94 protein-coding genes, 1 tRNA gene, 2 pseudogenes and 1 riboswitch (1 of these 98 only partly in view) are annotated in these 115,343 nt (G+C 71.4%); of the genes and pseudogenes, 57 read left to right on the plus strand and 40 right to left on the minus strand.

Annotated elements, in window-relative coordinates; translation table 11 throughout:
- Positions 1-124 carry the start of a YwqJ-related putative deaminase gene (locus ACWDZ7_RS15455; protein ID WP_451797451.1) on the minus strand. It extends 410 nt beyond the left edge of the window, so the window shows 124 of its 534 coding nt (coding positions 1-124); the start codon lies at positions 122-124; its stop codon lies off the left edge, out of view.
- A 345-nt stretch (positions 125-469) separates the two neighbouring features.
- Between ACWDZ7_RS15455 and ACWDZ7_RS15460 the strand changes: the two genes are divergently transcribed.
- The 3 genes from ACWDZ7_RS15460 (at position 470) to ACWDZ7_RS15470 (ending at position 5,571) form a co-directional block, all read left to right on the plus strand.
- The gene (locus ACWDZ7_RS15460) at positions 470-1,456 is read left to right on the plus strand and encodes an SMI1/KNR4 family protein (RefSeq protein WP_451797302.1); all 987 of its coding nucleotides are present in this window, start codon (positions 470-472) and stop codon (positions 1,454-1,456) included.
- A 7-nt stretch (positions 1,457-1,463) separates the two neighbouring features.
- On the plus strand, positions 1,464-4,355 hold the full coding sequence (locus ACWDZ7_RS15465; protein ID WP_451797303.1) for an SUKH-4 family immunity protein: 2,892 nt from the start codon (positions 1,464-1,466) through the stop codon (positions 4,353-4,355).
- A 310-nt stretch (positions 4,356-4,665) separates the two neighbouring features.
- Positions 4,666-5,571, plus strand: coding sequence for a cellulose-binding protein (locus ACWDZ7_RS15470; protein ID WP_451797305.1), 906 nt, complete (start codon positions 4,666-4,668; stop codon positions 5,569-5,571).
- Positions 5,572-5,626: 55 nt separating this feature from the next.
- Here ACWDZ7_RS15470 and ACWDZ7_RS15475 read toward each other — a convergent pair whose 3' ends face one another.
- On the minus strand, positions 5,627-7,117 hold the full coding sequence (locus ACWDZ7_RS15475) for an MDR family MFS transporter (RefSeq protein WP_451797307.1): 1,491 nt from the start codon (positions 7,115-7,117) through the stop codon (positions 5,627-5,629).
- A gap of 376 nt (positions 7,118-7,493) precedes the next feature.
- On the opposite strand from ACWDZ7_RS15475, the gene ACWDZ7_RS15480 reads away from it, so the two are divergent.
- Both ACWDZ7_RS15480 and ACWDZ7_RS15485 read left to right on the plus strand, forming a co-directional pair.
- A complete protein-coding gene (locus tag ACWDZ7_RS15480) occupies positions 7,494-8,282 on the plus strand; it encodes an ABC transporter ATP-binding protein (RefSeq protein ID WP_451797308.1) in 789 nt (262 codons plus the stop codon).
- On the plus strand, positions 8,279-10,861 hold the full coding sequence (locus tag ACWDZ7_RS15485) for an ABC transporter permease (protein ID WP_451797309.1): 2,583 nt from the start codon (positions 8,279-8,281) through the stop codon (positions 10,859-10,861). The genes ACWDZ7_RS15480 and ACWDZ7_RS15485 overlap by 4 nt, the downstream gene beginning before the upstream one ends.
- A 77-nt stretch (positions 10,862-10,938) precedes the next feature.
- Here the strand turns inward: ACWDZ7_RS15485 and ACWDZ7_RS15490 are convergent, their stop codons facing one another.
- Positions 10,939-12,396 carry a DUF2079 domain-containing protein gene (locus ACWDZ7_RS15490; protein ID WP_451797453.1) on the minus strand — a complete coding sequence of 486 codons (1,458 nt, stop codon included), beginning with the start codon at positions 12,394-12,396 and terminating at the stop codon, positions 10,939-10,941.
- A 217-nt stretch (positions 12,397-12,613) separates the two neighbouring features.
- Here ACWDZ7_RS15490 and mfd point away from each other — a divergent pair, with 217 nt between their 5' ends.
- Positions 12,614-16,144, plus strand: a complete 3,531-nt coding sequence (gene mfd / locus ACWDZ7_RS15495; protein WP_451797311.1) for a transcription-repair coupling factor — start codon at positions 12,614-12,616, stop codon at positions 16,142-16,144.
- Between the two features lie 13 nt (positions 16,145-16,157).
- On the opposite strand, the gene ACWDZ7_RS15500 is transcribed toward mfd, so the two are convergent.
- Positions 16,158-16,604: a nuclear transport factor 2 family protein gene (locus ACWDZ7_RS15500; protein WP_451797313.1), complete on the minus strand. Its 447-nt coding sequence runs from the start codon at positions 16,602-16,604 to the stop codon at positions 16,158-16,160.
- A gap of 199 nt (positions 16,605-16,803) precedes the next feature.
- Here ACWDZ7_RS15500 and ACWDZ7_RS15505 point away from each other — a divergent pair, with 199 nt between their 5' ends.
- The 3 genes from ACWDZ7_RS15505 to ACWDZ7_RS15515 all read left to right on the plus strand — a co-directional run bounded on the left by ACWDZ7_RS15505 (position 16,804) and on the right by ACWDZ7_RS15515 (position 19,170).
- On the plus strand, positions 16,804-17,511 hold the full coding sequence (locus ACWDZ7_RS15505; protein WP_451797314.1) for an MOSC domain-containing protein: 708 nt from the start codon (positions 16,804-16,806) through the stop codon (positions 17,509-17,511).
- Positions 17,508-18,248, plus strand: a complete 741-nt coding sequence (locus tag ACWDZ7_RS15510) for an HNH endonuclease family protein (protein WP_451797315.1) — start codon at positions 17,508-17,510, stop codon at positions 18,246-18,248. Before ACWDZ7_RS15505 ends, ACWDZ7_RS15510 begins: the two co-directional genes overlap by 4 nt.
- Positions 18,249-18,405: 157 nt before the next feature.
- Entirely contained in the window at positions 18,406-19,170 is a 765-nt protein-coding gene (locus tag ACWDZ7_RS15515; protein WP_451797317.1) for an N-acetyltransferase, read from the plus strand.
- A gap of 45 nt (positions 19,171-19,215) precedes the next feature.
- Here the strand turns inward: ACWDZ7_RS15515 and ACWDZ7_RS15520 are convergent, their stop codons facing one another.
- Entirely contained in the window at positions 19,216-20,025 is an 810-nt protein-coding gene (locus ACWDZ7_RS15520; RefSeq protein WP_451797318.1) for a hypothetical protein, read from the minus strand.
- 142 nt (positions 20,026-20,167) lie between these two features.
- On the opposite strand from ACWDZ7_RS15520, the gene ACWDZ7_RS15525 reads away from it, so the two are divergent.
- From ACWDZ7_RS15525 to ACWDZ7_RS15585, 13 genes and pseudogenes are all read left to right on the plus strand, one after another.
- Positions 20,168-22,330: an N-6 DNA methylase gene (locus ACWDZ7_RS15525; RefSeq protein WP_451797454.1), complete on the plus strand. Its 2,163-nt coding sequence runs from the start codon at positions 20,168-20,170 to the stop codon at positions 22,328-22,330.
- Positions 22,331-22,481: 151 nt separating this feature from the next.
- Positions 22,482-23,084 (plus strand): hypothetical protein, encoded by a 603-nt coding sequence (locus ACWDZ7_RS15530; protein ID WP_451797319.1) that lies wholly within the window; start codon positions 22,482-22,484, stop codon positions 23,082-23,084.
- 5 nt (positions 23,085-23,089) lie between these two features.
- Positions 23,090-24,649, plus strand: coding sequence for a protein kinase domain-containing protein (locus ACWDZ7_RS15535; RefSeq protein WP_451797456.1), 1,560 nt, complete (start codon positions 23,090-23,092; stop codon positions 24,647-24,649).
- A 168-nt stretch (positions 24,650-24,817) separates the two neighbouring features.
- Complete coding sequence (locus ACWDZ7_RS15540) at positions 24,818-25,504, plus strand: SurA N-terminal domain-containing protein (RefSeq protein ID WP_451797321.1); 687 nt, start codon at positions 24,818-24,820, stop codon at positions 25,502-25,504.
- 40 nt (positions 25,505-25,544) lie between these two features.
- Positions 25,545-26,519: a nucleoside triphosphate pyrophosphohydrolase gene (locus ACWDZ7_RS15545; RefSeq protein WP_451797322.1), complete on the plus strand. Its 975-nt coding sequence runs from the start codon at positions 25,545-25,547 to the stop codon at positions 26,517-26,519.
- A 320-nt stretch (positions 26,520-26,839) separates the two neighbouring features.
- Positions 26,840-28,177, plus strand: coding sequence for a cytochrome P450 family protein (locus ACWDZ7_RS15550; RefSeq protein WP_451797323.1), 1,338 nt, complete (start codon positions 26,840-26,842; stop codon positions 28,175-28,177).
- Positions 28,178-28,319: 142 nt separating this feature from the next.
- Positions 28,320-29,411, plus strand: coding sequence for a transglycosylase family protein (locus ACWDZ7_RS15555; protein ID WP_451797457.1), 1,092 nt, complete (start codon positions 28,320-28,322; stop codon positions 29,409-29,411).
- A gap of 194 nt (positions 29,412-29,605) precedes the next feature.
- A riboswitch (cyclic di-AMP (ydaO/yuaA leader) is annotated at positions 29,606-29,777 on the plus strand.
- 4 nt (positions 29,778-29,781) lie between these two features.
- Positions 29,782-30,171 (plus strand): annotated as a pseudogene (locus ACWDZ7_RS15560) (transglycosylase family protein); the annotation flags it as partial.
- A 129-nt stretch (positions 30,172-30,300) separates the two neighbouring features.
- Positions 30,301-30,504: pseudogene (locus ACWDZ7_RS15565) on the plus strand (LysM peptidoglycan-binding domain-containing protein); the annotation flags it as partial.
- A 331-nt stretch (positions 30,505-30,835) separates the two neighbouring features.
- Positions 30,836-32,122, plus strand: coding sequence for a phosphopyruvate hydratase (eno, locus tag ACWDZ7_RS15570; RefSeq protein ID WP_451797324.1), 1,287 nt, complete (start codon positions 30,836-30,838; stop codon positions 32,120-32,122).
- A 99-nt stretch (positions 32,123-32,221) separates the two neighbouring features.
- Positions 32,222-32,701, plus strand: a complete 480-nt coding sequence (locus tag ACWDZ7_RS15575) for an FtsB family cell division protein (protein ID WP_451797326.1) — start codon at positions 32,222-32,224, stop codon at positions 32,699-32,701.
- A 22-nt stretch (positions 32,702-32,723) separates the two neighbouring features.
- Positions 32,724-33,314 (plus strand): DUF501 domain-containing protein, encoded by a 591-nt coding sequence (locus ACWDZ7_RS15580; RefSeq protein ID WP_451797327.1) that lies wholly within the window; start codon positions 32,724-32,726, stop codon positions 33,312-33,314.
- Positions 33,311-34,252: a Ppx/GppA phosphatase family protein gene (locus ACWDZ7_RS15585; protein WP_451797328.1), complete on the plus strand. Its 942-nt coding sequence runs from the start codon at positions 33,311-33,313 to the stop codon at positions 34,250-34,252. Before ACWDZ7_RS15580 ends, ACWDZ7_RS15585 begins: the two co-directional genes overlap by 4 nt.
- A 17-nt stretch (positions 34,253-34,269) precedes the next feature.
- Here the strand turns inward: ACWDZ7_RS15585 and ACWDZ7_RS15590 are convergent, their stop codons facing one another.
- Complete coding sequence (locus tag ACWDZ7_RS15590; RefSeq protein ID WP_451797329.1) at positions 34,270-34,803, minus strand: hypothetical protein; 534 nt, start codon at positions 34,801-34,803, stop codon at positions 34,270-34,272.
- A 489-nt stretch (positions 34,804-35,292) separates the two neighbouring features.
- Between ACWDZ7_RS15590 and ACWDZ7_RS15595 the strand changes: the two genes are divergently transcribed.
- The gene (locus tag ACWDZ7_RS15595; protein ID WP_451518024.1) at positions 35,293-36,696 is read left to right on the plus strand and encodes an NAD(P)/FAD-dependent oxidoreductase; all 1,404 of its coding nucleotides are present in this window, start codon (positions 35,293-35,295) and stop codon (positions 36,694-36,696) included.
- 212 nt (positions 36,697-36,908) lie between these two features.
- The gene (locus ACWDZ7_RS15600) at positions 36,909-38,207 is read left to right on the plus strand and encodes a class I SAM-dependent methyltransferase (RefSeq protein ID WP_451797459.1); all 1,299 of its coding nucleotides are present in this window, start codon (positions 36,909-36,911) and stop codon (positions 38,205-38,207) included.
- Between the two features lie 89 nt (positions 38,208-38,296).
- On the opposite strand, the gene ACWDZ7_RS15605 is transcribed toward ACWDZ7_RS15600, so the two are convergent.
- Together ACWDZ7_RS15605 and ACWDZ7_RS15610 are read right to left on the minus strand one after the other, a co-directional pair.
- Positions 38,297-40,810, minus strand: a complete 2,514-nt coding sequence (locus tag ACWDZ7_RS15605) for an ABC transporter permease (RefSeq protein WP_451797330.1) — start codon at positions 40,808-40,810, stop codon at positions 38,297-38,299.
- A gap of 149 nt (positions 40,811-40,959) precedes the next feature.
- Entirely contained in the window at positions 40,960-41,730 is a 771-nt protein-coding gene (locus tag ACWDZ7_RS15610; RefSeq protein WP_451797331.1) for an ABC transporter ATP-binding protein, read from the minus strand.
- Positions 41,731-42,115: 385 nt separating this feature from the next.
- Between ACWDZ7_RS15610 and ACWDZ7_RS15615 the strand changes: the two genes are divergently transcribed.
- Positions 42,116-42,198: transfer RNA gene (locus ACWDZ7_RS15615), tRNA-Leu, on the plus strand.
- 77 nt (positions 42,199-42,275) lie between these two features.
- Here ACWDZ7_RS15615 and ACWDZ7_RS15620 read toward each other — a convergent pair.
- Positions 42,276-43,964: an IclR family transcriptional regulator domain-containing protein gene (locus tag ACWDZ7_RS15620; RefSeq protein ID WP_451797333.1), complete on the minus strand. Its 1,689-nt coding sequence runs from the start codon at positions 43,962-43,964 to the stop codon at positions 42,276-42,278.
- Positions 43,965-44,133: 169 nt separating this feature from the next.
- Between ACWDZ7_RS15620 and ACWDZ7_RS15625 the strand changes: the two genes are divergently transcribed.
- The 3 genes from ACWDZ7_RS15625 to ACWDZ7_RS15635 all read left to right on the plus strand — a co-directional run bounded on the left by ACWDZ7_RS15625 (position 44,134) and on the right by ACWDZ7_RS15635 (position 47,714).
- The gene (locus tag ACWDZ7_RS15625; RefSeq protein WP_451797335.1) at positions 44,134-45,345 is read left to right on the plus strand and encodes a 4-hydroxybenzoate 3-monooxygenase; all 1,212 of its coding nucleotides are present in this window, start codon (positions 44,134-44,136) and stop codon (positions 45,343-45,345) included.
- A gap of 13 nt (positions 45,346-45,358) precedes the next feature.
- Positions 45,359-46,717 (plus strand): MFS transporter, encoded by a 1,359-nt coding sequence (locus tag ACWDZ7_RS15630; protein ID WP_451797337.1) that lies wholly within the window; start codon positions 45,359-45,361, stop codon positions 46,715-46,717.
- Between the two features lie 67 nt (positions 46,718-46,784).
- A complete protein-coding gene (locus tag ACWDZ7_RS15635) occupies positions 46,785-47,714 on the plus strand; it encodes a Bax inhibitor-1/YccA family protein (protein WP_451797338.1) in 930 nt (309 codons plus the stop codon).
- A 162-nt stretch (positions 47,715-47,876) separates the two neighbouring features.
- On the opposite strand, the gene ACWDZ7_RS15640 is transcribed toward ACWDZ7_RS15635, so the two are convergent.
- The gene (locus ACWDZ7_RS15640; RefSeq protein WP_451797340.1) at positions 47,877-48,107 is read right to left on the minus strand and encodes a DUF4287 domain-containing protein; all 231 of its coding nucleotides are present in this window, start codon (positions 48,105-48,107) and stop codon (positions 47,877-47,879) included.
- A 102-nt stretch (positions 48,108-48,209) separates the two neighbouring features.
- On the opposite strand from ACWDZ7_RS15640, the gene ACWDZ7_RS15645 reads away from it, so the two are divergent.
- Positions 48,210-48,521, plus strand: a complete 312-nt coding sequence (locus ACWDZ7_RS15645; RefSeq protein ID WP_451797342.1) for a hypothetical protein — start codon at positions 48,210-48,212, stop codon at positions 48,519-48,521.
- On the opposite strand, the gene ACWDZ7_RS15650 is transcribed toward ACWDZ7_RS15645, so the two are convergent.
- From ACWDZ7_RS15650 to ACWDZ7_RS15660, 3 genes are all read right to left on the minus strand, one after another.
- Positions 48,518-49,363 carry a hypothetical protein gene (locus ACWDZ7_RS15650; protein ID WP_451797460.1) on the minus strand — a complete coding sequence of 282 codons (846 nt, stop codon included), beginning with the start codon at positions 49,361-49,363 and terminating at the stop codon, positions 48,518-48,520. The genes ACWDZ7_RS15645 and ACWDZ7_RS15650 overlap by 4 nt on opposite strands.
- Before the next feature lie 258 nt (positions 49,364-49,621).
- Positions 49,622-50,842, minus strand: a complete 1,221-nt coding sequence (locus tag ACWDZ7_RS15655; RefSeq protein ID WP_451518760.1) for an acetyl-CoA C-acetyltransferase — start codon at positions 50,840-50,842, stop codon at positions 49,622-49,624.
- Positions 50,843-51,170: 328 nt separating this feature from the next.
- Complete coding sequence (locus ACWDZ7_RS15660) at positions 51,171-52,190, minus strand: SGNH/GDSL hydrolase family protein (protein ID WP_451797343.1); 1,020 nt, start codon at positions 52,188-52,190, stop codon at positions 51,171-51,173.
- A gap of 181 nt (positions 52,191-52,371) precedes the next feature.
- Here ACWDZ7_RS15660 and ACWDZ7_RS15665 point away from each other — a divergent pair, with 181 nt between their 5' ends.
- Positions 52,372-53,763 carry a cystathionine beta-synthase gene (locus ACWDZ7_RS15665; RefSeq protein WP_451797345.1) on the plus strand — a complete coding sequence of 464 codons (1,392 nt, stop codon included), beginning with the start codon at positions 52,372-52,374 and terminating at the stop codon, positions 53,761-53,763.
- 239 nt (positions 53,764-54,002) lie between these two features.
- Here ACWDZ7_RS15665 and ACWDZ7_RS15670 read toward each other — a convergent pair whose 3' ends face one another.
- On the minus strand, positions 54,003-54,833 hold the full coding sequence (locus tag ACWDZ7_RS15670; RefSeq protein ID WP_451518763.1) for a helix-turn-helix transcriptional regulator: 831 nt from the start codon (positions 54,831-54,833) through the stop codon (positions 54,003-54,005).
- Between the two features lie 154 nt (positions 54,834-54,987).
- Here ACWDZ7_RS15670 and ACWDZ7_RS15675 point away from each other — a divergent pair, with 154 nt between their 5' ends.
- The gene (locus ACWDZ7_RS15675) at positions 54,988-55,749 is read left to right on the plus strand and encodes an SDR family oxidoreductase (RefSeq protein WP_451797347.1); all 762 of its coding nucleotides are present in this window, start codon (positions 54,988-54,990) and stop codon (positions 55,747-55,749) included.
- Positions 55,750-55,767: 18 nt separating this feature from the next.
- Here the strand turns inward: ACWDZ7_RS15675 and ACWDZ7_RS15680 are convergent, their stop codons facing one another.
- The gene (locus ACWDZ7_RS15680) at positions 55,768-56,193 is read right to left on the minus strand and encodes a hypothetical protein (protein ID WP_451797349.1); all 426 of its coding nucleotides are present in this window, start codon (positions 56,191-56,193) and stop codon (positions 55,768-55,770) included.
- Between the two features lie 305 nt (positions 56,194-56,498).
- Here ACWDZ7_RS15680 and ACWDZ7_RS15685 point away from each other — a divergent pair, with 305 nt between their 5' ends.
- The gene (locus ACWDZ7_RS15685) at positions 56,499-57,332 is read left to right on the plus strand and encodes a MurR/RpiR family transcriptional regulator (RefSeq protein WP_451797350.1); all 834 of its coding nucleotides are present in this window, start codon (positions 56,499-56,501) and stop codon (positions 57,330-57,332) included.
- Positions 57,333-57,357: 25 nt separating this feature from the next.
- Here the strand turns inward: ACWDZ7_RS15685 and ACWDZ7_RS15690 are convergent, their stop codons facing one another.
- Genes ACWDZ7_RS15690 through ACWDZ7_RS15700 form a run of 3 tightly spaced genes read right to left on the minus strand, consistent with a single transcriptional unit; the run spans position 57,358 to position 62,688 of the window.
- On the minus strand, positions 57,358-59,568 hold the full coding sequence (locus tag ACWDZ7_RS15690) for a protein kinase domain-containing protein (RefSeq protein WP_451797351.1): 2,211 nt from the start codon (positions 59,566-59,568) through the stop codon (positions 57,358-57,360).
- Positions 59,565-61,838, minus strand: coding sequence for a protein kinase domain-containing protein (locus ACWDZ7_RS15695; protein ID WP_451797353.1), 2,274 nt, complete (start codon positions 61,836-61,838; stop codon positions 59,565-59,567). Before ACWDZ7_RS15695 ends, ACWDZ7_RS15690 begins: the two co-directional genes overlap by 4 nt.
- 16 nt (positions 61,839-61,854) lie before the next feature.
- The gene (locus ACWDZ7_RS15700) at positions 61,855-62,688 is read right to left on the minus strand and encodes a hypothetical protein (protein ID WP_451797355.1); all 834 of its coding nucleotides are present in this window, start codon (positions 62,686-62,688) and stop codon (positions 61,855-61,857) included.
- Between the two features lie 170 nt (positions 62,689-62,858).
- Between ACWDZ7_RS15700 and ACWDZ7_RS15705 the strand changes: the two genes are divergently transcribed.
- Positions 62,859-65,945 (plus strand): AfsR/SARP family transcriptional regulator, encoded by a 3,087-nt coding sequence (locus ACWDZ7_RS15705; protein WP_451797356.1) that lies wholly within the window; start codon positions 62,859-62,861, stop codon positions 65,943-65,945.
- 33 nt (positions 65,946-65,978) lie between these two features.
- Positions 65,979-66,560: a hypothetical protein gene (locus tag ACWDZ7_RS15710; protein ID WP_451797357.1), complete on the plus strand. Its 582-nt coding sequence runs from the start codon at positions 65,979-65,981 to the stop codon at positions 66,558-66,560.
- A 9-nt stretch (positions 66,561-66,569) separates the two neighbouring features.
- Here the strand turns inward: ACWDZ7_RS15710 and ACWDZ7_RS15715 are convergent, their stop codons facing one another.
- The gene (locus ACWDZ7_RS15715) at positions 66,570-67,946 is read right to left on the minus strand and encodes an APC family permease (RefSeq protein ID WP_451797358.1); all 1,377 of its coding nucleotides are present in this window, start codon (positions 67,944-67,946) and stop codon (positions 66,570-66,572) included.
- A 102-nt stretch (positions 67,947-68,048) separates the two neighbouring features.
- Positions 68,049-69,461, minus strand: coding sequence for a diaminopimelate decarboxylase (locus ACWDZ7_RS15720; RefSeq protein WP_451797461.1), 1,413 nt, complete (start codon positions 69,459-69,461; stop codon positions 68,049-68,051).
- Positions 69,462-69,626: 165 nt separating this feature from the next.
- On the opposite strand from ACWDZ7_RS15720, the gene hutU reads away from it, so the two are divergent.
- From hutU to hutI, 4 genes are all read left to right on the plus strand, one after another.
- Positions 69,627-71,291 (plus strand): urocanate hydratase, encoded by a 1,665-nt coding sequence (gene hutU / locus ACWDZ7_RS15725; protein ID WP_451797360.1) that lies wholly within the window; start codon positions 69,627-69,629, stop codon positions 71,289-71,291.
- An 80-nt stretch (positions 71,292-71,371) separates the two neighbouring features.
- Complete coding sequence (locus ACWDZ7_RS15730) at positions 71,372-72,586, plus strand: allantoate amidohydrolase (protein ID WP_451797462.1); 1,215 nt, start codon at positions 71,372-71,374, stop codon at positions 72,584-72,586.
- A complete protein-coding gene (locus ACWDZ7_RS15735) occupies positions 72,583-73,950 on the plus strand; it encodes a formimidoylglutamate deiminase (protein WP_451797463.1) in 1,368 nt (455 codons plus the stop codon). The genes ACWDZ7_RS15730 and ACWDZ7_RS15735 overlap by 4 nt, the downstream gene beginning before the upstream one ends.
- Positions 73,951-74,096: 146 nt before the next feature.
- On the plus strand, positions 74,097-75,269 hold the full coding sequence (hutI, locus tag ACWDZ7_RS15740; RefSeq protein WP_451797362.1) for an imidazolonepropionase: 1,173 nt from the start codon (positions 74,097-74,099) through the stop codon (positions 75,267-75,269).
- Here the strand turns inward: hutI and ACWDZ7_RS15745 are convergent.
- The 5 genes from ACWDZ7_RS15745 to ACWDZ7_RS15765 all read right to left on the minus strand — a co-directional run bounded on the left by ACWDZ7_RS15745 (position 75,259) and on the right by ACWDZ7_RS15765 (position 77,713).
- Complete coding sequence (locus ACWDZ7_RS15745) at positions 75,259-75,738, minus strand: hypothetical protein (protein WP_451797364.1); 480 nt, start codon at positions 75,736-75,738, stop codon at positions 75,259-75,261. The two genes, hutI and ACWDZ7_RS15745, sit on opposite strands and share 11 nt — an antisense overlap.
- Before the next feature lie 92 nt (positions 75,739-75,830).
- Entirely contained in the window at positions 75,831-76,064 is a 234-nt protein-coding gene (locus ACWDZ7_RS15750) for a DUF397 domain-containing protein (RefSeq protein ID WP_451797366.1), read from the minus strand.
- A gap of 108 nt (positions 76,065-76,172) precedes the next feature.
- Positions 76,173-77,006: a helix-turn-helix domain-containing protein gene (locus ACWDZ7_RS15755; protein WP_451797367.1), complete on the minus strand. Its 834-nt coding sequence runs from the start codon at positions 77,004-77,006 to the stop codon at positions 76,173-76,175.
- Entirely contained in the window at positions 76,996-77,520 is a 525-nt protein-coding gene (locus ACWDZ7_RS15760) for a DUF6879 family protein (protein ID WP_451797369.1), read from the minus strand. Before ACWDZ7_RS15760 ends, ACWDZ7_RS15755 begins: the two co-directional genes overlap by 11 nt.
- Positions 77,504-77,713 carry a hypothetical protein gene (locus ACWDZ7_RS15765; RefSeq protein WP_451518781.1) on the minus strand — a complete coding sequence of 70 codons (210 nt, stop codon included), beginning with the start codon at positions 77,711-77,713 and terminating at the stop codon, positions 77,504-77,506. Before ACWDZ7_RS15765 ends, ACWDZ7_RS15760 begins: the two co-directional genes overlap by 17 nt.
- A gap of 382 nt (positions 77,714-78,095) precedes the next feature.
- Here ACWDZ7_RS15765 and ACWDZ7_RS15770 point away from each other — a divergent pair, with 382 nt between their 5' ends.
- On the plus strand, positions 78,096-78,563 hold the full coding sequence (locus ACWDZ7_RS15770; protein ID WP_451797370.1) for a tectonin domain-containing protein: 468 nt from the start codon (positions 78,096-78,098) through the stop codon (positions 78,561-78,563).
- Between the two features lie 252 nt (positions 78,564-78,815).
- Here the strand turns inward: ACWDZ7_RS15770 and ACWDZ7_RS15775 are convergent, their stop codons facing one another.
- Positions 78,816-78,983 carry a DUF397 domain-containing protein gene (locus tag ACWDZ7_RS15775; protein WP_451797464.1) on the minus strand — a complete coding sequence of 56 codons (168 nt, stop codon included), beginning with the start codon at positions 78,981-78,983 and terminating at the stop codon, positions 78,816-78,818.
- A gap of 4 nt (positions 78,984-78,987) precedes the next feature.
- On the minus strand, positions 78,988-79,863 hold the full coding sequence (locus ACWDZ7_RS15780) for a helix-turn-helix domain-containing protein (RefSeq protein WP_451797372.1): 876 nt from the start codon (positions 79,861-79,863) through the stop codon (positions 78,988-78,990).
- Positions 79,864-79,975: 112 nt separating this feature from the next.
- Between ACWDZ7_RS15780 and ACWDZ7_RS15785 the strand changes: the two genes are divergently transcribed.
- Complete coding sequence (locus tag ACWDZ7_RS15785; protein WP_451797373.1) at positions 79,976-80,380, plus strand: ATP-binding protein; 405 nt, start codon at positions 79,976-79,978, stop codon at positions 80,378-80,380.
- A gap of 95 nt (positions 80,381-80,475) precedes the next feature.
- Here ACWDZ7_RS15785 and ACWDZ7_RS15790 read toward each other — a convergent pair whose 3' ends face one another.
- Complete coding sequence (locus ACWDZ7_RS15790) at positions 80,476-81,447, minus strand: RNA polymerase sigma factor SigF (protein ID WP_451797375.1); 972 nt, start codon at positions 81,445-81,447, stop codon at positions 80,476-80,478.
- Between the two features lie 238 nt (positions 81,448-81,685).
- On the opposite strand from ACWDZ7_RS15790, the gene ACWDZ7_RS15795 reads away from it, so the two are divergent.
- The 6 genes from ACWDZ7_RS15795 (at position 81,686) to ACWDZ7_RS15820 (ending at position 87,391) form a co-directional block, all read left to right on the plus strand.
- Positions 81,686-82,054: an STAS domain-containing protein gene (locus ACWDZ7_RS15795; protein WP_451797376.1), complete on the plus strand. Its 369-nt coding sequence runs from the start codon at positions 81,686-81,688 to the stop codon at positions 82,052-82,054.
- Between the two features lie 272 nt (positions 82,055-82,326).
- The gene (locus tag ACWDZ7_RS15800) at positions 82,327-82,839 is read left to right on the plus strand and encodes an ATP-binding protein (RefSeq protein ID WP_451797377.1); all 513 of its coding nucleotides are present in this window, start codon (positions 82,327-82,329) and stop codon (positions 82,837-82,839) included.
- 184 nt (positions 82,840-83,023) lie between these two features.
- Positions 83,024-83,788 carry an LPXTG cell wall anchor domain-containing protein gene (locus ACWDZ7_RS15805; RefSeq protein ID WP_451797379.1) on the plus strand — a complete coding sequence of 255 codons (765 nt, stop codon included), beginning with the start codon at positions 83,024-83,026 and terminating at the stop codon, positions 83,786-83,788.
- A gap of 47 nt (positions 83,789-83,835) precedes the next feature.
- Positions 83,836-84,876 carry a hypothetical protein gene (locus ACWDZ7_RS15810; protein ID WP_451797381.1) on the plus strand — a complete coding sequence of 347 codons (1,041 nt, stop codon included), beginning with the start codon at positions 83,836-83,838 and terminating at the stop codon, positions 84,874-84,876.
- Entirely contained in the window at positions 84,873-86,099 is a 1,227-nt protein-coding gene (locus ACWDZ7_RS15815) for a hypothetical protein (RefSeq protein WP_451797382.1), read from the plus strand. Before ACWDZ7_RS15810 ends, ACWDZ7_RS15815 begins: the two co-directional genes overlap by 4 nt.
- Positions 86,099-87,391, plus strand: coding sequence for a hypothetical protein (locus tag ACWDZ7_RS15820; protein WP_451797465.1), 1,293 nt, complete (start codon positions 86,099-86,101; stop codon positions 87,389-87,391). Before ACWDZ7_RS15815 ends, ACWDZ7_RS15820 begins: the two co-directional genes overlap by 1 nt.
- Before the next feature lie 105 nt (positions 87,392-87,496).
- Here the strand turns inward: ACWDZ7_RS15820 and ACWDZ7_RS15825 are convergent, their stop codons facing one another.
- Together ACWDZ7_RS15825 and ACWDZ7_RS15830 are read right to left on the minus strand one after the other, a co-directional pair.
- The gene (locus tag ACWDZ7_RS15825; RefSeq protein ID WP_451797384.1) at positions 87,497-88,333 is read right to left on the minus strand and encodes an alpha/beta hydrolase family protein; all 837 of its coding nucleotides are present in this window, start codon (positions 88,331-88,333) and stop codon (positions 87,497-87,499) included.
- Positions 88,334-88,477: 144 nt separating this feature from the next.
- A complete protein-coding gene (locus ACWDZ7_RS15830) occupies positions 88,478-89,974 on the minus strand; it encodes a peptide MFS transporter (RefSeq protein ID WP_451797385.1) in 1,497 nt (498 codons plus the stop codon).
- 468 nt (positions 89,975-90,442) lie between these two features.
- Here ACWDZ7_RS15830 and ACWDZ7_RS15835 point away from each other — a divergent pair, with 468 nt between their 5' ends.
- Entirely contained in the window at positions 90,443-91,120 is a 678-nt protein-coding gene (locus ACWDZ7_RS15835) for a response regulator transcription factor (RefSeq protein ID WP_451797386.1), read from the plus strand.
- Positions 91,121-91,523: 403 nt separating this feature from the next.
- Positions 91,524-92,792: an ATP-binding protein gene (locus tag ACWDZ7_RS15840; protein ID WP_451797388.1), complete on the plus strand. Its 1,269-nt coding sequence runs from the start codon at positions 91,524-91,526 to the stop codon at positions 92,790-92,792.
- A gap of 41 nt (positions 92,793-92,833) precedes the next feature.
- Here the strand turns inward: ACWDZ7_RS15840 and ACWDZ7_RS15845 are convergent, their stop codons facing one another.
- Complete coding sequence (locus ACWDZ7_RS15845; protein ID WP_451797389.1) at positions 92,834-93,388, minus strand: GtrA family protein; 555 nt, start codon at positions 93,386-93,388, stop codon at positions 92,834-92,836.
- 230 nt (positions 93,389-93,618) lie between these two features.
- Here ACWDZ7_RS15845 and ACWDZ7_RS15850 point away from each other — a divergent pair, with 230 nt between their 5' ends.
- The 3 genes from ACWDZ7_RS15850 to ACWDZ7_RS15860 are packed head-to-tail and all read left to right on the plus strand — an operon-like array spanning position 93,619 to position 96,522.
- Positions 93,619-94,785, plus strand: a complete 1,167-nt coding sequence (locus ACWDZ7_RS15850; protein ID WP_451797390.1) for a 5-(carboxyamino)imidazole ribonucleotide synthase — start codon at positions 93,619-93,621, stop codon at positions 94,783-94,785.
- On the plus strand, positions 94,782-95,315 hold the full coding sequence (gene purE, locus ACWDZ7_RS15855; RefSeq protein ID WP_451797392.1) for a 5-(carboxyamino)imidazole ribonucleotide mutase: 534 nt from the start codon (positions 94,782-94,784) through the stop codon (positions 95,313-95,315). Before ACWDZ7_RS15850 ends, purE begins: the two co-directional genes overlap by 4 nt.
- 4 nt (positions 95,316-95,319) lie before the next feature.
- On the plus strand, positions 95,320-96,522 hold the full coding sequence (locus tag ACWDZ7_RS15860; protein WP_451797393.1) for a dipeptidase: 1,203 nt from the start codon (positions 95,320-95,322) through the stop codon (positions 96,520-96,522).
- A gap of 74 nt (positions 96,523-96,596) precedes the next feature.
- On the opposite strand, the gene ACWDZ7_RS15865 is transcribed toward ACWDZ7_RS15860, so the two are convergent.
- Positions 96,597-97,769: an acyl-CoA dehydrogenase family protein gene (locus tag ACWDZ7_RS15865; protein WP_451797395.1), complete on the minus strand. Its 1,173-nt coding sequence runs from the start codon at positions 97,767-97,769 to the stop codon at positions 96,597-96,599.
- A 185-nt stretch (positions 97,770-97,954) separates the two neighbouring features.
- Between ACWDZ7_RS15865 and ACWDZ7_RS15870 the strand changes: the two genes are divergently transcribed.
- Entirely contained in the window at positions 97,955-99,298 is a 1,344-nt protein-coding gene (locus ACWDZ7_RS15870) for a UDP-glucose dehydrogenase family protein (protein WP_451797396.1), read from the plus strand.
- Positions 99,299-99,394: 96 nt separating this feature from the next.
- Here ACWDZ7_RS15870 and ACWDZ7_RS15875 read toward each other — a convergent pair whose 3' ends face one another.
- A complete protein-coding gene (locus ACWDZ7_RS15875; RefSeq protein WP_451797398.1) occupies positions 99,395-99,955 on the minus strand; it encodes a CGNR zinc finger domain-containing protein in 561 nt (186 codons plus the stop codon).
- An 86-nt stretch (positions 99,956-100,041) separates the two neighbouring features.
- On the opposite strand from ACWDZ7_RS15875, the gene ACWDZ7_RS15880 reads away from it, so the two are divergent.
- Positions 100,042-100,404, plus strand: a complete 363-nt coding sequence (locus ACWDZ7_RS15880) for a VOC family protein (RefSeq protein WP_451797400.1) — start codon at positions 100,042-100,044, stop codon at positions 100,402-100,404.
- 19 nt (positions 100,405-100,423) lie between these two features.
- Positions 100,424-100,828, plus strand: coding sequence for a VOC family protein (locus ACWDZ7_RS15885; protein WP_451797402.1), 405 nt, complete (start codon positions 100,424-100,426; stop codon positions 100,826-100,828).
- A 32-nt stretch (positions 100,829-100,860) separates the two neighbouring features.
- Here the strand turns inward: ACWDZ7_RS15885 and ACWDZ7_RS15890 are convergent, their stop codons facing one another.
- Entirely contained in the window at positions 100,861-101,997 is a 1,137-nt protein-coding gene (locus ACWDZ7_RS15890; RefSeq protein ID WP_451797404.1) for a dipeptidase, read from the minus strand.
- 157 nt (positions 101,998-102,154) lie between these two features.
- The gene (locus tag ACWDZ7_RS15895; protein WP_451797405.1) at positions 102,155-103,501 is read right to left on the minus strand and encodes an LCP family protein; all 1,347 of its coding nucleotides are present in this window, start codon (positions 103,499-103,501) and stop codon (positions 102,155-102,157) included.
- Between the two features lie 129 nt (positions 103,502-103,630).
- Between ACWDZ7_RS15895 and ACWDZ7_RS15900 the strand changes: the two genes are divergently transcribed.
- Complete coding sequence (locus ACWDZ7_RS15900; RefSeq protein ID WP_451797406.1) at positions 103,631-104,179, plus strand: acyl-CoA thioesterase; 549 nt, start codon at positions 103,631-103,633, stop codon at positions 104,177-104,179.
- Positions 104,180-104,232: 53 nt separating this feature from the next.
- On the opposite strand, the gene ACWDZ7_RS15905 is transcribed toward ACWDZ7_RS15900, so the two are convergent.
- Positions 104,233-105,720, minus strand: coding sequence for an LCP family protein (locus tag ACWDZ7_RS15905; protein ID WP_451797408.1), 1,488 nt, complete (start codon positions 105,718-105,720; stop codon positions 104,233-104,235).
- 151 nt (positions 105,721-105,871) lie between these two features.
- Here ACWDZ7_RS15905 and ACWDZ7_RS15910 point away from each other — a divergent pair, with 151 nt between their 5' ends.
- On the plus strand, positions 105,872-106,909 hold the full coding sequence (locus tag ACWDZ7_RS15910; RefSeq protein ID WP_451797410.1) for a glycosyltransferase family 2 protein: 1,038 nt from the start codon (positions 105,872-105,874) through the stop codon (positions 106,907-106,909).
- 15 nt (positions 106,910-106,924) lie between these two features.
- Here the strand turns inward: ACWDZ7_RS15910 and ACWDZ7_RS15915 are convergent, their stop codons facing one another.
- The 4 genes from ACWDZ7_RS15915 to ACWDZ7_RS15930 form a co-directional block, all read right to left on the minus strand.
- A complete protein-coding gene (locus ACWDZ7_RS15915) occupies positions 106,925-108,604 on the minus strand; it encodes an LCP family protein (RefSeq protein ID WP_451797411.1) in 1,680 nt (559 codons plus the stop codon).
- Between the two features lie 137 nt (positions 108,605-108,741).
- Complete coding sequence (locus ACWDZ7_RS15920) at positions 108,742-110,487, minus strand: LCP family protein (RefSeq protein ID WP_451797413.1); 1,746 nt, start codon at positions 110,485-110,487, stop codon at positions 108,742-108,744.
- A 285-nt stretch (positions 110,488-110,772) separates the two neighbouring features.
- The gene (locus ACWDZ7_RS15925; RefSeq protein ID WP_451797414.1) at positions 110,773-112,098 is read right to left on the minus strand and encodes an LCP family protein; all 1,326 of its coding nucleotides are present in this window, start codon (positions 112,096-112,098) and stop codon (positions 110,773-110,775) included.
- Between the two features lie 533 nt (positions 112,099-112,631).
- The gene (locus tag ACWDZ7_RS15930; protein WP_451797416.1) at positions 112,632-113,375 is read right to left on the minus strand and encodes a TIGR03089 family protein; all 744 of its coding nucleotides are present in this window, start codon (positions 113,373-113,375) and stop codon (positions 112,632-112,634) included.
- Positions 113,376-113,513: 138 nt separating this feature from the next.
- On the opposite strand from ACWDZ7_RS15930, the gene ACWDZ7_RS15935 reads away from it, so the two are divergent.
- Positions 113,514-115,247 carry an N-acetylmuramoyl-L-alanine amidase gene (locus tag ACWDZ7_RS15935; RefSeq protein ID WP_451797417.1) on the plus strand — a complete coding sequence of 578 codons (1,734 nt, stop codon included), beginning with the start codon at positions 113,514-113,516 and terminating at the stop codon, positions 115,245-115,247.
- The last annotated feature ends 96 nt before the right edge of the window (positions 115,248-115,343 follow it).

Here is a 115,343-nt window from a genome sequence, read left to right on the forward strand (position 1 = left end):
CGTCGCGGCGCTGACGCAGAATGGGCGCGTGGGCGGCGGTGCTGCTCCAGCCGACGCGTGGATCGCCGGAGAGGGTGCCGGGTGCCGCCTCCTCCGCCGTGGCGGGTGCGGTGGTGGACGCCATGGCGGATGCCGTGCCCGCCGCCTCGGCCGCCGTTGTGGACAGCGTGTGTCCGGTGGTGCCGCTCTGTGCCGTGTGCATCGTGCTGTTCCCCTCCCCCTGCTCGCGGCCGTCACCGCGTGTGTGCCGCCACGCCCCCGCGTCGCGGGGGACAGCCTGCCAAATGGGGCGGGTGGTGCGGAAGCTGGGGCTCTGCGACACGCCTGGCTCCGGGTCGGGTTTCGTCGCACGGTGACCGTCCGGTGGCTGCAGGTCATGGAACCGGAGGCCCGGTGACCGGTGTCGTCCTTACGCATAGGCTGTGTCGACATCCGTAGGACTTTCACAGTGCCGCAGGGGGCAACCGCCATGACGACAGGTCGGCTGGGGCAGCAGTCCGCGCCGCCGAACGCGGCCTACGCCGGGCAGGTCGTGCACTTCCCGGATCCCGTCCGCGCCGCCCGCCACCCCAGAGGGGTGCGCGTGGACGAGCGGGGCTACCCGGACTTCTCGCCCTACGCGCGTGCCGCCGCCGAGATCGCGGAGCCTCCGGAGGGCTTCGGTGTCGACGAACTGCGCCTGACGGACTACGTGTCCGCGAACGCGGCGCTGGCCGCGGACGGCCACGACCTGTGGGACACGATTCCCGCGGTGGCGACCCCGCACGGCTGGACCTGGCACCACGCGCCGGACAGCCGCCGGCTGGAGCTGGTCCCGGTCGAGGTGAAGGCGCTCCTCCGGCACCACGGCGGGATCGCGACGACGGCCGTGGACCAGGACAAGAGGGGCACGCGGCCGCTGCAGGAGACGCGGCCCGCGCACTTCGGTCTGCCGAAGGCGGCGGTCGCGGTGACCGAGCAGCAGGTCCAGGGGGTGGAGGAGGAACTCGGCTACCGCCTGCCGGGCGCCTACCGCTCCTTCCTGAAGGCGGCGGGTGGCTGCGCGCCGGTGGGCGCGGCCCTGGACGCCGAGTTGGGTCTTCTGGTGGACCAGCCGTTCTTCACGGTGCGGGACGAGGCCGCGGTCAATGACCTGGTGTACGTCAACAAGTGCCTGCGCGACCACCTCACCAAGGACTACCTGGGCGTCGGTTTCGTGCAGGGCGGGCTGCTCGCGGTGCGGGTCAAGGGTGAGCGGGTCGGTTCCGTGTGGTTCTGCGCGTACGACGATGTGCGCGACCAGGACGCGTGGCCGCCCGCGGAGCGGGTGCGGCGGCTGCTGCTGCCGTGCGGCGACGACTTCGACGAGTTCCTGACCCGGCTCGCGGGTAATCCGCCGGAGCTGGAGACCGTGGCGAACCTGATGGTGGACGGCGGCTTCGCGCGTGCCGTCCCCGTGTCCTCGGCTGGGGAGTGACTAGGCGATGGTGACCTTCGCGCAGGCGCAGGAGCGCGCCGAAGAGTGGATCAACGGCGAGGTGCCGGGCTATCAGCACCGTGAGGTGCGGGTCCGGGAGTTCGACCTCGGGTTCGTGGTGTGGGCCGAGGACCGGGAGAACGGTCCGGTGTCCGACGGCGGCGGCCAGCGGCTCGTCATCGCGCGGGACAGCGGAGAGGCCACGCTCTGGCCCTCGCTTCCCGTGGGCGAGGTGATTCGCCGGTACGAGGAGGAGTACGGACTGCCGGACGCGGCACCGCAGGACGCGGTGGTGCCGCAGCCGGAGCGGGTCGACCTGAATCAGACGTCGTTCCTGCTGACTCCGCCGGAGTGGTTGCAGGAGGCGGCGGACAAGATGGGGATTCCGGACCGGAGGGCGGGTTCTGGCGGGGACGCCGGGGCGTCGCCCGACGAGGCGGACGCTGCCAAGAGTTCCCCTCCCGTAGCTCCCGTAGCTGCCGTAGCTCCCGCGGCTGCCTCCGTGCCGGACAGTGGTACGCCGTGGCCCGCCGCGGCCGGGGCTCCGGGCGGGGACAGTACGCCCGCCCGTGACGACAGCCTGCCGGTGACGTCGCCGGGCGTGCCCGCGGGGGCGACTCCGTGGGCCGGTACGGACACCAACGCCGATGGGGGCGAGGACCTTTCGGTACCGGCGCCCGCGACGGTGTTCGCGCCGCCGCTGGTCGCCGTGGACGGGGACGGCACCCCGCGGCCGGGCGTCGCGCCGGAGGCCAAGACGGCCCTGATGCACGGCGGCAGCCACCTCCCGGCGACGGCCATCGCCCCGGCCCTGGACGACCCGCCCCAGGGCACACCACCCCGGCCCACGGACCGGACGACGCCACCGCCGGCAGTGCGGGACGCTTCCGCGTATGGGTATCCCCAGGGACCGGGTGCACCGTTGCCGCCTGCGCCGGGAGCGAATGCGTCTGCGTACCCGCAGGGTGCTGGGGCTGCTGGGCCTGACGCGCCGCAGCAGCCCGCTGGTTCATCGGTTCCACCTGCGCCGGGGGCCGATGCGTCCGCGTACCCGCAGGGGCCGGGTGCACCGTTGCCGCCTACTGGTTCGCCGGCCACGCCCGCTCCGGGCGCGAATGCTTCCGCGTATGGCTACCCGCAGGGACTGGGTGCCACTGGCCCCAACGCGCCGCAGCCGCCTGCTGGTTCGCCGGTTCCGCCTGTGCCGGGGGCCGATGCGTCCGCGTACGGGTATCCGCAGGGGCCGGGTGTCATGGGTGCCAACGCGGCGCAGCCGGTAGCCGGTTCGCCGGTTCCGTCTCCGTCGGGGGACGTCGCTGATGCTGCTGGCAGTGAGGCTCAGGGGGCGCCACGAGGGAGTGTGCCGCCGCCGTCTTCCGGGCCCGGTGCTCCCGGCACTCCGGCCGGTGGGTATGTTCCGACTCAGCTCGTCTCCTCGCTCGGGCCAGACGGGCCCCAGCCGCCGCCTGCCGCCCCGGCGGCGCCCGGTACGCCTCCGGGGGGTGTGCATCACGCCGCCACGATGTTCGCCGATCCGAGTCTTGGTGGGGCCGGTGGGATCAAGCCTCCGGGGGCTCCGGGTGCGCCGCAGCCGCCTGGGCCTCCCGGTGCGCCCGGTGCGCCGGGTACGCCTCCGGGGGGTGTGCATCACGCCGCCACGATGTTTGCCGATCCGAGTGTTGGTGGGGCCGGTGGGATCAAGCCTCCGGGGGCTCCGGGGGCTCCGGGTGCGCCGCAGCCGCCTGGGCCTCCCGGTGCGCCCGGTGCGCCGGGTACGCCTCCGGGGGGTGTGCATCACGCCGCCACGATGTTGGCCGGGCCCGCGGTCGGCGGGCCGGGTGGGCCCGGTATGCCGCCTCCGCCCGCGCCGGTGCGGCCGGGGCCGCCCGGGCAGCCGTACGGCTATCCGCAGCCGCCCACCGGGCAGCCCACCGTGGGCCCCGGCTACCAGGCCGTGCTGCGCTACCGCGCGGCCGACGGTTCCGAGCAGCAGCTGATCCGCCGCTCGGCGCCCGGCACGCCGCACCCGGAGTGGCAGATCCTGCACGAGCTGCGCGGCATGAACGTGCCGCCGCAGCAGGTGCTGGAGCTCCACACCGAGTTGGAGTCGTGCGAGCTGCCTGGCGCCTACTGCGCCCGCATGATCCGTGAGACCTGGCCGCAGGCGCGGATCACGTCCATCGCCCCGTACGGCAAGGACCACGCGTCCCGCCGGCAGGGCATGCAGCAACTCCTCGCGCATCAAGGAGAACTGCACCAGGTCGCGGACGGGCCGGCCCGCCCCGCGCCCGTACGCGCCCCGCTGCAGCAGATGCCGCCCGCCCCGCCGATTCCGCCGGAGGGCATCGCGCAGGAGCTGGCCGCGGCCTTCGGTCCGGGCATCTTCCGCTTCGACCAGCGGGCGGTGTCCCGGCAGGGCGTGCCGGACATCGTGGCCCACACCCTCGTGGTGGCGGGTCTGCCCGTCGACTTCGGGCCGTTCTTCTGGGCGCAGGCCCAGCCGGGCCGCCCGGTGCCGACGCTGGCGGAGCTGGCACAGGAGCGCGGCGTGCAGCCGGCGTCCGACGCGGGCTCGTACCTGGTGATGGGCAGCGACTTCGGGCGCGCCCTCTGCGTGCAGTACGGGACGGCGAACATCGTGGCCGTGCCGGTGGAGGCCGGGCCCGGCGGCACCCCCGTACCGCCGCAGTTCGTGAACACGGGCCTGCCCGAGTTCACGCGCTGCATGGCGCTGCTCGGCCGCATGTGGCGGCTGCGCTTCGGGCTCAACCAGGAGCAGGCGGGCCGCTGGACCGTCGACTTCCAGAACCAGCTGGCCGCCCTCGACCCGGCGGCGCTCGCGTCACCGGAGAGCTGGTGGTCGGTGCTGCTCGAACAGATGTGGGACGGGCTGTTGTAGCGGAGGCGGCGGGACCGGGGGACGTGACGACGTGACCCGGAGGTGTACGGAGAAGGCGCTCGACCTGCGTGAGAGGTCGGGCGCCTCCTTCGTTCGGGGGGCCGGGACGCGAGTCCGGGGGCACGGGCCCAGGAGTGCTGGACCATATGGGCTTGGACGGGGAGAGGCTTTCGGCTTTCCGTGGCGATTGCCGCATCCTTGACCAGGTGGAGTGGGCGGAGTGTCGCGTTATGAGCGCTTCCGCTTGATCCATCAAGATGTGCGCCAATCGCGCTGTACGCGCGAGGTACGTCGGAGAGGGGTTCCCAGGATGAGCAGCAGCGATGCATCGTCGTCGCCGCACGGCTTCACCATCGTGCGCGGGCGCGGCGGCTACCGTCCCCAGCAGGTGGAGGCGTACACCGCCGGACTTTCCCAGGCGCGGGACGACGCGTGGGAGCGTGCCGCCCGGCTGACCGTCCTCGCCAAGAACATGGAGGCCCAGGCCGCGCAGCTGCGGGACACGGTGGCGCGGCTCGCCCCTCAGACGTACGAGGCGCTGGGCGGGCGGCCCCGGCAGATCCTCGCGCTCGCCGAGGCGGAGGCCGCCGCCGTGCGGGAGGCGGCGCGGGAGGACGCGCAGGCCGTGACCGAGGAGGCCGGTGCCGAGGCGCGTGCGCTGCGGGAGGCCGCTCGCGCGTACGCCGACGAGCTGGGCGCGGACGCCGACGAATGGGTCAGGCGGCGGCTCGTGGAGGACCGGGCCACGGCCGACGAGGCCCGGGTCTCCGCCCGGCGGGACGTGAAGGAGTGGCGCGGCGAGGCGCTGGCCGCGCTGCGGGAGATGCGGCTGCGGTGCGAGGGGCTGCTCGCCGAGCGGGAGAAGGAGCAGGCCGAGCGGTGGGAGGCGGCCGAGCGGGAGATCTCCGAGCGGGAGGCGGCGTCGGACGCGCGGGACGCGGAGCGGATCGCGGCCGCGGAGGTGCGGCTCGCCGAGGCCGAGCGTGCGTACGCCGAGGTGGAGGAGGGGGCGCGGCACGGGCTGGAGGACGCGGCGGCGCGGGGCGCGGAGATCGTCGCGGAGGCGCGGTTGCGGGAGGAGCGGTGTGTCCGGGAGACGGAGCGGGTTCTTCGGGAGCATGGGGAGTCGTGGGATGAGGTGCGGGCACATATGGACCATGTGCGCAGTAGCCTTGCCGCGCTTACGGGGCGGGCTCCCGCGGAGGAAGCGCCGTAGCGTTGGCGGTTCTCAGGGCCGCCGCTTCGCGGCGGATGTCTCCCGCGGCCCGTGCCTACGCGTCGTCCGTCTTGAAGCGACGCGGTGCCACGAAAAGTAGGGCCAGTAGGGCCAGTACCGCGGCGCAGGCCGCGCCCATGTAGACCGTGTCGACCGCCGCGTCCACCGCTCGGCGAAGCCGGTCCGGGTCGGCCACGGAATCGGGGTCGTCCAGGACGCGGGCGACCGAGTCGAGGGAGCCGGAGCCGCCGAGGCGTGCGCTCAGGACGCCGTTGGCGACCGCGCCGAAGAGTGCCGCGCCCAGGGTCTGGCCGATCTGGCGGCAGAAGAGGATGGACGCGGTGGCCGTGCCGCGTTCGGACCAGCCGACGGTGGACTGGACGCCGACGATCAGGGGGAGTTGGAAGAGGCCGAGGGCCGCGCCGAGGAGCAGCATGATCAGGGCCGGCTGCCAGGCGTCACCGGGGTAGGGGAGCAGGGGGAAGGCCAGCAGGATCAGGGCCGCCGCCGAGATGCCGACGACCGCCGTGTCGCGGAAGCCGAGCCTGCGGTACACGTGCTGGCTGAGCGCGGCGGAGACGGGCCAGCTCAGGGTCATCACGGAGAGCACGAACCCGGCGGCGACGGGGGCGAGCCCGAGCACGGACTGGGCGTAGGTGGGCAGGAAGACCGTGGGGGCGACCATCAGGAGGCCGAGCGCGCCGAGCGCGAGGTTCACCGCGGCGATGGCGCGCCGCCGCCAGACCCAGCCGGGGATGATCGGCTCCGCGGCGTGCCGCTCGATGAGGACGACGACGGCCAGCAGGGCGAGCCCGGCCGCGAACAGCGCGAGCGAGGGCGCGGAGAGCCAGGGCCAGGCGACGCCGCCCTGTACGAGCGCGGTCAGCAGGACGCCGCCGCAGGCGAAGACGGCGAGCGCGCCGGGCCAGTCGACGCGGCCGCGCGCCGCCGTCTCCCGTTCCGGTTCGTGGAGGTGACGCACGATCAGCCAGAGTGCGAGCGCGCCGATCGGCAGGTTGATGAGGAAGATCCAGCGCCAGTCGGCGTACGAGGCGATGAGGCCGCCGATGGCGGGGCCCGCGACGGCCGAGGTGGCCCACACCGTCGACAACCTCGCCTGGATCTTGGGGCGTTCCTTGAGCGGATAGAGGTCGGCGGCGAGCGTCTGCACCGTGCCCTGTATGGCGCCGCCGCCCAGGCCCTGGACGACGCGGAAGGCGATGAGCGACTCCATGTTCCAGGCGAGGGCGCAGAGCGCGGAGCCGAGCAGGAACAGCACGCTGCCCGCGATGAGTACGGGTTTGCGGCCGAAGGTGTCGGAGAGCTTGCCGTAGACGGGCAGGGTGACCGTGGCCGCGAGGAGGTAGCCGGAGAAGAGCCAGGAGAAGATCGAGAAGCCGCCGAGCGAGCCCACGATCTGTGGGACGGCGGTCGACACGATCGTGGAGTCGACGGCGGTCAGCGCCATGGCCAGCATCAGCGCGGCGACGACCGCGCCCCGGCCCCGTGTCGCGTCCCGGCTCCGTACCGCGTTCTGCGTGCCCACGACGATTCCTTCCCCCGTTCCCCCTGCACCAGTTGACGCGGGCCACTTTCTCACCCGCCGGGGGCGGGAGGGCAGGGTGTAGTCGACCCTGAGTTGATCTCCACCGACGGGTGGAGATCCCCTAGGGGAAACTCCGTACTACGGACCGGGGAGGGCTCGTACCGCCGGAGGATGAGCGGGCCCGGTCCGGTCTTTAGATTGGCTTTACGGCGGGCCACACCGCCGAGGGTGGGGTTTTCCCCCGGAAAAGACTGCGCTGGGCACCAGCGCGCCGGACCCCCCGCCGACACCAGACTTGTTCGCACGGCGAACGCACGCGACCTACCGCGATGTACCTGTACCCGACTTACCGCATGACCGACATAGGAGACTTACCGTGACAACGGCTGTGACCACACCCAGGCACGGGGGCACTGGAGGGCGTACGGCCGTGGCGGCGCGGGCGCGCCAGGTCGTGAAGGCGTACGGCTCCGGGGAGACCCGCGTCGTCGCACTCGACCGGATCGATGTGGACATCGCCCGCGGGCAGTTCACCGCGATCATGGGCCCCTCCGGCTCCGGCAAGTCCACCCTGATGCACTGCCTCGCCGGCCTCGACACGGTGACGTCCGGGCAGATCCATCTGGACGAGACCGAGATAACCGGCCTGAAGGACAAGAAGCTCACGCAGCTGCGCCGGGACCGGATCGGCTTCATCTTCCAGGCGTTCAACCTGCTGCCGACGCTCAACGCCCTGGAGAACATCACGCTCCCCATGGACATCGCGGGCCGCAAGCCGGACAAGCGGTGGCTGGACCAGGTCGTGGAGACCGTGGGCCTCGCCGGGCGCCTCAAGCACCGCCCCACCGAGCTGTCCGGCGGCCAGCAGCAGCGCGTCGCCGTGGCCCGCGCGCTCGCCTCGCAGCCCGAGATCATTTTCGGCGACGAGCCGACCGGCAACCTCGACTCCCGTGCCGGAGCGGAGGTGTTGGGCTTTCTGCGGCGCTCCGTGACCGACCTCGGCCAGACCATCGTGATGGTCACGCACGACCCGGTCGCCGCCTCGTACGCGGACCGGGTGCTGTACCTCGCCGACGGCCGGATCGTCGACGAGATGTACCACCCGACCGCCGACCAGGTCCTGGACAGGATGAAGTCGTTCGACGCGCGGGGGCGCACCTCATGACCGTCCTCAAGACCTCGATGCGCAACTTCTTCGCGCACAAGGGCCGCATGGCGCTCTCCGCCGTGGCCGTGGTCCTGTCGGTGGCGTTCGTGTGCGGCACGCTCGTCTTCTCCGACACCATGAGCACCACCTTCGACAAGCTCTTCGCGGCGACCTCCGCCGACGTCACGGTCACCCCCAAGACCGCCGAGGACGCGGGTGAGGCGCCGCGCAGCGGCAGGCCCGAGTCGATGCCCGCCTCCGTGGTCGGCGAGGCGAAGAAGGCCGAGGGCGTCAAGGCCGCCGAGGGCGCGGTCAGCAGCCAGAGCGTGACCGTCGTCGACGAGAAGAACAAGAACGTCGGTCCCACCAGCGGCGGCCCGACCATCGCCGGCAACTGGACGCGCAACGACCTGCGTTCGATGGACATCACCTCCGGCCACTCCCCGCGCGGCCCCACCGAGATGATGGTCGACGCCGACACCGCCGACAAGCACGACCTGAAGATCGGTGACGAGCTGCGCACCATCGCCGCCACCGGCGACCACACCGCGAAGATCTCCGGCATCGCCACCTTCAAGGTGACCAACCCCGGCGCCGCGATCGTCTACTTCGACACCGCCACCGCCCAGCGCGAACTGCTCGGCGCCACCGCCCGGTTCACGCACGTCAACCTCACCGCCGCCGCGGGCGTCAGCGACACCCGGCTGAAGGCGAACGTCGCGACGGCCCTGGACAGGGCCTCGTACGAGATCAGGACGCAGAAGGAGACCGCGGACGACAACCGCGAGTCCGTCAGCGGCTTCCTGAACGTGATGAAGTACGCGATGCTCGGCTTCGCCGGGATCGCCTTCCTCGTCGGCATCTTCCTGATCATCAACACCTTCTCGATGCTGGTCGCCCAGCGCACCCGCGAGATCGGCCTGATGCGTGCCATCGGGTCCAGCCGCAAGCAGGTCAACCGCTCCGTGCTCGTCGAGGCGACGCTGCTCGGCGTCTTCGGGTCCGTCCTCGGCGTCGGCGCGGGCATCGGCCTCGCCGTCGGTCTGATGAAGCTCATGTCCGGCATGGGCATGGAGCTGTCCACCGGCGACCTCACCGTCAGCTGGACGACGCCCGTGGTCGGCATGGTCCTCGGCATCGTCGTCACCGTCCTCGCCGCCTACCTCCCCGCGCGGCGGGCCGGCAAGGTCTCCCCGATGGCCGCCCTGCGCGACGCGGGCACCCCGGCGGACGGCCGGGCGAGCGCGCTGCGCGCCGTCATCGGCCTGGTCCTCACCGGCGCCGGCGCCTTCGGCCTCTACGCCGCCTCGCAGGCCGACAAGGCCAAGGAGGGCTCGCTCTTCCTGGGCGGCGGGGTCGTCCTGACCCTCATCGGCTTCGTCGTCATCGGCCCGGTGCTCGCCTCCGGTGTCGTACGCGTCATCAGCGCGGTGCTGCTCCGGGCGTTCGGGCCGGTCGGGCGGATGGCCGAGCGCAACGCCCTGCGCAACCCGCGCCGCACCGGCGCCACCGGCGCGGCTCTGATGATCGGCCTCGCGCTGGTCGCCTGCCTCTCCGTGGTCGGCTCCTCGATGGTCGCCTCCGCCACGGACGAGCTGGACAAGTCGGTCGGCGCGGACTTCATCATCGAGCCCACCCAGCCCGGCATCTCCATCACGGAGAAGGCCGCCGAGGCCCTGGAGAAGGCCGACCACATCGGCCACATCACCCGCTACAAGCAGATCAGCGCGGACATGACGACGCCCGACGGCAAGACCGTGGACGGCGTCGGCATGAGCGCCGCCGACCCGACGTACGCCAAGGACCTGCGCCGCGAGACGGTCGCCGGTGAACTGTCCGCCGCGTACGGGAAGAACGCCATGTCGGTCGGCGACGAGTTCGCCAAGAAGCACGGCCTGAAGGTCGGCGACGAGCTGAAGGTCGCCTTCGAGCACGGGAAGACGGCCGAGCTGAGGCTCGCGGCGATCACGTCGGACGACGGCACGGTCGACAAGGGCGCGATGTACACGAACATCACGACGCTGGAGAGCTACGTCCCGGCGGACCGGATGCCGCAGAACGACATCATGTTCGCCACGGCCGCCAAGGGACAGGAGGACGCCGCCTACCAGTCCCTGAAGGACTCCATGGCGGCGTACCCGCAGTACAAGGTCATGGACCAGACCGACTTCAAGCAGACCCTGAAGGACCAGGTCGGCCAGATGCTGAACATGGTCTACGGCCTGCTCGGCCTCGCGATCATCGTCGCCATCCTCGGTGTGGTGAACACCCTGGCCCTCTCGGTGGTCGAGCGCACCCGGGAGATCGGCCTGATGCGGGCCATCGGGCTCTCGCGCCGCCAGCTGCGCCGCATGATCCGCATGGAGTCGGTGGTCATCGCCCTCTTCGGCGCGCTGCTCGGCCTCGGCCTGGGGATGGGCTGGGGGGCGACGGCACAGAAGCTCCTCGCCCTTGAGGGCCTGAAGGTCCTGGAGATCCCCTGGCCGACGATCATCGGGGTCTTCATCGGGTCGGCGTTCGTGGGCCTCTTCGCGGCGCTGGTCCCGGCCTTCCGGGCGGGCCGGATGAACGTCCTGAACGCGATCGCCACCGAATAGCCACCGCGACGGGGGAGCGGGGGAGCAGGCCCCCGGCGGACGCTCGCCGAGCGTCCGCCGGGGGCCTGCCGTGCTGTCTAGGCCCGGCGCAGCAGGACGTACCCGTAGGCGGTGTCCTGATGGACGTACCGCACACCCGGATGCAGCTTCTGGGCGTACGCGACCGGGTCCTTCGTCCAGCCGGACCGCACGTCGAGGGCGACGTACTGGGGGACGACCGGGCGGGCCGCGCCCACCCAGAAGACGCGGGTACGGGAGGTGAGCCTGCTGATGGGCCCGATGTTCGCCTCGACGGTGGCGCCGTCCGGCACCCGCTCCAGCATCCGTTCCACCGCGGCGACGCGCCCGCTCTTCTCGTACGTCTTCGCTTCGGTGAGGCCCGCCAGCGGCAGGGACGTCGTCAGGGCCAGCGCGGCGGCGGCGACGCAGGCGGGCAGCCGGTCGGCGTACTGGCGCAGCCACGGCCGCTCGCTGCGGCGGAAGATGTCGACGGCGTCGACGAGGGCGAGCAGGACCACCGGCATCAGGACGGCGCTGTAGTGCCAGTCGGTGCCCCAGTAGTGGTCGTCGGCGGAGAGGAACCGCCAGCCGAGCGTGGGCAGCGCGACCAGGAGCAGCGGTGAGCGCAGGGCGAGCAGCCCGGTGGTGGGGAGCAGCAGCCAGACGAGCGTGCGCAGCTTCGTGTCGAGACCGCCGAACGCCCCGGCGGCCGCGCCGCCCTCGCCGACCTTGCCCCAGTAGTCGTAGGCACCCCCCGAGTTGAACGCCGGGATGATCAGGGTGAGGGTGACGAGCGTGGCGACGGCGCCGAAGGCGGCGACGGCGAGGGCGTGGGGCACGGCCTTGGAGTGGCCGCGCCGGTGGGCCCGGACCGCCACGACGAGCGCGATGGCGGCGAGCGTCGCCCCCAGGTCCTCCTTGACGAGGACCAGCGGCAGCGCCCACAGCAGCGCGGCCCGCCACCGCTGCCGCACCACCGCTTCGAGGGAGAACGCGATCAGCGGTACGGCGAAGCAGATCTCGTGGAAGTCGAAGTCGGCGGCGCGCTGGATGCCCCACGACAGTCCGTACGCGATGCCCACGGCGAGCCCCGAGCCGCGCCCGAGCAGCCGCGTCGCGGCGCGCGTGACGGGGATCGCGGAGACGGCGAGGAGCAGCGCCTGCGCGACGAGCAGCGTGACGGGGGAGGGGAAGAGGCGGTAGGCGGGCGCGAGGAGCGCGGTGACGGGGCTGAAATGGTCGCCGAGGATGTTGGCGCCGGGCCCCTTGAGGTCGGCGACCGGCACCTGGAGGTGCGCGTAGGCCCGCACGGCCTGCTCGAAGATCCCGAGATCCCAGGAGCGGGTCTCCATACGGCGGTAGCGCCCGATGGACACCGCGGCGTACGCGAGGAACAGCCCGGCGGCGAGAAGGTACGGCACGCGGTCCCGGACGCCGCGGGGCCCTGGGCGGGGGCCGGGGCGGGCCTGGTCCCGCGACGGTATGAGCTGGTCGCCGCGCTCCTGCGCGGGGGCGTCGGGCTGTGCTCCGGGCATTCCGGGCATGGATGACTTCCTGGTCGGGTTCTGCCCCTCCGGCGTTTGAGGAGCGGGTCCGGGGCGGAGCCCCGTAGCGGGGGCTTTCCCATCCCGTTATCGGAACATTGTGCGCCAGGCACAGCTCCACCCCGCCGGGCGCCCCGCGCCGAGCGGCCCGCACCGGCCGACCCGGAGTCGTACGCTGGAGGCCCCCCGGCCCGAGAGAAAGCCTTCCATGAGCCTGCACGGTCTGCTCGACGCTGTCGTCAAGGACTCCGCACTCGCCGAGGCGGTCAAGGCCGCCACCGACGGCCACCGTTCCCACGTCGACCTGGTCGGGCCGCCCGCGGCGCGCCCGTTCGTGGTGGCGGCGCTGGCCCGCGAGTCCGGCCGCCCCATCCTCGCCGTGACGGCCACGGGCCGCGAGGCGGAGGATCTGGCCGCGGCGCTGCGCACGATCCTGCCGCCGGACGGCGTCGTGGACTACCCCTCCTGGGAGACGCTGCCGCACGAGCGGCTCTCACCCCGCTCCGACACGGTCGGCCGCCGCCTCGCGGTCCTGCGCCGCCTCGCGCACCCCCGCCCGGACGACCCGGAGACCGGCCCGGTCTCCGTCGTCGTCGCACCGATCCGCTCCGTGCTCCAGCCGCAGGTCAAGGGGCTGGGCGACCTGGAGCCCGTGGCCCTGCGCGCCGGTGAGACCGCCGACCTCGACGCGATCGTCGAGGCGCTCGCGGCGGCGGCGTACTCCCGGGTCGAGCTGGTCGAGAAGCGCGGCGAGTTCGCGGTGCGCGGCGGCATCCTCGATGTGTTCCCACCGACCGAGGAGCACCCGCTGCGCGTCGAGTTCTGGGGCGACGACGTCGAGGAGATCCGCTACTTCAAGGTCGCCGACCAGCGCTCCCTGGAGGTCGCCGAGCACGGCCTGTGGGCGGCGCCCTGCCGCGAGCTGCTGCTCACCGACGACGTGCGCGAGCGGGCGGCGGCCCTCGCCGGACAGCACCCGGAGCTGGGCGAGCTGCTCGGGAAGATCGCCGAGGGCATCGCGGTCGAGGGCATGGAGTCCCTGGCCCCGGTCCTGGTGGACGACATGGAGCTGCTGCTCGACGTCATGCCGAAGAACAGCATGGCCGTGGTCTGCGACCCGGAGCGGGTGCGTACGCGCGCGGCCGACCTGGTGGCGACGTCGCAGGAGTTCCTCCAGGCCAGCTGGGCGGCGACGGCCGGTGGCGGCGACGCCCCGATCGACGTGGACGCGGCCTCCCTGTGGGGCATCGCGGACGTCCGGGACCACGCGCGCGACCTCGGCATGATGTGGTGGTCGGTGAGCCCCTTCGCCGCCGACGAGGAGCTGGACGACGACACCCTCAAGCTCGGCATGCACGCCCCGGAGACGTACCGCGGCGACACCGCGAAGGCCCTCGCCGACACCAAGGGCTGGCTCGCCGACGGCTGGCGCACCGTCTACGTCACCGAGGCCCACGGCCCCGCCGCCCGCACCGTGGAGGTCCTCGGCGGCGAGGGCATCGCGGCCCGCCTGGACGGGGACCTCACCGAGCTGACGCCGTCGGTGGTGCACGTCTCCTGCGGCTCGATCGACTACGGCTTCATCGACCCCGCGCTGAAGCTCGCCGTGCTCACCGAGACCGACCTCTCCGGGCAGAAGGCGGCCGGCAAGGACGGCCGGCGCATGCCCGCGCGCCGCCGCAAGACGATCGACCCGCTGACCCTGGAGGCCGGCGACTACATCGTCCACGAGCAGCACGGCGTCGGCCGCTACATCGAGATGGTGCAGCGCACCGTCCAGGGCGCGACCCGCGAGTACCTGGTCGTGGAGTACGCCCCCGCCAAGCGCGGCCAGCCCGGCGACCGCCTCTACATCCCCACCGACCAGCTGGAGCAGATCACCAAGTACGTGGGCGGCGAGGCCCCCACCCTGCACCGCCTGGGAGGCGCCGACTGGACGAAGACGAAGGCGCGCGCGAAGAAGGCGGTCAAGGAGATCGCCGCCGACCTCATCAAGCTGTACTCCGCCCGCATGGCCGCGCCCGGCCACGCCTTCGCGCCCGACACGCCCTGGCAGCGCGAGCTGGAGGACGCCTTCCCGTACGTGGAGACGCCCGATCAGCTCACCACGATCGCCGAGGTCAAGGACGACATGGAGAAGACGGTCCCGATGGACCGACTGATCTGCGGCGACGTCGGCTACGGCAAGACGGAGATCGCGGTCCGCGCGGCCTTCAAGGCGGTGCAGGACGGCAAGCAGGTCGCCGTACTCGTCCCGACGACGCTCCTGGTCCAGCAGCACTTCGGCACGTTCTCCGAGCGGTACTCGCAGTTCCCGGTCAACGTACGGGCGCTCAGCCGCTTCCAGACGGAGACCGAGTCCAAGGCGACCCTGGAGGGCCTGCGCGACGGCTCGGTGGACATCGTCATCGGCACGCACCGCCTCTTCTCCTCCGAGACCAGGTTCAAGGACCTGGGCCTGGTCATCGTCGACGAGGAGCAGCGCTTCGGCGTCGAGCACAAGGAGCAGCTGAAGAAGCTCCGCGCCAACGTGGACGTGCTGACCATGTCGGCCACCCCCATCCCTCGTACGCTCGAAATGGCGGTCACCGGCATCCGCGAGATGTCCACGATCACCACCCCGCCCGAGGAGCGCCACCCGGTCCTGACCTTCGTAGGACCGTACGAGGAGAAGCAGATCGGCGCCGCCATCCGCCGCGAACTGCTGCGCGAGGGCCAGGTCTTCTACATCCACAACCGCGTCGAGTCGATCGACCGCGCGGCGGCGCGGCTGCGGGACATCGTCCCCGAGGCGCGCATCGCCACAGCGCACGGTCAGATGTCCGAACAGGCCCTGGAACAGGTCGTCGTCGACTTCTGGGAGAAGAAGTTCGACGTGCTCGTCTCGACGACGATCGTCGAGTCCGGCATCGACATCTCCAACGCCAACACGCTGATCGTGGAGCGCGGCGACAACTTCGGCCTCTCCCAGCTCCACCAGCTGCGCGGCCGCGTGGGCCGTGGCCGCGAGCGCGGCTACGCCTACTTCCTCTACCCGCCGGAGAAGCCGCTGACGGAGACCGCCCACGAGCGTCTCGCCACCATCGCCCAGCACACGGAGATGGGCGCGGGCATGTACGTGGCGATGAAGGACCTGGAGATCCGCGGCGCCGGAAACCTGCTGGGCGGCGAGCAGTCAGGGCACATCGCGGGCGTCGGCTTCGACCTGTACGTACGGATGGTCGGCGAGGCCGTGGCCGACTACCGCGCGTCCCTGGACGGCGGTGTGGAGGAGGAGCCGCCCCTCGAGGTCAAGATCGAGCTCCCGGTGGACGCGCACGTCCCGCACGACTACGCGCCCGGCGAGCGGCTGCGCCTCCAGGCCTACCGCGCCATCGCCTCCGCCAACACGGAGGAGGACGTCAAGTCCGTACGCGAGGAACTCACCGACCGCTACGGCAAGTTGCCGGAGCCCGTGGAGAACCTCCTCCTGGTGGCGGGCCTGCGGATGCTCGCCCGCGCCTGCGAGGTCGGCGAGATCGTCCTCCAGGGCAACAACATCCGCTTCGCCCCGGTGGAGCTGAGGGAGTCGCAGGAGCTGCGCCTCAAGCGGCTCTACCCCGGGACGGTCATCAAGGCGAACGCCCACCAGATCCTGGTGCCGCGCCCCAAGACCGCGAAGGTCGGCGGCAAGCCGCTGGTCGGCCGCGAACTGCTCGGCTGGGTCGGGGAGTTCCTGACGTCGATCCTGGGGTCGTAGCCGGCGGCGGGGCTCACGGGGTGCACGCCTCGGCTATCGACAGGCTGTTCTCGTAGAGGTGGTGGCGGGTGATCCGGCCGTCCTCGACGGTGAGCCGCAGCGCGAAGGGGCCTTCGAAGGACTTGCCGGTGGCCCGTACGGTGCCCGAGACGTGGCCCATCAGGACGGCGTCGGCGCCGTCGACGAGGAAGGTGTCGACGGAGGCGCGGGCGTCCTCGGCCACGGTGTGCTCCATCAACTCCGTGAACTGGGCGGCGCACTCCGCGGCCGTGGACCGCGGCCTGATCCACGGCACGACGGGGTTCTCGGCGAGCAGCCAGTCGACCTCGTCGGCGAAGAGGGCCGTCAGGCGCGCCGTGTCTCCGGCGACGCGGGCGGCGAGGAACTCCTGGACGGCGGCGCGGGTGGCCTCCGCCCGGTCGGCGGCGTTCGCGGGGGCGGCGGCGGGCGTGACGGACATGGGGTACTCCTCCGGATGTGCGGTCTCTGCGACATGACTGATCCTGCCGGGGCACGGGGGCACGGTCGATTACCCGCCGGGTAATGCCGGGTGATGAGGAGAAGGAGACACGCGTCGGCCGACGAGCCGTGCGTACGGATGTACGTATGCACGGGCTACGGTGGGGCCGGAGAATTCACCCCAGGGGAGGGAGAGCGCCGTGCCGCTCACGGTCGTCGGTCTGGCCTGTCATCCGGTGAAGTCGATGCTCGGCGAGGAGCGCGAGCGGCTCGACTTCGACGCGCGCGGCGTCGTCGGCGACCGGCTGTGGGCCCTGCGGTACGCGGACGGCAAGCTCGGCAGCGGCAAGGACAGCAGGCGCTTCCGCCGCACCCCGGGACTCCTGGAGCACCGCGCGGCGTACGACGTCGACGGCACCCCCGTCGTCACCACGCCGGACGGCACGACACTGCGCCCGGGCGACCCCCGCATCCCCCGACTCTTCGGTGAGGGCGCCGAACTGGCCCGCGAAGGAGAGGTCAACCACCAGGACGCCGCCGGTGTCTCCCTCGTGGGTACGGCCTCGCTGCGCGCGCTAGGGGAGCTGCTCGGCGACGCCGACCCCGTCGACGTACGGCGGCTGCGCAAGAACATCGTCGTGGAGACCGCCGAACCGTGGATCGAGGAGAGCTGGGTCGGCCGCGAGATCACCCTCGGTGGCGGCGCGGGGGAGCGGGAGCCGCTGCGGCTGCGCGTCGTCGAGCGGGTCGTGCGCTGCGTGATGACCACGCAGGCCCAGCCCGGACTGCCCGAGGACGGCCGTGTCCTGAAGACCCTCGCCGCCGCCCGCGACATGTGCGTCGGCGTCTACGCGGAGGTCGTCACGCCCGCCCCGCTCGCCCTCGGCGCCACGGTGGCCGCGCTGTGAACCGTCGTACCACCACCGCCGCACTGCTCGCGCTGATCGCCGTCCCCGCGCTGCTCACCGGCTGCGAGTTCGAGAGCAAGGACCAGGGAGGAGGCGGCGCCGCCGGGCCCGACGCGAAGGCGGGGTCCGCGCTGGCGGCCGTCGACACACTCACCGTCAAGGGCCGCGCGCCCAGGACGGGTTACGACCGGGACCGGTTCGGCAGCGCCTGGGCCGACACGGACTCCAACGGCTGTCCCACCCGGGACGACATACTCAAGCGGGACCTGAAGGACGTCACGTATCGGGACTCGTACCGGGGCAAGGACTGTCAGGTCGCCACCGGCACGCTCGCGCCCGACCCCTACACCGGCAAGGACGTGACGTTCCGGCGCGGCCGCAGCCAGGTCGACATCGACCACCTCGTCGCCCTCTCGGACGCCTGGCAGAAGGGCGCGGCCCGCTGGGAGCCGAGCAAGCGCATCGCCTTCGCCAACGACCCGCTGAACCTCGTCGCCGTCGACGCGGGCCCCAACCGCAGCAAGGGCGACGGCGACACGGCGACCTGGCTGCCGCCGAACAAGGCCTACCGCTGTACGTATGTCGCCGGTCAGGTCGGGGTGAAGAAGAAGTACGGGGTGTGGGTGACCGGCGCCGAGCGGGACGCCATGAAGAAGGTGCTCGCCACCTGCCCGGACAGGAAACTCCCGACCGGAACGGCCCCGACCACGGCGCCAAACCGCTTCAAAGCCGGCTGACTCCGACCCCGGAAGAGGCCCCGAAGAGGCCCCGAAGAGGCCCCGAAGGGGCCCTGAAGGGGCGCGGGGAACTGCGCGACCAGCCACGACGAACTCGCAGGGAACGCCACCGGATATCGGATACCGCCCACCCCGCGGGACGCGTACCGTGCGCCGCATGGACCTGAAGATCACCACCTTGGCCGAGCGGCCGGACCTCGCGGACCCGCTCTGGCGCATGGCCGAGGACTGGCCCGAGTTCATCCTCCACGACCCGGTCGGCTGGTCGCTGATCGGCCGCATCGTGACGGAGTTCCCGGAGTACGTGCTGGTAGCCACGGACGGGGCAGGCAAGGACGGTGCCGGGAACGGCAAGGTCGTGGCCCGAGCGTTCAGCGTGCCGCTCGCCCTACGCACCCGCGGGGACGGTGAACTGCCCGACGGCGGCTGGGACCAGGTCCTGCTGTGGGCCTTCTCCGACCTGCGGCACGGCAAGGAGCCCGACACGGTGAGCGCCATCGAGATCACCGTCGACCCCGCCGCGCAGGGCAGGGGCATATCGGGGCGGATGCTCGCGGCGATGCGGGAGAACGCCCGCGCCCGTGGCTTCTCCGAGGTCGTCGCGCCCGTGCGCCCCAACGCCAAGCACCTCGAACCGGCCGCGCCGATCGACGAGTACGCCCACCGCACGCGCGAGGACGGGCTGCCGCACGACCCGTGGCTGCGGGTGCACGTCCGCGCGGGCGGCACCGTCGAGAAGATCGCGCACGCCTCCATGACGGTGTCCGGGTCGACCGCGCAGTGGCGCGAGTGGACGGGGCTGCCCTTCGACCAGGCGGGCCCCGTCGAGGTGCCGGGCGCGCTGGTGCCGGTGCACTGTGAACCGGAGCGCGGCTACGGCGTGTACGTCGAGCCGAACGTGTGGGTGCGGCACGTGCTGTGAGCGTGCCGCACCGACACGTACGGGGTGTACGGGGTGCGCGGAGGGTCAGCTGCCCAGCTTGTCCAGGTCGAGGACGTCGCCGGTCGGCGGTGTCGCCTTCACCGGCTTGTCGTAGTCGCCGAACGTCAGGGACTCCGGCTTGCCGTCGGTCTTCGTGTCGACCCTGAGCAGGTACGGCTTGCCCTCCGTGGCGACGTAGAGCGTGTACTTCTCCTTGCCGTCGCTCTCGGTGAGCTTGATCGCGGGGGTGCCGTCGACCGTGGTCGTCCCGCCCCTGCGCGCCGCGGAGTTGACGTCCTTGAAGTCGGCGAGCAGGGCGTCGAGGTCGCAGAACCCGGCGATCTCCTTGGCGTCGGCGCTCGTCGCCTTCGTCTTCGCCCAGCGGTTCGCGAGCATGTCCACGGCGGCCTGTACGTCGGCCGCGGGCTCACCCTTGCTCTGGGCGCGCAGGAACTTCTCGTCGTACTTCATGTAAACGGTCCTGCCGGGGATGATCAGGTCGATCGACCCCTCTTTGTCCATGCCCATGGTGCCCACGCACTTGCCCTTGGTGTCCAGGGCCATGTCCATCGACAGCAGACCGGCTTCCCCGTCCGGAACCTCACCCTTGATGCTCAGGGACTTGGCGCCCGAGGTCGCCTTGACGGCCTTGTCGGCGATCTCGCCGCCGGACATGCCGGCGAAGGGGCCCTTCGGCTTGTCGGCCTTGCCGCTCTCGCCGCCGCAGGCCGTGAGGCCCGCCGTGGCGGCGGTGGCGAGGCAGACCGCGGCGATCGCGGTACGGCGAAGACGCAGGTGGTGACGCAGATGGTGACGCAAGGGAATCCCCCCAGGGAAGTCGTTCGATGGAGACATCACAGCAGGTTCTTGTGAACCGAGTCAACACGAGTTGATGTGAATCGCGAGTTAACAGCCGTGAACGCCTCCCCTGCAAATGATCTCCCTGGGTATGCTCGACCGCGCGCGACTGACCCCGCGCGACGAGGGGAGCTGCTGGATGAAGCCGCGGGACGACGCGACCGAGGTGACCGCCGCCGGAATCGCCCGGCTGGCCGGCGTGGGCCGCGCCGCCGTCAGCAACTGGCGCCGCAGGCACGGGGACTTCCCCAAACCCGTCGGCGGCACGGAGACCAGCCCCTCCTTCGCGCTCGCCGACGTCGAGCGGTGGCTGCGCGCGCAGGGCAAGCTCGTCGAGGTCCCCTTGCGCGAACGCGTCTGGCAGCAGCTCGCCGGACATCCCGCGGGAGCCGTCACCGCCCTCCTGCACGCGGGCTGCGCCCTGCTCCTGGTCCGCGACAGGCCGCCCGCCTGGCTCGCGCTCAGCGCAGTGTCGGACGAACGGATGGCCCAGCTCCTGCCCGGTGAGCTCGAAGACGTCGTGGCCCCACGGTTCGGCGTCCGGCGCCGACGGGCCGTGCGCGTCCCCGAGCCCGCCGAACTGCTGCCCTCCGTACCGCTGCTGCGCGCGGTCGCCGAGCTGGCGGCCGAGCTGGGCGCCAAACAGACGTACGAGTTCCTGATCGGCCGGCAGACGGACGCCAATCCCCGCCAGTACACGCTCACCCCGGCAGGCCCCGCCGCGCTCATGGCCGAGCTGGCCACGAGCGCGGGCCCCGCCCGCACCGTCCTCGACCCCGCCTGCGGCACCGGCGCCCTCCTGCGCGCGGTCCCGCCGCGCCCCGACCAGTACCTGTACGGCCAGGACAGCGCCCCCGAACTGGCCGCCCTCACCGCGTTGCGCCTCGCCCTGCACTCCGACGCCACCGTGCGCACCATGGCCGCCGACACGCTGCGGGCCGACGCCTACGACGACCGCAGAGCCGACGCCGTCCTCTGCCACCCCCCGTTCAACGAACGCAACTGGGGCCACGACGAACTGGCCTACGACGCCCGCTGGGAGTACGGCTTCCCGGCCCGCGCCGAGTCCGAACTCGCCTGGGTCCAGCACGCGCTGGCCCGCCTCCTCGACGGCGGCACCGCCGTCCTGCTGATGCCGCCCGCCGCCGCGTCCCGCCGCTCGGGCCGCCGCATCCGCGCCGACCTGCTGCGCCGGGGCGCCCTCCGCGCGGTCATCGCCCTGCCCGCCGGTGCCGCGCCGCCGTACAACCTGCCGCTGCACGTATGGGTGCTGCGCAGGCCGGGCCCGGCCGCGCCGCCCGCGCCCGAGCTGCTCCTCGTGGAGGCGGCGGGGGCGGCCGGGGCTCCCTCCGCCGACGGCCGCGACCGACAGCTCTGGCCCGCCGTGCAGGACGCCGTGCTCGACGTCTGGCGCCACTTCGACCGGCACGGCACGGCCCAGGAGCGGCCCGGCCTCGCCCGCTCGGTGCCGGTGCTGGAACTCCTCGACGACGAGGTCGACCTGGCCCCCGCCCGCCGGCTGCCGCCCCCGGCCACGGGCGGCGGCACCACGGAGCTGGCGGCCGTACGGGAGAGTCTCGGCGAGGCGCTGCGCCGGGCCGCCGACCTGACACCGTCCCTCGCGGGCTCCACGGATGCGGGCTCCACAGACGCGGGCTGCGCGGGCGCGGGTGCCACGGAGCGGGAGCCCGCCGACGCGTCGCACCCGCCCTCGACCACCGTCGGCGAACTGGCCCGGACGGGCGCCCTGACCCTGCACACCGGCACCGGCGCCGCGAGCGGCGGCATGCCCGTCCTCACCGACCACGACGTCCTGACCGGCGGCGCGCCCTCCGGAACGGCCCTCTCCTCCGGGGCCGCCCTCTCCTCCGGATCCGCCGACGAAGGCACGCCGGACGAGGCGGTCGTGCGCACCGAGCCCGGCGACGTCGTCGTCCCCGTCTTCGGCGGCGGCGCCGCGGCCCGCGTCGTCGACGAGGCCACCGCGGGCGCCGCCCTCGGCCGCGGCCTCACCCTGCTGCGCCCGGACCCGGCCGCGCTCGACCCGTGGTTCCTCGCGGGGTTCCTGCGCGGCACCGCGGGCCACCGCCGCGCCAGCAGCTACGCCTCCACCTCCGCCCGGCTCGACGTCCGCCGTCTGCGGCTGCCCCGGCTGCCGCTCGCCGGGCAGCGCGGCTACAGCGAGCGGTTCCGTGAACTGGCCGCCTTCGAGGACGCGCTGCGCCTCGCGGGCAGGCTCGGTGAGCGGCTCGTGCGCGGCATGCACGACGGACTGACGGAGGGAACGTTTCCGCCGGAGTGACGCGGGCGTGCCCGGGCGCGGCCGCGTGGCCGGTGCGACAACGGCCGTGACCAGTACGACAACGGTTCGGTACAACCCGGGACCGCTTCCCGTTGTCGGCCTATACGCTCGATCCCGCATTCGTTCGTCCTTCAGGTACCCAGGAGCAGCCATGCACGGCCACGGCCACGCGCCGCAGCAACCGCCGCCCCCTTCCGGCGGCACGCATGTGACGCTCCGCGTGCTCTTCGTGGTCCTCGCGGTGGTGACGTGCGGTCTGCTCGCGTGGACCACGCTGCTGCGGCTCGCGATCGTGACCCGCAAGGCGTACGACTGGGCCCTCTTCGGCGTCGCGACGGCGCTGGACGTCACCGCCCTGGTGCTGATCGGGATGGACCCGGGCGAGGACGAGTTCCAGGGCCCGGGCAACGCGGGCATGATCATCCTGCTCTGCACGCTGATGGCGGCCGTCGCCTACTACCTGTTCGCCGAGATACGCCACTTCAGCCGCTACCGGCCGGCGGCGCCGGGCTTCCCCGCCCCCGGCCCCGCCCACAGCTACGGCCATGGACCGCAGCAGACGCAGCCCGTGTACGGCTACCCGCACCAGCAGCCTCCGGCCCCGGCCCCTCAGCAGCCCGCTCCCGCGCCCGCGCCTCCGCAGCCGACCGCCCCGACCGCCCCCCAGCCCACCGCGCCCGCCCGCATCCACCAGGTCCGCGCCGAGCTGGACGAGCTCAGCGACTATCTGCGCAAGCAGCAAGGCGGCAGCTGACCGTGGTGGCGGGGACCGGGATCGGGGCCGGGATCGGGACCGGCGGACGCGTCGTCGCCGGACGCTATGAACTCTCCACGCTCATCGGCCAGGGCGGCATGGGCCAGGTCTGGACGGCGTACGACCAGCGCCTGGACCGCCGCGTCGCCGTGAAGCTGCTCCGCCCCGACCGTGTCGCGGGCGCCGAGGCCGAGGAGCTGCGCCGCCGCTTCGTGCGCGAGTGCCGCGTGACCGCGCAGGTGGACCACCCGGGCCTGGTCACCGTGCACGACGCGGGCAGCGAGGCCGAGGACCTGTACCTCGTCATGCAGTACGTCGACGGCGCCGACCTCGGCGACCACCTCGCCGAGCACGACCCCTACCCCTGGCAGTGGTCCGTCGCCGTCGCCGCGCAGCTGTGCGCCGTGCTCTCCGCGGTGCACGCCGTACCGATCGTCCACCGCGACCTCAAGCCACGGAACGTGATGGTCAAGCAGGACGGCACCATCTCCGTCCTCGACCTCGGCATCGCCTCCGTGATGGACACCGACACCACCCGCCTCACCCACACCGGATCGCCGATCGGCAGCCCCGCGTACATGGCGCCCGAGCAGGCGATGGGCGGCGCCGTCGGCCCGTACACCGATCTCTACGCGCTCGGCGTGCTGATGCACGAACTGCTCAGCGGCGACGTGCCGTTCTCCGGCTCCACCGCGCTCGGTGTCCTCCACCGCCACCTCTACGAGCCGCCGCTCCCGGTCCGCCGGCTGCGCCCCGAGGTGCCGGAGGCCCTGGAGTCCCTCGTCCTGCGGCTGCTCGCCAAGGACCCCCAGCACCGCCCCGCCGGCGCCCAGCAGGTCTACGAGGAGCTGGCACCGCTGCTGCCCGCCCGCGGCATCCCCTCCGGCCGCCCGCTCGATCCCACGCGGCCCTTCCTGCGCCCGCACGCGCCCTGGCCGGACCGCGCCACGACGCCCGCGCCCACCCCCGACATGCCGACGCGGCCGCCCAGTTCACCGCCGCGCCAGGACGTCGCACGGGCCGTCGAGGACGTCAAGCGGCTCCTCGGCGAGGGCCGCATCACCCAGGCAGTGGACATCCTCGGCTCGATCCTCCCGGCCGCCGCCGCCGAGCACGGCGAGCACTCACCCGTCGTACGCACGCTCCGCAAGCAGTACGCCGCCACGCTCATGGACGACGGCCAGTACCGCCGCGCCCTGCCCGAGCTGCGGCGCCTCGCCGACGAGCGGGCCGCCGAGTCCGGCCACGCCGACCCGCACTCGCTCCAGTTCCGCTACGAGGCCGCGCAGTGCCTTGAGCAGCTCGGCGAACCGGCCGCCGCGCTCGCCGAGTACCGCGCGCTGCTCCCCTATTACGAGAACCAGTACGCGACGGACGACCGCCGCCAGTCCCTGGAGATCCGCCGCCGCATGGGCCATCTGCTGCTCGCCCTCGGCGACCGGGCCGCCGCCCACGACACGCTGGCGCGGCTGCTGCACGACGCGGAGCTGCTGCACGGCCCCGGCCACCCCTTCCCCGCGGAGATCCGGCGGACGCTCCAGTGGCTCGGTCAGGTGCGCGGCTAGCCACGGGCCGCCTCGGGTGCCCTGGGCTGCCCCTGGGTGACCCCGGGTGCCTCAACTCCCGCCGAATCGTTGGTCGAATAGCTGGCCGAGAAGACGGCCACTGCCTACCATCGATCACTGCCGGACGTTTGTGCACCGACGCACAAACTCGTAGCAGGGAGGCCCACCTTGCACCGCCGCACCAGCCGCCGCACCAGCCGTCGCACCGCGCTCGTCCTCTCCACCGCCGCGCTCGCCGCGGCCCCCCTCCTCACCGCCTGCGGCAGCGAGGCGCATCCCGGCGCCGCCGCCGTCGTCGGCCAGGAACGCATCACGGTCGCGCAGTTGGAGAGCCGGGTGAACGAGGTGCGCGACGCGCAGCGGGCCGCCATCCCCGACGACACGCAGTACGCGCAGGCCATCGGCAAGACCGGCCGCCTCGCCCGCACCACGCTGCACACGATGGTCCTCGACAAGGTCCTGCACCGCGCGGCCACCGACGCCGGGGTGGGCGTCACGCGCCGCGACATCCAGACCATGCGGACGGGCATGGAGCGGCAGGCGGGCGGCAAGAAGGCTCTGGAGGGTGAGTGGCTGCAGCAGTACGGCGTCGCGCCGGCCCGCCTCGACGAAACGCTGCGTACGGAGATCGAGGCGCAGAAGCTGGCGAAGAAGCTGGGCGCGGACATGAACTCGCCGCGGGGCCAGGAGCTGTTCTGGAAGTCCCTCACCGCCGCCTCCAAGAAGCTCGACATCGACCTGAACCCTCGGTACGGCACCTGGGACGTCGACAAGAACAAGCTCGCGGACGCCAAGACGCCGTGGGTGCGCGAGCTGCCCGGTTCGGGGGCGGGCGCCGGGGACCGGGAGGCGTAGCGGACGGCGGGCCCGCGGCGGCCTGGGTTACGTTCGTCGGGTGAACGACACCACCGCCGAGGCCGTCGGCCGAGTCATCCTGCTGACCACCAGCCACCGCGTCGCGCCGGGCCTCCTGTCCTGGCCCGCCTGGCAGGCGCTGCGCGGCGCCGACGAGGTGCTGTGCGCCGACGCCGGCCACCCGCAGCTGCCCTACCTGCGCGAGGCGGGCGTGGCCGTGGCGCTCGCCTCGCCCACCGCCGAGGAGCTGGTGGACGCCTGCGCGGGCGGCCGCACGGTCCTGATCGTCGCCACCGCCGAGGGCGACCGCCCCCTCACCGACGGCCTGGCCCGCCTCGCGGGCTCGGGCCGCGTCGCGATGCCGGACCTGGAACTGCTCCCCGCCTCGTACGACCTGCCCGGCGCGCGCCTGCTCGACCTGGTCCAGGTCATGGACCAGATCCGCGACGAGTGCCCCTGGTCCTCCCGGCAGACGCACAAGGGCCTGGCGAAGTACGCGATCGAGGAGGCGTACGAACTGGTCGAGGCGATCGAGGAGGGCGACCGGGAGGAACTGCGCGAGGAACTCGGCGACGTACTGCTCCAGGTGTTCTTCCACGCCCGCATCGCCGAGGAGGACACCGAGACCCCGTTCTCCGTCGACGACGTCGCGGCCGGCATCGTCGACAAACTCATCCACCGCCACCCGCACGTCTTCGGCGACGACTCGGCGGACACCCCCGAGGACGTCAAGGCGCACTGGCTCCGAACCAAGGCACAGGAGAAGCGGCGCACCTCACTCACGGAGGGCATCCCCCTGGGCCAACCGGCCCTGGCCCTGACCGCGAAGCTGGCCTCACGGGTACGGACGGCGGGCCTGGACGTCCAGATGCCCGAGGGCCAGGACGTGGGCCACGAACTCCTCGCACTGGCCCTGCGCGCAGAGGCAGAGGGCACCGACCCCGAGGCGGCACTACGTGCCACGGCACGCGCCTACCGCGACGCGGTACGAGCGGCGGAGGCCGCGGAAGCGTAGCGGCAAACCTGGGCGGGCGAAGCCCCGCCCAGGGGCGCGGGGAACTGCGCGAGCAACCCGGATGTACCCGCACCGGCCGGCCGAGGGCGGTCGGCAGACGCCGAGGCGGGATGGCCCGCCGCAGGCGAGGGCGGGCGGGCGAAGCCGCCCAGGGGCGCGGGGAACGGCGCGAGCAACCCCGACGTGCCCGCACCTGCGGGGGAGATGGCCCGCCGCAGGCGAGTGGGGGCGGGCGAAGCCGCCCAGGGGCGCGGGGAACTGCGCGAGCAACCCGACGTACCCGCACCTGCCCCGTCCACCCGGCCGGATACGGTCATCGCATGCACGACCAGCCCCCCGCTCCGCCCCCCGCCGGATGCCCCTCCCAGACGCCGCCCGAGGCCCAGGGGCCCGAACTCTTCACCTGGGAGTTCGCCACCGACCCCTACCCCGCCTACGCCTGGCTGCGCGAGAACTCCCCGGTGCACAGGACCACGCTGCCCAGCGGCGTCGAGGCGTGGCTCGTGACGCGGTACGCGGACGCACGGCAGGCCCTCGCCGACCAGCGGCTCAGCAAGAATCCGGCCCATCACGACGAGCCCGCGCACGCCAAGGGCAAGACCGGCATCCCCGGCGAGCGCAAGGCCGAGCTGATGACGCATCTGCTCAACATCGACCCGCCGGACCACACCCGCCTGCGGCGGCTCGTCTCGAAGGCGTTCACACCCCGCCGCGTCGCAGAGTTCGCGCCCCGGGTGCAGGAGCTGACGGACGCCCTGATCGACACGCTCGTCGACAAGCACGGCGCGGCCGAGGGCGAGGGCGAGGGCGAGGCCGACCTCATCCACGAGTTCGCCTTCCCGCTCCCCATCTACGCCATCTGCGACCTCCTCGGCGTCCCCCGCGAGGACCAGGACGACTTCCGCGACTGGGCGGGCATGATGATCCGCCACGGGGGAGGGCCGAGGGGCGGCGTGGCCCGCTCCGTGAAGAAGATGCGCGGCTATCTGGCCGAGCTGATCCACCGCAAGCGCCTCGACCCCGGCGACGACCTCATCTCCGGCCTCATCCGCGCCTCCGACCACGGCGAGCACCTCACGGAGAACGAGGCCGCCGCCATGGCCTTCATCCTGCTCTTCGCCGGTTTCGAGACCACCGTCAACCTCATCGGCAACGGCATGTACGCCCTCCTCACCCACCCCGAGCAGCGCGCCCGCCTGCAGAAGGCGCTGGCGGATGGAGACACGGGCCTCCTGGAGACCGGCGTCGAGGAACTGCTCCGCTTCGACGGGCCCGTGGAGCTCGCCACGTGGCGGTTCGCCACCGAGGCGCTGACCGTCGGCGGGCAGCGCGTCGCCGCCGGCGACCCCGTCCTCGTCGTGCTCGCCGCCGCCGACCGCGACCCCGAACGCTTCGAGCGGCCCGACACCCTTGACCTCTCCCGAAGTGACAACCAGCACCTCGGATACGGGCACGGCATCCACTACTGCCTCGGCGCCCCACTCGCCCGCCTGGAGGGCCAGACCGCCCTCGCGACGCTGCTGCGGCGCCTTCCCGATCTGCAACTAGCGGCCGACCCCGAGGATTTGCGGTGGCGTGGCGGGCTGATCATGCGAGGACTGCGCACCCTGCCGGTGGAGTTCACAACCGCACAGAAAACGGCCGCCGAACGGGACTGAACTGACGGAGCGTCACGACTGTGATGTTCGCGTGATCTCCCCTGCATCGACTTGTGACAAGCGTTCGACTGCGGCTACGTTCACGTCGACTCGGGCACCCCGGTGCCCCTGTCGCCGCAATAGTCTCGTGAAAGGCAACCGCATGCTCTCCGGCAATGGTCGTCACCGACGCCCCCGCCAGGCCCCGGCCCTCATCGTCGCGGCAGGAGTCACCGGATCCGCCATCGCCATCCCGCTCCTCGGAGCCACCAGCGCGAGCGCCGCCGAGACGGCGACCTGGGACAAGCTCGCCGAGTGCGAGAGCGGCGGCGCGTGGAGCGCCAACCCCGGCAATGGTTACTACGGAGGGCTCCAGCTCTCACAGGAGACCTGGGAGCGGCACGGCGGCCTCGACTACGCGCCGAGCGCCGACCAGGCCTCCAAGTCCCAGCAGATCGCCGTCGCGGAGAAGATCCTCGACGGCCAGGGCCCCGCGGCCTGGCCGAGCTGCGCCCCGATCGCCGGACTCACCAACGGCGGCGCCGCGGCCGACGTGGACCCGGGTGACCCGGTCGTCCCCGACTCGTCCGGTTCGACCGGCTCCGAGAAGTCCCCGGACAAGGACAAGGGCAAGGACAAGGGCGCGGACAAGTCGGACAACAAGTCGGACGCCAAGCCGGACACCAAGCCGGACGACAAGTCCTCCGGCTCCGCCGACCCGTCCGACGGCACGTCAGACGCCCCCGGCTCCCCCGACGGCGACGGCGACGACGCGAGCGACACGCCCGGCTCGGACGGCACCTCCCGAGACAAGAATCACGACAAGACGGGCAACAAGGGCACCGAGGGCAACAAGGGTGCCGAGGGCCCCGAGAGCGACGCGGGCAAGACGGACGGCAAGGGCGGGGCGGGCGATCCCGGCAAGTCCGGGCGGAAGGACAGCACTTCCCCCGGGTCCGAGGACCCGGCCGCTCCCACCGACGACACCGCCTCCGGCCGCCACCGCGGCGACCGCGCGGACGAGACCGCCTCCGGCGACCGTCCCGGACGGCACGCCTCGCGCGGCGCGGACCGCTCGGAGAAGCTCGCCGACGGGACGTACAAGGTCCGCTCCGGGGACAACCTTTCAGCGATCGCGGACGACCTCGACGTCGATGGCGGCTGGCGCGAGCTCTACACCGAGAACAAGAAGACCGTCGGCGCGGACCCGGACCTCATTCTCCCCGGTCAGAGCCTCGATTTGGGCGAAAAGTAAGGGAAGTTGACGAAGCGTCCGGCGGGGACTTCGTGCCGAATGTCCCTATTGGTGCAAGTGAGAGATGGGTCTCAGAAGCCCTGATCGCCTTTGAAATTCCGGCGATCCCCTGTCTACGGTCGTGACCGCCCGCCATTGGTGGGCCCCGCCGGTCGGTACGCCGAATCCTGCCAACGGCCGGACGGGAACAGTCGTCGCTTCGAGCGCCGTAGGCAGGAGCGGGGGACCCAAGGTAAGCGCCGTTGCGAAACGGCTAGGGGTGAAGGCGCCATACGAGTAGCTAGGAGTAGCTACGAGTAGCGCGTCCGGGCAACTTCACTGGCCCGAACCCGACAGCTCACCTCGCAGGCGTCGGTGAGGGGATCAACTCATGCTGTTTTCCAGCAAGGGCAAGCACCGCCGTCCGTCCAAGACCACCCGTGTCGTCACGCTCGCCGGTGTCACCGGTGTCGCCGTGGCCGCCCCGCTGATGGCCGCCGGTTCGGCCTCCGCCGCCACCGGCGCCGAGTGGGACGCCGTGGCCCAGTGCGAGTCCGGCGGCAACTGGTCGATCAACACCGGCAACGGCTACCAGGGCGGCCTGCAGTTCTCGCCGTCCACCTGGGCCGCGTACGGCGGCACCAAGTACGCGCCGAGCGCCGACAAGGCCTCCAAGGCCCAGCAGATCGAGATCGCCGAGAAGGTCCTCGCCGGTCAGGGCAAGGGTGCCTGGCCGAGCTGTGGCGTCGGCCTCTCGGGCGCCGCGTACAACGGCGGCGGTGGCGGCTCGCAGCAGCAGGCCCCGCAGGAGCAGGCCAAGCCGAAGCCGCAGCCGCAGCAGCCGCGGCAGCAGGCCGCCCCGCAGCAGACGCAGCAGGCCCCGAAGCCGCAGCCCGCGCCGCAGACCGAGTCCAAGAAGACCGTCGAGACCCCGACCGGCAAGACGGTCGAGAAGGGCGACGGCGAGTACAAGGTCAAGACCGGCGACACGCTCTCCAAGATCGCCGAGACGCACGACGTCAAGGGCGGCTGGCAGAAGGTCTACAAGCTCAACGGCGACATCATCGACGACGCCGACTTCATCTACCCGGGCCAGCAGCTCCACCTGAGCTGACCCGCCCGCGGCCGTGCCTCGGCGGACGCACGGCCGCTCTCCCCGTCCCCACGGGCTCCCCGCCCCGGTGCGCGTATCCCCCGTACGCACCGGGGCGGGGCCGTGTCCGCCCGCCGCTCGTCCTCCGCTCGCTCTCCGGCCACTGTTCGCTACCAGCGAGTAGAAAAAGGGGGCTTACGCCCTGTTTCCCGGCCGTTTGGGCTCTCCTCCGTCCCAGGGGACGGGCGGTCGGCTGGCCGAAGGCTCCGGGCCGGTTAGGCTCAGGAGACGCAGGGCCGAAGCGGCCCGGCGTAATCGTGTTTACGCGTCACACTCCCAGAAGGAGATGCTCGTGCCGTCCATCGACGTCGTCGTAGCCCGGGAAATCCTGGACTCCCGAGGCAACCCCACGGTCGAGGTCGAGGTCGGCCTCGACGACGGCAGCACCGGTCGTGCCGCCGTCCCGTCCGGTGCCTCCACCGGTGCCTTCGAGGCCATCGAACTCCGCGACGGTGACCCCAACCGTTACCACGGCAAGGGCGTGGAGAAGGCCGTCCTCGCCGTCATCGAGCAGATCGGCCCGGAGCTCGTCGGCTACGACGCCACCGAGCAGCGCCTGATCGACCAGGCCATGTTCGACCTGGACGCCACCGACAACAAGGGCTCGCTCGGCGCCAACGCCATCCTCGGCGTCTCCCTCGCCGTCGCGCACGCCGCCTCCGAGACCAGCGACCTGCCGCTCTTCCGCTACCTCGGCGGACCCAACGCGCACCTGCTGCCCGTCCCGATGATGAACATCCTGAACGGCGGGTCGCACGCCGACTCGAACGTCGACATCCAGGAGTTCATGATCGCGCCGATCGGCGCCGAGTCGTTCTCCGAGGCGCTGCGCTGGGGCACCGAGGTCTACCACACGCTGAAGAAGGTCCTGAAGAGCAAGGGCCTGGCCACCGGCCTCGGCGACGAGGGCGGCTTCGCCCCGAACCTCGACTCCAACCGCGCCGCCCTCGACCTCATCCTCGAGGCCATCAAGGAGGCCGGTTACATCCCCGGCGAGCAGATCGGCCTCGCGCTCGACGTCGCCGCGTCCGAGTTCTACAAGGACGGCAAGTACCAGTTCGAGGGCAAGGAGCGCTCGGCCGCCGAGATGACCGAGTACTACGAGGAGCTCGTCGCCTCGTACCCGCTCGTCTCCATCGAGGACCCGCTCTTCGAGGACGACTGGGCCGGCTGGAACGCCATCACCGAGAAGCTCGGCGACAAGGTGCAGCTCGTCGGCGACGACCTGTTCGTCACCAACCCGGAGCGCCTGGCGCGCGGCATCGAGGAGAACTCGGCCAACGCCCTGCTCGTCAAGGTCAACCAGATCGGTTCGCTGACCGAGACCCTGGACGCCGTCGAGATGGCCCAGCGCAGCGGCTTCAAGTGCATGATGTCCCACCGCTCCGGCGAGACCGAGGACGTCACCATCGCCGACCTCGCCGTCGCCACCAACTGCGGCCAGATCAAGACCGGCGCCCCGGCCCGCTCCGAGCGCGTCGCCAAGTACAACCAGCTCCTGCGCATCGAGGAGATCCTCGACGACGCCGCGGTCTACGCCGGCCGCAGCGCGTTCCCGCGCTTCCGCTCCGCGGAGTAGTGGGCACCACGTAGTCACCTACCTACGTCCCCGCACCCGGTCCCGTACCGTGTGCGGGGACGTACGTACGTATACGCGCTGCTCTGGGGAGGCGGAACCATGGCCAAGGCCGGGCCCAAGGACCGGTACTCCACCGCTACCCGCCTGCGGCTGCTCGGCGAGCAGACCGCCGAGCGCGTCTACCGCTCCCAGACCAAGCGCCAGGCGCGCCGCTCCCGGCTCACCGGCCGCGCGGCGCTCCTCGCGCTCGTGATCTGCTCCATGGTCGTCGCGCTCGCGTACCCGATAAGGCAGTACGTGTCGCAGCGCGCCGAGATCGACGACCTGCGCCGGCAGCAGGCCGAGCGCCAGGAGGACGTCGAGAGGCTGCGCGACGAGAAGGCCCGCTGGCAGGACGACGCGTACGCGGAGCAGCGCATCCGGGACCGCCTGCACTACGTGATGCCCGGCGAGACCGGATTCACGGTGATCGACCCCGCGGCGGTGAACAGCCGGCGCCCGGACCAGGAGGTGGCCCCGCGCCCCTGGTACTCGAACGTCTGGGACGGCGTGGACAAGGCCGACCGCCCCGCAAACTGACTCATTGACACGAAAGACAGGCATGGAAACGCCCCCCCGTCACCCGGCCACCGCCCCTCACGGACAGCGCTCCGCGCAGACCCCTTCTGGTCCGCCGACCACCCCGCGCACCGAGCCGACCGACGCCGACGTCGAGGCCTTCAAGCAGCAGCTCGGCCGCCCGCCGCGCGGCCTGCGGGCCATCGCGCACCGCTGCCCCTGCGGTCAGCCGGACGTCGTGGAGACGGCGCCGCGCCTCCCGGACGGCACGCCCTTCCCGACGACGTACTACCTCACCTGCCCGCGTGCCGCCTCCGCGATCGGCACCCTTGAGGCCAACGGCGTCATGAAGGAGATGTCGGAGCGGCTCAAGACGGACCCGGAGCTGGCCGCCGCGTACCGCGCGGCGCACGAGGACTACCTCGCGCGCCGCGACGCCATCGAGGTCCTGGAGGGCTTCCCGAGCGCGGGCGGCATGCCGGACCGCGTGAAGTGCCTGCACGTCCTGGTCGGCCACTCCCTGGCCGCGGGCCCCGGCGTGAACCCCCTCGGCGACGAGGCCATCGCGATGCTGCCCGAGTGGTGGGCCAAGGGCCCCTGCGTCACACCGTGCGCCCCCGAGGGCGACGCGTGACCCGGGTCGCCGCCATCGACTGCGGCACGAACTCGATCCGCCTCCTGGTGGCGGACGCCGACCCGGCCACGGGCGAACTCGTCGACCTCGACCGCCGGATGACGATCGTCCGCCTCGGCCAGGACGTGGACAGGACGGGCCGCCTCGCCCCCGAGGCGCTGGAGCGCACCTTCGCGGCCTGCCGCGAGTACGCCGAGGCGATCAAGGCGCACGGCGCGGAGCGGGTCCGCTTCGTCGCCACGTCCGCCTCGCGCGACGCGGAGAACCGTGACGAGTTCGTCCAGGGCGTCCTGGACATCCTCGGCGTCGAGCCGGAGGTCATCACCGGCGCGCAGGAGGCGGAGTTCTCCTTCACGGGCGCGACCAAGGAGCTCACCGGCCGCGACGACCTGGCAAAGCCGTACCTGGTGGTGGACATCGGCGGCGGTTCGACGGAGTTCGTGGTCGGCGCCGACTCCGTCAGGGCGGCCCGCTCGGTGGACATCGGCTGCGTCCGCATGACGGAACGTCACCTCGTGCGCGACGGAGCCGTCGCCGATCCCCCGGCGCGGGAGCGGTTCGCCGCGGTCCGCGCGGACATCGAGGCGGCCCTGGACCTCGCCGAGCGGACGGTCCCGCTCAAGGAGGCCCGCACGCTGGTCGGCCTCGCGGGCTCGGTGACGACGGTCGCCGCGATCGCGCTCGGCCTCGACACGTACGACTGGCGGGCGATCCACCACTCCCGGATCTCCTACGAGCAGGTCGCCTCCATCACGGAACGCCTGATGACCACCACGCACGCCGAGCGCGCCGCGATCCCGGTGATGCACCCGGGCCGCGTCGACGTCATCGCGTCGGGCGCCCTCGTCCTGCTCGCGATCATGGACAGGATCGACGCCCGCGAGGTCGTCGTGAGCGAGCACGACATCCTCGACGGCATCGGCTGGTCCATCGCCTGAGGCGCCGCCGGTCTCTGTCAGGCGGCCCGGCACAGGTCCGTGGGACCCGGCGGAGTCGCGGCGTGGGGCAGGAGCGCGGGGACGGGGCCGATGTGGCGGGCGGGGGCCGAGCGGGTTCCGGTGAAGACCATGAGCCGCAGCACCGCGAACCGCGCCACGCCTGCGAGCGCGGAGGCGGACAGGTAGACGGCCTGTTCGAGCACCGCGCCGGGCGCCGCCACCAGCTGCTGAAGGGCGAACATCGCCGCGCAGGTCACCGCGTACGCGGCCGCCGCCGAGCCGGCCGACTGGGCGTGCTGGCGCCAGGTCGCCCGGCGGCCCGCGCCGAAGGTGAAGCGGGCGTGCAGTTCGGTGGCCAGGAGCGTGGAGGCCGCGGTGATCACGGCGTTGGCCAGCGCCCAGGGGAGCCAGGTGGCGAGCGCCGCCACGGCGAAGCTGGAGGCGAGCCCCACCCCGCCACCGCAGAGGACGAACCGGGCGAAGGCGGCGAAGGGGCCGCGGGTGCGGGAGGTGCCGGAAGATGCCTGTTCCTGGCTCTGTGCTCTCTCCATGACCCCGACCCCTTTGAATCGTCCACCCTGTGAATAGCTCACCCCTGCTGTCGAAGGTCAGAGGGGGGCGCGCCATCGATGGTGCCATCATGGCACATGAGTGGTGCCACTCATAGTCCTTTGTGGTGCCACCTTCGTTTCCGGCAGGCTGTGGCGACAAAGTTCGTGAAGTTCTTCACAAGGATTTCGGGCCCGATGGGCAAGGTTCCGAGGTGCCAAGGCCCCGAAAAGGGCATCCGTGGGCTCCCCGGGGTGTCACGGGGGCGTTCCGGGCGGGTGGCCCGCAGGCCGAGCGGTTCAGTGGTTCACTGGCGCCCGGGAATCAGAGCGGCAGCTCACAAGGGGTGGGCAACGACTCGCGTGGTGCGGTGGTTCCCCTGGGGCGCCATGACCTCGGTCACGTGGGCGGCGAAGTGTAGCAGAGGCCCCCTCCATGCTTGTGAAGGGGCGCACGAGCGACCCCCGCCGGACGGGTGGATACTCGATGGCATGAGCACCACGGAGCGTCCCAGGATCCTCGTAGTAGGCGGTGGGTACGTAGGCCTGTACGCAGCTCGGCGCATCCTCAAGAAGATGCGCTACGGAGAGGCGACCGTCACGGTCGTCGACCCCCGGTCGTACATGACCTACCAGCCCTTCCTCCCCGAAGCCGCCGCCGGCAGCATCTCGCCGCGGCACGTCGTCGTCCCGCTGCGACGGGTGCTGCCCAAGGCCGAGGTCCTCACCGGCCGGGTCACCACCATCGACCAGGACCGGAAGGTAGCCACCATCGCCCCCCTCGTGGGCGAGGCGTACGAGCTGCCCTTCGACTACCTCGTCATCGCGATGGGCGCGGTCTCCCGCACCTTCCCGATCCCCGGCCTCGCCGAGCAGGGCATCGGCATGAAGGGCATCGAGGAGGCCATCGGCCTGCGCAACCACGTCCTCGAGCAGCTGGACAAGGCTGACTCCACGACCGACGAGGACGTCCGCCGCAAGGCGCTGACCTTCGTCTTCGTCGGCGGTGGCTTCGCGGGCGCGGAGACCATCGGCGAGGTCGAGGACATGGCCCGCGACGCGGCCAAGTACTACAACAACGTGAAGCGCGAGGACATGCGCTTCGTGCTGGTCGACGCCGCGGACAAGATCCTCCCCGAGGTCGGCCCGAAGCTCGGCCAGTACGGCAAGGAGCACCTGGAGAGCCGCGGGGTCGAGGTCTACCTCTCGACGTCGATGGACTCCTGCGTGGACGGCCACGTCGTCCTGAAGAACGGCCTGGAGGTCGACTCCAGCACCATCGTGTGGACCGCCGGCGTCAAGCCGAACCCGGCGCTCACCCGCTTCGGTCTGCCGCTCGGCCCGCGCGGCCACGTGGACACCCGGACCACGCTCCAGGTGCAGGGCACGGACTACATCTGGGCCGCGGGCGACAACGCGCAGGTGCCGGACCTCGTCGGCCGCAAGGCGGGCAACGAGAACGCCTGGTGCCCGCCCAACGCCCAGCACGCGCTGCGTCAGGCGAAGGTCCTCGGCGACAACGTGATCTCCGGCATGCGGGGCTTCCCGCAGAAGGAGTACAGCCACGCCAACAAGGGTGCGGTCGCCGGTCTCGGCCTGCACAAGGGCGTCGCGATGATCGTCATGGGCAAGATGAAGATCAAGCTCAAGGGCCGTCTCGCCTGGTACATGCACCGCGCGTACCACGGCATGGCGATGCCGACGTACAACCGCAAGATCCGCGTCTTCGCGGACTGGACGCTCGGCATGTTCCTCAAGCGCGAGGTCGTCTCCCTCGGTGCTCTGGAAGCGCCTCGCGAGGAGTTCTACGAGGCCGCCAAGCCGGCCCCGAAGCCGCAGGTCGCGGCCGAGCCCGCCCCGGCGGTCAAGGCCGAGGAGAAGGCCAAGGCCTCCTGACCTCGCGTCACTGATCCACCCCGAAGGGGGCCGCCCGCCATCCGTGGTGCGGGCGGCCCCCTCCGGCGTACCCGGACACCAAGTAGGTGCCCCTGGCAGCTGTTTTGCCGTTCCATGACGCGTCTACGGGACTGCGCACGGGGTCCTCCGGTGTTTACGTGGTGTCGGACCATTGGGACCGTTCCGGGGTCGACCTCACGGAGGTGTGCGCCATGCAGAACGCCGCGCTGCGGCTGAAGGACCTTGCCGAGCAGCTCATGGGAGCTGAGCTACCGGTACGTATCCGCGCCTGGGACGGCTCGCAGACCGGGCCCCCGGGCGCCCCCGCCCTCGTCGTACGCAACCGCCGCGCCCTCCGCCACCTCCTGTGGAAGCCGGGTGAACTGGGCCTGGCCCGCGCCTGGGTCGCCGGTGACCTCGACGTCGACGGGGATCTCTACGAGGCGCTCGACCGGATGGCCGAGTTCATCTGGGAGCGGGACGAGGACGCGAGGAGCGTGCCGCAGGCCCTGCGCGACCCGCGCATCCGCGCCGCCGCCCGCTCACTGCTCGCCCTCTCCGCGCCCTTCCTGCCGCCCGCGCCGCCCCCGGAGGAGATGCGCAGACGCGGCCGTCTCCATCTGCACACCAAGGGCAGCGACCGGCGGGCCATCAGCCACCACTACGACGTGGGCAACGACTTCTACGAGCTGGTGCTCGGCCCCTCGATGGTCTACTCCTGCGCCTACTGGGCCTCGCCCGACTCCACCCTGGAGGACGCCCAGCGAGACAAGCTCGAACTCATCTCCCGCAAGCTCGCCCTGAAGCCCGGAATGCGCCTGCTCGACGTCGGCTGCGGCTGGGGCTCCATGGCGATCCACGCGGCCCGCGAGCACGGCGTCACCGTCGTCGGCATCACCCTCTCCCAGGAGCAGGCCGCCTACGCCAGGAAACGCATCGCCGAGGAGGGCCTCACCGACCGGATCGAGATCCGAGTCCAGGACTACCGGGACGTGCGCGACGGCCCGTACGACGCGATCTCCTCCATCGGCATGGCCGAACACGTCGGTTCCGAGCGCTACCTGGAGTACGCGCACGACCTGCACGCCCTGCTGAAGCCGGGCGGACGGCTGCTCAACCACCAGATCGCGCGCCGGCCGCAGGGCGACGAATCGGCGTACACGGTCGACGAGTTCATCGACGCGTACGTCTTCCCCGACGGGGAGCTGGCACCCGTGGGGACCACGGTGGGGCTGCTGGAGCGCGCCGGGTTCGAGGTGCGCGACGTGGAGGCCATCCGGGAGCACTACGCCCTCACGCTGCGCCGCTGGGTCGCCAACCTGGAGGCGAAGTGGCCCGAGGCCCAGCGCCTCACCTCGCCCGGCCGCGCCCGCATCTGGCGGCTCTACATGGCCGCCTCCGCGCTCGCCTTCGAACGCAACCGCATCGGCGTCAACCAGGTCCTCGCGGTGAAGACCCCCGAGGGCGGCGCCTCGGGGATGCCGCTGCGGGCCCGGGAGTGGCGCGCGTAGTCCATGCGTACGTACGTACGTGAGGGGCCCCGGACGGATCGCCGTCCGGGGCCCCTCACCCCTCGCCCCTCGCCCCTCTCCTCGTATCGCTACTCGCTCTTGATGGCCATCAGCGGGTTCAGCCTCGCCGCGCTGCGGGCCGGCCAGACCGCCGCGAGGACACCGACCAGGGCCGCGATCCCGAGGAAGACCACGATCCGGCCGACCGGGATCTCCATGGCGTACGTGGTGACCGAGTTGGCGATGGTGCCGCCCGCGACCCAGCCCATGAAGAGGCCGAGGCCGACGCCGAGCACCGCGCCGAACAGGGAGATGATGACCGCCTCCAGGCGCACCATCTGCTTGACCTTCGCGCGGTCCAGGCCGATGGCCCGCAGCATGCCGATCTCGTGCTTGCGCTCGAAGACCGACATGGCCAGGGTGTTGATGACGCCGAGCACCGCGATCAGGACGGCCATGGCCAGGAGGCCGTAGAGCATGTTCAGCATCATGTTGATGGAGCCGGCCACCGCGTTGCTGATCGCGTCCTTGTCCTGGACGGTGATGGCGGGGTTGTCGCCGAGGGCATCCACGATGGCGTCCTCGGCCTTGTCGGAGGCGCCGCCCTTCATCTTCACGAGCACCTGCTTGTCGACGACCTTGGTCAGGTGCGGATCGACGACGGAGGTCGGCGCGAAGAGGCCGTTGAGCATCTCGTTGCCCTCGTAGACCCCGGCGACCTTCAGCCGGACCGTCTTGCCGTCGTCGTCGAACTTCACCGGGAAGGTGTCGCCCGTCTTGAGGCCCTTGTCCTTGGCGGTGTCCGTGTCGACGAGCGCGCCGCCGGACTTCAGGCCCGCCACCGAGCCGCTGGTGAAGTCCAGACCCACCAGCTTGCCGAAGGTCTTCGGGTCGACGCCGGAGACGGAGGCGTAGGTGCCGTCGGTCTCGCCGTACGTGGTGCGCAGCGGGCTCGTCGCCTCGACGTCCGGGAGCCTGTCCAGCTTCTCGCGGACCTCGGGGGTCAGCGGCTCGAAGTTCGCCATGGAGATGCTGTAGTCGGCCTTCATGGAGCCCGCGGCCATCTTGTTGATGGCGCTGCTCATGGAGGTGGCGACCACCGTCATGGCGGTGATGAGAGTGAGGCCGATCATCAGGGCGGCGGCGGTGGACGCCGTACGGCGAGGGTTGCGCAGCGAGTTGAGGCGGGAGAGCTTGCCGGTGACGCCGAACGGCTTCAGGAGCGGGGCCGCGGCGGCGATGAACGGGCGGGACAGCAGCGGCGTGAGGACGATGACGCCGACGAGCATGACGCCCGCGCCGCCCGACTTCACGTAGTTGTCCTTCATGAAGAGCATCACCGCGCCGAGCGCGACGATGATCGAGCCGATGGTGTTGCGGACCACCAGACCGCGCGTGGTCGGCGTCGCGTGGACGCTGTTCATCGCGGCGACCGGCGGGATCTTCGCGGCGCGGCGGCCCGGCAGCCAGGCGGCCAGCATGGTCACGACCACGCCGATGAGCAGGGCCACGACGATCGTGGTCGGGGCGATGACGAGCGGCCCGGAGGGCAGCGAGGCACCGGCGGAGTTCATCAGGGACTCCAGGCCCACGGCCACACCGATGCCGAGCGCGAAGCCGGTCGCGGCGGCGATCACTCCGACGAGGAAGGCCTCGATCAGCACGGAGCGCGTCACCTGGCGGCGCGAGGCGCCGATGGCCCGCATGAGGGCGAGTTCCTTGGTGCGCTGGGCGACGAGCATGGTGAAGGTGTTGGCGATGATGAAGATGCCGACGAAGAGGGCGATGCCGGCGAAGATCAGCAGGACCTGGCTCATGGAGCTGGTCTGCTGCTCGATCATGTCGTCCTGCTGGGACTTGAGCTCGCCGCCCGTCATCGTCGGGTGGTCCTCGGGCAGGATCTTCTCGACCGAGCGCTCCAGGGCCGCCTCGGAGGTGCCCGCGGCCGCCTTCACGTCGATCTCGTCGTACTGCGTCTTGTTGAGCTCCTTGAGCGCGGTCTTGTTGTCGAGGACGACCAGGCTGCCGCCCGCGACGACGCTGCCCTCGTCGGTGTCGAAGATGCCGCTGACCTTCGCGGTGCGGACCGGGCCGTCGGTGGAGTAGCGGACGGAGTCGCCCACCTGGTAGCCGGTGCGGTCGGCGGTACGGGAGTCGAGGGCGATGTCACCGGCGGACTTCGGGGCGGCGCCCTCGGTGAAGTCGTAGCGCGGGTCCTTGCCGTCCTTGCCCGGGTAGTAGTTGGCGCCGGTGGTGCCCCACTCGCCGCCGACCAGCTTGCCGTCCTTGTCGGCGAGCGCGGTGAAACCGGAGACGGAGCCGAGCGCGGACTCGGCGCCGGGCAGCTCCCCGGCCTTCTTCAGGAGGGAGTCGGTGAGCCGGGGCTTCTGCTTCTTCTCCTCGTCCCCCGAGCCGCCGTCGGAGAGGACGGCGACGGAGACGTGGTCGAAGCTCTTCGCCGACTTGTTCTTGTAGGCGTTGCCGAAGGTGTCGGTGAAGACGAGGGTGCCGGAGACGAACGCGACGCCGAGCATGACGGCGAGCACGGTCATCAACAGCCTGGCCTTGTGCGCGAGCACGTTGCGCAGGGCGGTACGGAACATGGGAGTCAGTCCAAGTGAGGGGGGCGAGTCGATGGGGGCCGAGGAGGGAGCGCCCCTTCAGGGGCGCGGGGAACTGCGCGACCAGCCACGGCGGACCCGCGGTCTGAGCGATTCAGCGAGCCGAAGTGACCGGTGAAGGCCAAGCGGCCCTAGCTCGTGCGGCCCTTCGCGTCGAAGTCCTTCATCCGGTCGAGCACGCCCTCGGCGCTCGGCCGCAGCATCTCGTCGACGATCCGCCCGTCCGCGAGGAAGATGACACGGTCCGCGTACGAGGCGGCCACCGGGTCATGGGTGACCATGACGACGGTCTGCCCGAGGTCCCGTACGGAGTTCCGCAGGAAGCCGAGGACCTCGGCGCCCGAGCGGGAGTCGAGGTTGCCGGTCGGCTCGTCACCGAAGATGATCTCGGGCTGCGAGGCGAGCGCGCGGGCCACGGCGACGCGCTGCTGCTGGCCGCCGGAGAGTTCGGTGGGCCGGTGGCTGAGCCGCCCGGAGAGGCCGACCATCTCGATGACCTGCTCCAGCCACTGCTTGTTCGGCTTGCGGCCCGCGATGTCCATCGGGAGGGTGATGTTCTCCAGGGCCGTCAGGGTGGGCAGCAGGTTGAACGCCTGGAAGATGAAGCCGATCTTGTCCCGGCGGAGCTTGGTCAGCTGCTTGTCCTTGAGCGTGGACAGCTCGGTCTCGCCCAGCCGCACGGAGCCGGAGCTGAAGCTGTCCAGGCCGGCGACGCAGTGCATGAGGGTGGACTTGCCGGACCCCGAGGGGCCCATGATCGCGGTGAACTCGCCCTGCCCGAAGTCGACGGACACGTGGTCCAGGGCGACCACCTGGGTCTCACCCTGTCCGTACACCTTGGAGAGATCCGTGGCGCGTGCGGCCACGGAGGTGGCGCGGGCGGCGAAGGGGGTGGTGGTCACGGGACGGTGCTCCTGTCGGGACGACGAGTGGGGACGTACTCCATCGTGCTGGCCGATCAGGGCTCTGGAGTCAGCCGCTGTTCCGGTTCCTGGGGCCCTCTCCAGTCGGACCCGGGGGTGGCCTGTCATACCTGGGGATGACGTGCGTCCCTGAGACCCGGGGCCCGGGGCGGGAACGGACGGGAGGCTAAATTCCGTCATTCCGCGCAGAGGCCCATGAGACCGGCCGGGAGCGTGGAAAGGCCTCCGGCATGTACCAATGGACCGTACCGGCGGCTGATGCACCCTCAGACGTCAATAAAATAAGACAACATCGGGCTCCCCGTCCGCTGATCGGGGGATGCCTCCCGATAGGGTCGAATCCTTGCTGCGGGGCCCATGGCCTGCCCGGATGGTGGAATGCAGACACGGCGAGCTTAAACCTCGCTGCCCCTCGGGGGCGTGCCGGTTCGAGTCCGGCTCCGGGCACCTCCGTCCCCTGTGACGGACCGGTGTCCAGAGGGCCGGGGCATGCGCCTGACGGCCACACAGCTCTCCCCGCCTCGCTAGGGAAACCGCACCGCGTTGAAGCGCGCGGCCGTGTGCAGGTCGGCCTCGATGGCCGCCGCTGTCGCGCGCAGCGCGGGCAGCAGGGTGTCCCGGGACTGCGACAGGGGGGCCGGGCCCGCGTGCTGGGCGATGTTCAGGGCGGCGATCACGTGCCCGGCCGCGTCCCTGACCGGCACGGCCACCGAGCGCAGCCCGTCCTCCAGCTCCTGGTCCGCGGTGGCGTGGCCCTCGGCGGCGGCGCGGTCGAGGACGCGGGCCAGCTCGGCCGGGTCGGTCACGGTGCGCGGGGTGAGGGCGCGCGGCTCCGAGGCCTTCAGCAGGCGCTCGCGCTCCGCCTCCGGGAGCCCGGCGAGCAGCACCCGGCCCATGGCGGTGGCGTACGCGGGGAAGCGGGTGCCGACCGTGATGTGCACGCTCATCACACGGACCGTGGCCGCCCGTGCGACGTACAGGATGTCCGTGCCGTCCAGCACGGTCACCGACGCCGACTGGTGCACCCGGTCGGCCAGTTCGCGCAGATGCGGCTCGGCGAGCTCGGCGAAGGTGAGCCGGGACAGGGCCGCGTGGCCGAGCTCCAGGATGCGGGGGAGCGGCCGGTAGAGGCGCCCGTCGTGGGCCGCGTACCCGGCGAGCTCCAGTGTGCGCAGGCAGCGCCGCGCGGTGGCCCTCGGCAGACCGGTGGCGGCGGCGAGCGCGGTGAGCGGCAGCCCGTCACCACGGGCCTCCCCCAGAGCACGAAGGACGGCGAGCCCACGGGCAAGGGACTGAAGAAACCCGGGACCCAGCTCCTCCTTGGCGGCCAGGGGGTCGGTGGGGTCGGAGGGCTGCGGCGGATCGGTGAGCGGCAGCGGACCCACCGGCGGCAGTCCCTCAGTGGGCGGGGTCTCGAAGGAACCCGGCCGTTCCGTGTCCCGTAGGGCTTCCAAGCCCTTCGCCTCCGCCCGCAGTCGCGGCAGCATCGCCTCCGCCAGGCCCCGCGCCGTGTACCTGCTGGTGTGGCTGACCACCGACAGGGCGTACCGGATGTGCCCGGTGGTGTCGCGGACCGGGACCGCCACCGCGATCAGGCCCGGCTCGATCAGCTGGTCGTCCAGGGCCCAGCCGGTCTCCCGGGCCTGTGCCACGCGGGCGGCGAGGTCCGGGGTGGTCGTGGGCGCGGGGCCCGGCGGCAGCGCGGGGAAGGCGTCCCGTGCGGGCCCGGCGGCCACGCGGGCCCGCCAGGCCGCCCAGCGCTCCTCGTCCCACGCGTCCGCGAACAGCGCGCCCGGAGCGCAGCGTTCGGGCGGCAGCAGGTCCCCGATGCGGAAGGCCACCGACATCGCGCGGCGCCGCGCGGCCTGCGTCACGAAGCGGACCCCGTCGCCGTCGGGCACCGCCAGCGACACCGACTCGTCCAGCTCGTCCGCGAGCCGGGCGGTGCGCGCGGCCACTTCCCCGGTCAGGCCGCTGGCCGCGAGGTAGGCGTTGCCCAGCTCCATGAGGCGCGGGGTGAGGTGGAGCTCCTGCCCACGCGCGCGTACGTACCCGAGCCGGATCAGGGTCGCCACGATCCGGTCGACGGTCGAGCGGGCGAGGGTCGTGGCGCGTACCAGGTCGCCGGGCCGCACCTGGCCCGGTTCCGCCACGGCGAGCGCGCGCAGGACGGCCAGGCCCCGCTCCAGGGGGCGTACCGACTCTTCCGGCATGGCGCCGCTCCTTCTCCGTGCCGTACGAAATCGGGTGCCGCACAACCGTTGACAGCGCACAGGCGTGGCCGGAGACTCCCGTCAGCACATTATGAACGAAAGTTCACCAGGCGAACAAGTCGCCCCGGGGTGAGCGTCGTTCGGAAGCGGAAAGCGGAGGGATCGATCGATGCGCACCACCGTCGGAATCATCGGGGCCGGACCGGCGGGGCTGCTCCTCGCCCGCCTCCTGCACAACGCCGGCGTCGAATCCGTCGTCCTGGAGAGCCGCGACCGCGCCTACGTGGAGCGGCGCCAGCGCGCCGGCATCCTGGAGCAGGGCACCGTCGACGTGCTGCGCGAGGCGGGCGCCGGGGCCCGCCTGGACCGCGAGGGCCTCCCGCACGACGGCATCGAGCTCCGCTTCGACCGCCGCAGGCACCGCGTCGACTTCCCCGCGCTCACCGGCGGCAGGTCCGTCACCGTCTACGCCCAGACCGAGGTCTGCAAGGACCTCATCGCCCTCCAGCTCGCGGACGGCGGCCCGCTGCTCTTCGAGGCCGAGGCGCTGGCGGTGGAGGGCGCCGAGACCGAGAACCCCCAAGTCCGCTTCCGCCATCAGGGGCGCGAGGACGTCCTGGAGTGCGACTACGTAGTGGGCTGCGACGGCTTCTGGGGCGTGGCCCGCAAGGCGGTGCCCGAGGCGCTCTCCCGGGTCTTCGAACGCACGTACCCCTTCGGTTGGCTCGGCATCCTCGCCGACGTACCGCCGTCCCACGACGAACTCGTCTACGCCCGCCACGACCGCGGCTTCGCCCTGCTCTCCATGCGGTCGCCGAGCGTCACGCGCGCGTACCTCCAGGTCCCCGACGGCACGGACGCCGCCGACTGGACCGACGAGGAGATCTGGGACGAGCTGGACCGCCGCCTGGAGACCGATGACCCCACATGGGACCTGCGGCGCGGAACCGTCACCGCCAAGTCCGTCACCCCCATGCGCAGCTACGTCCACGAGCCCATGCGCCACGGACGGCTCTTCCTCGCGGGCGACGCCGCGCACATCGTGCCGCCGACCGGCGCCAAGGGCCTCAACCTCGCCGTCGGGGACGTCGTCACGTTCGCCCGCGCCCTGCTCCTCCTGCGCGAGAAGGGCGACCCGAGCCGCCTGGAGGCCTACTCCGAGGACTGCCTGCGCCGCGTCTGGCAGGCCGAGCGCTTCTCGTACGCGATGACGACCCTGCTCCACCGCGCCCCCGACGCCACCCCCTTCGACGACCGCGTCCAGCTCGCCGGACTCGACCGGATCGCCACCACACGCTCCGCCGAGACCGACCTGGCGGAGGCCTACACGGGATTCCCCTTCGACGCGCGCGACCTCGACGAGCGTGACCAGGACCAGTGAGGACGTACGTACCGTGACTTCGACTCCCCCTGAGCGGACCTTCAGATCCGTCGCTCCCGTCCTGGCCCTGTGCTGGCTCGTCGTCTTCTTCGACGGCATGGACGTGAACATCTACGGCGCCGTCATGCCGCACCTCATCGACGACGAGGGCTTCGGCTTCAGCGCCTCCACCGCCGGGACCATCGGTTCCTGGACCACCTTCGGCATGCTGATCGGCGCCCTCGGCTGCGGCACCCTCACCGACTGGGCCGGGCGCAAGCCGATGGTGACGGGCAGCGTCGTCCTCTTCTCGCTGGGGTCCGCGCTGTGCGCGCTCGCGCCGAGCGCCGCGTTCTTCGGCGCCGGACGCTTCGTCTCCGGGCTCGGGCTCGGCGGGCTCATGCCGATCGGGCTCGCGATCGTCGCCGAGTTCGCGCCGCCGGGCAGGGCCGCGCTCACCACCGGCCTGATGATGACCTCGTACCACGCGGGCGGCATGACGGCCACGGGCCTCGGGCTCGCGCTCGGACCCGACCACGGCTGGCGCGTCGTCTTCTGGACCGGCGTGATCCCCGCGCTCGTCGCCGTCCCGCTCGTCGTCAAGTGGCTGCCCGAGTCGCCCGGCGTGCTGCTCGCCAAGGGCCGCACGCGCGAGGCCGAGGCCGTCGCCGCCCGCTACCGCCTGCCGTCCCCGACCCTCGCCGAAGCCCCCGGGGCCGGTGCGAGGGGCCGCTTCTCCGCCGTCGCCGCGCTCTTCGCACCCGGGCGGCGCGTGACCACCCCGCTCCTGTGGACCGCGTCCTTCGCCGGGCTCCTCCTCGTCTACGGGGTCTCCACCTGGCTCCCCGAGCTGATGCGCGCCTCCGGCTACTCCCTCTCCTCCTCCGTCACCTTCCTGATGGTGATCAACGCGGGCGGCATCGTCGGCATGTTCATCGCCGGGCGCACCGCCGACCGCTTCGGCGCCGTCAGGACCTCCGCGGTCTGGTTCCTGCTCACCGCCTGCGGCGCCTTCCTGCTCAAGGCCCAGCTGCCGCTCGGTGTCGCCTACGCCCTCGTCTTCGTCACCGGCATCTGGCTCTTCTCCGCGCAGGTGATGGTGTACGCGGCCACGTCCTCCGTCTACGGTCCCGCGGAGCGCGCCACGGGGCTCGGCTGGGTCGCCGGCATCGGGCGCACCGGAGCGGTCGTCGGGCCCTGGCTGGGCGGCGCGGTGATCGCGGGCGGCAACGCCTCGCTCGGCTTCACGACCTTCGCGGTCGCCGCCGTCCTCGGCGCCGCCGCCATCTCGCTGGTGCCACTCGTGCGGGGGAACGGTTCCGATCCGGGAACAGTACGGGCCGCCCCGGGCGTTCTCGGGGCAGGAGAGGGAAAGATCCTCCCCAAGCACTAGGTCCATCCTTTTGCCTACGCATTACTCTTGAAGGCAAAGCCACGCACGGTGGCCATGGAGGAGTGAAATGAGGAGCAGCAACCCGGTCTTCTCGCGACGGGGGTTCAGCCGCGACAACGGCCACGCCGGCTTCGGCGCGCAGCCGCAGGCCGGGGGACCCGCAGCCGCGACCCAGACCCAGGGCAACCCGTACGCGCAGGGCAGTCCGTACGCGGGCGGCCAGCAGGCCCCCGCGGCCAACCCCTACGCCACCAATCCGTATGCCCAGCAGGACGTGCAGTACGGCGCGCCCCAGGCGCCCGTAAGCACCACGGGCCGCATGACGATGGACGACGTCGTCATGCGCACCGCGACCACGCTCGGCACGCTGCTGGTCACGGCGGCGCTCGCCTGGGCCCTGCTGCCGGTCGACGACGCCAACATCAGCAAGTCGTACGGCATCGCCATCGGCGCCGGTCTCGTCGCGATGGTGCTCGGCCTCGTCCAGGCGTTCAAGCGCAAGGCCTCGCCCGCGCTGATCCTGACGTACGCCGCGCTGGAAGGCGTCTTCCTCGGCGTCGTCTCCAGCGTCGTCGACAACCGCATCGCGGACGGCGCGGCCATGCAGGCCGTGCTCGGCACGATGGCCGTCTTCGTCGGCGTCCTCGTGGCGTACAAGGCGGGCTGGATCCGCGTCAACCGTCGCTTCTACGGCTTCGTGATGGCCGCGGCGATGGGCTTCCTGCTGCTGACCGCCGTGAACCTCCTGTTCGCGGTCATCGGCGGCGGCGACGGCCTCGGCTTCCGCAGCGGCGGCCTCGGCATCGTCTTCGGCATCGTCGGCATTCTGCTCGGCGCCTGCTTCCTCGCCCTCGACTTCAAGCAGGTCGAGGACGGCATCGCGTACGGCGCGCCGAAGGAAGAGGCCTGGCTCGCGGCGTTCGGTCTGACGATGACGCTCGTCTGGATCTACCTCGAGTTCCTGCGCCTCATCGCGATCCTCCAGGGGAACGACTGAGGCAGGCCGCTCGGCGGCTGAGCCGCCACTGACGGCCGAAGGGCCCGCGGACCGATTCCGGTCCGCGGGCCCTTCGTCGTGTACGGGTGAGGGTGGTCGGGCGGGTCGGGGGTGTGCCGGTCGAAAGTCTGGGGGTCTGAGGGTCTGAGGGTCTGGGGGGAGTCACAGGAGTTTGCGGGCGGCCCGCCTCATGTCGTACTCGTGGATGATCGCTTTCGCGTGGCCGTACGCGAGGTTGTGTTCGGCGCGGAGCCAGCTCACCTTCTCCTCGAAGCGGAAGAGGGAGGGCCCTTCGTCCACGGCGCGCAGCCAGTCGGAGACTTCACGACCGGTGCAGTGGGGGATTCGGGCGAGCAGGTTGCGGTGGGTCTCCTCGGAGAAGACTTGGGACATCGGCGCCTCCGGACGCGTCGCGATGTGTTCCGTCCTTCACGACACCGTGCCTGAGCGTGGGGGCGTTGGCAACAGTCCCGCAAAGGCACATAAGGTCGCGGGGTGCTAGATACGACGCCTTTGACGGCCGCAGTGGACCATTTCGCCGACCGCCTGCGGGCCGCGCCGCAGAGCCGCCTGCAGCGCGGTGCCGCGACCGAGGCGCTGGCTCTGGCCAGGGAGTTGGCGGCGCGCGCGCAAGCCATCGAGGAGCCGGACGCCCCGCCGCGCGAGATGCCGGACGCGGGGATGTTCGCCGCCGCCGACCAGATCACCGTCGCGGGGCGCGATCTGGCCCTTGTGCTCAAGGACCCGGAGGAGTTGGCGCGGACGCTGAAGCTCGTGGCGCAGGCGCAGAAGCGGGCCGGGGTCTAGGAGACCGAGGCGATGACGCGGTCGGCCAGGATGTAGACGTTCTCGGTGCCGCACTCGAAGGTCAGGGCGTACGCGCCCGAGATGCCGGAGCCGCCGAGCAGGACCGGGGCGTGGCCCTCGCGCAGGGCGTTGGCGAGGAGTTCCGCGGTCTCGCGGTGGCCCGGGGTCATGCAGAGCGTGGTGCCGTCCGTGAAGACGTACACGTCCAGGGTGCCCAGCGGGCCGGGGCGGACGTCGGCGAGGGCGGTGCGGGCGTCGGCCAGCTCTTCGAGGCAGGCCACCGTGCGCTCGTGGTCGCCGTACCCCTCCGAGGCGGAGGCCCGCACCGGTACGAAGTCCGGGTGCGAGGGGTGACGGCGGCGGGCCGCGGCCAACTCCGGCGAATCCCCGGCGATCTCGTCGGCGGCCGGGTCGGCGAAGGGTTCGATCACCGGCTCCAGGCTCTCCGCCTCGAGGCCGGTGAAGTCGGCCTGGCGCGGCAGGAACAGCTCGTCGGCGATGCCGTCGGGAATGCCCGGCAGGCCGTGCAGCAGGGACGGCGCGTCCGAGCCCTCGTGGGCCTCCTGGGCGGCCCAGAAGGCGCGGGCCTCGGCCAGTTCCCGCTCGCGCTCCTCGGCGAGCGCCTCGGCCACGGCCGCGCGTATCTCGTCGGCGTCCACGGAGGTACGGGCGCCCGGCACCGTGGGGTGTGATCGGCGGTCGGTGGCACGGCTGTCGGCCGGCTCGGTGCACAGGGCCGCTGTGATCTCGGCGAGCTGCTTGCGCAGGCCGCGCACTGCGTGCAGGACGGCGGCGCCCACGACCGTGGCGGCGGCCGTGGAGAGCAGCAAGGCAAGAGGCATGGCGCTCACTGACGTACTCCCGGTTTCAAGTCGACCCCCGACTTCCTACATCAGCTTGAAGCCTGCACGATCCACCTGTCAGTGCATAACGTCATGAAAAGGACAGGCCTTTGGGCCCTGTGTATCTCCGCAGACGTGCTCTGAGCTGGGCATATGCATCTCCCCCAGGAGATAGGTCACATCCTGGGGGAGATTGGGTCACGAAAAGGTGCAGGGAAAGAGGGCCGGAACTGAGCGTCGATCCCCGCCGACTCTGCGTCAGCTCAGGCGCTCGATGACCATCGCCATGCCCTGGCCGCCGCCGACGCACATCGTCTCCAGGCCGAACTGCTTGTCGTGGAACTGGAGGGAGTTGATGAGCGTGCCGGTGATGCGGGCGCCCGTCATGCCGAAGGGGTGGCCGACCGCGATCGCGCCGCCGTTCACGTTCAGCTTCTCCAGCGGGATGTCCAGGTCGCGGTAGCTCGGGATCACCTGGGCGGCGAAGGCCTCGTTGATCTCGACGAGGTCGATGTCGTCGATGGTCAGCCCGGCACGCCGCAGGGCCTGCTTGGACGCCTCGACCGGGCCCAGGCCCATGATCTCGGGGGAGAGGCCGGTGACGCCGGTGGAGACGATGCGGGCGAGCGGGGTCAGGCCCAGCTCGCGGGCCTTGGTGTCGCTCATGATCACGAGGGCGGCGGCGCCGTCGTTCAGCGGGCAGCAGTTGCCGGCGGTGACCAGGCCGTCGGGGCGGAAGACGGGCTTGAGGCCCTGGACGCCCTCGTACGTGACGCCGGCGCGCGGGCCGTCGTCCTTGCTGACGACCGTGCCGTCGGGGGTGGTGACCGGGGTGATCTCGCGCTCCCAGAAGCCGTTCTTGATGGCTTCCTCGGCGAGGTTCTGGGAGCGGACGCCGAACTCGTCCATGTCCTGGCGGGTGACGCCCTTGGCGCGGGCGAGGTTCTCCGCGGTCTGCCCCATCGCGATGTACGCGTCCGGGATCAGGCCGTCCTCGCGCGGGTCGTGCCAGTCCGTGCCGGTCTGCTCGGCGCGGGCCGCGGTGCGGGCCTCGGCGTCGGCGAAGAGGGGGTTGTGGGTGTCGGGCAGGCCGTCGCTCGACCCCTTGACGCTGCGGGACACCATCTCGACGCCCGCCGAGATGAAGACGTCGCCCTCGCCGGCCTTGATGGCGTGCAGGGCCATGCGGCTCGTCTGGAGGGACGAGGAGCAGTAGCGGGTGATGGTGCAGCCGGGCAGGTGGTCCATGCCCATCTGTACGGCCACGATGCGGCCGAGGTTGTGCCCCTGCTCGCCGCCGGGCAGCCCGCAGCCGAGCATCAGGTCGTCGATGTCCTTCGGGTCCAGCTCGGGGACCTTGGCGAGGGCGGCCCCGATGATCGTGGCGGTCAGGTCGTCCGGGCGCAGATCCTTGAGCGAGCCCTTGAAGGCGCGGCCGATCGGGGTGCGGGCGGCAGAGACGATCACGGCTTCGGGCATCAGGAAGCTCCTGCTGGCGGGGGCGCCCCAGGCTGCGGGGCGCGGGATGGGCGGACTCCTGGGAAGTTACCTGTACGTAGGGATGGGCGTCAGGGGGCAGGGGCTGTGATGAGGGACGCATTTCTAAGCGGGCGCTCAGGCTGGCGGGGCGCCGGGCAGGGGGTGCCCTTTCTGGTGCGGGCGCGTCGTGGTTGCTCGCGCAGTTCCTCGCGCCCCTTTGGGGCGTTCCCCCGCGCCCCTGACGGAGGCGCCCCCGCCGGGAGCGCCCCATCAGGGGCGCGGGGAACTGCGCGGCCAGCCCCCACCGGGCCGCACGTGGCCGCGAAGCTCACCGCGGCAGCGGAGACGGCTCCGGGGCGTGGATGCGCCGGCGCCGGCGGCGCTTGATGAGGGCCCACGGCCCCCGAGGGCCGGCCGGCATCGCGGCGGTGACCTCCGTACCGCCCTCCGCCGCGGCCTGCGCGGCCGCCCGCGCCACCGGCAGGAACCCCTCGCGCCGCGAGATGTCGGGCCGCTCCTCCTCGGGCCACAGCCCGAGCGCCGCGCAGAGCGTGGGAAGGACCGCCATGGCCGCGGTCGCGTACCCCTCCGCCGAGGGATGGTAGTTGTCGGGACCGAACAGCTCCCGCGGGTTCGCCAGGAACTCGGGGCCGAGCAGATCGCCGAGCGACACCGTCCGCCCACCCTGTTCGACCACGCCGATCGTCTGCGCGGCGGCCAGCTGCCGCGAGACCCGGCGGGCAAGCCACCGCAACGGCTGGTAGACGTTCTCCACGGTGCCGAGGTCGGGACACGTGCCGACCACGACCTCCGCCCCGGCGGTACGCAGCCTCCGCACCGCCGCCGAGAGGTGCCGCACCGACCGCGTCGGCGGCATCCGATGCGTCACGTCGTTCGCGCCGATCATGACGACGCAGACGTCAGGCACCCAGGACGGGTCCGAGAGGATCAGCGTCACCTGCCGGTCCAGGTCGTCGGACTGGGCGCCCGGCAGCGCCACGTTCCGCAGGTCCACGGGCCGCTCCGCGACGGCCGCGAGCCCGGAGGCGAGCAGCGCCCCCGGCGTCTGCCCGGCCCGGTGCACGCCCTGCCCCGCCGCCGTGGAGTCGCCGAGCATCGCGAACCGCACCGGTTCGGAGCAGTCGGGACGGCCGGAGTTCTCGACGTACGCCCTGCCGTAGCGGCCGTCGGACCGCGGCGGATCCGCGTGGGAGCCGCCCACGGACCGCTTCGCCAGCTGCACCTCGGCGAGCACCACGCCGACCGTCGCGGCCCCGATCAGCCCGATGCCTCCGCCGCCGTACGCCGCGCCCGCGGCGATCCGCCGTGCCACCCTCGCCCTCGACATGCCCCGCAGCCACCTCCTCGTTGCCGAATCGCCGTACATCCACTCCTTGCCCCGTAAGCACGGTCGGCCAATCGCAAGCGGAGGTGAACGGATGAGGGAGCCCCTTGGACACCCCGGGCACCCTTAGGCTGACGGCACCCATTCATAATTCGTCGCACTACATCGCAGCCCGGAGACAACGGTGCAATTCCACGACTCGATGATCAGCCTCGTCGGCAATACCCCGCTGGTAAGGCTCAACAACGTGACCGCGGGCATCCAGGCGACCGTCCTGGCCAAGGTCGAGTACTTCAACCCCGGCGGATCCGTGAAGGACCGCATCGCGCTGCGCATGATCGAGGCTGCCGAGCAGAGCGGGGAGCTGAAGCCCGGCGGGACGATCGTCGAGCCGACGTCCGGCAACACCGGGGTCGGGCTCGCCATCGTGGCCCAGCAGAAGGGCTACAAGTGCATCTTCGTCTGCCCGGACAAGGTTTCCCTGGACAAGATCAATGTGCTGCGCGCGTACGGCGCCGATGTGGTCGTCTGCCCGACCGCTGTCGACCCCGAGCACCCGGATTCGTACTACAACGTCTCCGACCGGCTCGTACGCGAGACGCCCGGCGCGTGGAAGCCGGACCAGTACAGCAACCCGAACAACCCGCTCTCCCACTACCACTCCACCGGCCCCGAGCTGTGGGAGCAGACGGAGGGGAGGATCACCCACTTCGTCACGGGCATCGGGACCGGCGGCACCATCTCCGGGACCGGCGGCTATCTGAAGGAGATCTCGGAGGGGAGGGTCAGGGTCGTCGGCGCCGACCCCGAGGGGTCCGTGTACTCCGGCGGGTCCGGGCGGCCCTACCTCGTCGAGGGCGTCGGCGAGGACTTCTGGCCGACGGCGTACGACCGTGACGTCACCGACGAGATCATCGCGGTGTCCGACAAGGACTCCTTCCAGATGACGCGGCGCCTCGCCAAGGAGGAGGGGCTGCTCGTGGGCGGCTCCTGCGGCATGGCGGTCGTCGCGGCGCTGCGGGTCGCGGAGCGGCTGGGCCCGGACGATGTCGTCGTCGTCCTCCTGCCCGACTCCGGGCGCGGCTACATGAGCAAGATCTTCAGCGACGAGTGGATGAACGACTACGGCTTCCTGGAGGAGCCCGGCGACCAGCCGCGCGTCGGCGACGTGCTGGGCCGCAAGGAAGGCGGCGCGCTGCCCTCGCTGGTGCACATGCACCCCGAGGAGACGGTGGGCGAGGCCATCGACGTGCTGCGCGAGTACGGCGTCTCGCAGATGCCGATCGTGAAGCCGGGCGCCGGTCACCCCGACGTGATGGCCGCGGAGGTCATCGGCTCCGTCGTCGAACGCGAGCTGCTCGACGCCCTGTTCGCCCAGCGCGCCTCGCTCGGCGACCCGCTGGAGAAGCACATGTCGGACCCGCTGCCGCAGGTCGGCTCCGGTGAGCCGGTGGCCGACCTGATGTCGGTGCTCGGCCGCGCCGACGCGGCGATCGTCCTCGTCGAGGGCAAGCCGACGGGTGTCGTGAGCCGGCAGGACCTGCTGGCGTTCCTCGCGGAGCAGCAGGGGCAGTGAGCGTCGGAGCCGTGGGGTGAACTTCGCGGAAGTGGTACGAGCGTGTCACGTCCGCGCAGCACCCGCTTAACACTGCTCCGGCACATTGGTGGTTGTCGGCGTCAGGAACTCCGGAGCGGCTCCCGGACCTCCATGGACGCCTGGACGTGGCCCGGCCCTGACCTGGCCCACGTCCCTCGCGGGGACCGCCGTCGTCCCGCCCCCTGGGTGACCGGGGGTGCGGCGGTCCCCGCGATTGCTTACGGGGCGCTCAGTGCCCAACTGCCCAGCAGCGCGAGGCGGTCCGCGGCCTCGCTGGCCGGTTCCGCCATGTAGACGATCAGCATCTGCTCGGGGTCGCCGGGCAGAGTCAGTGTCTCGTACGGCAGGGCCAGTTCGCCGACGAGCGGGTGGATGATCCGCTTCACTCCGTGGGTCTTCTCCTTGACCTGGTGGTCCGCCCACAGGCGGCGGAAGGCCTCGCTCTTGACGGACAACTCGCCCACCAGGGCACTGAGTCGCGTGTCTGCGGGGCAGCGCGCTGCGTCCAGGCGCAGATACGCGACGGTCTCCGCCGCGACCGCCTCCCACTCCGGGTAGCAGGCGCGTGCCGGGGCGTGCAGGAAGACCTGGCGGGGGACGTTGCGTTCGGCGGGCGACAGCCGGGACCAGCCGTTGAGGGCGTCGCCGAGGGCGTTCCAGGCGAGGACGTCCATGCGGCGGCCGACGATGAACGCGGGCGCCCGGTCGATGGTGTCGAGCAGCAGCCGCAGGCCGGGGCGGACCTTCTGCGCTGCGGACTTGTCCTTGCGGGGGCGCGGCCGCGGGCGGGCCACCGTGCGCAGATAGGCGTGCTCGGTCTCGTCCAGGCGCAGCACGCGCGCGATGGCGTCGAGCACGGCGTCGGAGACCGAGGGGCCGCGGCCCTGTTCGAGCCGGATGTAGTAGTCGACGCTGACGCCCGCCAACTGCGCGACCTCCTCACGGCGCAGGCCGGGCACGCGGCGGCGGCCGTGCGAGGCGAGGCCCACGTCGGCGGGTTGTATGCGGGCGCGCCGTGAGCGCAGGAAGTCTCCGAGGTCGCCGTCCATGTGTTCGATCCTAGGCGGCGGGGACGGATCGAGCCTGGTACTGGCAGACCTAGGAAAAGCGCATCCCTGGGTGGCGGGACGTGTCCCCCGCAGAGTTGGCACCGGCGCCGCCAGGGAACAAGCCCGGCGGCCGGGACCAACAGGGAGTACCCCCATGACGTACACGACACTTGAGGGTCGTACCGCCGTCGTCACCGGAGCCGCCAGCGGCATCGGCGAGGCGACGGCCCGGCTGCTCGCCGGGCAGGGCGCGCGGGTCGTGCTCCTCGCCCGGCGCGCGGAGCGCCTGGCGGAGCTGGCCGGGAAGATCGAGGCGGACGGCGGCACGGCGCTCGCCGTCGCCGCCGACGTCACGGACCAGGCGTCGGTGGACGCCGCCGCCGAGCGGGTCCGGGCGGCCTTCGGGCGGGTGGACCTGGTGGTGAACGCGGCGGGCGTGATGTTCCCGAACCCGGTCACCGAGGGCCGCGCCGACGAGTGGCAGCGCATGCTGGACACGAACGTGGCGGGCGCGCTGCGGATCATCCGCGCCTTCACGCCGGACCTGATCGCGGTGGCCGAGGAGGGCGGGACGGCGGACCTGGTGAACATCTCGTCGGTCGGCGCGCATCTCGCCTTCCCGAACTACGCGGTGTACGGGGCGACGAAGGCGGCGCTGACCCACCTCTCCGAGTCGCTGCGTACGGAGTTCGGCCCGCGCGACGTCCGCGTCACCAACGTGGAGCCCGGACTGACGGAGACGGAGCTGCGCGGGCACATCGACAACGAGGAGCTGAGCGGTCAGCTGTCCGGCATGTTCGCCGCCATCGGGTCGCTCGCCTCCGACGACGTCGCGGACCTCATCGCCTACGCGGCCAGCCGCCCCCGGCACGTCAATCTGCGTCAGCTGATCGTGCTGCCCACGCGTCAGGCGTAAGCCCCGGACAGCAGGGGATTACTCGTCGTCCCACTCCGAAGTGCGGCCCTTGCGCCGCTGCCCGAAGCCCGCGCCGCGGACCGCGTGCACCGCGTTCACGCCGAAGATGCCCGCCCAGGTCACGAAGAGGCCGGTCAGGCCCGCGTTGGCCACGCCGATCGCGGAGAGCGGGACCGCGAGGATCAGCGAGATCACGCCGAAGCCGAACCGCTCGCTCCACGAGTCCAGGGCGCTGCCGCCGGAGGGGCGGGCGCCGCGGGCGACGACCATCTGCTGTTCGGCCAGGTGGCGGCGCATACGGCGGTCGATCGTGCCGTCGAGGCGTTGCTCGATCTTGCCGAGGAACGCCTCGACCAAGGCGGAGTCGTACTCTTCGCCTAGCTCTCTGCGGGCGTGCAGAGTGGCGTCGAGTTCCTTCTTGAGTTCGGCGTCACGGGCTTCCATACGGGCTACGTTACGGCGCCGGGGCCCCGGGGGCGGTGGGGGTAACCCCCCTTTCCACCCGGGGCCCAGCCCCCGGTGGCACGGCGCCGCCCTGGCCAGGGCCCGGTACAGCGCCCTGTCGCTGGCTCAGGCTGTATATCGTCATGCAGAGTTCTTGCTGTCTGAATAGGCTGTCAATGGTTTTCGGCGCACCGGCGTAAATCACCGGCAGCAAGTGGCGTACCGCCTGGTGGTGGGCTGCGAGCCGGCGCCGGAGCGACCGTGAGCACGACCGTGGGTACAGACATCCTGAGGGGGACGACGGCATGACGGACAGCCCTGCCGCGCGACTGCAAGTGCTCTTCGAGGGGCACCGGCTCACGCCCACGCAGCGCCGCATCGCGCACTGCATGGTGCGGCGGGCGGCGGACGTCCCCTTCCTCTCCAGCGTCGAACTGGCGGAGCTGGCCGGGGTGAGCCAGCCCTCGGTCACCCGCTTCGCGGTGGCACTGGGCTTCGACGGCTACCCCGCCCTCCGCAGACACCTGCGGGACGTGGCGCCCACGGAGGCCGCCGGCGGGGACGACCTCAACGAGTACCAGCAGGCGGTCGAGGCGGAGATCGAGAACCTCCGGCACCTGGCGGACGCCCTCGCGGACCCGAGCCCGGTGGAGCGGGCGGGCCGCCTCCTCGCCGCCTCCCGCCCCCTCCCCGTTCTCGGCCTGCGCGCCGCCGCCTCCCAGGCGTACGGCTTCTCCTACTTCGCCGCCAAGGTCCACCCCGACGTACGCCTCCTCGACGAGGGCGGCACGATGCTGACCGACCGCATCGACGCGGCGGTCCGCGCGGGCGCCACGGCCCTCCTCTGCTTCGCGCTCCCGCGCCACCCCCGCGAGGTCGTCGACGCGCTGGCCCACGCCAGGGAGGCGGGCCTCACGGTGATCACGGTGGCGGACTCCCCGTTCGCCCCGGTGGCGACGTACTCCCACCTCCTGCTCCCGGCAGCCGTGGGCACGGGCCTGGCCTTCGACACGGCCTGCGCCCCGATGCTGCTGGGCCGCGTCCTCCTGGAGGCCATGTGCGACGGTCTTCCGGACGCGCAGGCGCGCCTTGAGGAGTTCGACGCGGGGGCGGTGGCGCGGGGGTTGTTCGTGGAGTGAGCGGCGCCCTTGTGCGGGAGGTCCGCTACGCCCTGGGCACCGAGAAGCGGAAGAGCTTGCCGGACCAGGTGGCGTACAGGTGGTTGCCGATGGGCTGTGCCGACCAAGGGCCTGAGCTGCCGGTGGCCCGGTGGTGCCAGACCTGTTCGCCGGTGCCGGCGTGGAAGGCGTACAGGCCCTTCTTGCCCGCGGCGAGGAAGAGCCCGCGCAGGGCGCCCAGGAGGTCGAGGTCGCCCAGGGCTGCCCCCGCCGTCCAGCGTTTCGTGCCGGTCTTGGCGTCGATCCCGTACAGGACCTTCTTGTCGAGGTAGCAGACGGTCGCGCCGGCGCGTGCGTAGCCGCGGTTGCCGCGGGCGGTGGTCTGCACCGTCCACAGGGTCTTGCCCGACGCCGGGTCGAAGGCGGCGAGCAAGCCGCGGGTCGAGCCGCTGAAGCCGGTGCCCGGGTAGCAGAACAGGGTGCCTTCGAGCAGGCTCATGCACCCCGCGTAGCCGAGAATCTCGCTGTTCGTGGGCGGGAGTTCGGTGGCTTCGCTCCAGAGCGTCTCGCCGTTGTCGGGGTCGAGGGCGAGCAGCTTCATGTCGGCGTCGATGCCGTAGAGCACCTTGCCCTTGTCCGGTGGGTAGAGCGTGACGAGGTCCTTCGCCCATACGCGCTCGCCCGTGTCCCGGTCCAGGGCGGAGTAGCCCCTGAGCATCGCGCCCGGTTCCGTCTTCGACGCGCCGCCCCAGGCGAGCGGCGCGCCCGCAGGGGTGACGCCGAGGATCATGCTCACGTCCTTCACGTCGCGTGAGGTCCACCGCACCTCGCCGCTCGACGCCTCCAGGGCCTGGAAGCGTCCACCACTTGTGATCATGACCAGCTCGCCGTCCGAGAAGTCCAGCTTGGGCGCGCTGTCCCCGGCCGGGGACGCGTCCCACACCTTCTTGCCGGACCGGCCGTCGAACGCGTGCACCTTGCCGTCGGTACGTACGGTGTAGACGCGCTTGTCGTCGGGGAGGGCGTCGGTGTTCTGGCCGCCGAGGTCCTTCCACAGGAGCTTGCCGGTGGCCCGGTCGAAGCAGGCACCGGAGGCCTGTTGGGTGCACAGCAGCGTGGACCGGGTCACCGCGCGCAGGGACATGCCGGGCTGCGGAAGCTCCTTGGTCCAGTCGAGTTCAGGGGTGGCGGCCGTGCCCTTGCCGTTCTTGCCGTCCTCGCCCCGTGAGCGCAGGAACCAGGTGGTGCCGCCGGCCGCCGCGGTCACGGCGAGAGCGGCGCCGCCGGTCAGCAGCCGGCGGCGGCTGAGCAGCGGGGCGCGTACCGCGTCCTGAAGTGTGCGCTGGTCCTCGGTCACCTGGAGCTCGACCGCGCCGAGCCAGCCGGCGGTGGTCTCCGGGCGCAGCCAGGCCTGTAGTTGCTCGACGGTGGGGCGGCGGGCGGGGTCCTTGTCGAGGCACGCGGTGACGATGCCGAGCAGGCCGTGGGGGACGCCGTTCAACTGCGGCTCTTCGTAGGCGGCCCGGTAGAGCAGGGCGTGTACCGCGCCGGTGCCGAAGGGCGGTATGCCGGTGGCGGCGAAGGCGAGCACGGCGCCGAAGGCGAACACATCGGACGCGGGCGTCAGTTCGAGACCCCGCGACTGCTCGGGCGACATGTAGCCGGGCGACCCCGCGACCTGGCCCTCGGCGGTGAGCACGGTTCCGTCGACGGCCCTGCTGATGCCGAAGTCGATGACCCGGGGACCGTCGAGGGTGAGCAGGATGTTGGACGGCTTGAGGTCGCGGTGGATGAGCCCGGCGCGGTGGATCGCGGCCAGCGCCTCGGCCAGGCCGCCGCCGAGCACACGCAAGGTGGGCTCGGGCATGGGCCCGTGGGCCTCCAGCGCGTCGGCGAGCGAGGGGCCGGGGATGTACGCGGTGGCCAGCCAGGGCTGCGGCCCCTCGGGGTCGGCGTCCACGACCGGCGCGGTGAAGGCGCCGGAGACCGCGCGGGCGGCGTCGACCTCGGCCTTGAAGCGGCGGCGGAAGTCGGGGTCGGCGGCCAGTTCGGGACGTACGACCTTGACGGCCACCGCACGGCCACTGCGCGACGCGGCGAGGTGGACGCGGCCCATGCCGCCCGCGCCGAGCTCCCGGATGACCCGGTAGGGGCCGATGTACGAGGCGGGGGAGGAGGCGGGGGAGGAGGCTTGCGGGGGCGGCGCGGACGGCGGCGCGGATGGCGGCATGGGCGGCGGCATGGGCGGTGTGGTCATGAGGTGTCGCTCCGGAAGGCGTAAAGGGTGGTCTCGGACGCGGCGAAGAGCGTGCTGCCGGAGGTCTGGAGCAGCCACTCGCTCTTGCCCCCGGTTTTGCCGGACGGCTGGTGTGCCCAGAGCGGCTTGCCGTCGGAGGCGCGCAGGACGATGAACCCCGGAACGTCACCGGTGGCGAACGTGGCGATGGCCACCACGGACGCGGAGACGGTCGGCCCCTGGCTGTTCGCGCCGCCGGTGGTCGTCAGGTGCACCGGGCTCGCCGTGTGCCACACCTGCTCGCCGCTGCGCATGTCCAGGGCGAACACGGTGCCCGGACCGTCGTGCAGATAGGCCCGCTTGCCGCGGACCCTGGCCGCGCTGATGGTGGTCGTCTCGTTGACGGCGGTCCACAGCTTCTTGCCGTCGGTGACGCGGAAGGCCTGCGCCTTCGTACTGGTGACGAGCAGCGTCTTGCCGTCGGTGGACAGGTGCGGATAGGCGCCGGGCTTGATGACGTCCGGGACCTTCCACCGTTCGGCGCCCGAGCGCAGGCCGAGGCCACGGAGCGTGCCGTTGTCCTGGAGGAAGCAGAGGTTCCCGTCGGCGTACGCCTGGAAGTCGCTGCCCTTGACCGTGCGCGACCACAGCACCTTGCCCGAGCGGAGATCGACCGCGAGCACCCCGTAACCCTTGTGACCACTGGTGCCGACGACCGCGACCTGACCGGCGACGGACAGGACGCTGTCGACGAAGTCGGAGGACTGGGCGTCGGCGCCCTGCTCGGTGAGCGCGTGGGTGAACTTCTGTCTGCCTGTGGCGTCGACACCGGACAGATAGCCGCGCTCGCCGCTCCACGCCGAGGCGAACAGCGTCGATCCGCGCACGCCCAGCCATTTCGGGTCGGTGGAGACGTCGGAGGGCAGGCGCAGCGAGCCCGTCCAGCGTTCCTTCCCGGTGGTGGTGTCGTAGGCGGTCGCGCGTCTCTGCTCCCAGTGCACCAACATGTCGCCCAGGAGCTGCAGTTGTGCGCTCGCCAGCTTCTTCAGCGGGACCGACCACCGTGGCTTCGGGCCGGCCGGGACCTTGGGCTCGGGCCGGCCGGTGGTGCCCGCGCTGCCGCTGCCGCCGCCCCGGGCCGGGGTCGTGCCGGGCTTCGACCGCCACCCGGCCAGCGCCGCGGCCCCTCCGCCCGCCGCGACGGTGGTGCCCGCCGCGGCGATCCACAGGAACCTGCGGCGGCTCGGCCCCCTTGGGGCCTCGGCGGCGAACGGGTCGACGGGCGGAGCGAGGGACGTCAGGGGCACGGGCGGCGCGGCCACCAGCACGGCGGCGTGCGCCTCCCGCCGCGCCAGGTCCTCCCGCACGCCATCGATGAGCAGCGCGGCAGGGTCGGCGGCCCCGGACCCGACCAGCACCGACGCGGCGGGCGGCCTGCGGGCGGGGTCCTTGTCCAGGCAGGCGCTGATCAGCGGGCTCAAGGCCGCGGGTACGCCATCCAGTTCGGGCGGCTCATGGACGGCCCGGTAGAGGATCTCGGCCGTCCCTCCGGTGCCGAAGGGACCCCGCCCGGTCGCCGCGAAGACCAGGACGCAGCCCAGGGAGAAGATGTCGGCCGCCGGGCCCGCCTCGCGGCTCGACATGATCTGCTCGGGCGCCATGAATCCGGGCGTCCCCATCACGGCGCCCGTCCGGGTCACCTGGGTGGCGTCCACCGCGCTGCTGATGCCGAAGTCGATGACGCGGGGCCCGTCCTCGGCGATGAGTACGTTGCCGGGTTTGAGGTCGCGGTGGACGATGCCGGCGTCATGGATGGCGAGCAGCGCCTCCGCGAGGCCGGTGCCCAGGGCCCGCAGGCCGGCCTCGGGCAGCACACCGAAGCCGCGTACGACATCGTGCAGCGACGGCGCCGGGACGTAGGCCGTGGCCAGCCAGGGCTGTGGGGCGTCCGCGTCCGCGTCGAGCACCGGCGGGGTGAAGAAGCCGCTCACGCGGCGGGCGGATTCGGCCTCGCGCCGGAAACGCCCGCGGAAGTTCGGCGCCTCGGCGTACTCGGGCCGGATGACCTTCAGGGCGACCAGCCGCGAACCCGGCGACCTGGCCAGGAACACCCTGCCCATGCCGCCCTCGCCGAGGAGCTGGAAGACCTCGTAGGGGCCGATACGGGCGGGGCTCTGCGGGTTCTGCTGCCGGGGGCCGCCCCGGTCCGGCGGCTGCGGCACTGTGGGGTGCGTGGGCTGCACGGGCTGTACGGCCGTGGGGTCGCCGCCTTCGTAGGGATGTGTGTGCACGTCGTCGCCGCGGCGGTCAGCTCAGCGAGGCGAGGACGTCACGGGCGGCGGTGATGGCGGCGTTCTCGGCCTGCTTCCGCGTGGTGTCGGACGTACTCCGGCTGTAGGTGAAGTCCACGCTGAGCGAGGCGTTGCCCTCACGGACGACCACCTCGGACTGTGCCAGCGTCCCGTCCCTGGCGTCGACGGTGCTGACGACGACAGCCTCCTCGCCGAGCCCGCTGACCGGCCGGGAGCCCTCCGCCTTGCGCAAACCGTTGAGGTCGCTGAGAGCGGTTCTCTTCTTGAGGTCGTACTGGCCCTTGACACTCGCGCTGACCGTGAGGCTCACGCTCAGGCTCTGATAGCGACCGTAGTCGGCGGGCTCCCACTTCGGCATCCTGGTGATCATCGTGGCCAGGTCCTTGTCGTCCATCAGGCCGGGCGTGCATTCACCTCCGGGCGCGATCTCCTCGATGGTGGACGCCTTGATCAGCTCACACCCCTTGGGCACCTTGGAGAACGCCTTGCCCGACGACGGCGCCTTCGGCTTGGCGGCGTCTCCCGGTGCGCCGGAGGGCTTGACCGACGCGGTGCCGCCCTTGTCGTCGTCCTCCGAGGTGGTGATGACCACGCCGACGACCACGGCCACGGCGAGCGCCGCGGCGCCACCGATCAGCCATATGCGCGAACGGCCGCCGCCCGGGGCGGAATTGCCGGGGCCGCCCGCCGGAACCGGCTGCGACCAGGCCGAAGGCACGCCTGGTGCCTGCGGCGGGACGGGCGGCGGCGCCTGGCCGGGCATCGGGGGCGGCGCCTGGCCGGGGCCGCCGAAGCCCTGCCGGGGATCCACCTGCGGGTTCTCACTCACGGAACAGCTCGCTTTCCTACGGTTCACGCCCTCGGGAGCGGACACAACGCGCCGTACCCTCTCGCGAGACACTGCAATGCCGATGAAATCCTGCTGAAGCAGGGGACGCGGACGCCGCTGGGAAGCGGGGAACCACGGGTAACTACGGGGAATCACGGGGGGTCTTCGGGGTGGGCACGAGCACAGCGGACACGACCGGCTCAGGCGGGACGACAGGCACGGAGGACACGAAGGACACGAAGGACATGGAGGACATGGAGGGCGCGGGGGACACGGAGGGCACGGACGACGCGGCGGACCATCTGCGCCTCGCCCTGCTCGGCCCGGTCGGCGCCCATCGCGGGGAGGTGCCGCTCGACCTGGGACCCGTACGACGTCAGGCGGTGCTGGCCGCACTGATCCTGCGTACGGAGACACTCGTCACCCATCAGCAACTGCTGGACGACGTATGGGGACTGGAACCCCCGGGCACGGGCCGCCGCGTCCTGCCCAGCTACGTCTACCCCCTGCGCAAGGCACTGGACGTACCCGGCACCGGACCCGCCGCATCCGTGATCCGCGGTGAGCGTGGCGGTTACCGCTTCGTACCGGGCACCCGAGCCCGCACGGACATCGGCGAGTTGGCCGGACAGGCCGCCGCGGCGCGCCGAGCGAAGGCCGCAGGCGACCTCCGCACCGCCCTCGACGGCTGTACGCGGGCACTGGACCTGTTCCGCGGGGAACCGCTGTCCGGCCTGCCCGGCCCGTTCGCCGACGCCGAGCGGCAGCGCCTCGCCCGGCAGCGGCGCACCCTCCACCAGGAGCGGGCGGAGTGCCTGCTGCTCCTGGGCCGGTACGCGGAGGCCCTGGACGCACTCCTGGCCGCGCCCACGGCACAGCCGCACGACGAACCGCTCGCCGCCCTGCGCATGCGCGCGCTGTACGGCAGCGGCCGGCAGGCCGAAGCGCTCGCCGCCTACCAGGAGACCCGGGACCGGCTCCGCGGCGAGCTGGGCGTGGAGCCCGGCGAGGAGCTGCGCCGGGTGCACCAGGGCGTACTGCGCCGGGACGACCTGATGCTGCTCGGCCGGGCACCGCTGCCCCGAGCCACCGACATCGCCGCACAAGCACCGCCCCCACCCCCACCCGCGCCCAGGTCACGCCCCCACCGCAACGAACTTCCCGGCGACACCCCCTGGCTCGTAGGCCGGGAACCGGAACTCGCCCTGCTCACCGCGCCGGTGCCCCAAGGCTCCGTCTCCGTGGCCGCCATCGACGGCACGGCGGGCGTCGGCAAGACCGCGCTGATGGTCCGCGCCGCCTGGACGCTGCACGACCAGTACCCGGACGGCTGCCTGTTCGTGGACCTGCACACGCACGGCGCCCCCCACGAGAGCCCGCGCCCGCAGCGCGCACTGCACCGGCTGCTCCGTTCGGTCAACGGCGCCGACGACGAAGTGCCGGACGACCTGGACGAGTTGGTCACCGCCTGGCGCGCGGCCACCAGCTCCCTGCGGCTGCTGCTGGTCGTGGACGACGCCCGCAGCGCGGAACAGGTACGCCCCTTGCTGCCCGCGGGCCCGGGAAGCCGCGTCCTTGTGGCCGGCCGCCAGCGTCTGCCCGGCCTCGACGCCGACCGGCGGCTCACCGTGGAGCCGCTGGACACGGGCGAGGCGGTCACGCTGCTCACCCGCCTCCTCGGCGAGACGCGCGCCGAACGGGAACCGGAGGCCGCGCGGGAACTCGCCCGCCGCTGCGGCGGTCTCCCGCTGGCGCTGCGGATCACCGGGGCCCGGCTGCAGAACCGCCCGTCCTGGACACTGGCCCACCTGGTCGGCCGGATGTCGGACGACGAACGCCGCCTGGGCGAACTGCGGGCGGAGGACCGCAGCGTGGAGGCCGCCTTCCGGATGTCCTACGACCTGCTCGCCCCCGAACTCCGGCGCGGCTTCCGGGCGTTGGGGCAGGCCCCGACCGCCGAGTTCGACGGGCTCGCCCCCGCCGTCATGCTGGGCCGCTCGCTCCAGGACACCGAGGACCTCCTGGAGCGCCTGGTCGACGCGAGCCTGCTCCAGCAGCCACGGGCAAGCCGCTACCGGCTGCATGATCTCGTACGCGACCACACGCGCCGCCTCGCCGCCGCCGTGCCCGAGGAGGCCGCCGCGGACCGCGCCGCCGTGCTGCACCTCTACACAGCCGCCGGGCGCATCGCCAGCGACTGGGGCCCCGAGGGCTTCCCGACCGGCCCCGACATCTCCGACTCCCCCTTCTCGAACTGGCGGGAGGCCGACGCGTGGCTGGATGCCGCGGGCGGCCAACTGCTCGACGTGGTCGCCTTCGCGGCGGCCACCGGGCAGCACGACCACGCCTGCTGGATCGCCGAGGCCCTGGTCGACCCGCTGGTCCGCCAGGGCCGCTACCACGAGTGCCGCGCCGCCCTGGAGCTCGCGCTGCCCAGCGCCGACCTGGCCGACGACCGGCGGATGCCCTCCTCCCTGCGCAACTGCTCGGCCATCGCGGACATCTACCAGGGGCGCTTCCAGCAGGCCCACGCCTGGTGCGCCGACGCGCTGCGCCTCGCCCGTCACCAGGGCGACCTGCGTGAACAGGCGCGGGCCACCGCCGGGCTTGGCGCCGCTGAGCGTGCGCTGGGCCGCTTCCCGGAGGCGGTCGCCCATCTGAGCGAGGTCATGGAGCTGGCGGCCCGGCTCGACGACGACTGGCTGTCCGGGATGTCGAGCTGCAACCTCGGCGCCCTCCACGACCAGCAGGGACGGCACGAGGAAGCACTCACGTACTACGCCACCTCCCTCACCTTCGCCGAGAAGATCGGCCGCCCCCGGATGATCAGCAAGACCCTCTGCTTCACCGCCGAGGCCCATCTGGCGCTCGGCCGGCACACCGAGGTCAAAGGCCTGGCGAGGCGCGCGGCGGAGCTGGCCCAGGAGGTCGGCGACCTGCAACTGCGCGCGACAAGCCTGTCGCTGCTCGGTGCCGCGGAGCACGGTGCCGCGGAACACGGGCACGGTGACCTGCTGTTGGCCATCACTCTCCAGCGCGAGGCCCTGGCCACGCTCACCGAGCACACCAGCAGACCCCTGGAGATGGAGGTCCGCCGCCGGCTCGGACGCACGTACGCGGCAGCGGGCCGCCAGGCCGAGGCAGAGCAGCAGTTCCATATCGCCCGGTCCCTGGCAGGGGCGGAGGAGGGCGGTCTGTTCTCACCCTCTCCTCAGATTCCACCGCTAACCTCCTCCGCCGAAGCAGCGGAGGCATAGCGGCGGTACAGCGGCGGCATAGGAGGCGACGACGTGGGACGCGGCGGACATGGTCTGGTGAGGGTGCCGGTGGTGGTGCGGGCCGGGGCGGCGCCCCTGTGGTGGCTCGGGGTGGCCGCCGCCGGTGTCGGGGCGCTGCCGGACGGGCTCACCGGGCGGCGCATCGGCGCGCTCGCCGGGGCCGCGCTGTTCATCGTGACGGCCGCCGTCATCGCGTACGCCCGTAGGAAGCGCTACACCGCCCTTGCCCGCGAGGCGACCCGCGCCGGGAAGTACGACGTGCTCCAGAGCCGGTCGGTGACCGTACGCAACTGGCGGCGCGGCCACCGCTGGTGGCTCGTCGCCGCCTTCCTCGCCGCGCTCGGCAGCGCCTTCGCCCTGCCTGTGGCGGGCGGCGCGGTGCTGGCGGGCGCGGGAGTCGGCCTGTGGGCGAAGGCCGCCTGGCTCGGCCGCCGCGAGCAGGACGGCGATGTGCTCCTGTGGGTACGCGTCGACTGGCTCGGACGCGGGGCGGGCGCCCCTGCGGGCAAGACGGCCAAGGCGTACCGCACCACGGGCCCGGCGGCGGGCGACGCCCTGCCCGGCGGGGCACGGCGCCGCACCGCCGCCGTGTGACGCCCGGGGTCACTCCTCGCCCCGCGCCTTCAGCACCACCTTGTTGACCACCCACAGCGCCACCCCGATGGCGATCAGGATGCCCGCGCGGATGTAGACCTCCGCCGGACGGTCGGCGAGCGGGCTCGCCAGGATCACCGCCGTGATCGCGCCGAGCACCGGAAGGACGGTCGGCGTGCGGAAGTGCGTGTGGTCGACGGGGTCGCGGCGCAGGACCAGTACCGCCACGTTGACCACCGCGAACACGCACAGCAGGAGGAACGCCGTCGTGTCGCCGAGCCCCTCGATCTCGCCCGTCGAGACCAGGCCGACCGCGAGGAGCGAGACGAAGACGATGCCGACGACCGGGGTGCGGCGCTTGGCGAGGACGCGGCCCATGGCGCGCGGCAGGATGCGTTCGTTGGCCATGCCGTAGCAGAGCCGCGAGGCCATCATGATGTTGATCAGCGCCGAGTTGGTGACCGCGAAGAGGGCGATCAGCGCGAAGAGCTTGTGCGGGAAGTCGACGCCGCCCGCCTTCACGACCTCCAGGAGTGGCCCGCTCGAACCCTCCAGCGTCTTGTAGTCGACCAGGAGGGACGAGACCAGCGCCACCAGGACGTAGATCGTGCCCGTCACCGCGACCCCGATGAAGATCGCGCGCGGGAAGGCGCGCACGGGGTCCTTGGTCTCCTCGGCCATGTTGACCGAGTCCTCGAAGCCGACGAAGGCGAAGAAGCCGAGCGCGGTCGCCCCCAGCACCCCGGTCATCAGGGCGTAGCCCGTGCCGCCCCCGCCGGCCTCGAAGTCGGTGAGGCGGGAGGGTTCGCCGTCCCCGCTCAGTACGGCGTACGCGCCGATGGCGAGGATGATCGCGAGACCGGTCAGTTCTACGAGGGTCAGGACCACGTTCGTCTTGACGGACTCCGAGACGCCCCGCAGGTTCAGCGCCGCGAGCAGGACGATGAAGGTGATGGCGATCAGGGTCGGCGGCAGCGCGTCGCCCGTCAGCTCACCGAGGTAGTCACCGCTGAAGGCACGGGCCGCCGCGCTCGCCGACGAGAGCCCCGAGCACATCACCATGAAGGCGATGATGAAGGTGAGGAACGGCGTCTTGAACGCCTTCTGGGTATAGAGCGCGGCCCCGGCCGCCTTCGGATACTTGCCGACCAGTTCGACGTACGAGGCCGCCGTCAGGATCGCCACGACGAAGCCGATCGCGAACGGCAGCCACAGCGCGCCGCCGACCTTCCCCGCGACCTTGCCGGTGGTGGCGTAGATGCCCGTGCCGAGGATGTCGCCGATCACGAAGAGGATCAGCAGCTTGGGGCCGATGGCGCGGTGCAGCGCGCCGTCGTCGGCGGGCGGTGGTGGTGGTGCGGCGGTGGGCGTGTCCGATGTCGTCACAGGAGCCTCCCCCGAGAACGTGGCCTGGGAGGGAGGGTCTGCCCGTGATCCAGGTCACTATGCGCGAGTTGAGGAACCTCAGAGGTACCGCGTTGAGGAACCTCAGAGGTACCGCAGCGCGTCCCGTTCCGAGCCGCCGCCCGCCTCCGCCACGATCTCGTCGAGCGTCTGCGGCTCACGCGCGGCGGCGAACCGCACCTCGTCGGCGTACGTCGCGAAGCCGTGGATGCCGGGCCGGGCAAGGCTGTTGTAGGAGTAGTGGGCCGTGAAGTAGTAGGCGCCGGTGTCCAGGACCGCTACGTGATCCCCCTGTTCGAGCAGCGGCAGCGGGCGGTTCTCGGCGAGCAGGTCGCCCGCGAAGCAGGCCGGGCCCGCGATGTCCTGGCCGACGGCGGGCCCGCTCTTGGGCCGCCCCTTCGCGTCGTACGCGGCGATCCGCAGCGGCCACGAGAGCGGCGCGTACACCGTCCGCGTCGCCACCTGCACGCCCGCGTGCGTCACCGCGATGGGCCTGCCGCCCGCCTTCTTCGCGTACTCGACGCGGGCGAGGACCGTGCCGTGCTTGGCGAGCAGCGACCGGCCGAACTCGGTGACCAGGCCGTACCGCCCGTCGAGCAGCCCCGGCACCCTCGCCTTGAGGCGGCGCGCGTACTGCGCGTGCGTCGGGGTCTCCTCGTCCGAGCCGAAGTTGACGGGCAGACCGCCGCCGATGTCGATGGTGTCGATCTGCCGCCGCCCGGCGCGTTCGTTGATCTCCTCGGCCAGTTCGTACGTCGCTCCGACCCCGCGCACCATCATCTCCAGGGGCATGCCCTGTGAACCGGAGTGCGCGTGCAGCCGGGTCAGCCACGGCCGGTCGAGGCAGGCCTGGACCACCCACTCCCGGGCGGCCTCGTCCAGCAGCGGGATGCCGAACTTGGAGGTGGGCGTGGCCGTCGACAGGGCGCCGATCGAACCGCCGCCGATCTGCGGGTTCACGCGCAGCCCGACGGGGGAGCCGGTCGGCGCCGACTGGACCAGGGCGTCGACGCGGGCCAGCTCCTGCGGGTTGTCGGCGTTGACGGCGATGCCGAGCGCGAGCGCCTGGCGCAGTTCGGCGGGCGTCTTGGCGGGGGAGTCCAGGACCGTGTCGGCGGGCGCGACGCCGGCGGCCCGCGCCAGGGCCAGCTCGCCGGGGCTCGCCACCTCGGCGCCGATCCCCGCCGAGCGCAGCAGCCGCAGCACCGGCACGAGCGGGGTCGCCTTCACCGCGAAGGCGTGCAGGACGGGGGTGCCGGGCGGGGTGACCGCCTCGAAGGCGGCGCGCAGGGCGGCGGCGCTCGCGCGGATGCCGGCGATGTCGAGGAGGGCCGCGAGGGGGGTGGAGGGGCCGACGACGCCCTGCTCGACGGCGGCGCGGATGGCTTGGTCGCGGCGGGTGGGGGAGTCACTCCCGGGGGCGGTACCGGGATCAGTACCGGTGTCGGCGCCTCCGTGGAGATCCTGCGTCCGGTCGTTGTCCTCGTCGTGGCCCATGCGATCCAGCCAATCATCCGGGCCGCGTACGCCGCTGGTGTACTCGCGCATTCGTTCGCTATTGACTAGCTCTATTCAGCCCATCAGGATGTGAATAACAAGGTCACAGGTGACAGGTCACAGCAGTCTCATCCGAGGCAGTCTCATCCGAGGAGGCACCGCCCCATGTCAGGACCCCGCCCCGTACGAGCGCCGCGCGGCACGGAACTCAGCGCCCTGGGATGGCAGCAGGAAGCCGCCCTGCGGATGCTCCAGAACAACCTCGACCCCGAGGTCGCCGAGCACCCCGACAAGCTCGTCGTCTACGGCGGCACGGGAAAGGCCGCGCGCGACTGGCGGTCGTTCGACGCCATGGTGCGTACGCTCCAGACCCTCAAGCAGGACGAGACGATGCTCGTCCAGTCGGGCCGCCCCGTCGGCGTGATGCAGACCCACGAGTGGGCGCCGCGCGTCCTGATCGCCAACTCCAACCTCGTCGGCGACTGGGCGAACTGGGAGGAGTTCCGCCGCCTGGAGCAGCTGGGCCTCACCATGTACGGCCAGATGACCGCGGGCTCGTGGATCTACATCGGCACGCAGGGCATCCTCCAGGGCACCTACGAGACGTTCGCCGCGGTCGCCGCGAAGAAGTTCAACGGCACCCTCGCCGGGACCATCACCCTCACGGCCGGTCTCGGCGGCATGGGCGGCGCCCAGCCGCTCGCCGTCACCATGAACGACGGCGTCGCGATCTGTATCGACGTCGACCCGCGCGCGATCGAGCGCCGCATCGAGCACAGGTTCCTCGACGTGCGGGCCGACTCCCTGGAGCACGCCCTCCAGCTCGCCGTCGAGGCGCGTGACGCCCGTCGCCCCCTCTCCATCGGCCTGCTCGGCAACGCCGCCGACCTCCTGCCCCGCATGCTCGCCGAGTCCGCGCCCATCGACATCGTGACGGACCAGACCTCCGCCCACGACCCGCTCGCGTACCTCCCGACGGGCGTCGACTTCGACGAGATGCAGTCGTACGCCACGAAGGACCCGGCGGGCTTCACGACGCGGGCCCGCGAGTCGATGGCCAAGCACGTCGAGGCGATGGTCGGCTTCATGGACGCGGGCGCCGAGGTCTTCGACTACGGCAACTCGATCCGCGGCGAGGCCCAGCTGGCGGGCTACGACCGCGCCTTCGCCTTCCCCGGCTTCGTCCCCGCGTACATCCGCCCCCTCTTCTGCGAGGGCAAGGGCCCCTTCCGCTGGGCGGCGCTGTCGGGTGAGGCGTCCGACATCCACAAGACCGACAAGGCGATCCTGGACCTCTTCCCGGAGAACGAATCGCTCCACCGCTGGATCAGGATGGCCGGCGAGCGCGTCCACTTCCAGGGCCTCCCGGCCCGCATCTGCTGGCTCGGCTACGGCGAGCGCGACAAGGCGGGCGAGCGCTTCAACGACATGGTCGCGAGCGGCGAACTCCAGGCCCCCCTCGCGATCGGCCGCGACCACCTGGACTGCGGCTCGGTGGCATCCCCGTACCGCGAGACGGAGGCCATGCTCGACGGCTCCGACGCGATCGCCGACTGGCCGCTCCTGAACGCGATGGTGAACGTGGCGTCGGGCGCGAGCTGGGTCTCCCTCCACCACGGCGGCGGCGTCGGCATGGGCCGCTCCATCCACGCGGGCCAGGTCTCGGTCGCCGACGGCACGAAGCTGGCGGGCGAGAAGATCCGCCGCGTCCTGACGAACGACCCCGGGATGGGCGTCATCCGGCATGTGGACGCCGGTTACGACATCGCGGAGTCGGTGGCGGACGAGAAGGGCGTACGGGTTCCGATGCGGGAGAGTGAAGGCGAGTGACGGGAAGTTCAGCCCCTCCGGCGTTCGAGGAGCGGGGACCGGGGCAGAGCCCCGCGACGTCCACGCCCTCTTTCCAGGAGATGTGGCGGGACCTGAGCCCCATCGGCAGGGACAAGGACAGCGGCGGCTACCGCCGCTACGCCTGGACGGAGGCCGACACCGACTGCCGAGCCTGGTTCAGACACCAGGCGGAGTCGAGGGGCCTGACCCACGAGCTGGACCGCAACGGAAACCAGTGGGCCTGGCTGGGCGACCCCACGGCCGGGGACGCGATCGTCACCGGCTCCCACCTGGACTCCGTCCCCGACGGCGGCGCCTTCGACGGCCCCCTGGGAGTCGTCTCCTCCTTCGCCGCCCTGGACGAACTGCGCGCTCGCGAGGCGCGGTTCACGAAGCCTGTGGCGATCGTCAACTTCGGCGACGAGGAGGGCGCCCGCTTCGGCCTGGCCTGCGTAGGCTCCCGCCTCACCGCCGGACAGCTCACCGCCGAGGCCGCGCGCGAGCTGCGCGACGGCGACGGGGTCAGCCTGCCCGAGGCGATGGAGGCCGCCGGATACGACCCTTCGACGATCGGCCCGGACCCCGAACGCCTCGCCCGTATCGGCGCGTTCGTGGAGCTGCACGTCGAACAGGGCCGCGCCCTGGACCTGTCGGACGACCCCGTGGGCATCGCGTCCGCCATCTGGCCGCACGGCCGCTGGCGCTTCGACTTCCGGGGCGAGGCCAACCACGCGGGCACGACCCGCCTGGCCGACCGCAGGGATCCCATGCTGACGTACGCGGAGACGGTGCTCGCCGCCCGCCGCGAGGCGGAGATCGCGGGCGCGGTGGCGACGTTCGGCAAGATCTCCGTCGAGCCGAACGGCGTCAACGCCATCCCGTCCCTCGTACGCGGCTGGCTGGACTCCCGCGCCGCCGACCAGCCGACCCTCGACACGGTCGTGACGGGCATCGAGAAGGCCGCCCGGGAGTACGCGGAGCGCCACGGCATCGACCTGGACGTCGTACGCGAGTCCTTCACGCCGATCGTCGAGTTCGGGCACGCCCTGCGCGACGAACTCGGCACGATCCTGCGCCGCGGGAGTACCGGGGAGGCGGCCCGCCCGATCCCCGTCCTCGGCACGGGCGCGGGCCACGACGCGGGTATTTTGTCCGCCTCCATCCCCACCGCCATGCTGTTCGTACGGAACCCCACGGGCGTCTCGCACTCCCCGGCCGAGTACGCCGCCGAGGACGACTGCCTGGCCGGGGTGACCGCACTCGCCGACGTACTGGAAGGGCTGGCGTGCAGGTGACGACGGAGCGGACGGAGACGGACACGTACTGGCTGGAGCACGCCTGGCTCGGCACCCACGTCGAGCCGGGCGTGGCGGTGGAGGTGACGGCCGACCGGATCACGGCCGTCCGCGAGGGCGTCGAGGCGCCCCCGCCCGGCGCGACGATCCTGCGCGGCCTGACCCTCCCCGGCCTGGCGAACGCCCACTCGCACGCCTTCCACCGCGCGCTGCGCGGCACGGTCCAGGTCGGCTCCGGCACCTTCTGGACCTGGCGCGAGGTCATGTACGGGGTGGCGGACCGCCTGACGCCCGAGAAGTACCACGCGCTCGCGCGTGCGGTGTACGCGGAGATGGCGCTGGCGGGCGTCACGACGGTCGGCGAATTCCACTACCTCCACCACGGGCCCGGCGGCACCCCGTACGCCGATCCCAACGCGATGGGCGAGGCGCTGATCCAGGCGGCGTCGGACGCGGGCGTGCGCATCACGCTCCTGGACACGGCGTACGTGGCCTCAGGACTGCTCTCCGAGTCGCGGGGCGAGCCCCCGAACCGCCACCAGCTGCGCTTCTCCGACGGCACGACAGAGGCGTGGGCCGAGCGGGCCTCGGCGCTGAAGGAGCGTCCGCACGCCCGCGTCGGAGCGGCGATCCACTCCGTACGGGCGGTCCCGTCCCGCCAGTTGGGCGTGGTCGCACAGTGGGCGTCGGAGCGAGGCGCCCCGCTCCACGTCCACCTCTCCGAACAGACGGCGGAGAACGACGCGTGCCAGGCGGTGCACGGCTGCACGCCCACGCGGCTGCTGGCCGACCACGGAGTCCTCGGCCCCCGCACCACAGGCGTCCACAACACGCACCTCACGGACGAGGACATCGCACTGCTCGGCCGCACCACGACGGGCACGTGCATGTGCCCGACGACGGAACGCGACCTGGCGGACGGCATCGGCCCGGCGGTCCGTCTCCAACGGGCGGGCAGCCCCCTCTCCCTCGGCAGTGACAGCCACGCCGTCATCGACCTCCTCGAAGAGGCCCGAGCGATGGAGCTGAACGAGCGGCTCCGCTCGCACACGCGGGGCCACTGGACAGCGGCGGCGCTGCTACGGGCGGCCACGGCCGACGGCCACGCGGCGCTCGGCTGGCCCGACGCGGGCGTCATCGAGCGGGGCGCTCTGGCGGACCTCACGACGATCACCCTGGACTCGGTCCGCACGGCGGGCCCCGTCCCCCGCCTGGCCGCCGAGACGGCGGTCTTCGCGGCGACGGCGGCGGACGTGCGGCACACGGTGGTGGGGGGCCGTCATGTCGTACGGGACGGGTCGCATGGGTTGGTGCCGGATGTGCCGTCGGCGTTGACGGAGGCGATTGACGCGCTACGAGATTGACGCATTCTCCAAACCCGCCCCTACCCGAATGTTCCAGCCCCTCCGGCGTTTGAGGAGCGGGGTCCGGGGCGGAACCCCGGTTTCGGGAAGGGGCGGGATTGGGGAAAAGTACCCGCCCGAACCCCAGCCCCCACCCCGGAGACGCCATGCCCACCACCCTCATCACCAACATCGCGAGCCTCGTCACCAACGACCCCACACAGGGCGACGGAAGCCCCCTGGGCCTGTTGACCGATGCCGCCGTAGTCCTGGACGGCGAGAAGATCGCCTGGGTGGGCCCCGCCGCCAAGGCACCGCCCACGGACACCACGTACGACGCGGACGGCCGCGCCGCGATCCCCGGCTTCGTCGACTCCCACTCGCACCTCGTCTTCGCGGGCGACCGCACCCAGGAGTTCAACGCCCGCATGTCGGGCCGCCCCTACTCCGCCGGCGGCATCCGCACCACGGTCGCGGCGACCCGCGAGGCCACGGACGCGGAACTGGAGGCGAACCTCACGCACTACCTCCGCGAGGCCCTCCGCCAGGGCACGACCACGTTCGAGACGAAGTCGGGCTACGGCCTGGCCACGGAGCACGAGGCGCGCGCCCTGCGCATCGCGGCGCGGCACACGGAGGAGGTGACGTTCCTGGGCGCGCACATCGTCTCGCCGGACTACGCGGAGGACCCGGCGGCGTACGTGGACCTGGTCACCGGCGAGATGCTGGACGCCTGCGCGCCGCACGCCCGCTGGATCGACGTCTTCTGCGAGAAGGGCGCGTTCGACGGCGACCAGGCCCGAGCGATCCTGACGGCGGGCAAGGCGAAGGGCCTGCACCCCCGCATCCACGCCAACCAGCTCTCGTACGGCCCCGGCGTCCAGTTGGCCGTCGAACTGGACGCCGCCTCGGCCGACCACTGCACCCACCTCACGGACGCGGACGTGGACGCCCTGGCCCAGGGCAACACGGTGGCGACCCTCCTCCCCGGCGCCGAGTTCTCCACCCGCGCCGAGTGGCCGGACGCCCGCCGCCTCCTGGACGCGGGCGCGACGGTGGCCCTCTCCACGGACTGCAACCCGGGCTCGTCCTTCACGTCCTCGGTCCCGTTCTGCATCGCCCTCGCCGTACGGGACATGGGCATGACCCCGGACGAGGCACTCTGGTCGGCCACGGCGGGCGGCGCGAAGGCCCTGCGCCGCACGGACATCGGCACCCTCCGCGAGGGCGCACGCGCCGACCTGGCCCTCCTGGACGCCCCGAGCCACGTACACCTGGCGTACCGCCCGGGCGTACCGCTGGTCTCGGCGGTCTGGCAGCGGGGTGTCCTCACCCGCTGACGGCCCTCGCCGGGCAGGCGAGTTCGGGCCGGGAGCGATTCGGTGAGCAGCAGACGAGCGCAACGAACAGGAGCGAGGGCCGTTCCAGATAGCAGCCGTGGGCCACATCCCCGCCCCACCCGAGCCGCCCGGCGGCGGAGCCGACCAACATCGCGAGGCGCGCAGGGTCCCGGTAGGGCATGGAGTCGAACCGGGGCGCGTACTCGGCCAGCCGCTCCCCGAGCCAGTCCGCGGCCTCCTTCGGCTCCTCCCACGTACCTCGGATCAGCTTCTCCGGCTTGATCAGCCAATACGCCGTTTCCATCGGCGGCAGGTCCACTACAGGGAACTCCGCTTTCACCTCCCGGTGGCGTTGGGCCAGCTCGGGCCGGCTGCCCTCCGGGGGCGGGTGCGGGGGTGGGGGTCGGCGCAGAGCGTCCTCGTCGAACCGTTGTTTGGGGCCGATCCACAGATAGCCATGGTGGTGCACTGTCGTCCCGTTCGGGGGAGTACGGAGTGGAGGAGTCCGGCCGGTCCCCGCCCTGCGGAGTGTGCGGGGCCCGGCCGGAGGCACTTGCGTGGTCAGGCGGAAAGCCCGAACCTCGCCGGGTCGATACCGGCCGCGTCCAGCTCGGCCGTGGTGAAGCGCAGCGGCGGGACGTCGGGCCGCTTGCTGTCACCCATCGCCCAGGCGTCCTCGCCGATCTTTGCGAGAGTCACGCATGATTCGCCGTCCGGGTGCGTGTTGCCACCGCACGCCTTGCTGAACACGGCTGCCTCGGAGAGGGGGAGGCCGTACAGATCGGTTCCGGGCATGGTTCACCTTCCGTTGGGATCAGATGGGAACGGTGGACTCAGAGTCAGTGAAATCATCAGCCACCCAGAACAAACAAGCCAGATTTATCCGTGTTGCGGGATAGAAAATCATGACCGGTAGATGGTGGCCCATTCTTGGAGCAGGTAGCGGGCCTCTTCACCGAACACTGCGTGACGCTCGTACAGGTCGAACACATCAAGGTGTTCCGCGATGTCTCTGGCGTCCTGAAAAACTATGCGCCCCGTGAAAGTCTCGACGGTTGTCAACCGTTGGTCGTAGATGGTGAAGGTGTTCATCGGCCCGCGCCCGACCACGGTTCCCAGCGGGACGACTCCGATACGCACGTGAGGGAGACGTGAAACCGAGATGAGGTGGTCGATCTGCACGGCCATAGCCGGAGGTTGGACCACGGCCCACCTCACGGCTTGCTCCGTCAGCAGGAAGGTGAACCGCTTCGCACTGTCGTAGAGGAGCGCTTGCCGTTCCAGCTTCCTGGCCACCGTCTTGGTGACATCCACCGGTGAGTGACCAAGGCCGGCCCTGATGTACTCGGGTGTGGCCAAGAGGCCCGTCACCATGGCAGGCAGGAAGTAGCGGAGTTCCGTGGACTCCGCTTCGAGGCCGGCCAGCTCTGCTTGCCGCTTTTCCAGTCCTCGGCGCCACGATGCCCGCTTGCCCTGCCACTCCGTATTGGCGAGCCGGGCGAGAGCAGCCACTTCTACTACGAGTTCCGGGGGCGCTCCAAGGGCTCTGAGAATCAATTCCACATCGACAAGTCCCGGCGTGACCCGACCTGTCTCAATGTTGCTGAGCTTTGTCTGGGACACGTTGCAGCGCCGAGCGAGCCAGACCTGCGTACGGCCGGCTCGCTTGCGCATGGTGCGGAGTGTTTCCGCCAGTTCAGCCTTTGACTGGCCCATCTGCCTCGGGTCAAACGTCAAGGCCCTTCACATACTCCTCGAAGGGCACGGCGTGCTCCAGAGCTATGCGCTTCCACTCCCGGTAGGGGGCCGCGTCACCCTCGTACGCCTCGCGATTGATCTGAGTTCCGTCCGGCCGGAAATTCAGATGGGCGATGCGGGACTCGTCGAACATCCACCAGTCACGCCCGGAGAGCGGCAGGCCGTAGTCCTCCCGCGTCACATCCAGGACCCGGACGTCCTCACCGGCCGCGATGTTGGCCGGGATTCCCCAGGCGAATTGGTACCGCTGGTAATCGGTGAGCGGTCGGCGCACGATGCGGACGCGGCCTATGCGTCTGCCGGATTCGACGTAGCCGCGTACCCGCTCATGCCAGCGGGCATTGTGCTCGGCGGGCCTGTCCTCGCCCCTCAAGAAGCGGGCGACGTTCTCCTGCTCCCTGGGCATGGTGTAGGTCGGCTGGGCCTCGAACCGCCACGCTTCCCGCTCGAAGGAGTCGAAGAACCGACGCCAGTCCTCACCATCCAAGAGCACGGAACGCCTCCTTCAGGACGTGTTCGGGAATCTCCACCAGACCCTCGCCGGCAGGCGGAGCAAAGGTGTCGGACAGGGCGCCTTGGACGACGAATGAACCACTTTCGGTCCGGTAGACGTTCGGGCAATCGTCGTCGTCACAGTCGGGTCCGCCGACACTGCCGGTAAGGCGGGTCAGTTCCTCACGCGCCATCATCGCCTCCTTTGACGCAGGGCCGGGCCGTTCCTTCCCTGCCGCACAAGGACGGTAGGGCGACCAGAGGCGCCTGGTCCATGGCGCATCGCTGATATTCGCGTTGTCGGGTAGATGATCACGGCTGGCAGCGGGGCGTCCGTACGAGCTGACGCTTCTATGTCAACGCCTTGCCCGTGGGTCACCCACACGGGTGACGTTCATTCGCGTCGCCCTGCGACTCTGTGAGTTGACATCAGAGCAGTGGGGGGCGGGTGGCGCACTCCGTAAACGTGCCCTTATGGACAACAATCCTGATCTTTCCTTACATCCGATGATGGAAAGAACCGTTCTGCTGGGCAGCGTTGCCGTGCAGCACTTCCCAGTGGAGAGGAGTCGGCACATGGCCGACTGGAAGCAGATCAGTGGTGCGCTGGTGCGGATCGCGGCGGGGTCCAGGACCAACGTGTGGGGTGTCAACGCAGCCGGGAACATCTACCGCTACACCAACAACGACGCCAGTCCCTGGGTGCAGATTCCCGGGGCGCTCACCGATATCGGCGCGGGCGCGGACGGCACGGTGTGGGGTGTCAACTCCGCCGGCAACATCTACCGCTACACCGGCGACCAGGAAACCGCCCACTGGAAGCAGATCAGTGGGGCGCTCGTGCGGATCGCGGCGGGGTCCAGGACCAACGTGTGGGGTGTCAACGCAGCCGGGAACATCTACCGCTACACCAACAACGACGCCAGTCCCTGGGTGCAGGTTCCCGGGGCGCTCACCGATATCGGCGCGGGCGCGGACGGCACGGTGTGGGGTGTCAACTCCGCCGGCAACATCTACCGTTACACCGGCGACCTGCCCGCCTGAGCCACCCCGCCTCATGAGGTCACCCGTGCGCCACGCAACGCCCCCTGTGGCACCGCGGCGCACGACGTGATCGGCCGCCCGTCGCTCGCGGCATCCGACCGCCGACCGCCGAGGGGCAGCGGTTCTCGCCGCGAGCCGGTGCCGGCCCCACTGTCCCCCGCCGACCAGCGAGCCCTGTCGCGCATCGCGACCAAACTGAGCACGCGGCCCGTGGACTTGGCCTAGCGGCCGGCCCTGCGACGCGCCTTCCTCCTACGGGGTCAGCTGGCCGTTCGCAACAGCCGCGATGAACGGTGACCATGCGGTCGCGGGGATCACCAGGGTCGGGCCGTGCGGGGCCTTGGAGTCACGGACGGGGATGACGCCGGGGTGGCCGTCGGCTACCTCGACGCGGAGCCCTCCGGCGCCGTTGCTGTAGATGCTTTCACGTCAGACGTCGATGCCCAAGCCAGCGACTGCACTTGCCGTTTCCGTAATCCTCCGCCGCCGTCTCGATCATCTTCAAGGACTCCTCGGGCGGCAGAGCCGCAGCTCTGAGCCGACCGTAAGCCCTCGTGTACTGCTCCACGAGATCGGGCTCATCGATGATCTGTCCGCTGTACATGCCTTCCGTGTACATGATCGGTGGGGCGTCCGTGAACGTCATGAGCCATGTCGCGGCCATCATGAAAGGTTGTGCTCCGGCTTTCCACGGAAGGATCTGTGGAATGAAGCGGCGGTATCTGGAGACGGCGACGATGTGGGCGAGCTGCTCCGCCATCGCCTCCTCACCGATGATCGGCTGCCGGAGGATCGACTCGTGCATGACGAGCCAGCACTCGGGCCCCCTTGCTTCTTCGAAAAGCCACGCCCGCTCGCGTCGTGCCTTTACCTTGGCCTTGACTGCTTCCTCGGTCTCACGGGGAAGGGCGGCGTGGACAACCGCCCGGATGTACGGCTCCAGTTGGAGAGGTCCCGGGATCAGGGTGGGGTCCCACTCCTCGATCTCCTTCGCGCGTGCTTCCAGCTCCACGATATGGGCGCGATACTCGGCGTGCTTGCTCTTCTGCGCCTTGTGCACGTCCGTGCACCGCCGCTCGAAGAACCCATCAGTTCTCAGGAACTGGTCCACGTGACAAGCCAGTTCTACCGGCATGCGCCGCTGGCCCCGCTCGATCTCACTCAGGTACGACGCCCCGAAGTAGCTGCCCTCCACCGTCTCCTGGAGCGTGCGCCCCGCCGCCTCCCGTTTCCAGCGCAGCTCCTTGCCGTAGAAGGCGGGGACGCTCGCCGAGCCGTCGATGTCCTTGCGTGACGCCACAGTTGACCGCCTCCACACTTCGCGCTGTGGAACCCAAACCCCTGTCACGCTACGCCACCCCACGCCACTGTGTGATCGAAGCGTCACAGAGCGCACGGAAAGGCGTACCCCCATGCAAGACCCCGACTCCAACCCCACCAACACCAACATCCGCGACTTCGAACTCGGGCTGCTCGCCGTCCCCAAGGCGGTCCCCGCACTCCGCCGCGCCCTGAGCGGACACCCGTACGGCCCCCACCCCGACGTGCAGCTATGCGTCAGCGAGCTGCTCAGCAACGTGATCCGACACCTCGGCGAGGGCACCCCCGTGACGGTGAGAGTCACCGGCGGCGCCGGACGGATCCGCGTAGCGGTGACCGACCCCGAGCCGCGCGTCTGGCCACTGCTCCGCCACGCGGGCGGGGACGACGAGGCGGGGCGCGGTCTGGCCCTGCTGGACGCGGTCTCGTTGCGGTGGGGCGTCGAGCAGGGGACGAGCAGCAAGACGGTCTGGTGTGAGCTGGGGGAGGGGTGGTGACGGCCGTGGCCACCGGCTGCTCGGGCAGAAAAAGTGGGGCCCGCCCCTTCAAGGGGCGGGCCCCATCGAGCCGTTCGAGCGGAGCGCGGCGCCGCTCACTCCTCGACCGTCAGTCCCTTGCGGAGCTTGACGAGAGTGCGTGACAGCAGTCGCGACACGTGCATCTGCGAGATGCCGAGCTCGTCGCCGATCTCGGACTGCGTCATGTTGGCGACGAAGCGGAGGGAGAGGATCTTCCGGTCGCGCGGCGGGAGTTCGGCGATCAGCGGCTTCAGCGACTCCACGTACTCGATGCCTTCGAGGCCGTGGTCCTCGTAGCCGATGCGGTCCGCGAGCGCGCCCTCGGAGTCGTCCTCCTCGGGCTGGGCGTCCAGGGAGCTCGCCGTGTAGGCGTTGGACGCGGCCATGCCCTCGACGACCTCGTCGTTGGAGATGCCCAGGCGCTCGGCGAGCTCGCCCACCGTGGGGGCGCGATCGAACTGCTGGGCGAGTTCGTCGCCCGCCTTGGCGAGGTCCAGACGGAGTTCCTGGAGGCGGCGCGGGACGCGCACCGACCAGCTCGTGTCGCGGAAGAAGCGCTTGATCTCACCGACGATCGTCGGCATCGCGAAGGTGGGGAACTCGACGCCTCGGCTGAGTTCGAAACGGTCGATCGCCTTGATGAGGCCGATCGTGCCGACCTGGATGATGTCCTCCATCGGCTCGCTGCGGGAGCGGAACCGGGAGGCCGCGAACTTCACCAGAGCGAGGTTCAGTTCGACCAGGGTGTTGCGGACGTACGCGTATTCGTGGGTGCCTTCCTCAAGCGATTCGAGGCGCTCGAAGAGGGTCTTGGACAGGGCCCTCGCGTCCAGCGGCCCCACCTCGGCGTACGGCGGGATCTCGGGAAGGTCGTGGAGCCCTTCCAGGGCTGCTTCCTGAACCGGCTGAGGCTGAGGCTGAGCTTGAGCCTGCGGCTGCGGCTCGTGGGAGGGGCCCGGGATCGAGGTGGCGGAGTGCGGCGGGAGTGTCGACGTCGCTTGGTCAGTATGCGATTCGTCGAGCCGGGGTGACATGGTGTCCTCCATCGTTCTCGGCATATGGCTGCCGATGCCAATACGTGCACTGCGGTGTGCGGCGCCTCCAAAGCCGTCCGTGTCGATTGGTGTCTCTTCTACCCCTACCCGCTTCCGCGCTCCGGTCGCAAGTGCGTTTGTGTGTGAAATGTCCGAATTCGGGGGGATGTTCGGGTACCCCGAAGCCCGTGGAGGGCGTAATGTTCAGGGGCGTCATCAACAGCCACGACGGTCGGAAGAGAGTGACGGCATGGACCGCGGCACGGTCGGCAGTGCGCACAGGGGCCGGCTCCTGGTCGAAGTGCGGAAGGCGGACACGAGCGCCGTCGTGACTCCGGCGGGTGAGCTCGATCACCACACCGCCGATCTCCTGCGAGAACCGCTGGAAAGCTGTCTCGCGGACGGCTATGCGCGGCTCGTGGTCGATTGTTCACGTCTTGAGTTCTGTGATTCCACGGGGCTCAATGTGCTGCTCGGGGCCCGGCTGAAGGCCGAGGCCGCGGGGGGCGGAGTCCATCTGGCCGGGATGCTGCCGGTGGTCGCCCGGGTCTTCGAGATCACCGGCGCGGAGGCCGTCTTCACTGTCCACGAGACACTCGAAGCAGCCCTGGCCGACTGAGCCCATGACGGTCGCGACGGTCGCGGATGAGAGTGCGGACGAGAGTTACGCGTCAGTTGTCTCTCTGTGATCATGGCGTTACCAGCGTCACACGGACCGGCACGAAGAAGTGGGTGTTCTCACGGTTCGGCCGGGCAGGAGAGACCTGGATCCGTCATCTGTCAGAACGGCAAAGCAGCCGATGTCCCCTACTCGTCCCCAGTCCCCTACTTGTCCAGAGTCCTCTGCGTGTCCAGAGTGCTCAGTCATCTTGTCGGTGAGGTGAAGCGCTGATGAGCACCACCCGGCCTTACTCGCCGGGCGACCGCGGCCCGGACTCCGAGGCCGCCGTCGCGGACGCTCCCGCAGATCTGGCTTCCGGGGCGCCCGCGGCTCGCCAGGTACGCCGGCTGAGCCTGAACGGCGCGAGCGGCATCGTCCCGCTCGCCCGTGACTACACGCGCCAGGCGCTGCACGCGTGGGGCTGGCTGCCCGCGGAGGGCGCCGACCGGCGCGCCGCCGCCGAGGACGTTCTGCTCGTCGTCTCCGAACTCGTCACGAACGCCTGCCTGCACGCCGAAGGCCCGGACGAGCTCTGGCTCTCCTGCGACGGCGAGGTGCTGCGCATCGAGGTCTCCGACCGGGGTGCGGGGCAGCCCGCGCCGCGCACGCCGCACCGCGCCGGACGGCCCGGCGGGCACGGCATGTTCATCGTCCAGCGGCTCTGTCTGGACTGGGGGGTCGTCCGCACCCCCGGGGCCACGGGCAAGACGGTCTGGGCGGAGCTGGTCGCGCCGCCCGCCTAGCGCGGGCCCCGGCTGTTACCTGCGGTTCGCGCACGCGCCGGATCACCACGATCCGGCGCGTCTTTTGTCTTCCCTCGGCAAGGTCCCGGGCGTACCTTGAGCGCCCAATCTGATGTGCCGTCAGTAATTCAACGTTACTTCGCACCGCGGCACGCCACGACGACCGGCATGAGGGGATCACGAGGTGTCGTACAAGAAATCGGCCGCGCTCGCGCTTGCCACCGCCCTGGCCGGCGGCTCAGCGGTGCTGATGGCCGCCCCTGCCGCGCAGGCCACCGTCCAGGACGTCGACTACCAGTGCAAGACGCCGATCGGGAACAAGAGCGCCGTCTCGCCGATCGACATCAAGAGCGTCAAGAGCGGCAGCGGCTACAAGCTCACGATGTCCTTCCAGAAAGGCGTCTCGTCCAGCCCCGTGGAGCTCGGCAAGGGCGCGATGAAGCCAAGCGCGGTGATCAAGCTGGGCGGCGCGGAGAGCGGCACCGTGCCCGTCTCCGGCGCGACGAACGCCGAGGCGGTCCCCGCCAACACCCCCATCAAGATCAGTGACTTGTCGGGCACGTACACGCCCAAGAAGAGCGGCAAGGTCACCTTCACCGCCGGGGTCCTCACGATCAAGGCGCTCGGTACGACGACCACGTGCACGCCGTCCAACAACCCGAAGCCGTCGCTCGAACTGGACGTCAAGGGCTCCGGCGGCTCCGGCTCCGATTCGGGTTCCGGCTCCGGTTCGGGATCGGGTTCCGATTCGGGATCGGGTTCCGATACGGGTTCCGGCTCCGGCTCTGACGGTACGTCGGGCAGCACGTCCGGCGGCGGAGAACTCCCGCAGACCGGCCCCGCGGACTCCGCGATCGCGCTCGGCACCCTCGGCGGCACCGTGCTGCTCGCGGGCGCTGCCGGCGCGCTCTGGCTGACCCGCAGGAACCAGGCGGCGCGCTCGCGGTAGCCCCGCCCGACAGCCCGGCCCACCGAACGAAGAGCCAGGAGCCGCCGATGCCGCCGACGCCGTCCTCAGCGCGAGCCGCCACAGCACGCGCCGCCGCGCTGTGCGCCGCCGCCCTGCTGCTGGCGGCCCCGGTCCCCGCGTACGCGGCCGGCTCCCGCTCCGGCTCCGGCTCCACGGCCTGGTCCGTCACGCCCTCCGCCGGGGAAGGCACGCGCCCCGCGAAGGACGGGCGGCCCTACTTCTACGCCGAGGGCGCCCCCGGCACGGTGCTCCACGACACGGTGTCGGTCACCAACCCCGGACCGAGGCCCCGCACGGTGTCGCTCCGGGGCGCGGACGCCGACAACACCGGTTCCGGCGCCTTCGCGGTCACCCCGGCCAAGGGCAAGCCGAAGGACGCGGGGGCGTGGATCAGCTTCGCGGAACGGCGGGTGAAGGTGCCGCCGAGGACACGCGCCGAGGTGCCGTTCACGGTGACGGTCCCCGCGGGCGCGGTCCCCGGCGACCACCCCGGGGCGATCGTCGCGAGCGGCGGCGGACGCACGGTGGGCGTGCGGCTGCACCTGCGGGTCGGCGGCCCGACGCTCTCGGCGCTCACCGTCGAGCGCGTCAAGGTCGACGCGGACGGCAAGCGCATCACGTACGACCTGGTCAACCGCGGCAACACCGTGCTGACCCCGAAGCTCGCGGTCCACGCCGACGGAGTCTTCGGCACCCTCGTCGACCGCCCCGCCCGCACACTGCCCGTCGAACTCCTGCCCGGCCGCCGGATCTCCCTCACCGAGCCGTGGCCGGACGTGCCCGCCCTCGACGCGGCGGACGTACGGCTGACGGCGACGGCCTCGGGCGGCGCCCGCGACACCGCCACGGTGTCGGCACGTTTCGTGCCGTGGGGGGTGGTGGGGGGCGGGAGCGCGGTGCTGCTCGCCGTCGCGGGTGGCGGCTTTCACCTCGTACGCAGACGTAGAGGTGACTCCGGGGCGTCGGAACCGGGGCAGGAGCAAGAGCCCTGCCAGGTAAGGGAGTTGGCCGGAGCGGGGACGGGGACGGGGACGGGGACGGCGCCGGGGACGGGAGAGGAACTGTGAACGGCAAGCGGAACAGGTCCGGCCTGTGGGCCTTCGTGATCCTCGCGCTGCTCGGCTTCGCGCTGCTGCCGCAGGGGGTGCCGTACGGGCTGTCGCAGGCATCCGCGTCGGCGGCGGACAAGCCGACCGTGAAGCTCTCCAAGTCCGAGGCGGGTAAGGGTGGGTCCGTCACCGTCAAAGGTGAGGGGTGGCGGCCCGACGCCCTGCTCATGATGCTCATCTGCGGCCAGTCCGAGCCCGGCAAGGGCGTGATCGGCGGCACCAACTCCTGCGCCAACTCCGAGGGCCGCGCCGTCACCACCGGCAAGGACGGCGCCTTCAGCAAGAAGCTCCCCGTCGCCGAGCCGCCCGAGCCCTGCCCCTGCGTCGTCCACGTCGCCACGGTGACGGGCGAGAAGGCGCGGGCCGACACGGCGTTCAAGGTCGCGGGCCACCCCGTGAAGCCGCTGCCCGAGCAGGCCGGCGGCGGCAAGCTCTCCGTCCTCACCGACACCGGTCTTGAGGGCTCCAGCGGGCTCCTGACCTGGTTCGGCGCACCGCCGCGGCGCACCTTCGTCTTCACGGTGGGCAACGTCGGCCCGGCGCCCGTCAAGGACCCCGTCTTCCAGGTCGGAACCTCCCACGGCGTGTTCGCGCCGCAGTGGGAGGAGCATCAGTGGCGCGGCACCATCGCGCCCGGCGAGAAGGCGCGGATCGAGCTGCCGGTGGAGCTGTCGGCGGGCGCGCACGGCGACTATCTGGTCTCGCTGAAGTTCGGCGGGAAGGTCCTCGCCGAGCAGCCGTGGGGCGTGGGCCGCCCGTGGGGCGTCACCGTCTTCTGGCTCATGCTCTGCCTCGTGGTGCCCGCCGCCGTCTTCCGCGTCGGCATGGTCGTCGTCGACCGCCTCCGCCCGAACCGGCGCGGTGCCTCCCGTGCCTCCCGTGCCTCCCGTGCCGGACGCCATCGCACCGGGCGGCTCACCACGGGACTCGCTGAGCGGCTGCCGAGGTTGAGGCTGCCGCAGGGGGCGGTCGCGGCCGACCAGAAGGCCCGTGAGGCGCATCGCGTACCGCGTACGAAACGGACGGGGGGACCCGGCGCGCACGGTCCCGGCGCGCACGGCCACGGCACGGCGGAGTCGGCGACCGGCCTGCCGTGGTTCACCCCCGACACAGACCCCGGCGCACCCGCAGGCCGGCTCTCCGCACCGTCCGACAACAGTCCGACGAAGGGAAACACGTGATCACGCATCGACGGAGAGCGGGCGCGGCCTCGGTCGCGCTCCTGCTCGGCGGAGCGGGCGTCCTGCTCACCGCGGGCCCGGCGAGGGCCGCCGAAGTCGCTTACAAGACGGAGTGCGTTCCTCCGTCGATCTCCGGGCTGCCGCCCGTGCAGGGCACCACCAAGGTGGAGATCACGGCGCCTGCGACGGCGAAGGTGGGCGACGAGATCGACGTCGTATGGAAGACGACGCAGGCCGCGTCCAAGAACCCGGACATCCTCGACCTCGACGAGAACACCGTGAAACCGACCGGCACGGTCAAGCTGGCCGGGGGCCAGAGCGGGGACCTGAAGGTGGAGGGCGAGCGCAAGAACCCGCCCATCAAGAAGAACAGCCCGATGGTCCTGTCCGACATGAAGGGCAAGCTGAAGCTGACGGCGGCGGGCGAGGTGACGCTGACGCCGGACGCGTACGACATCAATGTCAGCAAGCCGATGTCGACCGACACCAAGTGCGAGCCCAAGGAGCCTGTGAAGGCGGGCGCGACGATCAAGGTGACGGAGGGGGGTGGCGGTACTTCTGGCGGCGGCATCTCGGGTGGGGACACCTCTAGTGGCGGTACCTCCGGTGGCGGTACCTCCGGTGGGGGCACCTCCGGTGGGGGCGGCGGGGAGACCGACTTCCCCGGCAAGGAAGTCCAGACGCCCTACAAGTGCAAGACGCCCATCGGCGACAAGGAAGCGACCTCGCCGGTCCAGATCAACGCCAAGAAGGCCGACGGCGGCTACGGCCTGACCGTGCGGTTCAAGAAGTCCGTGATGGACAGCCCGGCCGACATCCCCGCGGACTCCGTGAAGCCGTCCATGGAGGTGAGGCTCGGCGGCGCCGACAAGGGCACGGTGCATGTCGAGGGCGCGACCAACAAGGAGCCCATCAAATCCGGGACGCCCATCAGCGTCCCTGACCTGACCGGCACGTACAAGCCGGGGGCGGACGGCAAGTCGACGCTCTCGCCGGGCGTCCTGACCGTCAAGGCGCTGGGTACGACGACGACGTGTACGCCCGCCGAGAGCGAGGTCTCTCTGGAACTCGACACGGAGGCCCAGCCGGGCGGGGCGTCCGGAGGGTCGTCCAGCGGCGGTTCCGCGGGCGGTTCTGCGGGGGGCTCCGACTCCGGGGGCGGCGGCCTCGCGGAGACCGGCGCGGAGGGCGACGGGTCGCTGCGCGCGCTGGGGCTGGTCGCCGGGACGGTGATTCTGCTGGGCGGCGCGGTCTTCACGTTCTTGCCGAAGCGGAGGCGTTCCCTACGCTGACACTGGGCTAGGGAGGAGTGCCCCGTAAGGGGCGCGGGGAACTGCGCGAGCAACCCAAAAACGACCCGCACCACCACAGAGGGCCCCGGGAGGCGGACGAGAGCGCTAAGCGTGGGCCCGCAGCCAGCGGAGTACCGAGTGAGGCGTGCCCGGGGTTTTGAGGAGGCGGCCCCCGTGCGCGGAGCCGGAGAGTGTCCGGACCGTCACGTCCGCCAGGCCGGCCCCCCGCTCCTCCGCCGCCAGCTCCGTCGAATGCGCCGGCGGCACGAAGTCACCGGCGGAGTGGAGGAGAAGCAGCGGCGCGTCATCCGCACCGGAGGCATGCGTCTTGGCGGCCAGGTCGTCCCACCGCTCCCAGCACCGCATCCCGCCGAGATCCGGCGCGCACCCCGCGAGCCGCTCGGCGGCCCTTCGCAGCGACCGCCGCTCGACGCGCGCACCCGGCGCCCCACCGTCCGCCCACGCGCGGTACGGCGAGGCCACGGGGGACAGGGCCACGACACCCCGCATCCGCGAGCGTCCCGCCCCATAGGTGCCGGCCTGCACGGCGAGGTGCCCGCCCGCCGACGAGCCGAGCACGAGCGGCCGCTCCCCGCCCTCCCGCTGCCGGACCCACCGCACCGCGGCGAGCACGTCGTCGCGCTGGGCGGGCCAGGCCGCGTCCGAGATCAGCCGGTAGTCCGTGTCGTACACGGTGAAGCCCCGCGCCGCGAACCACCGCGCCCAGCCGCTCCAGTCGGTGTCCCTGGCCCAGGAGCCCCCGTGCACGATCATCAGGGCGGGGCGGTGCGCGGACCGGCTCCCGTACACGGTGATGTTCTGGCGCGCGTGGGGACCGTAGGAGAAGACCCGCCCGGACGGCGGGCGGGGGGCCGCCTCGGCGGCGGCACTGGACGACAGCATTGCCCCGCAGAGGACCAGGGCCAGCAAGGTTCGGCGCATGGAGCAGATGTTCCACGGGGAGACCGCTCGTCACGCCGGGAAACGCCGAGGGCCACCGCACCGGGTGGTGCGGCGGCCCTCAGTTCGGTTCGGGCGAGGCCCGACCGGGTGGATCAGTGACCACTGATCAGTGGTCGACAGCGGTCAGTTCACCGAGCCCATCAAGCCCTTGACCTTCTTGCGGGACGTCCAGATCCCGAAGCCCGCGATGACCGCGATGACCGCCTCGATGGCGACCGCGCCCGAATTGTTCAGGTCGACGCCGAGCTGCGGGGACGTCAGCAGGCCCGTCACGGAGTCGCCCGCGGTGACCGCGAGGAACCAGACACCCATCATCTGGGCGCTGTACTTCTCCGGGGCCATCTTCGTGGTGAGCGACAGGCCGACCGGGGAGAGGCAGAGCTCGCCGACGGTCTGGATGAAGTAGATCGCCACGAGCCACATCGGGCTGACCCGGCCGCCGTTGTTGGCGGTGTCGATCAGCGGGATCAGGAAGACGGCGAAGGAGATGCCGATCAGCGTGAGGCTGGACGCGAACTTGACGGCCGTGCTCGGCTCCTTGCCCCGCTTGTTCAGCCACAGCCACGCCGAGGCGACCACGGGGGCGAGCGCCATGATGAAGATCGGGTTCAGCGACTGGTACCAGGACGTCGGGAAGTCGAAGCCGAGGAGGTTGTTCGTCGTCGCGGTCTTGCCGAAGATCGAGAGGGTCGAGCCGTTCTGGTCGTAGATCATCCAGAAGACGGCGGCGACCACGAAGAACCAGATGTAACCCGACAGCTTGGACTGCTCGAGGGCGCTCAGCTCCTTGTCGCGCTTCATGCGGCCCAGGACGGCGATCGGGATGACCAGACCGGCGATGATGAGGGGCATCAGGGCCCAGTCGGCGAAGTTCCCGGTCACGCCCATCAGCGTGTAGAGCGCGGCGGCGACGATCAGCCAGATCAGGCCGGTGCGCAGGGCGGAGGAGCGCTGCTCGGCCGTCGCGGGCTGGGAGATCACGCTGCTCTGCGCGCTCAGGTGGCGCGAGCCGAGCATGAACTGGGCGAGGCCGAGCGCCATGCCGGCCGCGGCGAGCGCGAAGCCGAGGTGCCAGTTGACGCTCTCGCCGACCGTGCCGATGGAGAGCGGGGCGAGGAAGGCGCCGAGGTTGATGCCGATGTAGAAGAGCGTGAAGCCACCGTCGCGACGCGGGTCCTTCGGACCGTCGTAGAGGTGGCCGACCATCACGGAGATGTTCGCCTTCAGCAGGCCGGAGCCGAGCGCGACGAGCGCGAGGCCGGCGAAGAAGGACGCCGAGTTCGGCAGCGCGAGGGTGATGTGGCCGAGGATGACGACGCAGGCACCGATGACGACCGTCTTGCGCGGACCCCAGAAGCGGTCGGCCATCCAGCCGCCGGGCAGGGCGAGCAGGTAGACCATCGACATGTAGACGGAGTAGATCGCCGTCGCCGTGGTGGCACTCATGCTCATGCCGCCGGGGGCGATCAGGTAAAGCGGGAGAAGTGCCTTCATGCCGTAGAAGCTGTAGCGCTCCCACATCTCGGTCATGAAAAGTGTGGCCAGTCCGCGGGGGTGGCCGAAGAAGGTCTTCTCGGAGCCAGGGGTACTGGCGGAGTCCTTCGTCAGGCTGGACGCCATGGGTCGATCCTCGTGGGTTCGGGACGCGCGGCAGGAGCGTGAGCGCGCCCGGTGGGGGGCGGTCGGCACCGGTGCCGCACCGTCCAACCCCACGCCCAGGGGAGATTCACCCCGGTCAAGGGGTGAGGGACGGCGACTCCGGGATCCACACCCTGGCGCATCCTCGCGCGCAGGGCCCGACCACAGGTCATTCCTTTCAAGGCTGGCCGCAGCCGGCCCGCACATAAAAGAGACCTAAGGCGCGCACAGCGGGCCAAAGGTCCTTGAGTAGTGCATCAGGCGTTGGGTCACCATACGACACCACAGGGATGCATATGGAAGGACTTGAGAGATGGATCACAGGTTTCGCTGCAACCAACAGCGCACAATCAAAGGTGTTTCCCAGAATCGCATCCCATAGCCGCAGGGGCTGACCCTCACTGTGCGATCAACGCACGACGCTTGTCCACTGCGGACTACCATCACCCCATGACCCGTGTACTGCTCGCCGAGGACGACGCGTCCATCTCGGAGCCGCTGGCCCGCGCCCTGCGCAGGGAGGGTTACGAGGTCGAAGTGCGTGAGGACGGCCCGACCGCCCTCGACGCAGGACTGCAGGGCGGCGTCGATCTTGTCGTGCTGGACCTGGGGCTGCCCGGCATGGACGGCCTGGAGGTCGCCCGGCGGCTGCGCGCCGACGGGCTCACGGTGCCGATCCTCATCCTGACCGCGCGCGCCGACGAGGTGGACACCGTCGTCGGCCTGGACGCGGGCGCCGACGACTACGTGACCAAGCCCTTCCGCCTCGCCGAGCTGCTCGCCCGGGTCAGGGCCCTGCTCCGGCGGGGCGCCACCGAGCACAAGGAGGCGCCCGCGACGCACGGCGTACGGATCGACGTCGAGTCGCACCGGGCCTGGATGGGCGACGACGAACTCCAGCTCACCGCCAAGGAGTTCGACCTGCTCCGGGTCCTGGTGCGCGACGCGGGCCGGGTCGTCACGCGCGACCAGCTGATGCGGGAGGTCTGGGACACGACGTGGTGGTCGTCCACCAAGACGCTGGACATGCACATCTCCTGGCTCCGCAAGAAGCTGGGCGACGACGCGGCGAATCCTCGGTACATCGCGACGGTGCGGGGCGTAGGTTTCCGCTTCGAAAAGAGCTGAGGCCCACCCCGCCGGGGGCCTGCCCGTTTTTCCTGAGGGGCGTCAGGGGTGGCGCCCCCCAGAGGCGCGGGGAACTGCGCGAGCAACCACGACGACCGCCGCGCCCGCCGTCGAACCGCCGTAGGCAGACGCGTCTGCGAGGCCCCGGACCATTGGCCCCTGCGGGCCGTCGACGGCTGGCCGCGCAGTTCCCCGCGCCCCTTACGGGGCGCTCCTCCGCAGGGGCGTCAGGGTGGCGCCCCCCAGGGGCGCGGGGAACTGCGCGAGCAACCGAGGGCGGTCCGCACCCGCCGTCGAACGCGCCGTAGGCAGACGCGTCTGCGGGGCTTGGGCCGGTTGGCCGCCGCCGGGCCGTCGACGGCTGGCAAGGACGTCCCGCACCCGCATCCGCGACACTGAGTAAATGCGCCGCCGACTGATCAACTCCACCCTCGCCGTCGTCCTCGTAGTGATCGCCGTCTTCGGGGTGAGCCTCGTCATCGTCGAGACGAGGACCATCAGCAGCAGCGCCCAGGAACGCGTCGAATCCGAGGCGCTGCGTCTCGCCAGCATCGTGGACAGCCGGCTCATCAGCGATGAGCGGATCAGCGGCGGCATCCTGCGCGACCAGGTCGCCACCGACCGGTACGCGCGCATCGATATCCCGGGCCGCAAGCCCATCGAGATCGGCAAGCGCCCCTCCGGCGACGTGATCAGCGCCACCCGCCCCGGCGAGCAGGGCGAGGAGGTCACCGTCCAGGAGCCCCGCGCCGCGGTCACCCGGGAGGTCGGCCGCACGCTGCTGATCATCGCCGCCGTGGCGCTGCTCGCGATCGTCGCGGCGGTGCTGCTCGCGGTGCGTCAGGCCAACCGCCTCGCGTCGCCGCTCACCGACCTCGCCGAGACCGCGGAGCGCCTCGGCTCAGGCGACTCCCGGCCCCGCCACAAGCGGTACGGCGTGCCGGAGCTGGACCGCGTCGCCGACGTCCTGGACGCGTCGGCCGACCGGATCGGCCGCATGCTGACCGCCGAACGGCGCCTCGCCGCCGACGCCTCCCACCAGCTGCGCACACCGCTGACCGCGCTGTCGATGCGCCTGGAGGAGATCACCGTCACCGACGAGCTGGACACGGTGAAGGAGGAGGCGACGATCGCGCTGGCGCAGGTGGAGCGGCTGACCGACGTCGTGGAGCGGCTGCTCACCAACTCCCGCGACCCCCGCACCGGCTCCGCCGTCACCTTCGACCTGGAGGAGGTCATCAAGCAGCAGCTGGAGGAGTGGCGCCCCGCCTACCGCAGCGTGGGCCGCGCCATCGTCAGCTCGGGCAAGCGGCACCTGGAGGCGGTCGGCACGCCGGGCGCGGTGGCGCAGGTCCTCGCCGCGCTGATCGAGAACTCCCTGATGCACGGCGGCGGCACGGTCGCCCTGCGTACCCGCGTCACCGGCAACCAGGCGGTCATCGAGGTCACCGATGAGGGCCCCGGCGTGCCGCCGGACCTCGGGGCGCGGATCTTCGAGCGGACCATCAGCGGCCGCAACTCGACGGGAATCGGCCTCGCGGTGGCCCGGGATCTGGCCGAGGCCGACGGTGGCCGCCTGGAGATGCTGCAGACGAAGCCGCCGATCTTCGGCCTCTTCCTGTCGCGTACGCCGATGTCCAGGACGGACGCCGTGAGCGAGACGGTCAGGTGAGGGTCAGATGAGGCGGCCGTCCCGGGACGAACGGCCCCGCGTCAGCTCGCGCGCCGCGCCACAGGCCGCTCGCCCGACCCCTCCGGGTCCGACTCCTCCGGACCCGGCTTCTCCGGACCCGGCTTCTCCAGGAACGATTCCGCATGCGCGACGGCCTCCCGCACGGGCAGCGCCTTGAACACCCACGTGCGGTACGACCAGAAGCGGAAGAGCGTGGCGATGCCCATGCCGAGGAACTTGAAGAAGTTGGCCTGGAGCCTGCCGTCCCAGCCGAACCAGTACGTCGCCGCGTAGAGCACGCCGTTCTCGATCACCAGGCCGACCGAGCTGAACAGCAGGAAGAGGGTGAGTTCCTTGGTGCGCCCGCTCTTGTCACGGTCCTTGTACGTGAAGTAGCGGAACCCCACGTAGTTGAAGACGATGGCGACGACCGTGGCGATCACGCTCGCGCGCACCACGTGCAGATCCGTGACATGTCGTACGAGGTTGAAGACCCCGAAGTTGACCAGGGTCCCGACCGCCCCCACGGCCCCGAACTTGGCGACCTCACGCGCCAGCTGGTCCAGTCGCACCCGTAGTGCGCCCCGTTCCGTCATGGTGGTCGCCCCAGCCCCCGTCGATTCGTACCGGTCGAGCGTTTCGTACCGGTCATGTACGTGTCGACGGATTGGTGTTTCGGTCGTGTCGACCCAGCCATGCTAACCAGCGGGCATCCCCGGCGCGCGGGGGCGCCCGGACACCGTGCCGCCGCTGTGACGGCAGGGGCCGGGGGACAGCGGGAACCGGCCGTTCCCGGGTGGCCGGGACCGGCCGATACCCTGGGGGCGTGACGTTCCCGGTAGTCGGCATGGTCGGCGGCGGTCAGCTCGCCCGCATGACCCACGAGGCGGGCATCCCCCTCGGCCTCAAGTTCAAGCTCCTCAGTGACACCCCGCAGGATTCCGCTGCGCAGGTCGTCAGCGAAGTCGTCATCGGCGACTATCGCGACCTCGACACGCTGCGTGACTTCGCGCGGGGCTGCGACGTGATCACCTTCGATCACGAACACGTACCCACCGAGCACCTCAGGGCCCTGGAGGCGGACGGCATCCCCGTGCGCCCGGGGCCCGACGCGTTGGTGCACGCCCAGGACAAGGGCGTGATGCGCGAGAGGCTCATGGAGATCGGCGTGCCGTGCCCGCGCCACCGGATCGTGAGGGACCCGGCCGACGTGGCCGCCTTCGCGGCCGAGGGCGCAACGGACGGCGGCGACGGCTTCCCCGTGATCCTCAAGACGGTGCGGGGCGGCTATGACGGGAAGGGGGTGTGGTTCGTGCGCCGCGTCGAGGACGCCGAAGAGCCCTTCCGGGCCGGCGTCCCGGTGCTCGCCGAGGAGAAGGTCGACTTCGTACGCGAACTGGCGGCGAACGTCGTCCGCTCGCCGCACGGCCAGGCCGTCGCCTACCCCGTCGTCGAGTCCCAGCAGGTCGACGGCGTCTGCGACACGGTGATCGCCCCGGCGCCCGGCCTCTCCCAGGACCTCGCGGGCCAGGCGCAGGAGCTGGCGCTGCGCGTCGCCAAGGAGCTGGGCGTGGTCGGCCACCTCGCGGTCGAACTCTTCGAGACGACCGGACCCGACGGGAAGCCCGGCATCCTCGTCAACGAACTGGCGATGCGCCCGCACAACTCCGGGCACTGGACGCAGGACGGCGCGATCACCTCCCAGTTCGCCAACCACGTCCGCGCGGTGCTCGACCTGCCGCTCGGCGACCCCCGCCCGCGCGCCAAGTGGACCGTGATGGCCAATGTGCTCGGCGGTGACTACCCCGACATGTACGCCGCGTATCTGCACTGCATGGCCCGCGACCCGCAGCTCAAGATCCACATGTACGGCAAGGACGTGAAGCCCGGCCGCAAGGTCGGCCACGTCAACACCTACGGCGACGATCTGGACGAGGTCCTCGACCGCGCCCGCCACGCAGCCGGCTACCTCAGAGGAACGATCACCGAATGAGCTCCCCCCTGATCGGCATCGCCATGGGTTCCGACTCGGACTGGACCGTCATGGAGGGCGCCGCCAAGGCCCTCGACGAGTTCGAGATCCCCTACGAGGTCGACGTCCTCTCCGCGCACCGCATGCCGCACGAGATGATCGCGTACGGCGAGCAGGCGGCGGACCGTGGTCTGAAGGCGCTGATCGCGGGCGCGGGCGGCGCCGCCCACCTGCCCGGCATGCTCGCCTCGGTGACCCCGCTGCCGGTGATCGGCGTGCCGGTCCCGCTGAAGTACCTGGACGGCATGGACAGCCTCCTGTCCATCGTGCAGATGCCGGCGGGTGTCCCGGTGGCGACCGTCTCGATCGGCGGCGCGCGCAACGCGGGCCTGCTCGCGGCCCGCATGCTGGCGGCGCACGACGCCGAACTCCTCTCCCGCATGCGGGAGTTCCAGCAGGAGCTGAACGACCAGGCGACGGAGAAGGGAAAGCGGCTGCGGGCCAAGGCCGAGGGGGCGGGTTCCGGATTCGGCTTCGGTTCGGGAAAGTGATCGCATGACACCCCCCGATGAAGTACGCGCCCTCGACGAAGCACGCGCCCTCCTCGCCGACTTCCCCGTCGTCGACGGCCACAACGACCTGCCGTGGGCCCTGCGCGAGAAGGCGGGCTACGACCTCGACCGCCTCGACATCGCGGCGGACCAGACGGGCAGTCTGCACACGGACATCGCCCGGCTGCGCGCCGGCGGCGTCGGCGCGCAGTTCTGGTCGGTGTACGTCCGTACGGACCTGACCGGCGACGCGGCGGTGAGCGCCACTCTCGAACAGGTCGACTGCGTCGAGCAGTTGGTGGCCCGCCACCCGGCGGACCTGGCCCGCGCGCTCACGGCGGCGGACATGGAGAAGGCCCGCGCCGAGGGCCGCATCGCGTGCCTCATGGGTGCCGAGGGCGGCCACTCCATCAACAACTCCCTCGCCACGCTGCGGGCGCTGCACACGCTCGGCGTCCGCTACATGACGCTCACGCACAACGACAACATCGCGTGGGCGGACTCGGCGACGGACGAGCCCGGGGTCGGCGGCCTGTCGCCGTTCGGCCACGAGGTGGTCCGCGAGATGAACCGCGTCGGCATGCTGGTCGACCTCTCCCACGTGGCGGCGGAGACGATGCGGGCGGCCCTGGACACCACGGTGGCTCCGGTGATCTTCTCGCACTCCTCGTCGCGGGCCGTCTGCGACCACCCGCGCAACATCCCCGACGACGTCCTGGAGCGGCTGCCCGCCAACGGCGGCGTGGCGATGGCGACCTTCGTACCGAAGTTCGTACTCCAGGCGGCGGTCGACTGGACCCTGGCCGCCGACGAGAACATGCGCGCCCACGGCTTCCACCACCTCGACACGACACCGGAGGCCATGCGGGTCCACGCGGCGTTCGAGGAGTCGACGCCCCGTCCCGTCGCGACGACGGCCACGGTCGCCGACCACCTCGACCACATGCGCGAGGTGGCGGGCATCGACCACATCGGCATCGGCGGAGACTACGACGGCACGGCGTTCACCCCCGACGGCCTTGACGACGTGGCGGGCTACCCGAACCTCATCGCGGAGCTGCTCACCCGAGGCTGGTCGAAGCCCGACCTGTCCAAGCTGACGTGGCAGAACGCGGTGCGGGTCCTTGGCGCGGCGGAGGACGTGGCGCGCGACGAGCAGACGCGCAGGGGCCCGTCCATCGCGACACTGCAACAGCTGGACGGCTGACCGCCCCCGGACACGCCGATGGGGTGCCACCCGGCCGGGCGGCACCCCATCGACGTATCCGGACTCCCGTACGACTACGGCAGGTTCCGCGCCATCACGATGCGCTGGACCTGATTCGTGCCCTCATAAATCTGCGTGATCTTCGCGTCGCGCATCATCCGCTCGACGGGGTAGTCACGGGTGTAGCCGTAGCCGCCGAGGAGCTGGACGGCGTCCGTGGTGACCTCCATCGCGACGTCCGAGGCGAAGCACTTGGCGGCGGCGCCCTGGAAGGTGAGGCCCCTCTCTCCACCTCCGGCGGCGACGCGCTCCGACTTGGCCGCGGCCGCGTACGTGAGCTGGCGTGCCGCCTCGATCTTCATCGCCATGTCGGCGAGCATGAACTGGACGCCCTGGAAGTCGGCGATCGGCTTGCCGAACTGCTTGCGCTCCTGGACATAGCCCTTGGCGTAGTCGAGGGCGCCCTGCGCGATGCCGAGGGCCTGCGCCGCGATGGTGATGCGGGTGTGGTCCAGGGTCTTCATGGCCGTCGCGAAGCCCGTGCCCTCCTCGCCGATCATGCGGTCGGCGGGGATGCGGACGTTGTCGAGGTAGACCTCGCGGGTGGGGGAGCCCTTGATGCCGAGCTTCCGCTCCGGGGCGCCGAAGGAGACGCCCTCGTCCGACTTCTCGACGACGAACGCGGAGATGCCCTTCGAGCGCTTGGCCGGGTCGGTGACGGCCATGACCGTGTAGTACTCGGAGACGCCGGCGTTGGTGATCCAGCGCTTCACGCCGTTGAGGACGTACGAGTCGCCGTCGCGGACCGCCTTCGTCTTCATCCCGGCGGCGTCCGAACCCGCGTCGGGCTCGGACAGGCAGTACGAGAACATGCCCTCGCCCTTGGCGAGCGGCGTCATGTACTTCTTCTTCAGCTCCTCGGAGCCGGAGAGGATGACGGGGAGCGAGCCGAGCTTGTTCACGGCCGGAATGAGGGAGGACGAGGCGCAGACGCGCGCCACCTCCTCGATGACGATGACGGTCGCCAGGGCGTCGGCGCCCGAACCGCCGTAGCTCTCCGGCACGTGCACGGCGTGCAGGTCGCCCGCGACCAGCGCGTCGAGGGCCTCCTGCGGGAAGCGGGCCTCCTCGTCCACCGCGGCGGCGAACGGCGCGATCTTCGCCTCGGCCAGCGAGCGGATCGCGTCCCGGAGCATGTCGTGCTCCTCGGACGGGCGGTACAGGTCGAAATCAGCCGATCCGGCCAAGGTCTCTCACGCTCCAAGGATGCTAATTACCGTTAAGTAACCCAAATTTTAGTGCTGTCACCCGCACGACGCATACGTGAGCTTGGCGACAGCGGCAAACGTGCCCGGTGAGCGGCTCGAATACGCCCGACTATGCTCGGCAGCGCACCGCAGCCGTAAGCCCCGCAGACCCTCTGGAGCACCGCATGGCCCTCAAGATCACCGTGATCGGCACCGGCTATCTCGGCGCCACGCACGCCGCGGCCATGGCCGAACTCGGTTTCGAGGTCCTCGGTCTCGACGTCGTGCCCGAGAAGGTCGACATGCTCCAGCGGGGCGAGGTCCCGATGTACGAGCCCGGCCTCGAGGAGCTGCTGCGCAAGCATGTCGCGGGCATCGAGGGCTCCAGCGGGCGGCTGCGCTTCACCATGGACTGGGCGGAGGTCGCCGACTTCGGCGACGTCCACTTCATCTGCGTGAACACCCCGCAGAAGCACGGTGAGTACGCCTGTGACATGTCGTACGTCGATTCGGCGGTGGAGTCGCTGGCCAAGCACCTGCACAAGGCGGCTCTCGTCGTCGGCAAGTCCACCGTCCCGGTCGGCAGCGCGGACCGCCTCGCGGCCCGCATCCTGGAGCTGGCCCCCGCGGGCGGCGAGGTCGAGCTGGCGTGGAACCCGGAGTTCCTGCGGGAGGGCTTCGCCGTCAAGGACACGCTGCACCCCGACCGGATCGTGGTCGGCGTACGCAGCGAGCGCGCCGAGAAGCTGCTGCGCGAGGTGTACGCGACGCCGGTCGGGGAGGGCTCGCCCTTCGTCGTCACCGACTTCCCGACGGCCGAACTGGTGAAGACCTCCGCCAACTCCTTCCTCGCCACGAAGATCTCCTTCATCAACGCCATGGCGGAGGTCTGCGAGGCCGCGGGCGGCGACGTCGTGAAGCTCGCGGAGGCGCTCGGGCACGACGACCGGATCGGCAAGAAGTTCCTGCGGGCCGGGATCGGCTTCGGCGGGGGCTGCCTGCCCAAGGACATCCGCGCGTTCATGGCGCGCGCCGGTGAACTCGGCGCCGACCAGGCCCTGACCTTCCTCCGTGAGATCGACTCCATCAACATGCGGCGGCGCGGCCAGATGGTCGAGATGGCGCGTGAGGCGCTGGGCGGCGGCTCCTTCCTCGGCAAGCGGGTCGCGGTGCTCGGCGCCACGTTCAAGCCGGACTCCGACGACGTCCGGGACTCCCCGGCGCTCAACGTCGCCGGGCAGATCCACCTCCAGGGCGGGCAGGTCACGGTCTACGACCCCAAGGGCATGGTGAACGCCCGCCGCCTCTTCCCGACCCTCGGGTACGCGGACACGGCGGTGGACGCGGTGCGCGGCGCGGACGTCGTCCTGCACCTCACGGAGTGGCGCGAGTTCCGCGAGCTGGACCCGGCGGCGCTCGCCTCCGTGACGGAGACCCCGGTCATCCTGGACGGCCGCAACGCGCTCGACCCCGAGGTCTGGCGGGCGGCGGGCTGGACCTACCGCGCGATGGGCAGGCCGTCGGCCTGACGGCGCCCCGTCCCGGCGCTTCGCGCCGGATCTCCGGTCACCGCAGGGGACGTCGCCGCGCTGTGGGGTGGGTCGCTTCACGCGAGGGCGATGAGGTCAGTTCGGGGGAGCCGCCGCCTCAGGGGGAGCCGCCGCATCAGAGGGGGCCGCCGCGGACTTGCGCGCGCGGTACGCCCGCATCTTGGCGCGCGCCCCGCACACCCCCATGTCGCACCACCGGCTCCGCCCGGCCGGGCTGCGGTCGTAATAGGCCCAGTGGCAGGTCACCGCCTCGCACGCCTTGAGGCGGAGCCACGTGCCGGACGCGAGCGCCTCGGCGATCGCCGAGGCCACCCGCGCGGTGAGCGCCGACGCGTCGGCGGGGGCGAGCGACGCCGCACCGGACGCGCCGTCCACCCGTACCAACAACGGCCCGGACACGAGAAGCTCGCTCAGATCCCGCACCGGCGCATGCGCCGGATGCCCGGCGTGGGCGAGGCACGCGGCCCGCAGGGACTCGCGGAGTTCACGCGCCGCGGCCACGTCCTTCGGGGCGAGCCCGAAGGCGTCCCGCCCCGCCTCGGTGTCCAGGCGGTCCGCGCCCGTCGCCAGATCGAGGGTGTTCACCAGCTCCTGGACCAGCGCGAGCCCTCCCGGCGCGGGCGCTCTGTCATTCATGGTTGCGACGTTACCCCTTCTGCGGGAGTATGCAGTAACCGTTACTGGATGGGACCGACCATCCGGTAATCAGCGCTGGAGGAACCATGGCTCTCGCCGAACTCCGTGCCGTCGCCCTCGACTGCCGGGACCCGTTCGCCCTCGCGGAGTTCTACGCCGCGGTCATCGGCGGCACCCCCGCCCAGAACGAAGACGACTGGGTCGTCCTCGAAGGCCACACCGGCACGCCCCTGGCCTTCCAGAGGGCCCCCGGTCACGTACCGCCGAAGTGGCCCTCGTCCGACGGGTCGCAGCAGATCCACCTGGACCTCACGGTGGAGGACATGGACGCCGTCGAGAAGGAGATCCTCGCGCTCGGCGCCACGGTCCTCGACGCCGCCGACCGCGACCGCAGCTGGCGGGTTTACGCCGATCCGGCCGGGCACCCGTTCTGCCTGTGTGTCGACTGAGCCCCAAGAAGGAGGAGTCATGACCGACCAGCACGACGCCGCCCCCATCGCCCGCCTGCGCAACGTCGTCCTCGACTGCCCGCGACCCCGCGAACTCGCCGAGTTCTACGCCCGGATCATCGGCGGCACCATCGAGGACGACGGCGACTGGGTGGACCTCGTGGCCCCCGGCCGCGTCAAGGTCTCCTTCCAGCGGGTGACCGGACTGCACCCGCCGGAGTGGCCGCGCTCGGACGTCAACGCCCAGCAGGTCCACCTGGACCTCGACGCCGGCCGCACCGACGAGGAGATGGACGCCGCCCAGGCGAAGGTGCTCGCCCTCGGGGCACGCCCGCTCGACCTGGACGACGACGGCGGCAAGCGCGACTTCCGTGTGTACGCCGATCCCGCCGGGCACCCGTTCTGCCTCTGCAAGATCCCCTGACGGAAGTCCTCTGACGGAGGAGCCGGCGCGGCTCAGCCGTCCAGCCGCTCTATCGTCGCCGTGGAAGGCGTCCTGCGCTCCCGCGCCGCCCGGGCCGTGAAGTCCGCGAGGCGCAGGATGCGCTGGACGTTGCCCCAGGTGAGCGCCGCCACATCGGCTTCCGGCCAGTCGCGTTCGAGGAGTTCGGTGATCAGCCGGGGATAGTCCGACGTGTCGGCGAGGCCCTCCGGGTGCGCCTCCGGAGTGTCGTACGTCCCCGAGAGGGCGACGCACTCCGGCCCCGCGACGCGGCGCACATGATCGAGGTGGTCCGCCACGTCGCGTACGGAAGAACCGGTCCGCTCGACGGTCAGCGGCACCATGCACACGCCCTTGGCGGCACCCACCTCGGCGAGCAGGTCGTCCGGGAGGTTGTCGGGGTGGTCGTGCACGGCGAGGGCCCCGGAGCGCGTGAAGACGACGGGCGCCTTGGAGATGGAGAGCACCCGCCGCACCGTCGCCTCGGACGCGCCGGACAGGTCCGCGATGACCCCGAGCCGGTTCATCTCCCGTACGACCTCCTCACCGAACGAGGTCAGGCCGCCGGGGCCCGCCCACGTCGTACCGCAGAGGGAGACCGCGCACAGGCCCAGGCTGTGCAGCGCGCGCAGCGTGGCCAGGGAGTCGCCGAGCGCGGCGCCGCGGGCGGGGCCGATCAGCGCGGCGATGCGGCCGCAGTTGCGGGCGTCGGTGACCTCCGAGGCGTCGCGGGCGAGCCGCATCCCCTGGGGGTGGGCGCCGACGACGTGCTTCACGAGGTCGATCTGTTCCAGCGTCGCCCGCATGATCCGGTCGGCGCTCAGCCACTCGGGCACGTAGACGGACCAGAACTGCGCCCCGACCCCTCCCGCGCGCAGCCGCGGCAGGTCGCTCTCCAGGCCGCTGTCGCCCGTCTCGAAGTCGTACCAGGGCAGATCTTGCAGCGCTTCCGGCAGCCCGCTGTACCCGTCGGCGACGGGATGCTCGCTGAGCATGGCGCGGGCCCGGGCGAAGGGGTCCTCGGCCCACGGGGGGCCGGTATCGGAGTCGGGCGCGGGACGCGGCTCGGTATGGGGGTCGTCCGGGCCGGGTGACTGGTCGAGCTTCCCGGCCTCGGCGGTCGTGTTGATCTCGTCCTGCAGGTCTGCCATGGCAGGGCCTCCGGACATCGGGGGTGGCAGTTTGGACCACCGTGACATGCCGGAGGCCGGAGGGTCGCGACGAGCGGGCCGTTCGGGGTACGAGAAGGACGTACGACGAGAACGGGGAACGTACGACGGACGGCCCGGGGGACGGCCCGGGGCAGTGTCAGTTGCCCGAGACCGTCACCTTCTCGTCGTTGTTCAGCTCCTCGACCAGCTGCTTGACCTTGGTCTTGTCCCAGAGGAGATTGCTGCCCGTCGTACCGGCGAGCGGCATGTTCATGGACTTGCCGTCGCCGCCGGTGACGCCCTTCATCGCCCAGAACATGGACGCCACGTCCATCAGGCCCATGTCCTTGTCGACGATCAGCGTGTCCAGGCCCGCGCCCATCGTGGGGTAGAGCTTGAACGGGTTCATGACGGTGCCGGGCGTCGCCGCCTGGTTGGCGAGGGCCGCGAGGAACTTCTGCTGGTTCTTCGTACGGTCCAGGTCACTGCCCGGCAGCGCGTACCGCGTACGGACGAAGGCGAGGGCCTGCTCGCCGTTGAGGGTCTGCTTGCCCGCCTCGAAGTCGGCGCCGGACTTCTTGTCCTTGAAGCCCTTGGGGATGTCCATCTCCACGCCGCCGACCGCGTCCACGATCTTGGCGAAGCCGCCGAAGCCGATCTCGGCGTAGTGGTCGATCCGCAGGCCGGTGTTGTACTCGACGGTCCGTACGAGAAGCTCGGGGCCGTCCTCCGCGTACGCGGCGTTCAGCTTCACCTGGCGGCCCTGGTTCGGGTAGAGCTTGCCGGACTCCGCGCCCTTGAAGGAGGGGATCGTGACGTTCGAGTCGCGGGGCAGCGAGATCATCGTGTTCCCGCCGTCGTCCGCGACGTGCAGGATCATCATCGAGTCCGTGCGCTTGCCGTCGGCCGAGCCCGTGTGGAGCTTCTTCTTCTCCTCGTCGGACATGCCCTCGCGGCTGTCGGAGCCCACGATCAGATAGTTCGTGCCCGCGCCGCCCTCGGGCCGCTCGATGACCTTGGAAAGGTCGACCTCGCGCTTGAGCTTGCCGTCGGCCCAGAAGTACGTCGCCACGGACGTCACGACGAGTACGGATACGAGGGTGATGGAGCCGATCTTGATGCGGCGCCGCCAGTTCGGCGCGGGGCGCGTGGCGCGCGGCGGCTGCCCGTCGCCGCCCCGGCCGGCGCCGCCGCCGGCGGCCGCGGGCTGGCCGTAGACCTGGCCGGTGTTGTAGCCGCTGTCGTAGCCCTGGCCGTACGCGGCCTGGCGCGGGGTGCGCGGCTCGAAGACCTGGTCGCGGGCGTCGCCGTACGGCTGCCCGTCGCCGTACTGGTCGTCGTGACCGTCGTCGTACGCGGGCTGCTGCGGGACACCGCCCGGCGGCGGTCCCGCGGGGGCGCCGCGCTGGACGTGGCGCATCACGCGGGCGCCGTCGGGCTGGGGGTTCCCGCTGCCGCCGCCGTAACCACGGCCGCCCGCCTGATCGTCTCGCCAATCGCTCATGTGGCCCAGTGTGCAGTGCCGGACGGCGCCGCATACAGGGAGGTCGAGAATTCGGGCCAGGGCTGTTGCAGAGCTGATGCAAAGCGGCCGGGGAAGGCTCGCTCATACGTCCGGCATAGGGTGGAGGGCATGACAGATCAGGCCTCCAGTTCCGAATCGGAGATTCAGGGCAAGCCGACCTCGGCGTCCCGCACCACGCTCAGCCACATCATGACCCACAACGACACCAACCTCCTCGGCACGGTGCACGGCGGCGTGATCATGAAACTGGTCGACGACGCGGCGGGGGCGGTCGCCGGGCGCCACTCGGGCGGGCCCGCGGTCACCGCGTCCATGGACGAGATGGTCTTCCTGGAGCCGGTCCGCGTCGGAGACCTCGTGCATGTGAAGGCCCAGGTGAACTGGACCGGCCGCAGCTCCATGGAGGTCGGCGTCCGCGTCCTGGCCGAGCGCTGGAACGAGTCGACGCCCGCACAGCAGGTCGGCTCCGCCTACCTCGTCTTCGCCGCGGTCGACGCGGACGGCAAGCCCCGCACGGTCCCGCCGGTGCTCCCGGAGACGGACCGCGACCGCCGCCGCCACCAGGAGGCACAGATCCGCCGCACGCACCGCCTCGCCCGCCGCCGGGCGATCAAGGAGCTGCGTGAGGCACGGGCGGCAGAGGGCTTCGACGACTGAAGCCCCTCAAGACGACTGAAGCCCCTCAAGACGGGCCCACGGAGGCTACGCGGCTACGGACACACCACCTGGTCCCCGGTCACCGCCCCGAACTCCCCTTGGAGCTCGTCCTCCGCCCGCACCGTCCGCACCCCCTTGAAGTCCGTCCCCGCGATCACCTTCAGCGTCGCCCCCTGCCCGTTGACCATGCGCATCTCGCAGCCCGGCAGAGCCGTCGCGAGGGTCCTCGCGGAGCGGTCCCAGCGGGGGTCGTAGGTGACGACGGTCCGCTTGGCGGGCGCCGTCAGCGAGTTCGGCGCGTTCCCCGGCACCCCCGTCGTGCTGAACCCGGTGGCCCGCAGCTCCGTGTCGACGCGCTTCCCGAGCCCCGGCACCCCCGTCCCGTTGTCCACCTGCACCTGGATCTGCTGGGGCGAGACGTCGACCAGCGCGGCCTTGGACTTGCCCTTGTGAGAGGCGAGGGGCCGGTCCTCGCGCAGCGTCTTGAACAGCTTCACGGACTTCGTCGGATGCCACTTCAGCGTCGAGCCGATGCCCGGCAGGTTCTGCGCCTCGGTGCTCAGCGGCACGGTCGTGAACTCCGACGACGACGGCGAGAAGCCCCGCATCGCCTGCCCGAGGCCCAGCATGTCGCTCGTCCCGAAGCCGTTGTCCGCCCGGACCGAGCCGAGCAGCGTGTGCGTCACGTCGCGGAACTTGACCGGGTTCAGCAGGACGCCGGTGCTGGTCGCCTTCGCGATGAGCGCCGCGAGGAACCGCTGCTGGCGCTGCATACGGCCGAGGTCGGAGGCCCCGTCGACGTACCGCGAACGCACGTACTGGAGCGCCTCGCCGCCGTTCATCGCGTGTGTGCCGATCGCCAGGTTCAGGCCGGTGTGCGAGTCCATCAGGGGCCTGGCCGTGCAGATCTCCACGCCGCCGACCACGTCCACGGTCTTGATGAAGCTGGTGAAGTCGACCTCCAGATAGTGGTCGATCTTGACCTTCGTCATGTGCTCGACGGTCCGCACCGTGAGGTTCGGCCCGCCCTCCGCGTACGCCGCGTTGATCTTGTTGGGGTGCGCGCTGTGCTTCTCGCCGGTGGCCTGGTCGGTGTGCGCGGGCAGCACCGCGTACGAGTCGCGGGGCAGGCTCACGACGCTGGCGCGGTCCCTCGCCTCCGAGATGTGCACGATCATGATCGTGTCGGTGCAGTGGCAGGGCGCGCCGCCGAGGCGGTACTTCTGCTTCTCCTCGGGGGTGATCTTGTCGCGGCCGTCGGTGCCGACGAGCAGGACGTTCATGCCGTTGCCCGAAGCGGGCCGGTTCTTCATGTCCTTGAAGGCGTCGACCCGCCTGATCTCGGTGTCGAGGCTGGTGACCACGGAGTGCCCGATCCCGGCCGCGGCGAGCACCGCGACGGAGCACGCGATCGCGGCCCGCATGGCCCAGCTCGTCCGCCGCTCGCCCTGTTCGCCCGGCTTGGGTGCGGGCGGCTTCTGGCCCTGCGGAGGCGGCGGGGGCAGCGGCGGGGGAGTGGGGTGGCGGGGCGGTGTGGGCACGTGGGGGACACCTCCGCGGAGACGGACGTTGGCTGAGGGCGGGCGCGGGCGTGGGGGCTCCGAGAAACGTAAGCCCATACGAAATGCGGCCCGGGGCAGCGACCCGGACGGCGCGCGCCCGTGTCCCCCATTCGCGGTAACGTGACGCGTGATGAACGCGAAGTCTGAGGTGTCCCCTCCCGCCGTGTCCGTGATCATGCCCGTCCTCAACGAGGAACGGCATCTGCGTGAGGCCGTCCACGCGATCCTGCGCCAGGAGTACGCGGGTGAGATGGAGGTCGTCGTCGCGCTCGGCCCCTCCACCGACCGCACGGACGAGATCGCCGCGGAGCTGGTCAGGGAAGACCCCAGGGTGCACACGGTCCCCAACCCCACGGGGCGCACGCCGGCGGCGCTGAACGCCGCGATCAAGGCGTCCCGTCACCCGATCGTGGTACGCGTGGACGGCCACGCCGCGCTCTCGCCGGGCTACATCACGACCGCCGTCCGCCTCCTGGAGGAGACCGGCGCGATGAACGTCGGCGGCATCATGCACGCCGAGGGCCAGAACGACTGGGAGCACGCGGTCGCCGCCGCCATGACGTCGAAGATCGGCGTGGGCAATGCCGCCTTCCACACCGGCGGCGACGCCCAGCAGGCCGAGACGGTCTACCTCGGCGTCTTCCGGCGCGAGGCCCTGGAGCAACAGGGCGGCTACAACGAAGAGTTCATCCGCGCCCAGGACTGGGAGCTGAACTTCCGCATCCGCGAGGCCGGCGGCCTGATCTGGTTCTCGCCCGAGCTGAAGGTCTCCTACCGCCCGCGGCCCAGCGTGAAGGCGCTCGCCAAGCAGTACAAGGACTACGGCCGCTGGCGCCACGTCGTCGCCCGCTACCACGAGGGCTCCATCAACCTCCGCTACCTCGCGCCGCCGACCGCGGTCTGCGCGATAGCGGCGGGCATCGTGGTCGGCGCGGTGCTCACGCCGTGGGGCTTCGTGATCCCCGGTGGCTACCTCGCGGCGATCGTCGCGGGCTCCCTCCCCGCGGGCAGGGGCCTGCCGCTGAAGGCACGGCTCCGGATCCCGGTGGCGCTCGCGACCATGCACATGTCGTGGGGCTGGGGCTTCCTCACCAGCCCGCGCTCGCTGGCCAGGAAGGTCATCGCCTCGCGCCGCCCGGCCGTCCTGGGGGAGACCCAGGAGGCCTGACGGCTCGCGAGGCGTCTACCAGGAGAAGTCCGGGTCCACCTTCATGCACGCCTTCTTGTCGGACCCGCTGAGCGCGTCCGCCGAGTCCGGCGTCCTGTCGTCCTTCTTCTTCGCCTTGGGCGGGGCGGCGCCCTCACGCCAGTCGGCGCCGACGACGAGGGTGACCCCGGAGACGTCCGTCGACTTCTTCGCCGAACTCAGCGGAAGGCCCAGCGACTTGGCGACCCGCTGGGCATCGCCCTCCAGTTCGACGCTGGGATAGCGGATGACCGTCTTCCCCTCGGTAAGCACCGTCGTGTCCGGCGTCGCCTTCTTGAAGCCCTTGCCCGCCAGGAGCTGCGCCACCGTGTTCGCCCGGCCGGAGATCGGGGGCTCCGTGGCGGTCCGGGTGCCGTTCTGGACCTGGATCGCGATCTGGTCGTCAGCGGCCGCCGGATCGTCCGAAGGCTTCTCCTTGGCGGGCTTCTTCCTGCCCTTTCCGTCCAGCGCGACGTCGTCGCGTACGAGGCGGAAGAGCTGCTCGGCGTCGCCGGGCTTGGGGATGACGCGGGCGCCGACGTACTCGAAGGGCATGGTCGTCATCGTCGTACGGGACGGGGAGACCTTCTTCAGCTCGTTGCCGAGGTCGTACAGCTTCTTGATGCTGCCGAGGCCGTCGTCGACCTTCAGCGCGCTCGTGGCCTCCTCGGCGAGCTTGCGCAGCTGGTTGGGGCTGGTCAGGCCGGTGTTCTCGCGGAGCTTGCGGACCAGCGCGTTCATGTACATGTGCTGGGCCTTGGCGCGGCTGATGTCGGTGCCGCCCTCGAAGCCGTAGCGGGTGCGCAGCCACTGCAGGGCCTGCTCGCCCTTGACCTCCGTGGTGCCCTTCTCCAGCTTCAGACCGGAGCCGTGGCCCTGGCTGTCGCGCGAGTGGATGTTCTTGTCCACGCAGACCGGTACGCCGCCGATGGCGTCGGCCATGGAGACCACACCCGCGAAGTCGACCATCATGAAGTGGTCGATGTGGATGTTGGTGAGCTTCTCCCAGGTCGCGACCGTGCAGCCGGGGCCGCCGCGGCCGAGGGACTCGTTCGTCATGTTCCGCGGGCCGGTCTCCTCGTAGACCTTGCCGTCGTCCGGGTCCGTGCACTTGGGGATCTGCAGCAGGGTGTCGCGCGGCATGCTGACCACCGACATGTTGGTGCGGTCGGCCGAGAGGTGCAGCAGCATCTGGACGTCCGCGAGCGGCGGGGAGCCGAAGGTGTCCTTGGCGCCGCCGAGCTTCTGGTTCGCCTTGGAGTCCCGCGCGTCCGAGCCGATGAGCAGGATGTTCAGCGGGGTCTGTCCGGCGGCGTTGGGCGTGGGCTCGGGGGCCCGGTGCTCGCCGAGGTTCAGGTCGTCCGTCTCGAGGTTGTCGTTGAGGTGCTGGTAGTAGAGGTAACCGGCGCCGGCCGTGCCGAGTATCAGTACGGACAGGAGCGTCGCCGACCAGCGCAGGACGCGGCGCCTGCGGCGCGGCGGGCGCCCGCCGCGGCGCGAGCCGGGCCGGCGCCGGTGGCCGGGGGGCCGTCCGCTGTCTCTGGAGGGCGCGGCGGTGCCTGCCGACGGCTTCCCGGGGCGCGCATCGTCCTGGTGCGGGCCGTCGTCCCAGCCGTGATCACTGGCGTGCGGAGCGCGTTGTCGCGCCCCCTCCTTACGCACGCTGTTCTGCCTCATCCCCAGCCCCTCCCCGCCCCATTCCCGAACTGCGGCCGCTCCGCGACGCCTTGGTGCGCTCCTCGGTGCATGTCCTCGGCGCATGTCCTCGGCGCATGTCCTTGGCGCATTGTTAGACGCGAAACGACCGCTTCAGGTCACTTGGCACACACAGTCTTGTCGGCTTCGACTTTCTGGATCCCGTCCGGCGCCTTCGACGGCGGGGCGATGGGCACCCCCGCGCCCTCGAAGTCGCCGCCGAGCGTCAGCTTCATGGTCGGGAGCCCCTGTGCGTTCTTCGCGCTCTTGCCCGGCTTCAGGGCGGAGGCGGGCAGACCCATGATGTCGGCGAGCCGACGGGCCTGGTCCGCCTGGTGCGGGCCGTACTCCAGCGACGTCTTCTTGATGTCGCCGGGCGCGTTCCCCAGTTGGCTGGACTTGAGCACGCCCTCAGTGTTCTGCAGCCACGTGAGAGTTGTCTGAGCGGCGCCGGTCCTGCCACTGCCGTTGTAGATGTCGACCCGTACGTCGGAGGGGTCGGCCTTGGGGCCCTTGAGGCGGGCGGCCACCGCGGCCTTCTCCTTCTTCTCCTTCTTCTTCACCTCGGTCAGCGACTTGTCGGCCCGCAACATCGCCAAGAGCGGGTCCGCCTTGGCCGGGTCGGGCACGACCGTGATGGGGACCTTCTCGGCGGGGTTGTCCTTGACCGGCAGCGTGGCGAAGGTCAGGTTCTTCATGTCGAGCTTGCCGAGCTCCATGCCGAGGTCACGGAGCCTCATGATGTCCGCGATGTTGGAGTCGACGGTGAGGGCCTTGGTGCCGGCCTCCGCCAGGGAGAACATCTTCTTGGGGCTGGTGAGCGTGTCGTTCGACTTCAGCTTGCGCATCAGCGCGCTGAGGAACTGCTGCTGGAGCTCGATCCGGCTCAGGTCGCCGCCGTTGCCGACGGTGTGACGGGTGCGCACGTACGCGAGCGCCTTCTCGCCCTCGATCGTGTGCTTGCCCTTGGACAGCTTCAGATGCGACTTGGGGTCGTCGATGTCCTTGGCGAGGCAGACGTCCACGCCGCCGACCGCGCTGGAGAGCGTCTTGACCGCGTTGAAGTCGGCCACCATGAAGTGGTCGGGCGTGATCCCGGTGATCGCCTTGACCGTACGCATCGTGCAGCTCGGTGTGCGGTCGCTCTGGCCGAGGCTCTCGTTGAAGCGGACGTTCTCCGTTCCCGGGATGTTCTTCTTGCTGCCGTCCTCCATCGTGGTGGGGCAGTCCGGGATGTCGGTGATCATGTCGCGCGGGATGCTCAGCGCGGTCGCGTTCGACCGGTCCTTGGAGACGTGCAGCAGGATCGTGGTGTCCGCGTGGCCGAGGCTGCCCTCGTCGCCGTAGCCCTTGTTGCCGTCACCGCTGCGCTTGTCGGTGCCGACCACCAGGATGTTGATGGCCCGGTCCTTGCTGAAGCCGCCGGTGCCCGCGCCGTCGTCGTCGATCGACGTGATGTTGTCGTTGAGGTGCTGGTAGTAGAGGTAGCCGCCGACGCAGCCGGTGACCAGCAGAAACGCCAGCGTGCCGCCGGTCCACACCAGGACCTTCTTGCCCGCCGACTTCTTCGGCTTCTGCTTGCGCCTGCTGCCTGTCGCCGCCTCCGGCTCCTTGCCCCGGCGCCTGCGCTGCCCCGGCACCTCGCGGCGCTCGTCGCGCGCGCCCTGGCGCGGGCGGTCGCGGTCGCGTTCCGGCGCGGAACGGCCGCGGCCCGACTGGCGTCCGGCGGCTCTACGGGGCCCGGGAACCGTCGACGGTCCTTGCCCTGTGGAAGGGCTCAGTCGCAGTTCGTAGTCGCCGGTGTCCGGGTTGAGTACCCACTGGTCCGCGGGGTCAATGTTCTCCGCCCGCCCGTCTCCCGCCACCGCCCTTTCAGAGAAGTCGCTTCGCTCTCCCCTGTTGGGCCCACGGCCTTGCGCGTCCACGGTTGTCTGCGTCCTCCGTCGGGGCCACGCGGCGCCTTACCCCCTCAAGAAGGCGCTCGGTCAGTCGTTCCAACGGTGCGTGGCCGAAAGGGCCCGGCGCACCGGATCGCTCACACTATCCGCCCAGCTCAGCGCCGGACGACGCCGGTGACAAATTCCACTCCCCTACAACTGGGCAATCCGCCCCATTTCTTAGTCGAAGGCGGTCTTCCCTTGGGGATCGTTTTACTCGCAGGCAGTCTCCGCGGCGGTGTTGCCCCGGAATGTAGGCGCGGGCGACGGCGTATGTGAAGGATCATCGGGCTTCCCATCACTGCCGTACTCGCCCGACTCACCCGACTCGCCGGATTCCTCCCCGAACTTCTCCCCGGACTCCTCCCTGGACTCCTCCTCGGGCTTCTCCCTGGACTCATCCCCGGGCTTCTCCGGGATGACCGCGACCGGGCTGTCGGCGCGCAGGCGCGTGAAGAGCTGCTCCGCCGCCGGTTCGACCAGTTCGTCGCGGTTCGTGTCGTAGACATACGACTGTCGGGGAACGGTGAGGAACTGCACGCGTTCCGTGGGGATATTGCGCATGCCGCGCACCAGTTCGTACAGACCGCGCAGACTGGCAAGCGCGGGGTCGGTCGTCAGCGAGGAAGTCGCCGCGTCCAGCACGGGGTAGAGCTTCGCTGGGTTGAGCAGGACGTCATTGCTCTGCACCTTGTTGACGAGCGCGCCGAGGAACTCCTGCTGGCGGTCCATCCGCTCGGTGTCGCTGCCATTGCCGAGGCTCTTGCGGGCGCGTACGTAACCCAGTGCCTGCTCACCGTCCAGAGTCCGCACACCGGGGGCGAGCCGCACATGGGCGTCGTCGTCGTCGATCGGGGCCTTGAGGCAGACATCCACGCCGTCGACCGCGTCGACCATGTCCCTGAACCCCGCGAAGTCCACGACCATGTGGTGGTCGACGCGGATTCCGGTGAGCTTCTCGACGGTACGAATCGTGCAGGCCGTCCCGCCAACCTCGTACGCCCAATTGAACTGGGCGAATTGCGCCCGCGTCCGCGACCCGTCCGGTCTGCGGCACCCGGGAATGTCCACCATCAGATCGCGCGGGATGGACACGGCGGTCGCGCTCTGCCGGTCGGCGGCCAGATGCAGCAGGATGGTGGTGTCGGAGCGCTGGGTCCCAGGATCTCTGCCGTACTTCCTGTTCTCCGGGCCGGCACGGGTGTCGGAACCGATGAGCAAAATATTCTGGGCATCGTGCACCAGTGGCGTCGGCCGCTCCTTCTCGTAGCGCTCCAGCTCGGCGGCGGCGCCGGTGTCCTTGGTGATGTTGCCGTTGAGCTTCTGGTACGCCGCCCATCCCACGCCGCCCGCGGCGAGCACCACCACGGCGACCGCGAGGGCGACGCCACGCAGCCACCGGTGCCTGCGCCGCACCGCACCCACTCCGGTGGGGCTGGCTCCCGTCCCGGGCCCGTACCCGCCCTTCAGCCCGGACGCGCCACTTTCCGCCCCCGTCGTCTCATCCGCCCCGAAAGGCGCACCCGCGGTGTCGGTCACGTGTACGTCCACCCCTCACGGCTGCGTCGGTGCATGGTTGCGTCATCCCTTACGACCATGGACCGCCCCGCCGCCGGGGGCCTCTGGACCAGCTCCCCGCCTAGCCCAAACGGGCGACGCCCGGACAACACCACGAAGCCTGCCGACCCGGCCACGCCGTGCCCGACACGGGAGTGCACTCCGGTGAGGCGTCACTGGCCGGTGCGGAGGCTCCGCCAGGGGCACTCCGGTGAGGTACTGACTGGGCGATGCGGGAGGCTCCGCTAGGGGGCGCGGGGAATTGCGCGACCAGCCACGACGAGCCCTCGGCGGGGGACCTGGGACGGCGTTCCGGTGAGGGGTCAGTGGGCGGTGCGGGAGGCTCCGCTAGGGGCGCGGGGAACTGCGCGACCAGCCACGACGAGCCCGCGGCCGAAGGCCAGGGCGGCGCTCCAGTGAGGGATCACTGGGCCATGCGGGAGGCGCCGGTGGGCCCGCGGGGAACGCGCGACCAGCCCCACCACCCCACGCCCAAGGACCCAGGCAGCGCCCCCTCACCGCACCGTGACAGACACCCGCTCATCCTCGACCCGCTTCTCCAAACCACCCTCCGCAAGCCGCCGGCAAAGCACCACAGAGCCCCCCACCGCGAGCGCCGCGTACAGCCCGGCACTCAGACCCTCCCAGGAGCCGTACGAAAGCCCGGACAGAACCCGCGACCCAGCCCCGACCCCGAGCCGCGCAGCGTCGGCACGAGCCCGCTCCACGACCCCCGCACCCGTCAGCTCCTCGCCACCGACCACAAGGGCAGGCTCATCCGGATCCACCGGCGCATACGGAGCGAACTGGTCCCCCTGGCCAGGCACCTCCACCGCGTAATCCGCAAAGCCCCCCGGCGGCTGAGGGAAGCGCCCACCGAGCGGCCGCAACGCGAGCGCGACCCGCTCCCCGGAGCACGCGCGCGCCGCGTCCAGCGAGTCCGGCCCGCTGACGACGAGGTCGGCCGACGCCGGGTCGCCGCCCACGTCCGCGACCACGCCCACCGACGAACAGGCGAGCAGCCACACGGCCGTCTGCCAGTGCGCGGGCAGCAGCAGCACGGCCCGGTCACCGGGTTCGGCGGCGAGGTCGCCCTGGAGGAGATTGGCGGTCTTGGCCACCCAATTGGCGAAGGTGGCGACGGACAATTCCACGCGCTCGCCCGTGGCGTCGTCGTAGAAGGTGACCAGGGGGCGTCCGGGATCCGCGGCGAGCGCGGATCGCAGCAGGTCGGCGGGGGTGCGGTCGTTGGCGTTCACGGGCGCAAGGGTACGCGGGCACCGGCGCGTCGCCCGGCGTGGCGGGGGAACGCGGGTCACCGGATCGACCGCTCTGGGCCGACGGTCCGTCAATTCCCCAATGGACAGATGTGTTCCGGTATGCCGACGATCAGACGTATGCGTGGATTTCTTGCTTCCTCGATCGGCGTCACCTGCGCAGCCGCCCTTGCGCTGCCCCTCACTCTGCCGTCGTCCGACGCCCGGGCCGCGACCCCTGGCACACCACCACCCGCCGGACCCGCCACCGAGGCGACCACCGCCGAGACGGTACCCGGCACTCGGACGGCCTCCGGCGCCCGGACGGCCTCCGCCGCTCGGACGCCCTCCGGCACTCGGGCGCCCTCCGGCGCTGGGACGGCCCCCGGCAGTCGGACAGCCCCCGCCGCTCGGACGCCCTCCGGCACTCAGACGGCCCCCGGGAGTCGGACAGCCCCCGCCGCTCAGACGGCCCCCGGCACCCAGACGGCCCCCGCCGCTCGGACGCCCCCCGCCGCCGAGGCGATCCCCGGCAGCACTCAGTCGCTGCCGCTGGGCCCACTCGACTCCGACCGCTCGGCCGCCCCCGCGGAGCGCGAACAAGGCCTGGCCCGACGCGATGTCCGCCCCTTCTCCCTGGTGGGCGTCGTCTGGGACGACCCGGCCGACGAACTGCACGGCACCGTCCAGGTCCGCACCCGCGCCAGCGCCACCGCCACCTGGTCCGGCTGGCAGGGCGTCGAGACGCATAACAACGAACACGGGGCCGACCCGGACGCCGTGGAGCGCGCCACCGGCAGGGTCCGCGGCTCCACGGCCCCCCTCTGGGTCGGCGACTCCGACGGCGTGGAGATCCGCGTACGGGCGGAGCCCGACCGGCACACGGACCGCGCCCCCACCGACGCCCTGCTCCCCAAGGGCCTGCGCCTCGAACTGGTCGACCCCGGAGACGAGCCCCCACCACGCGGCGGCCAGATCGACGTGCCGCGCGCCCCCGCCATGACGGCCGAGGCCGCCGCGGCCTCGGCCGTCAACGCGGACCTCGCCCCCTTCGGCGCCACCGCGATCCCGGAGCTGACCAAGCAGCAGACGGAGGACGACCTGATCGCCGCCCACGGCGGCACTGAAGAGGTAGGCACTGAAGAGGTAGGCACTGAAGCGGTCGGCACCGAAGAGGTAGGCACTGAAGCGGTAGCCACCGAAGCGGCCGGCACCGAAGCAGTCGGCACTGAAGCGACCAGCACCGAAGCGACCAGCAAGGCGCGCCCCTACATCGGCCCGCGCCCCCGCATCATCACGCGCAAGGGCTGGGGCGCGGACGAGCGCATCCGCGAGAGAGGCTTCGCGTATTCAAAGACCGTCAAGGCCGCCTTCGTGCACCACAGCGCGTCCGGCAACAACTACCGCTGCTCACAGGCGGCATCCGTGCTGCGCAGCATCTACCGCTACCACGTCAAGAGCAGCGGCTGGCGTGACCTCGGCTACAACTTCGCGATCGACAAGTGCGGAAACATTTACGAAGGACGTGCCGGAGGTGTGGCCAAGCCGGTCCTAGGGGCCCACACTCGCGGTTTCAACGCGAACAGCACGGGCATCGCCGTCCTCGGCTCGTACAGCAGCGCCAACCCGCCGAAAGCGGCCGTGGACGCCATCGCCAGGCTGACCGCGTGGAAGCTCGGCCTGTACGGCGCCAACCCGAGCGGTACGACCTACCTGACATCCGGCGGTGGAAACCTGTACAAGAAAGGGACGAACGTCCGACTCCAGGTGATCTCGGGGCACCGTGACGGATTCGCCACCGACTGCCCCGGCAGCCGCCTGTACGGCAAGCTCGACACGATCCGGACCGCCTCGGCCCGCTTGCAGGGCCGCTGAGGCCCGGTCGCACTGTACGAGTGGCACCGTACGAGTATCACTGCACGAGTAGCCGTACGAGTCGCACTGCACTGTACGAACTGCACGATCTGCAAA

The organism is Streptomyces sp. NPDC003032 (genome assembly GCF_053591415.1).

Coding starts and splice junctions, on each gene's coding strand:
- hutI (WP_451797362.1), top strand. CDS start 74,097: ATGCCCACCACCCTCATCACCAACATCGCGAGCCTCGTCACCAACGAC.
- ACWDZ7_RS15580 (WP_451797327.1), top strand. CDS start 32,724: ATGGAAACGCCCCCCCGTCACCCGGCCACCGCCCCTCACGGACAGCGC.
- ACWDZ7_RS15600 (WP_451797459.1), top strand. CDS start 36,909: ATGCAGAACGCCGCGCTGCGGCTGAAGGACCTTGCCGAGCAGCTCATG.
- ACWDZ7_RS15670 (WP_451518763.1), bottom strand. CDS start 54,833: ATGGACGGCGACCTCGGAGACTTCCTGCGCTCACGGCGCGCCCGCATA.
- ACWDZ7_RS15840 (WP_451797388.1), top strand. CDS start 91,524: ATGCGCCGCCGACTGATCAACTCCACCCTCGCCGTCGTCCTCGTAGTG.
- ACWDZ7_RS15910 (WP_451797410.1), top strand. CDS start 105,872: ATGAACGCGAAGTCTGAGGTGTCCCCTCCCGCCGTGTCCGTGATCATG.
- ACWDZ7_RS15825 (WP_451797384.1), bottom strand. CDS start 88,333: ATGCGCCGAACCTTGCTGGCCCTGGTCCTCTGCGGGGCAATGCTGTCG.
- ACWDZ7_RS15625 (WP_451797335.1), top strand. CDS start 44,134: ATGCGCACCACCGTCGGAATCATCGGGGCCGGACCGGCGGGGCTGCTC.
- ACWDZ7_RS15770 (WP_451797370.1), top strand. CDS start 78,096: ATGGCCGACTGGAAGCAGATCAGTGGTGCGCTGGTGCGGATCGCGGCG.
- ACWDZ7_RS15465 (WP_451797303.1), top strand. CDS start 1,464: ATGGTGACCTTCGCGCAGGCGCAGGAGCGCGCCGAAGAGTGGATCAAC.
- ACWDZ7_RS15620 (WP_451797333.1), bottom strand. CDS start 43,964: ATGCCGGAAGAGTCGGTACGCCCCCTGGAGCGGGGCCTGGCCGTCCTG.
- ACWDZ7_RS15460 (WP_451797302.1), top strand. CDS start 470: ATGACGACAGGTCGGCTGGGGCAGCAGTCCGCGCCGCCGAACGCGGCC.
- hutU (WP_451797360.1), top strand. CDS start 69,627: ATGTCAGGACCCCGCCCCGTACGAGCGCCGCGCGGCACGGAACTCAGC.
- ACWDZ7_RS15575 (WP_451797326.1), top strand. CDS start 32,222: ATGGCCAAGGCCGGGCCCAAGGACCGGTACTCCACCGCTACCCGCCTG.
- ACWDZ7_RS15550 (WP_451797323.1), top strand. CDS start 26,840: ATGCACGACCAGCCCCCCGCTCCGCCCCCCGCCGGATGCCCCTCCCAG.
- ACWDZ7_RS15860 (WP_451797393.1), top strand. CDS start 95,320: ATGACACCCCCCGATGAAGTACGCGCCCTCGACGAAGCACGCGCCCTC.
- ACWDZ7_RS15520 (WP_451797318.1), bottom strand. CDS start 20,025: ATGTCTCCATCGAACGACTTCCCTGGGGGGATTCCCTTGCGTCACCAT.
- ACWDZ7_RS15485 (WP_451797309.1), top strand. CDS start 8,279: ATGACCGTCCTCAAGACCTCGATGCGCAACTTCTTCGCGCACAAGGGC.
- ACWDZ7_RS15555 (WP_451797457.1), top strand. CDS start 28,320: ATGCTCTCCGGCAATGGTCGTCACCGACGCCCCCGCCAGGCCCCGGCC.
- ACWDZ7_RS15640 (WP_451797340.1), bottom strand. CDS start 48,107: ATGTCCCAAGTCTTCTCCGAGGAGACCCACCGCAACCTGCTCGCCCGA.
- ACWDZ7_RS15830 (WP_451797385.1), bottom strand. CDS start 89,974: ATGGCGTCCAGCCTGACGAAGGACTCCGCCAGTACCCCTGGCTCCGAG.
- ACWDZ7_RS15590 (WP_451797329.1), bottom strand. CDS start 34,803: ATGGAGAGAGCACAGAGCCAGGAACAGGCATCTTCCGGCACCTCCCGC.
- ACWDZ7_RS15810 (WP_451797381.1), top strand. CDS start 83,836: ATGCCGCCGACGCCGTCCTCAGCGCGAGCCGCCACAGCACGCGCCGCC.
- ACWDZ7_RS15870 (WP_451797396.1), top strand. CDS start 97,955: ATGGCCCTCAAGATCACCGTGATCGGCACCGGCTATCTCGGCGCCACG.
- ACWDZ7_RS15525 (WP_451797454.1), top strand. CDS start 20,168: ATGAAGCCGCGGGACGACGCGACCGAGGTGACCGCCGCCGGAATCGCC.
- purE (WP_451797392.1), top strand. CDS start 94,782: ATGAGCTCCCCCCTGATCGGCATCGCCATGGGTTCCGACTCGGACTGG.
- ACWDZ7_RS15490 (WP_451797453.1), bottom strand. CDS start 12,396: ATGCCCGGAGCACAGCCCGACGCCCCCGCGCAGGAGCGCGGCGACCAG.
- ACWDZ7_RS15530 (WP_451797319.1), top strand. CDS start 22,482: ATGCACGGCCACGGCCACGCGCCGCAGCAACCGCCGCCCCCTTCCGGC.
- ACWDZ7_RS15675 (WP_451797347.1), top strand. CDS start 54,988: ATGACGTACACGACACTTGAGGGTCGTACCGCCGTCGTCACCGGAGCC.
- ACWDZ7_RS15785 (WP_451797373.1), top strand. CDS start 79,976: ATGCAAGACCCCGACTCCAACCCCACCAACACCAACATCCGCGACTTC.
- ACWDZ7_RS15500 (WP_451797313.1), bottom strand. CDS start 16,604: ATGTCCGTCACGCCCGCCGCCGCCCCCGCGAACGCCGCCGACCGGGCG.
- ACWDZ7_RS15635 (WP_451797338.1), top strand. CDS start 46,785: ATGAGGAGCAGCAACCCGGTCTTCTCGCGACGGGGGTTCAGCCGCGAC.
- ACWDZ7_RS15655 (WP_451518760.1), bottom strand. CDS start 50,842: ATGCCCGAAGCCGTGATCGTCTCTGCCGCCCGCACCCCGATCGGCCGC.
- ACWDZ7_RS15790 (WP_451797375.1), bottom strand. CDS start 81,447: ATGGAGGACACCATGTCACCCCGGCTCGACGAATCGCATACTGACCAA.
- ACWDZ7_RS15875 (WP_451797398.1), bottom strand. CDS start 99,955: ATGAATGACAGAGCGCCCGCGCCGGGAGGGCTCGCGCTGGTCCAGGAG.
- ACWDZ7_RS15800 (WP_451797377.1), top strand. CDS start 82,327: ATGAGCACCACCCGGCCTTACTCGCCGGGCGACCGCGGCCCGGACTCC.
- ACWDZ7_RS15765 (WP_451518781.1), bottom strand. CDS start 77,713: ATGGCGCGTGAGGAACTGACCCGCCTTACCGGCAGTGTCGGCGGACCC.
- mfd (WP_451797311.1), top strand. CDS start 12,614: ATGAGCCTGCACGGTCTGCTCGACGCTGTCGTCAAGGACTCCGCACTC.
- ACWDZ7_RS15730 (WP_451797462.1), top strand. CDS start 71,372: ATGTGGCGGGACCTGAGCCCCATCGGCAGGGACAAGGACAGCGGCGGC.
- ACWDZ7_RS15515 (WP_451797317.1), top strand. CDS start 18,406: ATGGACCTGAAGATCACCACCTTGGCCGAGCGGCCGGACCTCGCGGAC.
- ACWDZ7_RS15835 (WP_451797386.1), top strand. CDS start 90,443: ATGACCCGTGTACTGCTCGCCGAGGACGACGCGTCCATCTCGGAGCCG.
- ACWDZ7_RS15650 (WP_451797460.1), bottom strand. CDS start 49,363: ATGCCTCTTGCCTTGCTGCTCTCCACGGCCGCCGCCACGGTCGTGGGC.
- ACWDZ7_RS15595 (WP_451518024.1), top strand. CDS start 35,293: ATGAGCACCACGGAGCGTCCCAGGATCCTCGTAGTAGGCGGTGGGTAC.
- ACWDZ7_RS15660 (WP_451797343.1), bottom strand. CDS start 52,190: ATGTCGAGGGCGAGGGTGGCACGGCGGATCGCCGCGGGCGCGGCGTAC.
- ACWDZ7_RS15470 (WP_451797305.1), top strand. CDS start 4,666: ATGAGCAGCAGCGATGCATCGTCGTCGCCGCACGGCTTCACCATCGTG.
- ACWDZ7_RS15795 (WP_451797376.1), top strand. CDS start 81,686: ATGGACCGCGGCACGGTCGGCAGTGCGCACAGGGGCCGGCTCCTGGTC.
- ACWDZ7_RS15680 (WP_451797349.1), bottom strand. CDS start 56,193: ATGGAAGCCCGTGACGCCGAACTCAAGAAGGAACTCGACGCCACTCTG.
- ACWDZ7_RS15895 (WP_451797405.1), bottom strand. CDS start 103,501: ATGAGCGATTGGCGAGACGATCAGGCGGGCGGCCGTGGTTACGGCGGC.
- ACWDZ7_RS15685 (WP_451797350.1), top strand. CDS start 56,499: ATGACGGACAGCCCTGCCGCGCGACTGCAAGTGCTCTTCGAGGGGCAC.
- ACWDZ7_RS15880 (WP_451797400.1), top strand. CDS start 100,042: ATGGCTCTCGCCGAACTCCGTGCCGTCGCCCTCGACTGCCGGGACCCG.
- ACWDZ7_RS15900 (WP_451797406.1), top strand. CDS start 103,631: ATGACAGATCAGGCCTCCAGTTCCGAATCGGAGATTCAGGGCAAGCCG.
- ACWDZ7_RS15885 (WP_451797402.1), top strand. CDS start 100,424: ATGACCGACCAGCACGACGCCGCCCCCATCGCCCGCCTGCGCAACGTC.
- ACWDZ7_RS15750 (WP_451797366.1), bottom strand. CDS start 76,064: ATGCCCGGAACCGATCTGTACGGCCTCCCCCTCTCCGAGGCAGCCGTG.
- ACWDZ7_RS15890 (WP_451797404.1), bottom strand. CDS start 101,997: ATGGCAGACCTGCAGGACGAGATCAACACGACCGCCGAGGCCGGGAAG.
- ACWDZ7_RS15720 (WP_451797461.1), bottom strand. CDS start 69,461: ATGGGCCACGACGAGGACAACGACCGGACGCAGGATCTCCACGGAGGC.
- ACWDZ7_RS15690 (WP_451797351.1), bottom strand. CDS start 59,568: ATGACCACACCGCCCATGCCGCCGCCCATGCCGCCATCCGCGCCGCCG.
- ACWDZ7_RS15915 (WP_451797411.1), bottom strand. CDS start 108,604: ATGAGGCAGAACAGCGTGCGTAAGGAGGGGGCGCGACAACGCGCTCCG.
- ACWDZ7_RS15845 (WP_451797389.1), bottom strand. CDS start 93,388: ATGACGGAACGGGGCGCACTACGGGTGCGACTGGACCAGCTGGCGCGT.
- ACWDZ7_RS15605 (WP_451797330.1), bottom strand. CDS start 40,810: ATGTTCCGTACCGCCCTGCGCAACGTGCTCGCGCACAAGGCCAGGCTG.
- ACWDZ7_RS15935 (WP_451797417.1), top strand. CDS start 113,514: ATGCGTGGATTTCTTGCTTCCTCGATCGGCGTCACCTGCGCAGCCGCC.